The organism is Pseudomonas viridiflava (genome assembly GCF_001642795.1).
GTDB lineage: Bacteria > Pseudomonadota > Gammaproteobacteria > Pseudomonadales > Pseudomonadaceae > Aquipseudomonas > Aquipseudomonas viridiflava.
Map to the genome: position 1 here is coordinate 63,682 of NZ_LKEH01000030.1, position 84,148 is coordinate 147,829.

Genomic DNA, 84,148 nt, shown 5'->3' on the forward strand with positions numbered 1-84,148 from the left:
AGCTGGCGCGCGCTGTCAGCCCCAAACGAAAACCGGCCGCTCGAGAGCGGCCGGTTTTCAGACATTTTGACGATCAACGATCGCGGTAGTAGCCACGACCATGTTTGCGATGGCCGTAATGCTTGCCACGGTTGCCATGGCCCCGATATTCACGGCGGTCGTCACGACCACCACGGTATCCGCGCTCGTCTTTCTGGCTTTCAGTGCCCATGTAGTTACCCAGCGCCGCACCTGCGCCGCCACCAGCAGCCGAGCCAACCAGGCTGCCGGTATTGCCGCCCACGCTGCGGCCGATCACGTTACCGCCTGCCGCGCCCAGACCGCCACCAATGGCTGCTTCTGTGCGGTTATGGCGGTTTGCGCCGACTGCACCACCGGCTGCGCCGCCGACGCCAGCGCCAATCGCTGAACCGGTGCTACCGCCGAGCTGCTGGCCGACGACTGAACCGAGTACCCCACCCAATGCTCCGCCTACGCCTGCCGTCACGTTATCGCCAGCAGAGGCGAAGCCGGTGGTCAGGGTAAGAGACAACAACAGTATCGAGGAATACTTCATGTAGGGAATCTCATAGGGATGACGGCGCGATATTCGTGTCAAGTGAAGAATGTAGCAATGCAAATCCGACGAGTAACACGAATGCAACACAGAATGCTAAGTTATTGTTTTGGCTAAGGAACTTAAACCTGAAAACACAGTCTGAGGTTACTTGCGAAAGGCCCGTTTCCAGCGAAACGGGCCTTTTTTTGTGGGCGTCAGATAATCCGCGCCGACTCAGTGGAACGCTCAAGACGAATCGCCACGAACTTCGACGTTGGCGTGCTGCTGCCTTCTCCGACGCTTTCCAGCGGCACCAGTGGGTTGACCTCTGGGTAGTAGGCTGCAGCCTGACCTGCCGGGATGTCGAACGGCAGCAGGGTGAAGCCTTTGACGCGGCGCTCGCGTTTGTCGTCCCAGATCGAGATCAGGTCGGCTTTCTGGCCGGGCTGGAAGCCCAGGCGAATGATGTCGGCTTCGTTGACGAACAGCACGTCGCGCTGACCTTTGACGCCGCGATAACGGTCGTCCAGGCCGTAGATCGTGGTGTTGTACTGATCGTGCGAGCGCATGGACTGCATGATCAGGTCCGGCACCTCTCCAGTCGAGCTTATGCCTTCATGCAACAGGGTGCCCGGCAGCTTGTTGGGCTTGAAGTTGGCGCGGGTCGATGGCGTGTTCCAGCGACGTGCACCCGCCGCGTTGCCCAGATAGAAGCCGCCCGGGTTCTTGATGCGCTCGTTGAAATCCTTGAAGCCCGGAATGGTGTCGGCAATCAGGTCGCGGATGCGGTTGTAGTCCTCGACCAACCACAGCCAGTCCACAGGCTGCTTGCCCAGTGTGGCGTTGGCGATACCGGCCAGGATCGCAGGCTCGGAGCGCATCTGCGACGACGAAGGCTGCAATTGACCGTTCGAGGCGTGAACCATGCTGAACGAGTCCTCCACCGTGACCGCTTGCGGGCCATTGGCCTGAATGTCGATGTCGGTACGACCGAAGCACGGCAGAATCAGCGCGTCCTTGCCATGGAACAGGTGGCTGCGGTTGAGCTTGGTGCTGATCTGAACCGTCAGGTCGCAATTGCTCAGTGCTTCGGCGGTGCGATGGCTGTCAGGTGTGGCCTGGGCAAAGTTGCCGCCCAGTGCGATGAACACCTTGGAACGGCCTTCGGCCATGGCATGAATGGCTTCGACCACATTGTGGCCGTTCTCGCGTGGCACCTTGAACTGAAAGCGTTTTTCCAGCGCGTCGAGCAGGAACACCGGAGGGCGCTCGTTGATGCCCATGGTGCGGTCGCCCTGCACGTTACTGTGGCCGCGAACCGGGCACAGACCTGCGCCCGGCCTGCCGATGTTGCCGCGCAGCATCATCAGGTTGGCGATTTCCTGAATGGTCGCCACCGAATGACGATGCTGAGTGATGCCCATTGCCCAGCACATGATGACGTTCTTGCCCAGTGCGTACATGCGCGCCGACTGTTCGATGTCGGCAAGCGTCAGGCCGGACTGCTCGACCAGCTCGTCCCACGAGGTGTCATCGATGGCGGCCAGGTAATCCAGCACGCCTTCAGTGTGTTCGTTGAGGAACGCGTGGTCGAAGACCGACGGCGCGTCGGCAGCCTGTGCCTCGCGTTCCCATTGCAGCAGGAACTTGGCCATGCCGCGCAGCAGCGCCATGTCGCCACCCAGCGCCGGGCGGAAGTAGGCGGTGTTGGTCGGACGGTCACCGTTGGTGAGCATTTCCACCGGGTGCTGCGGATGCTGGAAACGCTCCAGACCACGTTCCTTGAGCGGGTTCACGCAGACCACTTGTGCGCCACGCTTCACCGCTTCACGCAGTGGCTCCAGCATGCGCGGGTGGTTGGTGCCGGGGTTCTGGCCGAGTACGAAAATCGCGTCCGCGTGTTCGAAGTCATCGAAGGTGACGGTGCCTTTACCGACGCCCACGCTTTGCGACAACGCAACGCCGCTGGCCTCGTGGCACATGTTCGAGCAATCGGGGAAGTTGTTGGTGCCGTAGGCGCGCACGAACAGCTGATACAGATACGCCGCCTCGTTGCTGGCGCGTCCCGAGGTGTAGAACTCGGCCATGTTCGGGCTGGGCAGGTTGTTCAGGTGCTTGGCGATCAGCGCAAAGGCTGCGTCCCAGTCGATCGGCTTGTAACGGTCGGTTTCGGCGTCGTAGACCAACGGATCGGTCAGGCGACCCTGATACTCAAGCCAGTAATCGCTCTGTTCCAGCAGCGAAGTGACGCTGTGACGGGCGAAGAAAGCCGGGTCCACACGACGTTTGGTTGCTTCCCAGTTGACCGCCTTGGCGCCGTTCTCGCAGAACTTGACCATGCCGCTTTCCGGCGAATCGCCCCACGCGCAGCCCGGGCAGTCGAAGCCGCCGTTCTGGTTGGTCTTGAGCATCATGCGCAGGTTTTTCAGCGCGTTGTCGCTGCCCAGCCAGGCCTGCGTCACGCTGATCAGTGCGCCCCAGCCGCCTGCCGCACCTTTGTATGGCTTGTAGCGGGGGGTAGGTGTCTTGTCGGCTTGGTGATGAGTGCTCACGCTTGAATCTCCATCGCAGGGCTATAGACCCGCGGCGCACTGTGCTGCGGCAGGTGAATTAAATTGAGGTTGTGCCGGCGTGCCCATTGCAGGGCCAGGCCGGTGGGCGACGACAGGCTGATCAGTGTCTGGATGCCTGCGCGCAAAACTTTCTGGATCAACTCCAGGCTGCATCGGCTGGTCACGATGGCAACGCCGCCTGCCAGAGGGATGTCCTGACGAACCAGCGCGCCGATCAGCTTGTCCAGCGCGTTGTGGCGACCGATGTCTTCGCGGCCCAGCAGCAATTGGCCGTTGCCATCCATGTAGATGGCGGCATGCACCGCACCGCAGTGTCGGCCCAAGGGTTGGAATTCGCCGATGCGCTGACGCAGTCCTTCCAGCCACTGGATCGGTGGCAGCGGTGCACCGGGCAGAACGTTCAGTTCCGGCAGCGCCTGTTCGACCGCTTCGACGCCGCACAGGCCGCAGCCGCTGGTGCCAGCCAGTTGGCGGCGCTGTTGTTTCATTTCCCAGAAGGCACGGCTGGCAATTTCGACTTCGGCCTGCATCGCAGAGCCGCAGCCGCTGAGCTTGAAGTCGTAGATTTCATCGCGAGAGGCAATGATTCCGCTGCCCAGACTGAAACCGACGATGAAGTCTTCAAGATCGGTCGGGCTGACCAGCATGACGGCCTGACTGATGCCGTTGTAGGCGATGGCCAGCGCCACTTCTTCAGCAAGCTCGGTGCGTGCGCCGTCCTGACCTTCGAGGGTCGCGTAGCTGTAGGACTGGCTGGCTTCGGGGGCGGGCGCGAAAGCAGACGCGGTGCCGACCGTGCGCTTGGCTTGCATGGGCAGAGATACCGGCAGATTGACACCTGTAAGACTAGGCGTGTTGTCCGGTATCGTCTAATCGCTAGTTCCGATGCACTGATAGATGACGTCGATCAATGTCTTATCGAGGAATTTCTGCCACCAGCGCAAAGCACGCTTCCGCCAGCGCCGAGCGAGGTGCACTGCGGCGCATGATCAGCCCCAGCTGGGCCAACGTGCGGGCATCGGCAATCGGGTGCATGGCAAGATGCTCGGTCAGCGTCTCCAATCCGCCGTCCAGCGGCATGATTGCGCAGCAGAAACCGCCATGTACGGCCTGTAATAACTGATGAACGGCATCGGTCTGCAGCAAAGGCTGGGGCTGCAGACCCCGGCTGTGGAAGTTGTGATCGATGGATTGGCGGAAGTGCATGCCGCTGGTCAGCATGCCCAACGGCAGCTCGACCAGATCCGCCCAGCTCAACGGCTCATCGCCGAAGGTGAAGTGGCGTCGGTCGTAGAGCAGGCCCATTTTCGTGTCGTCCAGCGCCAGCGAGTCGAAACGGTCGTTGTCCAGCCGCTCCAGGTACGAGACGCCCAGATCGATACGATTGCTCGCCAACTGCTCCAGCACCTGCTCGGAGCTGAGCGAAGACAGTTCGAAACGCAGGTTGGGGTGCATCTGATGCAGCCGGTGCAGCAGCGGCAGAGGATCGAAGCTCGAGAGAGGCACCACGCCCAGGCGCAACGTACCGACCAGATGACCCCGACAGGCAGCGGCTTCGGCCTGCAGGCCGTCATAAGCCGCCAGCACCGTGCGTGCCCAGGCCAGCACGCGCTCGCCCGGTGCGGTGAAACCCTCAAAGCGCTGGCCGCGATTGACCAGCGGCAAGCCAAGCTCTTCTTCCAGATTGCGCAGCCGCATCGACAGCGTGGGCTGGGTGATATTGCAGCGCGCAGCCGCTTGCCCGAAGTGGCGGGTTTCGTCGAGGGCGATCAGGAATTTGAGTTGCTTGATGTCCATATTCACTCCGGTGGGCAATCCAGGTGGTCGATTCTACGCGTTCAGGCTGAACGATGGTCAGCCCACGTTGGTCGGAACTCTGCAGGCCACGGTTTATAAGGGCTATGGTTGATGGTGCACATCTGACAACTCAATTGAGGAGAACCGGATTATGAGCATTTGGAGTTTTGTGAAAGAGGCGGGCGAAAAGATCCTTGATGCGATCACGCCCGGCAATGCCAACGCAGATGAAGTCCTGAAGGATCATATTTCCAAGGTCGGATTGGGCAACCCCAACATTCAGACAGAAGTCGACGGCGGAACAGTCATCGTGAAGGGCGAGGTGGCCAGTCAGGAAGAGAAGGAAAAAATCCTGGTGACACTGGGCAATATCGAGGGCGTCGAGAAAGTGGACGACCAGATGACCGTCGCCAGCAGCGCGCCAGCCGCGACCGAGTCCAGATTCTATGAGGTCAAAAAAGGCGACACTCTGAGCGCGATCTCGAAAGCGATGTATGGCGATGCGAACAAGTACCAGAAAATCTTCGACGCCAACAAACCCATGCTCAAGGATGTGAACAAGATCTATCCGGGGCAGAAACTGCGTATTCCGGAGTGAGTAGTCGCTCGGGCAAATGATCGTCCGCTACGCTCCGCGTCTGCTCTCGAATGTGACGCGGAGCGTCACGGGCTGCATACCCACGCGGAGCATGGGCACGATCGGGTACAGATGCCAGCCCTCACACTGATCGTTCCTACGCTCCGCGTGGGAATGCCTCCCAGGACGCTCCGCGTCCGCTTTGCGGTGCGATGCAGAGCGTCTACAGGCCTATCACAATCCCTTGATCAATTCCCGATAATCCTCGACGGCCGCGAACTCTTCAGTGTCCTTCGGGGCCTTCTGGCTGTTGGGCTGGCTGACCGCCAGCAAATGCGCGACACCGAAACGGCCAGCACTGCGCAGGATTGGCAGGGTGTCGTCGATGAACAGGCTGCGGGCCGGGTCGAAGGCCGTGTCGGCGTGCAGCGCGTCCCAGAACTGCTGGTTTTCCTTGGGAAAGCCGTAGTCATGGGAACTGATCAACCGCTCGAAGTAGGGCGCCAGTTCAATCCGCTCCATCTTCAACGACAGCGAATCGCGGTGGGCATTGGTGATCATGATCACCCGCTTGCCTGCCTGTTTGATCGCCGCCAGAAAGGTCTCTGCGTCCGGACGCAGCGCAATCATGTGGGCGATTTCCCGCTTCAGGTCACGCACCGACAGCTTCAGCTCGGCGCTCCAGAAGTCCAGGCAATACCAGTTGAGCGTGCCTGCGTTGCGTTCGAACAACGGTTTCAATTCCAGCCAGGCCATGGCGAAACTGATGCCATGCAGTTCGGCGTAACGCTGCGGCAGGTGTTGCAACCAGAAGTGGTCGTCGTAATGCAGATCGAGCAAGGTGCCGTCCATATCCAGCAGGACGGTATCGATTTCGCTCCAGGGCATGGAAAGCATGGTTGCCTCTTGGAAGTGGGTTCTGATGAGTAAGCATATCCGACACGAACATTCGGAAAAGCCGCGTTATAGTACCCCGTCCATGTGAAGGAGCCTGTCATGCGTCAGAAACCAACCGTTCTCGCCCGCGCCATCGTCGCCAGCAGCCGTCTGTTCCGCGTGGAGGAGCTGCAGTTGCGCTTTGCCAACGGGGTCGAGCGTACGTATGAGCGTCTGGTGGGCAGAGGTACAGGCTATGGCGCGGTGATGATCGTGGCGATGCTCGATGCCGACCACGCGATTCTCATTGAAGAATATTGCGGCGGCACCGACGAGTACGAGCTGTCGCTGCCCAAAGGGCTGATCGAGCCGAGCGAAGACATCCTCGCCGCGGCCAATCGTGAACTCAAGGAAGAGGCCGGTTTCGGCGCGCGCCAACTGGAGCACCTGACCGAGCTGTCGCTGTCGCCCGGCTACATGAACCAGAAAATCCAGGTCGTGCTGGCGACCGATCTGTACGAAGAGCGGCTGGAAGGGGACGAGCCTGAGCCGATCCGTGTGGACAAGATCAACCTGCGGGAGCTGGCGAGCCTGGCCCAGAATGCACAGTTCAGCGAAGGGCGCGCCCTGGCTGCGTTGTACCTCACCCGTGACCTGTTGACCCAACGTGGACTGTTCCAACCATGACCGACTCGCTCGACAACCTGCCGCATCCGCTGCTCGCTCCCGTCATCGACCTTGCGCGTCTGGCGGGCGAGGCCATTCTGCCGTTCTGGCGCGCGAACGTCAGCGTGACCTCCAAGGCCGATGATTCGCCGGTGACGGCGGCCGATCTGGCGGCCCATCAGGTGCTGGTCGAGGGTCTGCTGGCGCTGGATCCGACGATTCATGTGCTGTCCGAGGAAGACGCCGACATCCCGCTCAGCAAGCGTGCGACCTGGGAGCGGTGGTGGCTGGTCGATCCGCTGGACGGCACCAAGGAGTTCATTTCCGGCAGCGAAGAGTTCACGGTCAACGTCGCGCTGATCGAGCACGGTCGCGTGGTGTTTGGCGTGGTGTCCATGCCGACCAATGACCGCTGCTATTTCGGAGGCGCAGAACTGGGCGCGTGGCGCAGCGACTCACCCGGTCATTGCGCGCCGATTCAGGTGCGTCACGAATTGCACAGCGGGCAAGCGTTCACTGTCGTCGCAAGCCGCAGACACTCAAGCCCCGAGCAGGAACATTTGCTGGCAGGTCTGGCAGCAGGCCTAGGTCCGCTGCAGCTGACCAACATCGGCAGTTCGTTGAAGTTCTGCCTGCTGGCCGAAGGCGCTGCCGACTGCTACCCGCGTCTGGCCCCCACCTCGCAGTGGGACACCGCTGCGGCGCAGGGTGTTCTCGAAGGGGCCGGCGGTGAAGTCCTGCAACTCGACGGCCAGCGCTTCTCTTATCCTGCCCGCGAGTCGCTGCTCAACCCGTTTTTCCTGGCGCTGCCCGCCAAAGCCGAGTGGCGTGAGAAATTGCTGGTGCTGGCGCAGTCTTGAACTGACTGCTCGTAAGTCTTCACGCTATCGCTACGCGCAGATCCTGCTGAATGTACGCAGTACCTGTGGGAGGCGGCTTGCCGGCGATGCTTTTTCTGAAGCGACATAGCAGTGATTGACCTGACGCCATCGCCGGCAAGCCGCCTCCCACGGGGTATGTATTGCTTCAGGCACTTTCGTTTTGATCGTTCCTCACGCTCCGCGTGGGAATGCCGCTCAGGACGCTCCGCGTCCGCTCATCGATGCAACACAAACTGCCCGGTAAACTTCACGGCCGATTCATCGCTGTCCTGCGCATGAATGTGGGTCGGCAGCTCCAGGCGTGCGCGGCCGCGCCGCTGGTAGGTGGTAATGAACCGGTCCCACTGCGCCACATCCGGCGCATCACACACGGCAATGGCGTCCTCGCGGACCGGCAGCGGATAGCTGATCTGCCCGTCCTGAATCACGATGTGCCCGTCGTCGATCCCTGCTTCACGCAGGCGCAGGTGCAGCCAGCCCCATCCGGCCAGCACCGCGCCGCAATACAGGCTGCCGCCGAACAGCGTGCTCTTGTGGTTGACGTTGGGTGCCAGCGGCAGGTGCAGGCGCAGTCGATGGTTTTGCCAGTCGATGACGCGGATACCCATTTCGCGGGTCAGCGGGATGTCATGGTGCAGCACCTGCTCAAGTTCCGCCGCTGCGTTGCCGGGCAACGGTGCCTGTGGCTCAGTCGGTTTCATCGGACGCTCCGCTGCTGTCGCCAAAATTCAGACCGTGCTTGCGCAGCTTGTCATGCAGGGTCTTGCGCGGCACGCCCAGCGCTTCAGCCAGGCTGCGCACCGAGCTGTGCGGGCGAGCCAGTTCGGCGGCAATCAGCGCACGTTCGAAACTTTCCACCTGCTCACTCAAGCCGCCACTGACGGGCGGCGCGTCCGGCATCGCATTGCCTTCCAGCTCCAGTTCAAGCCCCAGCGCAAAGCGTTCCGCAGCGTTTTGCAGCTCCCGAACGTTACCGGGCCAACTGTGACGCAGCAGCAAGGCACGCTGGCCCGGCTTGAGTTCCTGCGTGGGAATGCCGTGACGCATGCTGGCCGCATCGGCGTAATGCTCGAACAACATCAGCGCGTCTTCACCGCGCTCGCGCAACGGCGGAATGCGCAGCGAGGCGACGTTCAGCCGGTAATACAGGTCGGCACGGAAGCGCCCCTGATCCGCCGCCTGACGCAGGTCTTCCTTGGTGGCGGCGATGATGCGGATGTCCAGCGGGATCTGCTGATTGCTGCCCATGCGCTCGACCACACGCTCCTGCAGGAGGCGCAGCAGCTTGACCTGAACATCCAGGCTCATGCTTTCGATTTCATCGAGAAACAGCGTGCCGCCATTGGCGAATTCGAACTTGCCGATGCGGCGTTTCTGCGCGCCGGTAAAGGCGCCCGGCTCGTGGCCGAACAGCTCGCTTTCCACCACCGACTCGGCCAGCGCTCCTGCGTTGATCGCCACGAACGGACCGTTTCGACGGTTGGACAGGTCGTGCAGCGCCCGCGCAACCACTTCCTTGCCCGCACCGGTTTCGCCCAGAATCAGGACATCGGCGCGAGTGCCTGCCAGCGCACCGATCTGTTCGCGCAGGCGCAGCATGGGTGCCGACTGACCGACCAGACGCGTGCTCAGCTGTTGGCGATCACTCAGGGCCAGACGCAGGCTGCGGTTATCCAGCACCAGCCGACGCAAGGCCAGGGCACGGCGCACGCTGTCGAGCATGGCATCGCTGGCGAACGGTTTTTCCAGAAAGTCGTAAGCTCCGGCGCGCATGGCTTTCACCGCCAGCGGCACATCGCCGTGACCGGTGATCAGCAGCACCGGCAGGTCCGGGTCCTGTTCATGCAGTTGCACCAGCAGTTCCAGTCCGTCCATGCCCTGCATGCGGATGTCGCTGACCACCACGCCTGGCCAGTCGCGACCGATGCGCTCGGCCAGCCCGTCGGCTTCGGACAGCGACAGGACGTTCAGGCCCGCCAGATCCAGGGTCTGGCGCAGTGCCTGACGCAGATGGGAGTCGTCGTCGATCAGCACCACCTGGATCTGGCTGTCGATGGCTGTGTCCGAACTCATGCAGATAGGTCCTCTGGCGGTTGAAGGTTGGCGCCGGAAGCGCCGGCACGCAGGCGCAGGGTCAACAGTGCGCCGCCGCTCGAGTGATTGGCGAACAGCAGTTCGCCGTCCAGCGCACGCATCAGGGTGTCACAGATCGCCAGCCCCAGCCCAAGGCCCTGAGTGCGGGTCTTGGTGGTGAAGAATGGCTCGCGTGCCCGTGCCAAGGCCTCTTGGGAAAAGCCCGGCCCGTTGTCGCGAATGTACAGATTGACGCCTTCGCGGGTCTGCTCTGCACTGATCCACAGCTTGCGCGGCGGACCCTTTTCAGTGAGAGCATCCAGCGCGTTGGCCAGCAGGTTGCCGAGCACCTGGCGCAGGCGGGTTTCGCCAGCCTGCACCCACAGTGTCGCGTCGGGCACGTCACGGATCAACTCGACTTCCATGGCGCGCCGACGTTTGGTCAGTAACGCCAGCGCGTCGTCCAGTGCCGGTTGCAGCGCCACGCTTTCCGGCGCATGCCGGTCGCGCCGGGCAAAGGCGCGCAGGTGGGCGATGATCGAGGCCATGCGCCCGGTCAGTTCGCTGATCAGCTTCAGATTGCCGCGTGCCTCTTCGGTGCGATGATGATCGAGCAACACTTCGGCGTTTTCCGCATAGCTGCGAATGGCGGCCAGCGGCTGGTTGAGTTCATGGCTGATGCTGGCCGACATGGTGCCCAGTGCCGACAGCTTGCCGGTCTGCACCAGTTCGTCCTGAGCCCGCACCAGCTCCTGCTGCGCCTGTTCACGCTCCAGCACTTCCTGACGCAGCCGGCTGTTCAGGCCTTCAAGATCGCTGGTGCGTTCGATGACGCGCATTTCCAGTTCACGCCGGGCCTTGGCCTCAAAGGCGATGCGGTCCAGATAGTGACGCCGACGCTGCATCATCAGACCCAGCAACAGCATCAGGACCAGCAACGCCGCGCCGCCAATCGCCTGCACGGTGCGTACGGGACGGTCGATCAGCGCACGGGGCGCGAGGATGTTTACGTTCCAGCCGGTCTCGGTGATGGCCTGGCTCTGGGTCAGCCACGCGTGGTCATCGATCTTGAGCGGACGCGGGTCGCGGGTCGGATAGGGCTGGATCGCAACGATGGCTTTTTTCTCGTCGTCGGTCAGGTCCCGTGTCGCCCGAAAGCGCCATTCCGGGTTGGAAGTCAGAATGACCACGCCGTTCTGGTCGGTCAGCAACAGTTGCTCGGGTGTCTTGCCCCAGAGCGTTTCGGTGTGGTCCAGATCGACCTTGACCACCAGCACGCCGATCACCCGCTCGCCATCGTGCACGGGCCCTGCGAAGAAATAACCGCGCTTGACCGACGTGGTGCCCAGACCAAAGAACCGGCCCGTTCTGCCTGCCAGTGCGTCGGTGAAGTACGGACGAAACGAGAAGTTGCGACCGATGAAGCTGTCGCGTTGATCCGAGTTGGATGCCGCCAGGGTCAGGCCCTTGGCGTCCATCAGGTACATGACGTCCGCGCCGGTCTGTTGCGAGATGTCCCTGAGCAGGCGGTTGGCGTTGCCCTGTGCGGTGCCGTCGCCCGGAGATGTCAGAACCGCGCGCAAGGCGGGCAGGTCACCGAGGATCTGTGGCAGGGTTTCGTAACGATGCAGCGTGCCGAGCAGGTTGGCGACGTACAGGTCCAGCGTCTGGCGGTTCTGATTGGCCAGCTCGTTGCGGTAATAGCGCTCGGCAAGGTGTTCCAGCGGCCACAACAGCGGTGCCAGACAGATGGCCAGCAGGGCGAGGCTGCGCCAGCGGGGGCGGGGAGGCAGGGCAGAGGTCGTGGTCATTGGCAATCGCCGAGTGGTTGGCGGTGCCTGCAGCGGCTATCGCGGACGCCGCCGCTGGCGTCGAACAGAGGTTCAACCCCCTGGCAGCGACTGCGGCGCCTCGCGATGATGTCCCTGCGGGCAATGGAAAACCCGGTCGATCCTGACGTGGGCATCAAAGGCCTATTATGCCCGCCACGACCGCGTCAGGCACCCGGACAAACCGCCGCTGCCGGAACGGTCAGGCGAACAGTTCGGCTTCTTTCAGGCTTTTGCCCTGTTGATCCTTCGCCGACAACTGCGGTGCTGCGTCGAGCTGCCAGTCGATGGCCAGGTCCGGATCGTTCCAGCTGATGCAACGCTCTGCCGACGGCGTGTAGTAGTCGGTGGTCTTGTACAGAAACTCGGCGTAGTCGCTCAGTACCACGAAGCCGTGTGCGAAGCCTTCGGGCACCCACAACTGACGGGCGTTCTCGGCAGACAGCTCAACGGCTACCCACTGGCCGAAGGTCGGCGAGCTGCGACGAATATCCACTGCAACGTCAAGAACCTTGCCTGCGGTGACGCGCACCAGTTTTCCCTGGGCATTGTCGATCTGGTAGTGCAGGCCACGCAGTACGCCTTTCTGCGAGCGGGAGTGATTGTCCTGCACGAACTGCCTGTCCAGACCGGTGGCTTCACTGAACGCCTTGGCATTGAAGCTTTCATAGAAAAAGCCGCGTTCGTCGCCGAACACCTTGGGTTCCAGAATCAGGACATCGGGCAGCTTTGTTGCAATTACATTCACGTGGTTTCCCCTGCGATCTTGAATAGGTACTGACCGTAACCGGTTTTGCCGAAGTAGTCGGCACGCCTGAGCAAATGGTCACGGTCGATCCATTCGTTCTGATAGGCGATTTCCTCAAGGCAGGCAACTTTCAGGCCCTGTCGGTGTTCGATGGTCTGTACGTAGGCCGAGGCGTCGAGAAGACTATCATGAGTGCCTGTATCGAGCCACGCGAAGCCACGTCCGAAGCGCTCTACACGCAGGTCGCCGCGTTGCAGATAGGCGTTGTTGACGTCGGTGATTTCCAGCTCGCCACGGGGCGACGGCTTGACGTCTCTGGCAATCCGGATCACCTCGTTGTCGTAGAAATACAGCCCGGTCACCGCGTAGCTGGATTTGGGCGCCCTGGGCTTCTCTTCGATGGACAGCGCTCGGCCAGTCTCGTCGAAGTCGATCACCCCGAAACGCTCAGGATCCTTGACCCAGTAACCGAATACCGTCGCGCCGGTCTTCTGGGCCGCCGCCTGCTGCAACTGCACACTGAAATGCTGACCGTGGAAAATGTTGTCACCCAGGATCAGGCACACCGAATCGTTGCCGATGAACGCCTCACCAATCAGAAAGGCTTGCGCCAGACCGTCCGGTTTCGGCTGCTCGGCGTAGTGAAATTGCACACCGAACTGGCTGCCGTCCCCCAACAGCTTGCGGTACTGCGGCAAATCCTCCGGCGTGGAGATGATCAGGATTTCCCGGATACCGGCCAGCATCAGCACCGACAGCGGGTAATAGATCATGGGTTTGTCGTAGATCGGCAGCAACTGCTTGGACAGGCCAAGCGTGATGGGGTGCAGGCGGGTGCCGGAGCCCCCGGCCAGAACGATGCCTTTGGTCATGCAATCAGGTCCTTGTGGTCAGTGAAGCCCAGTCGCTCTCCTTGATAACTGCCATCCTGAACCTTGCGGCACCAGTCCAGGTTATCGAGATACCATTGCACGGTCTTGCGCAGCCCGGACTCGAAGGTTTCTTCGGGTGTCCAGCCCAGCTCCCTTTCAATCTTGCCGGCGTCGATTGCATAGCGCAGGTCATGACCCGGGCGATCGACCACGTAGGTGATCAGCTCGCTGTACTGCTGCACGCCCGCCGGTTTCTGCGGCGCCAGTTCATCCAGCAACGTGCAGATGCCGCGCACCACATCAATGTTTTTCTGCTCGTTATGGCCGCCGATGTTGTAGGTCTCGCCGATCACGCCGTCGGTCACGACCTTGAGCAGTGCGCGGGCGTGGTCTTCCACGTAGAGCCAGTCACGCACTTGCAGGCCGTTGCCATAGACCGGCAGCGGCTTGCCCGCGAGAGCGTTGAGGATCACCAGCGGAATCAGCTTTTCGGGAAAGTGATATGGCCCGTAATTGTTCGAGCAGTTGGTGAGCATCACCGGCAGGCCGTAAGTGCGATGCCAGGCGCGGACCAGATGGTCGGACGCCGCCTTGCTGGCCGAATACGGCGAGCTGGGCGCGTAGGGCGTGGTCTCGGTGAACAGGTCATCGACGCCGTGCAGGTCGCCGTACACTTCGTCCGTTGAAATGTGGTGAAAACGAAACGCCTGACGCTCGGCCTCGGGCAATTTCAGCCAATAGGCGCGTGTGGCTTCCAGCAGGCTGTAGGTGCCGACGATGTTGGTCTGGATGAACTCGGCCGGACCATCGATGGAGCGGTCGACGTGGGACTCGGCCGCCAGGTGCATGATCGCCTGCGGCTCGAAACGTGAGAGTACGGCGCTGACGGCCGCCTGATCGCAGATGTCGGCCTGGACGAATTCATAACGGGTATTGGTTGCGATAGGGTGCAACGATTCCAGGTTGCCTGCGTAGGTCAACTTGTCGAAGTTCAGCACGTCATGATCGGTGTTCTGGATCAGGTGTCGAACCAATGCCGAACCGATGAAACCTGCACCTCCTGTAACAAGAATTCGCATGAACTGACCTTTGGTGTGGGTGAAGTGTAAAGCAGCATAGCTGCCCGAATACGACCTACAGGATCGGGCATTAATCGGCTCTCGGGGCATTAAATAAATCAATTCCTGTTGCTGAACGCGACACGAAACCGACGTCGTCTTTTTATGCCCGAACGTGATTGGGTACGACGGGCCAATCCCCTTATAGTTGCCGCACCGAAAATAAAGCGCTCTGCCGTTCCAGCGAATAAAAACAGAGGTCCACATGCCGCTCGCCACGCTTATCCGTCGTTCCAGCCTGCCTTGCCCCGAGGTGAGTTCGGAACAGGCCCTGCAACTGCTCCAGCAACACTATGGGCTGAGTGGCACGCTGAAAACCCTGGGCAGCCAGCAGGACCGCAATTTTCTGCTGGAGACCGAAAAGCGTCGCTATGTGCTGAAAATCTGCCACGGCGCCTACTCGACCCAAGAGCTGGATGCCCAGCACGGCGCGCTTCAGCACTTGGCGGGGCACAGTGGGCTGAGCGTTCCTGGCGTGATCCGCGCCAATGACACCGAACAACTGCTCTCCCTCGAAATCGATGGCCAGCCGGTGCACGTACGCCTTCTGGAGTTCATCGACGGGCAGTCGCTGGGGCATGTTGCGCATCTGGGACGTGACGTCGTGGTCGGGCTTGGCGAGCTGTGTGCAAAGGTCGACCGGGCACTGGCCGACTTCGAACATCCGGGCCTTGAGCGCATTCTGCAATGGGACCCGCGCCATGCTTATGCACTGATCAAGCACCTGTTGCCGGTGATCGAGAACGCTGACGCTCGCGCCTGTCTGATCGAGGCGGGCGAGCAGGCGCATCGACGGCTGCTGCCGTTGATCCCGGCGCTGCCCATTCAGGCCGTGCATCTGGATATCACGGAGCACAACGTGGTCTGGCTGCGCGACGCCCAGCGGCAATGGCAGATGCAAGGGCTGATCGATTTCGGCGATCTGCTGACCACGTGGCGAGTGGCGGATCTGTCGGTCACCTGCGCGGCACTGCTGCACCATGCCGAAGGCGATCCGCTGTATATCCTCCCGGCCATTCAGGCCTACCACGCCATCAACCCGCTCAAGACCGAAGAGTTACAGGCGCTGTGGCCGCTGATCGTCGCCCGCTCGGCGGTGCTGGTGCTCAGCAGCGAGCAGCAGGCCAGCGTCGAGCCGGGCAATGCGTATATCCAGGCCAACCTTGAAGGCGAGTGGAACATCTTCGACGTTGCGACTTCAGTGCCCATGGTTCTGATGGAGGCGGCAATTCTGCAGGCGGTGGGCTTGAACCCTGCACCGTTCGAGCAACCTGCGTACGCACCGTTGCTGCCGACGCTGGCAGGCGTGAAGCCGGCGCTGGTCGATCTGGGCGTCCTGAGCGAGCACTTCGTTGCGGGCAATTGGGAGCAGAGCGGTATCGATGAATACCTGCTCAGCGAGGCCGCCGAGCACACGGGTCTGGCTGCCAGTCGGTTTGGCGAATATCGCCTGTCGCGCACGATGCCCGACAGCGCCGTTGAGCCTGAAACGTTTGCCCTGCATGTCGAGCTTCATGTGCCGGCCGAAACGCCTGTGCATGCACCCTTCGCCGGTGCGCTCCGATTGATGGCCGATGGTGCCGTGATGCTGGCAGGCGAGGGTGTGAACCTGCGTCTGTGGGGCGTCATGGCTGATCTGACTGTGCAGGGGGCGGTGAGCGCGGGTGACCTGATCGGGCACGGCGCAGGCTCGCTGCTGCTGCAACTGTGTACCGTGTCAGACCTCAGCCCGCCGTTGTTCACCACGCCCTCATGGACCGGTGCCTGGCGCACGTTCTGCCCGTCGCCCGCTGCGCTGCTGGGCTTCGATTGCGATGCACCGGCGCTGGAAGACCCTGCGCATCTGCTGGCGCGACGTGACGCCAGTTTCGCCCGTTCGCAAAAGCACTATTACCACGCGCCGCCGCAGATCGAGCGCGGCTGGCGCAACCATCTGATCGACATGCACGGCCGCTCCTATCTGGACATGCTCAACAACGTGGCCGTGCTGGGCCATGGTCATCCGCGCATGGCTCACGAGGCGAGTCGTCAGTGGTCGCTGCTCAATACCAACTCACGCTTTCACTACGCGGCCATCGCCGAGTTTTCCGAGCGCCTGCTCGCGCTGGCGCCGGAGGGCATGGATCGCGTGTTTCTGGTCAACAGCGGCACTGAAGCCAATGATCTGGCGATCCGGCTGGCGTGGGCCTACAGCGGCGGACGCGACATGCTCAGCGTGCTGGAGGCCTATCACGGCTGGTCGGTGGCGACCGATGCGATTTCCACCTCGATTGCCGACAACCCGCAGGCGCTCAGCACCCGGCCGGATTGGGTGCATCCGGTGACGGCGCCCAACGTCTATCGCGGGCCGTATCGCGGTCCTGACAGCGCGCCCGAGTACGTGCGCAGCGTCGATGAGGTGCTGGAAAAACTGGCCGGGCAGCAGCGTCAGGTGGCGGGTTTCATTTGCGAGCCGGTGTACGGCAACGCAGGCGGTATTTCCCTGCCGCCGGGTTATCTGCAACAGGTCTATCACAAGGTTCGCGCGGCGGGCGGCGTGTGCATCGCTGACGAAGTGCAAGTGGGTTACGGGCGTCTGGGCCATTACTTCTGGGGCTTCGAAGAGCAGGGTGTGGTGCCGGACATCATCAGCATGGCCAAGGGCATGGGCAACGGCCATCCACTGGGCGCTGTCATCACTCGCCGTGAGATCGCCGAGGCGCTGGAGGCCGAGGGTTATTTCTTCTCGTCTTCAGGTGGCAGCCCGGTCAGCTGTCGGATCGGCATGGCCGTGCTGGATGTGATGGAAGAAGAACAGCTCTGGGACAACGCCCGGGTCATCGGGGATCACTTCAAGGCGCGTCTGCAAGCCTTGGCCGATCATCATCCGCTGGTGGGCGCGGTGCATGGCATGGGGTTTTATCTGGGCGTGGAGTTTGTGCGTGACCGCCAGACCCTCGAACCCGCGACCGAAGAAACCGCGCAACTCTGCGAACGCCTGCGCGAGCTGGGCATCTTCATGCAGCCGACTGGCGACTACCTGAACATCCTCAAGATCAAACCGCCAATGTGCACCACCCGCCAGAGCGCCGACTTCTTCGTGGACATGGTGTCGAAGGTACTGCGCGAGCTTGAGTGAGCTGAGGGCCAGAATGATCGAGCCCATGACTCCGCGTCGCATTCAAGAGCGGACGCGGAGCGTCCTGAGAGGCGTTACCACGCTGGTGCGTAGGAACGATCGGGGCCTCAAGCACACCGATCATGCCCATGCTCCGCGTGGGTATGCCTCCCGTGACGCTCCGCGTCACATTGGATCGGGCTGATAGAAAATCCAGATTAATATCGATAAATTAAGCGATAAAATACCAAAAAAATCCAATTATCCCTTCTTATGCAGATTTTTATCCGCTATAAAGTCGCCCAGATTGTCATGGCCGGTCTGTTAAGGTCACGATCAACACCTTCGACCTCCCACTGGAGTCTTGACTGACATGACCACACTCAACAGCACGCCACGCGCCGATGGCTTTCACATGCCTGCCGAATGGGCCACGCAGACTCAGGTCTGGATGGTCTGGCCCGAGCGCCCGGACAACTGGCGTCTGGGTGGCAAGCCTGCTCAGGCTGCACACATAGCAGTTGCCAAGGCCATCGCACGTTTCGAACCGGTAACCGTTGCCGTTTCCGCCGCGCAGTACGACAACGCCCGTGCTCGCCTGGACATGCCGAACATCCGCGTCGTGGAAATCAGCAACAACGACGCCTGGGTGCGCGACACCGGCCCCACGTTCGTCATCAATCACCGTGGCGAAGTGCGTGGTGTGGATTGGGACTTCAACGCCTGGGGCGGCTTTGACGGCGGTCTGTACGCGCCGTGGAACCTCGACTCGCAAGTGGCGAGCAAGATCATGGAAATCGAGCGCTGCCCGCGCTATGTGACCGAAGGTTTCGTGCTGGAAGGCGGCTCCATCCACGTCGATGGCGAAGGCACGCTGATCACCACCGAGGAATGCCTGCTCAACCGTAACCGCAACCCTCATATGACCCGCGAGCAGATCGAGACCGTACTGAGCGACAGCCTGGCCGTGGACAAGATCGTCTGGCTGCCGGACGGCCTGTTCAACGACGAGACCGACGGGCATGTGGATAACTTCTGCTGCTACATCCGTCCGGGTGAAGTCCTGTTGGCCTGGACCGATGATCCCGAAGACCCCAACTACCCACGCTGCCACGCCGCGTTGAGTATTTTGGAAAACACCCGTGACGCCCAGGGTCGCGAGTTTATCGTGCACAAAATGCCGATTCCGGGCCCATTGTTCGCAACGGACGAAGACTGCGCGGGCGTCGATCAGGTGCATGGCAGTCAGGAGCGCAATCCATCGGTGCGCCTGGCCGGTTCCTACGTGAACTTCCTGATTGTAAACGGCGGCATCATCGCCCCGAGTTTTGACGATCCGATGGACGAAAAAGCCCGGCAAATACTGCAACAACTGTTTCCAGAGCACGAAGTGGTGATGGTTCCAGGTCGGGAATTGCTGCTGGGCGGCGGCAATATTCACTGCCTGACACAACAGCAACCGGCCCCTCACAAGGACTAGTCAGTAATGATTAGTAACATCTGATAGTGGCCAACTGGTCCTGTTCTTGCTGCTTCAAGCCCATCGTCCGATGGGCTTTTTTTTGCGAAATACCTCGTAGCGTTTATCGGAATCTCATCTTTAATCAACAGGAGGCCTGATTCGTTTTCTTCGCGTGACTGTCACACAGCGTCCGTAAATTTAGCCCCTCATGAATTAAGAGGTTGTCACTATGAACGCAGTTATCAGCCAGCATCGTGCTCGTGGGTTGTCTGCTTCTTCCAGTAACGAGGCCCGTCAGTTGATGGCGGATTGGTTAAGGACGACCAGGCCTGCAAAACCAAGACCGGATGTACGCGCCATGTTGCTGCAGCGCTATCCGGCCGGTTTATTCAATGATGCCGAACTTGAGGCATTGCTGGGTGTGCTGAAGGATTAAGTGCCGACTGCTCTGTTTCGGCCCTCTGCGTGTTTGACACCCTTCAAGCCCTGGGACTAGGATTCGCGTCCCACCGCTTGTGGCTTTGCGCCATGTACGTGCATCAGTAGTCCACTGCGATGACATCGTGCGGCTGTCAGGTTTGGAACCTGAGAGTCCTGAACGGCTTTCGCCGTCGCCACAGCGCGTGTCAACTCGTATAAAAAGGGAAGACAGATGCTTAACACACGTATGGGTATGCTCGCTCTGGGCATCATCAGCGCTGGCCAGGCCATGGCTCAAGGGCAGGCAGACTCCAAAGGTTTCGTCGAAGACAGCAGCCTGACCGTCAATCTGCGCAACGCTTACATCAATCGCGACTACAAGAACGACCGTGAAGACAAGGCCGAATGGGGCCAGGCATTCATGGGCGTGTTCACGTCAGGCTTTACGCAGGGCACTGTCGGTGTCGGCGTAGACGCCTTCGGCCTGTATGGCATTCGTCTGGACGGCGGCAAAGGTCGCGCCGGTGCCGGTGGTATCGACTTCTTCAAGAAAAGCGACAACGGTCAGGGCGATGCTGCCGACGATCTGACCCGTGCTGGCGCGGCCGTCAAAGCCCGTATTTCCAACACCGTCATCAAGTACGGCGACCAGATGCCTCAGTTGCCCGTGCTGAGCTACGACAACTCGCGCCTGCTGCCGGAAAGCTACACCGGCACCATGATCACTTCCAAGGAGATCGATGGCCTTGAAGTGGTGGCGGGTCGTTTCACCCAGCAGGCGCGCAAGAGCGCCGAAGGCCGTGACAGCGGTGACCTGAAAAGCATCAACGTCTACGGTGCCAGCTACAAGTTCACCAAGGAATTCTCTGCCGCTTTCTACGCGTCCGACGACGAAGACGTCTTGAAGAAGCAGTACGTGAACCTGAACTACGTGTTCGCTCTGCCGCAGGAACAGTCGCTGACCTTGGACTTCAACGGCTACAAGACCAAACTGGACAAGGACTTCGCCAACAGCGACGACCGTGACAACAAGATCTGGAGCCTGGCGGCGACCTGGGCGGTGGGCATCCACTCGTTCACCCTCGCTCACCAGCGCAGCAGCGGTGACATCGGCTATGTGTACGGCGGCTATCGTAATGACGGCGGCACCAGCGATGGCGGTAACACCATCTACCTGGCCAACTCCTACTGGTCCGACTTCAACGGCAAGGACGAGCGTTCGTGGCAGGCTGCCTATGGCGTCGATCTGTCCGGTCTGGTCACTCCTGGCCTGAGCTACCGCGCTGCTTACGTGCGTGGCGACAACATCGACGACGGCACTGCAGGCAGCGGCAACGGTACCGAACGCGAAATCTTTAGCCAGTTGACCTACGTCGTGCAGAGCGGCCCGGCCAAGGACCTGTCGATTCGTCTGCGCAACTCGTTCCTGCGTGTGTCGGCCGATGCTCAGGCTTACAACAGCGAAGGCAACGAAACCCGCATCTTTGTGGATTACCCGATCAACGTTTTCTGATCGTGTGACGGGTTAGCGCTTCATCAAAATGCCTCGGTTCCGGACCGGGGCATTTTTGTCTGTGCTGACTCCAGGCCGCTCAACGTGCGCAGGCGGCTTTGCTACCATGCGTTCACTTCCCCGAGCCGGTCACTGTCATGGCCCTTGCCGCACCGCCCGATCTTTCCGACATCGCCGTTCCCGTTCAGCCGCTGTCGCGCACCTATCCGCGTGGGCGCTTCATCGAGCCGCATCAGCATGTCTGGGGGCAGGTGCTGTACGCCATGTCGGGCGTGATGTGGGTCGAAACGCCGCTGGAAGCCCTGGTTGTACCGCCGCAACGCGCGGTCTGGTTGCCGCCCGGCGTCGAGCACGGGATTCGCGTGGTGTCGGACCTGGAGATGCGCAATATCTACCTGCGCCCGGCCATTGCCCAGACGCTGGAAAGCACTGTGCAGGTGTTTGAAGTCGGTGGCCTGTTGCGCGAAGTCATCCTCAATCTGGTGACGCTGGATCGCGACCGTGAGCAGGAATATTACGACGCGCTGGTGAATCTGGGCTTGTTGGAGCTCAAGCGCGCCCGCCGCTCGCTGCTGAAAATCCCCATGCCCGACGGTTCGGACCGGCGCCTGATGAACCTGTGCCAGGCCGTCATGAGCGAGCCTTCACTGGACATCCCGTTCGAACAGCACGCCGAAAATGCCGGGGCCAGCGTAAGGACGCTATCGCGTCTGTTTCAAAGCGCCCTCGGCATGGGTTTCGCCGAATGGCGCAGGCAAGTGCAACTGGCCACTGCCGTGGCCGAAGTCATCCAGGGCGTACCCGTCAGCCGCATCGCCCGCTCGCTCGGCTATTCACCCAGCAGCTTCAGCGACATGTTCCGCCGCGAACTGGGCGTTGCGCCGTCGCAGTATGTTGCCAGCAACGATCAAAACGAGAGTGCCTGACTGAATACATACCCCGTGGGAGGCGGTTTGCCGCGAGACTTGTGTATGACTGATGATCGTTCCCATGCTCCAGCGTGGTAACGCCGCCCAGGACGCTCCGCGTCCGCTCTCGCACGCGACGCAGAGCTTCACTGAGGGCATGTACACGCAGAGCACGATCACGCCCACATCTGGCCGATAAACAGAAGCCCTTGGCCGATCCGCATTCCAGCCCTTCCATACACTCTGCTCATCGCTTACCTCTTCGGAGCTTCTGCATGAGTTACCTCATTTCCCTCGCCATCGGCGCGGCCGTCGGCCTGTTGTACGGCGCACTGGATTTCCGCTCGCCCGCACCGCCTGCCATCGCGCTGGTCGGTCTGCTGGGTATGCAACTGGGTGAACAGGCCTGGCCGATGGGCAAGCACCTGCTGACCTCCTGGGTTTCCTGATCTTCAGTCTTCCATTTTCAAAAAGGCCTCCTCAATGAATGCCCTGCAATTCTCCCGAACCGGCGACCTCGCCGCCCTGCAATACGTTGAACTGCCAACACCCAAGCCTGCCGAAGGCGAAGTACTGATTCAGGTAAAAGCCGCCGGCCTCAACCCCAGCGACGTGAAGAATGTGCTGGGTCGCTTCCCCTACACCACACTGCCGCGCATTCCCGGTCGCGACTTTGCGGGCGTGGTCATTGAAGGCCCGCAAGCGCTGATCGGTCAGCAAGTCTGGGGCACCGGCAAAGAGCCCGGCTTCTTTCGCGACGGTTCGCATGCCGAATACATCACCCTGCCTGCCGCAGGCGTCGCCCTCAAACCCAAAGCCTTGAGCTTCGTTCAGGCCGCGAGCCTTGGCGTGCCTTACACCACCGCCTGGGATGCCCTGCAGCGCAGCCTGGTAAAAAGCGGAACACGCCTGCTGGTCATCGGTGCCAATGGCGCGGTCGGCAGTGCCGCACTGGCGCTGGGCAAGATTCTCGGTGCTCAGGTGCTGGGCGCGGTGCGTCGTCCCGAGCACCTTCAGGCGCTGGAAGCCGACGGCTTCGCCGGCCTGTTGCTCGATACCCCGGAGAGCCTTGGCAGTCAGGTCAACGAAATCTTCAAAGGTGGCGCCGACGTGATCTTCGACACCACCGGCTTCTGGCTGCCCGCCGCCGTCCCTGCGCTGGCGCCATTCGGCCGTATCGCAATCATCGCCGCGCCCGCTGACGGCCACGTGCAACTGCCTGCGCTGGCGCTGTATCGCAAAGGCGGATCGGTGGTCGGCATCAACTCGCTGCTCTACGACTGCGCGACCTGCGCCACCATGCTGGATCAGTTCGGTCAGTTCTTCGATCAGGGGATGCTGGCGCTACCGGGCGATCTGGTTGAATCGCCCTTGAGTGAAGGTGTCGCGCGCTATGCGGAGGTCAACGAGGGCAGGGGAGACAAGATCATTCTGGTGCCTTGAAACCGTAATCAGTTGTCCAGTGCGAGCAATTGCACGAACACTGCGAAACTGCCCAGAAACAGCCAGAAAAAACTGAACAGCCATGGCGTGCGCTTGGAGAACAGCAGTGATTTCTTCGGCCCGGTTTCGCTGGATTCCCAGTCGCTGAAAAGCGGCGAGTCGTCATAGGTCAGCCCGATGACCGGCTCGCTGCGCAGCAACCCCGCCTGCTTGCGATGCCAGTGCATGATGATGTCGCACGCCGCCCGAATGCCTGGCCATGCCGCAATCGTGCAGAACAGCCCCAACAACGCCAGCATCGGCGGCACCACCAGCGTGAACATCACGCCCCAATCCGTATTCGCGTTCGCCATCGACGACGCATAAGCAATCACCAGAAACGACTGCGCCGATAAATAGGCGTTGGTGCGGTTCGACAGGTTGGTCGTTTCGTAGTGAATCTCGCGCCGATAGAAATCCAGCCGTTCCTTGGGCGAGCCGAACAATTTGACCTGTTGCTCATCGACGACGTGCTCGGGCGTCTCGTCTGTGATAATTCTGGACACAGTTAATTAATACCGAATGTTAAAGATGCTGGGTAGACCCTGATTCAAGTTAAGCAGTTCGACCAAAATTGCCCGAACGGGGACCGTTCATCCTGTAAATCCGGCGACACGACAAGGACCTCGTCATGAGCACGACCCCAACCCTGCAAACCGAGCGCCTGCTGCTGACAGCTCTCCAGCTGGCCGACGCACCCGCCATGCAGCAGCTTTTCCCGCACTGGGAAATCGTACGATTCTTGAACAACCGCGTGCCCTGGCCGTATCCCGAAGACGGCGCACTGCGCTACATCCAGGACGTCGCCCTGCCAGCCAGTGAGCAAGGCACCCAGTGGCACTGGATGATCCGCCTGCATACTGCGCCGAACAACATCATCGGCAGCATCAGCCTGATGACCACCCCCGGCAACAACCGCGGCTTCTGGCTGCACCCGGACTGGCAGGGCAACGGCTACATGCAGGAGGCCTGTGGGGTGATAAACGCGTTCTGGTTCGAAACCCTCGGCCAACCTGTAATGCAGGTTCCCAAGGCTGCACCGAACGGAGGATCACGACGGGTTTCGATCAAGGAAGGCATGCGACTGGTGTCGACCGGGGAAAGCGATTACGTGAGCGGCAGATTCCCGGAGGAGATCTGGGAGATGACGCGGGAGGAGTGGGTGGGGCGCAAAGGCAGTAGAACGCATGAGGAGGAGTAAGCCCGATGGCCCTGCATCCTGAAACCAGCTCGACAGTCAGACTCGTCCCCGCCCAGCCTGACGATTTCGAAGCGCTGGTCAGTTTGCGCATCGATGCCATGCGCGAGAGCCTGGAGCGCTTGGGTCGCTTTGATCCTGAGCGCGCCCGAGAGCGATTCCGCCAAGGCTTTTCCGTACAGCACACACGCCATATCGAGGCTAACGGAAGAAGAGTGGGTTTCGTGGTACTGAAACCGTTGGGGGACGAATGGCTGCTGGATCACCTTTATATCAGGCCAGGCGCCCAAGGACAGGGCATTGGCTCCACAGTGCTTCGTCAGATACTGAGCGAGGCCGATACCTGCGGGACAGCGGTCCGAGTCGGCGCTCTCAAGGGTAGCGACTCAAACCGCTTTTACATCCGCCATGGCTTCCGGCTCGTTGAAAGCGGCGAGTTCGATCACTACTACCTCCGCCAGAAGCCCTGATCAAGCATCACGCCGTCGCTGCAAACCCCTTCGAACGCGCTTCCATCCTCGCCGTCAGAACTTCCGGCGTCGCCCGCTCGGCCTTGGAGGCCATCTGATTGAAGAACATCCCGTCAAACTGCTCCTTGGACGGTGTCAAGGTCTTGGGGATCAACAACGCTCCCAGATCCAGCGTATTGGCGAAGTTTTCCTTGGTCAGGTTGTACATGCCGAGGTAGCTGCCCGAAAAAGCGGAATCCGCATTCACCATATCAATGGCCGAGTCGCGATAAGCCACCGCCGCTGATTTCAGATCACTGGACGCATTCAACAGCGAATTCAAACGCTCCATATCGGAAGCACTTAACTGCCCGGAACTGTTGATCGCCTTCAGGCTGCCATCTTCCTGCACCGTGAAACCGAACTTCTTGTCAGCCAGATCCGGATACAAGTACGCCAAACCAGCCTTGAAGTCCTCGAAGGAGCCCTTCATCTGCGCAGTGATGGATTTGTTCAATTCCGCCAGTCGAGGAAAATCCGGCGACTGCTCAGGCCCTATAACCGTGTCGATCACTACGATGGGCCCGGTGGTGGTCGGCGGTACTACAACGGGAGGCGGAACCACGATCGGCTTGGCATTCAGCAACGCCTCCTTGGCCGCATCGCTCATGGGCTGAGGCGTGAGCTTGATGTCGGAGGGTGTGAGCTTGGCGACGATAGATGGGATAGCGGATGGATTTAGTGAGGTAAGCATATTCATCGATCCATGATTGTGTTTGTCCACAGGGTATCGACGGGGTAGGGGTGGAGCTTTAGAGGGGGGTGACGGGCGGTGTGTCGGGGCGTTACAGGATAAGAGGACCGAGGGAAGTTTTATGACTGATCTCGAAACCTGCCTTCCGGCTTTTTTCAAGGTGCGTGCGTTCGCTTAATGCCAGCATTGCCCGAGTCCGGTGCCAAGGAACGCAGTAACGTTTACAGCCGATGTGGCCAAATCGGCGTTACTGTCCACGAAGCTCCAGCCAGTAACGCTCTGATGAGGGCTATTTCTCTGTCTTATTGACCAGATTGCGACCCCGTCCTTTCCCAAGAACCTTGGACACGACGTTGCGAATGCCGTTATCGACTACACCGAGTAATCGACGTCCCGTTTCGCCTGGACGACCGCTGAAAGATGTCACGTGAAAATAGTCGTGATCGTCCGGCGATACCTCGGAAAAATAGTAGTTTGAGACGCAGCAACGAGCGGTGCCCACCGTTACAGGGCTGACCGAGTGCCAGGAGTCCTTGTTTGTCTCCATCACCACCAGACGGTTGAACGCGGAAACTACAGTCTTCTGCGTTTTCACCTGATGGTCCCACAACTCAAAGTTGCCGCCATTTTCAAGGGACCAGTTCGGCGTGACGTAATACAGCAGATTGAGTCGGCGGTAGAGGTTTCGCGCGCCATCGTGGCTGTTGTCGATGTGCGGATTGAGGAAATCCCCCTCAAACATCATCGACAGCCCACCTGCGTACAATGACGGGTCTGGAGTGATTTGCTCGAAGCCGACCAGCTCGGAAACCTTGGCCACCACGTCCGGATGCTGGATCGCGTAAGTGATGTTGCTCAGGATCTCGGGGAAGTGACTCAGATCCGTCATTGTTTTTTTCTTCTCGCGGAATGACTTGCGATCGAAGAAACCGTCAGCAGCCTTTGGAAAAGCGTCGTAGATCGCCTGCGCCATGTCATCGGTCAGAAGCTCGTCTACGATGAAATGGCGGGTGTGTGTGCCTTTTGGATTGCTCCATTGCTGCCGGATGTCGTGCTGCAGGCTGTCAAGTCGTTTGACTAGCATTGCGGCGATCGCGGGGACGTTCATGTCTATTCCTTGCGCTGGTGCCAAAACGTATATTGTGTGGTATTTGGGTGGTTGTTCAAAGAGCTGATCTCCGGCACCGAAAGCTCACTTCAGTCATCGCCTTACACAACGAGCCACAGAAAAGCATCGGAAATGAAAATTGTTGAATGTCGGCCAGTGTGAGTGATCATATGAAAAACCGGCGCAGAGCGTGGTTTCCAAATTAGTATCACTCCAGAATACGGGTTATAAGCGCACTGGCTTTTTTCTACAGATTATGGGCCGGTTACTGTCGGTCGTGACTATCTGAATCACATCCCAGATTTGAGGTGCCGAGCGGGTAATTGAATAGTAAGCGGATCGTTGGATCCGTCTCATCGTGGCTGGTGAGACAACGCTCCGTGAACCAAATAAATGCTTTCTGCCAAGCCCAAAGTGTCGCTGCCAGCACGGTGTTTTATGGGGCCGCCCCCGATCCCTAGGCACTGTGCCGCCGTTGAGGAAATTCCGGAATTACACGGAATTACAATTCGACAACTGCAACTATCGCTACTAGATTTCTATGGATGGCGAATTGCCAGCTAATTGGCTAGTGAAGGAAGTATGGAGCGCTACAGTATTTGAATGGGGACTCGGGCGTTGTCGGCTACGAGATTGGTACCGGATCTACCGTGGTCGAGTTCAAGGATCATTCCCAGTACCTTTACGATTCAACCAGACCCGGTGCGCCGATCGTTGCAGAACTTCAAAAGCTGGCGCGCGCTGGGCGGGGGTTGAACAGTTACATCGGTCGTGTCGTCCGTAAGAATTACGCCCGCCAAATCAGGTGATCCCTCTCATTCACTGACAGATCCGCACATGAGCGGCGCGCCGAGACTTCCTTCGTCGCAAGGAGTTAACTTCCGCCAATGGCCTGTTTTACACGGCCCTCACTCGAGGGGGAAAAGGGTAAGTCCATCCCCCATTGGGCTACATTGCAGGTTGGACGAGCGCGATGTCAGATCGAACTTTGAGTTTTCCACCAATGGTGGAGGCTTCACCTGCGGCAGCATGTGTGCCAATGCCTGCCCCTGCCCCTACCCCTACCCAGTCGATTCAGCGGTGTATGCGACCTAGTATGAAATTTGTCGGCAGTCACGGCTTCGGCTTGAAACGTAGGCCGTCACCAAACTTTCCGGGAAGAAGGAATCTCTGATTACGAAAGTTTCGTAAAACTTGCAGGTCGCAGGTTTTGACCTGCCCCGAGGATATGCGGTAGATATCCTGACTTCTTCAGGGCCTCTGGGTCCAATAAAACGGTGAACGAACGGCGAAAGTCGTACAAGCGGAAAGCTATAAACAAAAAAGGCCCACCTTTCGGTGAGCCTTCTTCGGTATTGCGTATGGTGCCGGCACCAGGAGTCGAACCCGGGACCTACTGATTACAAGTCAGTTGCTCTACCAACTGAGCTATACCGGCGTAATGGGCTGCGAGTATATAGAGTCTGATGCGCTTGTAAACCCTAGCTGACTGATTCAGTTGAAAAAATTTGACCGCCGGTGCGGCTTAGCGTCGGCGTGCAGGACAGGGTCGGTGGTGGATGAAGGACGTTTCCCTAAGGTTTGGCGGATTAGGCTGCCTGATGGCGGGTAGAAGGGTGTCTCAACATGCTGGTTTGGCCCCGCTTCGATGAGAGTGATTCGGCTATAACCCGCGTCGATTTTTAACCCGCCCATGCGAATCAATGACTTAGCCGGTGGTGGCTATCTGTAGTCGTTCAGCGCTCCAGGCGAGTTAGTGGCTTTTGGGCCGTTTGCACGCTCGGGGCGCTTTGCATAGGCTTGTTCTCAACGGCCCAAGCCACTGAGTCAGGCGGCGAGGGGCGTTCACTTTTCAGTCAGGGATAAAGGATTATCCATTGAATGACACGAAGGATCGTTGCAGGGCTTCGGGGATGCAGTACACCGTAGGTCGGCCATCTACTGAGAAGCGGTTTGGAGATATTGGTAACGACGTTTTGTCCGCTTGGATAGGCGTCAGGTGACAGAGAGGCTGTGCATTGCCGTCTGAATCGCATGAATGTGCGTCTGGACGCTGATGAAGTCGTCACCAAGTCGGGTACGGTCAAGGTCGCTTCGGCGGGTCTTTGATGGTCTCGATGTCTGAAAACGATGCCCGGGTCTCAGGATCCGGGCATTTTTTTGTGTTTGTATCGGGTGTGTAGCATTGCGATTGGAGTTCGAGCGGTTCTGGCCGATATAGCTGTATCAAAATGGCAGTCGGCCATGGACAGCTAGTGCAATGCAGAGAACGCCCACGCATTACGAGCTGCTGAATGTCGCTCGCGATGCCTCTCCTGATCAGATCAAGAAGGCTTATCGCAAGATCGCTCAGAAGCTGCACCCGGACAGGAATTCCGACCCTTACGCTTCGGACATGATGAGTGTCGTCAACGCGTCTCACGATGTGCTGGCCGATGCTGGCAGACGCGCGGTTTATGACGCGCAGCTGGTGGCCGATGAGCAGAGGGCTCGCGAAGACGCTGCACGCCGCAGGCAGGTGCAGGCGATGCGTGGGCGTGCCGTTCATGTGTATGCCAGTGCGTCGGGCTCGGCGTCTGCTGCACCGCAGCAATCCACCTATACCGGCCCTGAGCGTCGGGCCAATGGTTCTCCCCAGCCTTCCAGAAGTCAGCGCCACGGCAGTGTGTGGCGCTGGGCGGCGGTGTTTGTGATTTTCTGTGCGGGCGGCGCGTGGATGGGGTACGACCCTAATGCTGGCAAGTCTTTCGTGCCGACTGAATCGGTGCCTGTGGTGCAGTCGTGGGTCAAACCGGCTGTTGAGCCCGAGCCTGTGGTTGAGCCTGTCAGCGTGGCTGAGAAAGCTGCGGACGTGGCTGCGTCGGAGTGTGAGGTGCCGCTGGTTGATCCGATGGGCGCGCCCTGGCCGCAGAAGGCGGGTTATGTGAAGGACATGCCGACGCTCAAGGATAATGGCTGGTCGCAGATCACTGTTGATAACACGGCAGGCGGTTCTGCGGTTTACGCCAAGGTCACGGACGCAATGGGGCGCAAGGCGTTCCGGCATGCCTATATTCCGGTGGGTGCGTCGTTCTCGTTCGCCAAGATGGACGCGGGTCTGTACCTGCTCAAGTACAAGATGCTGGATACGGGCTGTGCGTTTGCCTCGGGGCGGATCCTGCTGGAAGAAACGCCGATGGGCAGTCAGATCAAATCCAGCGCGTACAAGCTGACGTTGCGTAAGTTGCAGGGGCGCAGTGTGCCGTTTACGCGGTTGAAGGAAGATCAGTTTTAGTGGGTATGCGTGTGAGTTCAGGATCTGCGTAGTCAGTTGAATCGGACGCGGAGCGTCCTGGGCGGCATTCCCACGCGGAGCGTAGGAACGATCAGAGTGATCTCAGGCACACCGATATGCCCATGCACCCAAGTCTTGCTGCAACCACGGACTACCGTGGGAGGCGGCTTGCCGGCGATGCTTTTTCTGAAGCGATCTATCGGTGACTGAACAGACGCCATCGCCGGCAAGCCGCCTCCCACGGGATATGCATTCAGTCAGACACTTTCGTTTGGCCCCGTTTTGCGCGTCTTTCGGACTTGTGTATAACGATGAGCGCGGAGCGTGAGGAACGGTCGTCAAACCTGCATCACTCATGTCTTGCAACGCTTTCAGGCGTGTTTTTGAAGGCTTCGTCTCTTTCCTTTGCGGGACATTTCCGAGAGAATCCCGGCCCGCTTGTGCCTTGCTGTCTGTGCTTCTAATCTCCCGTCCGTCGCTGCCCATCAGCGATGGGGTTTAGTAGCCCGCAATGAGCAAGGCATCACAACCGTGTTTCATCAGGTCCGTCCCGATGCTATGGCGGCTGTGCGCTTGGCGCCTTCGGGTGCGCCGGTTGCCTGGCTCACCGGTCTACTAACTCGTGCACAGTCGCCGCCCTTTCGTTTAGTAGCGAGAGGACAGCGATTTCATCGAAGGAGCTAGAACATGGTCAAAGTCACACCCGATCCACCTTCCAAAGCATCCACTGGCGCACCGGTCTTCGATCAGGCCGTCGTCAAACGCGCGATGGCGTGTTACCTGCCCACCAGTCGCCCCAACAACGAATCCCAAGACAACAGTGCCGATTACATGAATCTGGAAGCGACGTTACTGCATGCGCTGGATTTTCTGCGCTGTGCCTCGGCAACGGCTTATGAACTGGGCGATGAGTTGATCGGGTCGAAACGGGACCTGGCGTTTGCTGCCATGCACATGGCCGAGATGGCCAAGGTGATGGTCGAGCGATCCCTGGAGTGTGTCGAAGAAGTCTGAGATATCCGCTTGAAAACCGGATCGTGAACGGCGTGTTACCCGTATGCGATCCGGCACCGCAACAGGCCCGTTCCAGAGCCGTTACCAAATCTTTATGCACAATCGCTACATCAATATTTGCGTACATGCCAATAAGTGTGCAAATACCCGCCCTGTGTCGCAAACCACTGTTTTTGTGGGTTCCTGACGGAACAGGCAGGAAAAATCAGGGACTTCAGTAACTGGTGCGCCAAGCTTTAACGCGCCATTCAGAATTTTCATCAACAGACTTATCCACAGGATGTTCTGTGGTTTTACAGCTTCATTTTTGACCCAGTATCAGCAGGTTGCGAGGCGTAAGCTGGCGCTGACAGAAAGTCCCGACGCTGACCCGGTAACCCTGCTCCTGAAGATACAGCGCTCGATCAAGCACCAGCCACATTTCCAGCGGGCGTCGGAACAGGTTCTGGACCAGTTCCAGGTTGCGCACCTGAGCCAGTCGCTGCCAGCCCGCAGCCTCCCATTGCGCCCAGTTCTGTTCGCCCGACAAGGGCAGGTTTTTCAGCTGAGCCAGATGACGGCAGTAATCTTCGTAGGGAGCGTCAAGCCACGAGACGGGTAATGACGGTGTAGGCATATATTCATCGATGCCGCGCAGGGTGCGCTGCAGCAGGTCGAACCCCAGGCGGCGTGCCATCGAGGTGTCGCGCTGACGACGGACGCGGGCGCCAGCGGTCACGGTTTCGCTCAACGGCAAACCGAGTTCGTCACGCGACAAGGTCAGCCCCGATGCTTTGCCCTCGCGGGACAGCGGCTGGTAATGATCGAAGCGGGTGCGGTTGTAACAGCAGGGCGCAATCACCAGTCGCTGGCAGCCGGTGTGGCTGGCCAGTTGCATCAGTTGTACATGCAGATCACCGCAAGCATGCAGCGCGACGGGCGTATGGTGCGGCTGCAGGCTGCGCCACGCATCATCGGCCATGACGTCCTGTTGGACATGCTCGGCGTTCAAGCCTTGGCGGGCACTCAGGGTAAGGCCCGCTTCGACCAGTGCCGGGTCGCGCTCAAGGCAGGTGAGTTGCTGGCCGCGCCCGGTCAGGCGACGACCCAGATGGCCCTTGCCCGCGCACCAGTCCAGCCAGTGGATGCCTGCCTGTCCGGTGTCCACATGACGTGCGAAGGCTTCGATCTGCTGCCACTTACGTCCTGGCACATCAACACTCATGCGCGGCTCGACGGGGGCGAGCGGGTAGACGGGCAGTTCGGCGACCTGGCTCAGGGCAACGGCTTCGGATGCCAGTGCCGCAAACGGGAAGGGCGCGTCGAGCTGGTCGGGGTCCAGGTGCGCCGCTTCAGCCTGTTCGAGGGTGCGTTGGCGCAACCACTGCGCCAGCTCCGGGTACTGGTCTTCCCACGGCAGCCGCAGATGGATGAAGGGCCTGGGTCGCCACAAACCCTGATGCGCGAACAGGAAGCTGTCCAGCGCACCAAAGTGGCTGCGAAGCGTGTCGTTCTGCAGGCTGGGTTCAGAATTCATGGTCGGCGGCTTCGCGTGGGAGACTGGCCGGATGAAAGCCAGCCCCCTTCATATCAGCGACCCTGGCTCGCGTCTACGCGTAACAGTTTTTCCAGCAGGCGGAAGCCTTGTACCAGCACGAACGCCATCACGAGGTAGAACAGGCCTGCGGCGAAGAAGATCTCCACCGGCATGTAGGTGCGGGCAATGATCGTGCGGGCCATGCCGGTCAGTTCCAGCAGCGTGACAGTGCTGGCCAGGGCGCTGGCCTTGAGCATCAGGATCACTTCGTTGCTGTAGGCAGGCAGGCCGATGCGGGCGGCGCGTGGCAGGACGATGTAGAACAGCGCTTTCCACTTCGACATGCCCAGGGCGCGGGCGGCTTCGACTTCGCCGGGCGGTACTGCCTGAATCGCGCCGCGCAGGATTTCTGCGATGTAGGCGGCGGTGTGCAGGGTCATGGTGATGACCGCGCACCAGAAAGGGTCGCGCAGATAGGGCCACAGTGAACTCGCGCGTACGGCATCGAACTGCGCCAGGCCGTAGTAGACCAGAAACAGCTGCACCAGCAGCGGTGTGCCGCGGAAGAAGAAAATGTAGGCGTAGGGCAGGGTGCGAACCGGCCAGTGCCGTGAGGCGCGGGCGATGCCCAGCGGGATCGCGAGAATCAGGCCCGCAATGACTGCAATCGCCACCAGCTCCAGCGTCAGGGTGGCGCCCTGTGCCAGGCGTGGCAGCCATTTGATGATGACTTCCCAGTTCATGATGCGCTCCTCGCAAAGCCGCGGGCGGCGCGTTTTTCCAGGAAGTACATGCCGATCATCGCCAGCACGGTCAGGCCCAGGTACATGATGGCCGCGACCATATAGAAGGTGAACGCTTGCTTGGTGAAGCCCACGGCGATCTGTGCATGGCGCATGATTTCCTCGAGGCCGATCACCGAGACCAGCGCGGTGTCTTTCATCAGGATCATGAACAGGTTGCCCAGGCCGGGCAGGGCGATGCGCCACATCTGCGGCAGGATCAGCTTGTAGAGGATGCGCGTGCGCGACATGCCCAGCGCCAGCCCGGCTTCACGATGACCTTTGGGAATCGCCAGAATGGCGCCGCGAAACACTTCGGTGGCGTAGGCGCCGAAGCACAGGCCCAACGCGATGACGCCCGCGGCGAACGCGCTCAGCGCCAGGTCCGGCTTGCCGAAGGCTTCACCCAACGCGCGCATGCCGTTGACGGTGCCGAAGTAGATCAGCAACACCCAGAGCAATTCGGGAACGCCGCGCACGATGGTTGAGTAGGTGCCGCCCAGCCATTGCAGGGGCTTGTAGGGCGAGGTCTTGGCCAGGGCGCCGAGCAGGCCGAGTATCAGGCCCAGGCACAGGGCCGAAAGAGCCAGTTGGACGGTCATCAGCGCGCCAGCCGCGAGGGCCGGGCCGAATCCGTGGAGATCAATGTTCATGGGCAGGCTTATTCAGGACCGGTCGCCGGGCTTCGAGTCGAAGCCGCAGCGACGCCGTCAGGTGAATCAGAGAATGCTGAAAGGGAAATACTTGTCGTTGATCTTCTTGTAGGTGCCGTCAGCGATGATTTCTTTCAGGGCGGTGTTCAGGCGCTCACGCAGCGGGTCGTCCTTGCGCACGGCGATGCCGATCTTGTCGTCATCCTTGACAGGGTTGCCCTTGAACTCGAAGTTCTTGCCAGCCTCGCTTTTCAGCCACTCGTAGCCAACGTACTTGTCGGCGAGCATGGCATCGACACGGCCGGACGACAGATCAAGGAAAGCATTTTCCTGAGTGTCATAGAGCTTGACGTTCACATCGGGCATTTCGAGCTGCTGGTCTTCCAGCCAGATGCCTGACAGGGTCGCGCGTTGGGCACCGATGGTTTTGCCTTTGATGCTTTGTTTGGCCTGGTCGGCGGTGTCAGCATCAAACGACGTGGTTTTCGGCGCAATGAACTGCAGCTTGTTCGAGTAATACGGATCGGTGAAATCGACGGCTTGTTTGCGCTCGTCGGTGATCGACATCGACGAGATCAGAAAGTCGAACTTCTTCGCTTCAAGGGCCGGGATGATACCGTCCCAGTCAGAGGTCACCGCCTGGCATTCAGCCTTGAGCTTGGCGCACAGGGCCTGGCCAATCTCATAGTCGAACCCCACGACCTGACCGCTGGCGTCCTTGTTGTTGAACGGCGGGTAGGCCGCTTCGATACCCATCTTCAAGGTTTCGGCAAATGCACTGGTCGTAAAAGCCAGGGTGGCCGCTGCGACCAGCAGGATCTTCTTGTACGTCTGCATGGGTGTTGCTCCGTTAGCGGTGACTCGACATGAATTGTTTACACCTTACCGACAGCGGGTTCTCGAACACTTGCTGCGGTGTGCCCTGTTCTTCGACCATTCCTTGATGCAAAAACACGACTTCACTTGAAACCTGGCGTGCAAAATTCATTTCGTGGGTCACCAGCAGCATGGTGCGGCCTTCCTCTGCCAGCGCGCGGATGACGTTGAGCACTTCCTGAACCATTTCCGGGTCGAGTGCCGAAGTCGGCTCGTCGAACAGAATGACTTTAGGCTGCATGGCCAGCGTGCGGGCGATGGCCGCGCGTTGTTGCTGACCGCCCGAGAGCTGGGCCGGATAGACGTGACGCTTGTCGGCGATACCGACCTTGGCCAGCAGCGCTTCGGCGACTTCGATGGCTTCGGCCCTGCTCTGGCCCAGCACGCGGCGTGGCGCTTCGATGACGTTATCGAGCACGCTCATGTGTGGCCACAGGTTGAAATTCTGGAACACGAAACCGATCTCGCTGCGCAAGCGATTGATCTGTTTGTTGTCGGCCGCAACCAGCTCGCCGTTGCGGGTGGCCTTGAGCTTGAGTTCTTCGCCTGCGACCAGAATCTGACCCTGATGCGGGTTTTCCAGAAGATTGATGCAGCGCAGCAAGGTGGACTTGCCGGAACCGGATGAACCCAGAATCGAGATGACGTCACCTTCACGCGCTGTCAGCGAGATGCCCTTGAGCACCTCCAACTGATCGTAGCGTTTGTGCAGGTTGCGGATTTCCAGGGCGGGCGTGGCCTCAGCCATGTGGGGTCCTCATAGTGTTGTGCGCTCTTTCTGCGAGGCGAGCGCCAAGCTAGCACAGCGTTCAAAAGACAACCAACTGCGCCGAAGAGTGAATGTGACAGCGTTTTACGGTTTGTCGCATCGCCGCAGCAGACTGTCGCTAAATAGCAGACGGGCGCGTGGATCGGGTACCCGGTCGAGGTGGGCGTGCGCGAAAAAGGCGCGATGTTGCCATTTTTGACCGGGTGTTGGAAGCAGCTTTTGCGGAGCGGTGCCTGATGGTGCGCACCATTGGTGGGCTTTTATGTGTGGCGTGTGCATTTTCGGTGCGGTGGTGTGAAGCGGTTTTNGGGGCGTCAGGTAACAAATCCTACGCCATAGACCGTATTTTCAATTTGTCCATTCAGGGCCCGCTCGCCTACAACCCTTGTGTTTCAGGAGCGACGTCGTTTTTGAAATATTTTGGCGCAATTCTTGCGTCAAGAATACAGAACGGCACCGTTGCTTTCTTTTTACGAGACGCACCGGTGTGCCTCGCTCGTCTTGCACAGGTGGTTTTATGAGCAGTACCGCTAACTCTTCCGAGCTCGAACAAGGGCTGAAACCTCGACACATCACCATGCTGTCGATCGCTGGCGTCATCGGCGCCGGTTTGTTCGTCGGCTCCGGCCACGCCATTGCCGAGGCCGGACCTGCCGTGCTGCTGGCTTACGCTGCAGCGGGTACGCTGGTGGTGCTGGTAATGCGCATGCTGGCTGAAATGGCCGTCGCCTCGCCTGACACCGGTTCATTTTCGACATACGCCGACCGAGCCATTGGGCACTGGGCCGGTTTCACCATCGGTTATCTGTACTGGTGGTTCTGGGTGTTGGTGATTCCGTTGGAGGCCAACGCGGCGGCGACCATCCTGCACGCCTGGTTTCCGAACATCGCGATCTGGATGTTCACGCTGGTCATCACCTTGTTGCTGACAGCCACCAACCTGTTCAGCGTGAAGAACTACGGCGAGTTCGAGTTCTGGTTCGCGCTCATCAAGGTCGTGGCGATCATCGCGTTCGTGGTGCTGGGTGTGGCAGCAATCTTCGGCCTGCTGCCGACCAGCCAGGTCAGCGGTGTCAGCCATCTGTTCGATACCGGCGGCTTCCTGCCCAACGGCATGGGCGCGGTGCTGGCGGCGATGCTGACCACCATGTTCTCGTTCATGGGCACCGAGATCGTGACCATCGCGGCGGCTGAATCCAAAAATCCGGGCAAGCAGATCACCAAGGCCACCAATTCGGTGATCTGGCGGATCTTCCTGTTCTATCTGGTTTCGATTTTCATCGTTGTGTCGCTGGTGCCATGGAACGACCCGCGCCTGGCGGAAGTGGGCTCGTACCAGACCGTGCTGGATGCCATGGGCATTCCCAATGCCAAGCTGATTGTTGATCTGGTGGTGCTGGTTGCGGTGACCAGTTGCCTCAACTCGGCGCTGTACACCGCGTCGCGCATGCTGTTCTCGCTGGGCAAGCGGGGTGACGCACCTGCATTGTCCAAGCGCACCAGCAAGGGCGGCACGCCTTACTGGGCGGTTCTGCTGTCGACGGCGGCAGCGTTCCTGACCGTATTCGCCAACTACATCGCACCTGCTGCTGTGTTCGACTTCCTGCTGGCCAGTTCCGGCGCCATCGCCTTGCTGGTGTATCTGGTGATCGCCGTGTCGCAACTGCGCATGCGTCAGAAGCGCATCGCGGCGGGTGAGGCCATCGATTTCAAGATGTGGCTGTTCCCGTGGCTGACCTGGATGGTGATTGTGTTCATCGTTGCGGTGTTGACGATCATGCTCATCCAGGAAGAGCACCGCATCGAAATCATCGCGACCGGCTTGCTCAGCCTGCTGGTGGTCGGGGCTGGCCTGATCGTCTCCCGCCGCCGCAAGGCTTCGCGGGTCGGGGCTGCTGCGCTGGGGTGATGGCAAATATCTGATCGTGCCCACGCTCTGCGTGGGTATACCGCCCGTGACGCTCCGCGTCACAAATGGCACAGACTGCGGATTCAGTGAGCCAAGCGCATTACGTGGATAACGCTGGAGCTTGGGCGCACATCTGCGCCACATTCGAGAGCGGACGCGGAGCGTCCTGGTAGGCATTCCCACGCAGAGCGTAGGAACGATCATCATCGTATTCCTCCAGGAGGATTTGTGTATAACGATGAGCGCGTGGGAACGATCAACTCTTTCAGCGCATCGCTCTGGCGTCGCGCTTCATCAGCAAGTCCGACGCCATCTGGAAATCTGCCTGGAAAGCCTTGCCTTCGACCCACTCCACGGCGGTGTCTTCGTCTTCGTTGTGGTGAATGGCGCGGTAGGTGATGAGCAGGCCCATCATGAAGTCGGTCGCTTCCTCTTCGTCTTCTTCCGAAACCACCAGCGCCAGCACCGGGTATTGCAGGAACACCAGACACATCGCCAACTGGCTGATGGCCTCGGCGGACTTCATGGTGTCGAACAGGTCTTCGTAGTCGGCCGGGTCGAAACCGTTTTCAACGATGTCCTTGAAGTCGAACGTATTCATGTCCAGTTGCACATCGTCGAACGGCTGGTTGACCAGCGCAGAGGCGAATACGGGGTGCACGACGTTGGTCGGCGACTTCCCGGAGCGGTTCTGCTTGGCCTTGATCTTTGCGCGCTTGGCACGTTTTTGTTGCTTGTCTGGCGAGGCCATGAGGCGGTCCTTTGTCCGGCGGTAAGGGCAATGGCGGCTATTGAAGCGCACAGAGCCCGAATAGCCAAGGCCGGGATGCTGGCGAGCGGGTTTGCTATTGATGTCCTGGGCGTAGAAACATAAAAGCCCGCAGGGCGCGGGCTTTCAGTGTAGCGGTACAGCGAACAGTTATTTTTTGCCGGTTTTGGAGAAGGCTTCTGCCTCGTCCATACGGTTGGCGAACATGCTGACCGCCTCAACGGCATCGCTCGCGCCGTCACGAATCTGCACGATCACCTGTCCGGCCTGATCCGCCAGCGTAACGCCACGGTTTGCGCCTTCCTGAGTCGCGCTCATGCTCGCGACGGCCTCGCGTGTCTCGGCCAGAATCTTGCCGATCATCTCGGCGATTTCCGTGGTCGAGCCGCTGGTGCGTCCCGCAAGTTGCCGGACTTCATCGGCCACGACCGCAAAGCCACGACCCTGATCGCCAGCCCGTGCCGCCTCAATGGCAGCGTTGAGTGCCAGCAGGTTGGTCTGGTCGGCAATCCCACGGATGGTGTTGACGATGGCCGTGATCTGTTCCGAACGATCACCCAACTGTCCGACCAGTCTGGCGGATGCGCCGATGTTCTCGGCAATCTGCCGCATCTCGCGTGCCGTTTCCTGGATCACCAGCGTGCCCTGTTCGGCCACTTTCTCGGTTTCGGCCGAGATGTGATAGGCCTTGGACGCGCCGTGTGCGTCGGCTTCCTGCTTTTCTACACGGTCGGTGATGTCGCTGGCGAACTTCACGATCTTGTACAGCTTGCCCTCGACGTCATAGACCGGGTTATAGGTCGCTTCCAGCCAGACGACTCGGCCATGCTTGCCCAGGCGCTTGAACTGGCCGCCCACGAACTCGCCGTGGTTCAGCTTGCGCCAGAACTCTGTGTACTCCGAGCTGTTGACGAACGTCGGCTCACAGAAGGTCTTGTGGTGTTTGCCTTTGATGTCCGTCAGCGAAAAACCCATCACGTGCAGGAAGTTGTCGTTGGCTGTCAGCACATGGCCGGCCGGGTCGAACTCGCACACCGCCATGGCGCGGTCCACTGCATTGAGTTTGCTGTGGGTTTCGTTTTCAAGCATGACCTTCCGGGTGACGTCGAGTGCGTACTTAACGATCTTGATCACTTTGCCCTGAGCGTCTATCACCGGATTGTAACTGGCCTCTAGCCAGACACTTTTCCCGGTTTTGCTGACACGCTTGAAGGTGCCTGATATGAATTTACCTGCCCGCAGCGATGCCCATAGATCGGCATATTCACGACTGCGTGCCATTTCAGGTTCGCAGAAGTCGCGGTGGGACTTGCCGGAAAGCTCTTCGGCCCGATAACCCATTGCTGTTAGAAAGTTGTCGTTGGCACGCAGGATCCTGCCATCAAGATCCAGCTCGACCACCGCCATCGATTTTTCAAGTGCGCCCATCAGTCCTTTTGCGCTATCTACTTCTGCCTTCATGGCTGCCAGTTCGTTTTTGCTTTTATTTCCGAACATAACCTGCCGCCTTTGGTGTTGTTTTACGAAATTCTCGTCATCAGGCTATCGACACCAGAGCTGAAGGCATTAGGGCTGGAATGACGTTTTGGACGGGCGGGATAGGATCAGGATTGGCGGTAACTTTTAGCTGAAAGCGGTCAGCGCCAAAAGCCGGACAAAGAAAAGCCCGCGATGGGGGAGCGGGCTTAAGGATTCACACTTGGGAGCAGCTCTACAATGGCTTATCGGCTGTGAAAACTTTGTGAAGAAAACAGGCCGTTTTTACTTTTTTTCAGGTGTCTGAACGGTATTGGTCACTTCGGAGGTCGGCACGAAGGTTTTCGACTCTTCGGCAGCAGCTTCCTTGGATGCAGCCTTGTCTTTGGCGGCTTCGGCATTCTCTTTCGCTGCGTCGTTCACCTTGGCCTGAGCCGATTCCATCTTCTGTTGAGCGTTTTCCTGATGCGCCTGAGCGTCCTGGGCTTTCTGCTCGGATTTGCTGTCGCAGGCGGCGAGGCCAAGGGTGGCGGCGATGACGAGGGCGGAGGCGGTAAACTTGAGCACAGGATTTTTCCCTTTGAAAACAAATGTATGAGTTCGAGGGGATGGGTAGGGGATTAGTTCAATGGGGTTGCTTCGCTCAACGCTTGAGGCGTGCAGGAGGGCGGCCCAGGCTTGAAAAGCCCGGCAGCAGGCCGGGCGGGATATTGAGATTCTCTATTCAGCTTAGTGCACGAGCAAGCCCAAAAGAAATGGCTGAAAACAATGCAGCCATGCTGGTGGCGCCTGCCAGGAATTTCCAGGTCTGCTCGTTCATGGATTTGTGCAGCGAGGCTGTCAGCTCGGAGAGATCGGCTTTGGTCGCTGTGGAGTCCAGCTTTGACTCCACGCGGATGAGCCTGACCTGAATGTCGGCCATTGTGGACTCGAGTTTTTCTACACGCTTTTCCAATCCATCACCTCCAGGCGGCTCGGTCGGTCCGCCGCGGGTCTTGAGCTTTTCATACTGGGCTTGAAGGATCCTAACATCAACGTTATTGCTCGGCATCTGTGATGCCCTCTATCTCTCCCAACTCCCGGAGTATGTCGATCTGCTCCTGAATGCTGTCAAAAGCCATTTGAGCGGCGTCTCTCGCTGCTGGCGAAAGGCTCTCCGAGCTTACCAATGCATGACTGAGGTTCATGACCTTGGAGAGGTTGGCGACGCCTAGGCCATAGAGCCGGGACACCATGATCTTGAGTTTTGCTACTTCATCACTTTCCATGTCTCTCAAGTCCTTATCAAAGACGCACTGCGTATAGCTGTTCTACGAGTCCATTCCACGTAGGCAGGCTTCAAAGCTGCGATGCCGAATTGCAGCGACTTTTCCATGCATCATGAAATGCGGGCAAGCGGAATCGTGGTACATGAAATGTCGAATCGGCATTCAATTGAGCGACGGGCCGGTATTCGCTTGGAGAGGGGGTCTCATCGGCTGTGGTTGATTCGGATTGAGCAGGGGGCGGCTGTAAATCCCGGACAACAAAAAACCCGCACTAGGCGGGTTTCTTGTGTGCTTCCAGGTGTGCTTGGCATCACCTGAAAACGGAAGGTGGTGCCCAGAGACGGAATCGAACCGCCGACACGGGGATTTTCAATCCCCTGCTCTACCGACTGAGCTATCTGGGCAACGGGGCGCATTAAACGTGTTTTTCAGGAGGTCGTCAAGCGCGTTCTCAAAAAATATTGAATTATTACCGACGCTTACGACCTTCACTGTGCGAAACGCTTTATTTCTCGGGCGGAACGTAGCCTTCAGCCTGGGCGTATTCCTCGCCGGACAGGTACTTGTCCATTTCGGCCTGGAGGAATTTGCGGTCTTCGGCGTTCATCATGTTCAGGCGGCGTTCGTTGATCAGCAGGGTCTGGTGTTTCTGCCAGTCGGCCCAGGCTTTTTTCGAAACGTGGTTGAAGATGTCTTCGCCTTTGGCTCCGGGATAAGGGGCGCGTTCGAGGCCTTCCAGTTCTTCTTTGTACTTGCGGCACATTACGGTGCGGGTCATGACGACTCTCCTGCGTTCAATACGTCGGCTGCGCGTTTGAGCAGCTTTTTCACCGGGGCGGCAAGGCCCAGGCGCGGCGGGGTGGCGAGGTTATACCAGAGCCAGTCGGCCTCGGCCACGTGATGGGCGGACTCCTGGACCTGTACCAGCCAGGGTTCGATGCTCAACTGGAAGTGGCTGAAGGTGTGAATCAGGCCGGGCAGTTCGTGATGCTTGCCCAATTCCAGCGAGTGTTGTGTTGCCAGATGCTGCACGTCGTCGAAGTGATCGAGTTCCGGCAGGCTCCACAGGCCGCCCCATAGTCCGCTGGACGGGCGGCGGTACAGCAGAATTGCGCCGTCGCCGTTGGCGAAGATGGGCATGAGGGTGCGTTTTTGCGGCACGGTCTTGCGCGGCTTGGGGATCGGGTAGCGGGTTTCCAGCCCCAGCATGTGCGCCTGACAGCCGCGCTCGAGCGGGCAGAGCAGGCAGCTGGGTTTGCTGCGGGTGCAGAGGGTGGCGCCCAGGTCCATCATCGCCTGGGTGTAGTTGTTCACCCTTGTGTGGGGCGTGAAGCGCTCTGCCGTGGCCCACAACTGTTTGGCAACCTTGGGCTCGCCCGGATAGCCTTCCTGCGCCGTGAAGCGCGCCAGAACGCGCTTGACGTTGCCGTCCAGGATCGAGGCGCGTATGCCCATGCTCAGGCTGGCAATGGCGCCTGCGGTGGACAGGCCGATGCCGGGCAGCTCGGTCAGCTTTTCGACATCGCGGGGAAATTCGCCGCCGTGTTCAGCCACGACAATACGCGCGGTCTTTTGCAGGTTGCGGGCGCGGGTGTAGTAACCCAGGCCGGTCCACAGGTGCAGCACTTCGTCTTCGGGTGCTTCAGCCAGCGCCTGCACGGTCGGCAGGGCTTCCATGAAGCGGTCGAAGTAGTTCAGCACGGTGCTGACCTGCGTCTGTTGCAACATGATTTCCGACACCCAGACCCGATACGGCGTGATGCCTTGCTGCCAGGGCAGGTCGTGTCGGCCATGGCGGTCGTACCAATCCAGAACTGCGCTGGAAAATTGCTCGGGTTGCATCGCCTGGTGGGCTCCTGTGAAACAGCTCGTGACCTGATGAAATGCGGGTACTGAATGTGTGAGGCGGCTTGCCGACGATCAGGTCGACGCGGTCTGTCAGGCCTACCGCGTCATCGTTCATCGCCGGCAAGCCGCCTCCCACAGTCCGGCGTTTGCTGCGCGACAGCGCTACGTCGAAAGACGTGGTGCCGCCTTCCACAGCTTGTTATGTGCCGATTAGCGCTTGAACAACCCCTTGAGCGCATCCTTGAGTTCCGGGCTGACCTTGTCGCCCAGCTTCTCGTTGAGCTTGTCCTCGAGTTTTTCGCTGATCCGGTCGCCTGCCAGTTTTGCGGCGATCTGGCCGACGCCTTCGCGGTCCAGACGGCAGGCCTTGGCGCCCAGTTCCAGCGGGCCTCGGCACTGCACTGGCCACTCGATGCCGACGTAGCGCGGATTGACCTCGCAGGCCGGGTCCGGCATGTCGCTCTTGTCGCCTTCGATGATGATGCCGACGCGATAGTTCATGCCCAGCACGCGCAGATCCACGTCACCATTGCCGTTGACGGTCAGGCCGGGGATGCGCACTTTCAGGTCGGGATTGCTCGCCACGCCGTTGCGGATGACCAGATTGCCGTCCAGTTGCTGGAAGGGCGTGTCCTTGGCGCGCGGCTCGCCGGTCAGCGGTTTGCGGTTCAGCGTCGAAATGCCTTTGCACAGTTGCTGCTCAAGGTTGGCGTTGACCAGCACGCCGTTGTTGAGCGCGAAACTGGCGGTGCCGTTGAGGCTGTCGATCAGCGCTTTCTCGCTGTTGCCCTGGCCGGTCAGGCTGCTGTTCAGTGTCAGCAGGCCACGCACCGGCGGCGTCTGGCCCTGACTTTCCAGAACGCGGTCCACCGGCACTTTCGCAGTGCGGGTTTGCACACTGATGGTCGGCAGGTCGGGACGTGCATCCAGATTGCCTTTGACCTCGAAGTTGCCGTTGTAGAGATTGCCGCTGAGCGTATCGAGCTTGATGACACCGCCCAATGCCTGGGTCTTGAACACCGCATTGTCGATAGGCAGTTTGTTCAGGGTGAGTTTGCCCAGGCTGATGTCAGCCTCGACATCCAGCGTGCGCAGGCGCTCCAGTGGCAACAACTTGGCAGTGCTCCAGGCAGCCTTGGTGGGCTGTTCGGGCAATGGCGAATCCCCGGCGACAGCTGCGGCCTCACCGCTCTGCACCTCGGATTTGCGCGCGGCCTTGGCGCCCTCGCTTTCTTCGCTTTCGGCAGGGCGATAGCGGTCGGCGTCGAAGGTGTCGCCCTTGAGTTGCACGCGCAGGGCCTGTTTGGCGAAGTCGTCTATCGCGATGCGACCGGTGAACGTGCTGTCGTCCACTTTCAGGTTCAGGCCGTCCAGCACCACGCTGGTGGGCGTGCCGCTGAGGCGTGTGACCATTTCGACCTTGCTGAGTGCGCCATCGGCCATGGCTGGCAATGGTTGGCCGATGTTTTCAAAGAAGGTGCGCACATCGAGCTGGGCGATGGACAGGCCGCCACTGAGCTGCGGGGTCTTGTCCAGCTCGCGGGCACGCAGTTCACCGAGCGCACGCAGCTGGTTGGCCGAGATTTTCAGGCTGTTCCATTCGGCAATGTTGGCTGCCAGGTCCACCAGCAGTTGACCTTGTGCCGAGAAGGTCACGGTCTTGCCCTTGAGTGGCTCGCCAGCGACTTCGCCGGACAGGCGCATGTCTTCGAATTGATAGCGCTTGAGCACGCGGTCCATGCGCAGTTCGCCGACCAGTTCGGTCTTGGCGCGCACCACGGGCTGGTTGGTGCTCAGAAAGGCGGTCAGCTTGATTGGAATATCCGACGCTTCGCGAATCGGACCGGTGCTCAGCTGGATACTTTCTGCCGTGAAGGTCTGGCCTTTTCGGGCGTCGCTGTAATCCACGCGGGCGTTATTCACGGTCAGGCTGTCGATATCGAGTTTCAGCGGCTGAGAAGAGCGTTCCGGCTTGGGTGCTTCCGGCGTCGGCGTGGTTTCCGGTTTCGCATCGGTGGACGCGACGGCAGGCGGCTTGCCGATGTCTTCCCAGTTGCCGTGACCCTGCTCATCGCGATGCAGCATCAGGTTCAGGCCTTCGACACGGATGTCGCTCATCTGCACCTGTTTGCGCAGCAAGGGCAGAACCCGAACGGACAAGCCCAGCATCTGAACATCGGCAAAGGGCTGGTCGGGAGCGGTCAGGGTCGCCACATGGGTGTCGTGCAGTTCCAGCCCGAGCCAGGGGAACAGGCTCCAGCCGATATCGCCATTGAGCGTCAGCTCGACGTTGGCCTTTTCACGTGCCAGTTGCCGAATCTCGTCTTTGTAGTCGTTGGGATCAAACAGATGGGTCAGGGCGAAGCCGAGAGCCACGATGATCAGCAACAACCCGAGAATAAACAGCCCCAGGATTTTGCCGAACGCTTTCATGGGCGAGTCCTTGTGTCGATGTTCAAAAATAGCCCACGAGTATACCGCTCTGAGGAGGGTCTCGGGCTTCGGATGCCTTCATGGCTGGATGACGCCCGATGATTCAGGGCGTTGCGACGTCCAGTTGCACAGAAAGCCTGGCCGCCAGGGCGAGGACTTCGGGACACTCGGCGGTTGCCAGCAAGCGTAGTTCGCAACCCGCCTCCCGGGCCAGTTTCTGCCCCTCGCAGACTATGCGCTCGGCCACGCCGCGTCGACGTGTCGGTTTGCGCACGCACAGATGAGACAGGTGCCAGACAGTCTTGCCGCGTTCAAGCCGGGCCGCGCCCAACAAGCGGTCGTTGAAGCGTCCGGCCAGCAAGGCGCCGTCTGCCCATGTTGTTTCGATCAACTGTGCTGCACCGAAAAAGGGCGGGAACATATCTGCCGGTGCGTCGAGATATATCTTTTGCAGGTCTTCCTGATCCTGAAAAGTGGGCGAACTTAATAGCCCAACTAAGACCGGCATGGATCTTCTCCTGATGTTTAATTGACTGCATCTATGGGGTCATAGATAACGTGGATTAAGTGGGTGATTTTAATAATAAAAACACTGTAACAAGATGCTTATTAGCCATCAGTAAGTGATAGTCTCCGCATCTGCTGGCTCGGGTGCGTCTTTTTGTCACGTATCTGAACATCCTGCCGATAAAACAGACATGGCCGCTCGGCATGGAGTCTGTGGCGGATCAGCGGGACCATCTGCAAGCTTCACACATTGGGGTAATTATAATGAGCACAAGCACAGCATTGGGCGGCGCAGCCGTTCAGCCTGCGTTCTTGTCCAAAGAGCGCATTATCGCCAAGCCCGGTTTCAACCGCTGGCTTGTTCCACCCGCCGCACTGGCCATCCATCTTTGTATTGGTATGGCGTACGGCTTTTCGGTTTTCTGGTTGCCGTTGTCGAAAGCGGTCGGTGTTTCTGCACCTGTGGCATGCACACCGGACATGGGCTTCTTTGCACAGATGTTTGCATCGACCTGTGACTGGCAGATTTCCATGCTGGGCTGGATCTACACCCTGTTCTTCATCTTCCTGGGCTGTTCGGCTGCCATCTGGGGTGGCTGGCTTGAGCACGCAGGTCCGCGCAAGGCCGGTGTTGTTTCGGCACTGTGCTGGTGTGGAGGTCTGCTGATTTCGGCGCTGGGTATTTATACCCACCAGATCTGGCTCATGTGGCTGGGCTCGGGTGTCATCGGCGGTATCGGGCTGGGGCTTGGCTATATCTCCCCGGTGTCGACCCTGATCAAGTGGTTCCCGGACAAGCGCGGCATGGCGACCGGCATGGCGATCATGGGCTTCGGCGGCGGCGCGATGGTGGGTGCACCTCTGGCGACCTTCCTGATGGGCCACTTCGCTTCTGCGGACAGCGTGGGCGTATGGCAGAGCTTTGTCGTGATGTCGGTGATCTACTTCATCTTCATGATCGGCGGCGCACTGGGCTACCGCGTTCCTCCGACCGGCTGGAAACCTGAAGGCTGGACTGCTCCGGCTGCCAAGGCCAAGAACGCGATGATCACCAACCGTCACGTGCACGTCAGCGTGGCCTGGAAGACGCCGCAGTTCCGTCTGGTCTGGCTGGTGCTGTGCCTGAACGTTTCGGCCGGTATCGGCATCCTGGGCATGGCTTCGCCACTGCTGCAGGAAGTGTTCGCCGGCAAGCTGCTGGGCAATGACCTGACGTTCAGCCAGCTCAACGCTGACCAACTGAAAGCCATCGCCGCCATCGCTGCGGGCTTCACCGGTCTGTTGAGCCTGTTCAACATCGGTGGTCGCTTCTTCTGGGCTTCTTGCTCGGACTACATCGGTCGCAAGGCTACCTACTTCGTGTTCTTCGCACTGGGCTTCGTGCTCTACGCGTCGGTGCCGACACTGGGTCACATGGGCAGCATCGCGCTGTTCGTAGCTGCGTTCTGCGTCGTGCTGTCGATGTACGGCGGCGGTTTCGCAACCGTACCTGCCTACCTGGCCGACCTGTTCGGCACACAGATGGTCGGTGCAATCCACGGTCGCCTGCTGACTGCCTGGGCTGCAGCCGGTGTACTGGGTCCGGTACTGGTCAACTACCTGCGTGAGTATCAACTCAGCCACGGTGTTGCACGTGCCGATGCCTACGACATCACGCTGTACATCCTTGCCGGTCTGCTGGTGCTGGGCTTCATCTGCAACCTGTTGATCCGTCCGGTGGCCGACAAGTACTTCATGACCGACGCGGAGCTGGCGGCTGAACAAGCCATCGGCCACGACAAGGGCGCTGATGCGACCACCTCGCTGGAATGGAAAGCTTCAGCGGGCAGCAAGCCGCTGGTGATTGCCGCCTGGCTGGCAGTGGGCATTCCACTGGCGTGGGGCGTCTGGGTGACACTGCAAAAGACCGCCGTACTGTTCCACTAACAGTCTGCGAGTCCTGAAAAAAGCGCGTGCACTTCGGTGCATGCGCTTTTTTTTGCCCGGTTTTCGGGTTTGTGTGGCAAGACGAGAGAGGCGGGCGGGGTTAATATCCCGCAGCAGAGCCACAGGCCAGATCCCCTATCCCGCCTGATTTCATTCTTTAAGGAGTTGTTTGCATGCTAGCCCACGTGGAGTCGTACGCCGGTGATCCGATCCTTTCGTTGATGGAAACCTTCGGCAAGGATCCTCGCGCCGACAAGGTCAATCTCAGCATTGGTCTGTATTACGACGCACAAGGCCGCATTCCTCGTCTCGACGCGGCAGTGAGCGCACAGCAGCAACTGGCCGAGGGCGAGCAGACGGCTTCGCTGTACCTGCCGATGGAAGGCCTCGTGCCATATCGTCAGGCGGTGCAGACCCTTCTGTTCGGCGAGAACAATCCGGCCGTGCTCGCCGGTCGTGTCGCCACGATCCAGACCGTGGGCGGCTCCGGCGCGCTGAAAGTGGGGGCCGATTTCCTCAAGTATGCGTTCCCGGATTCGCAGGTCTGGGTCAGTGATCCGACTTGGGAAAACCACAACGCGTTGTTTGGTGGCGCGGGTTTCAAGGTCAACACCTATCCCTACTTCGATGCCCAGACCGGCGGCGTGAAGTTCGACGCCATGCTGGATGCGCTGCAGCAATTGCCTGCACGCAGCATCGTGTTGCTGCACCCTTGCTGCCATAACCCGACCGGCGCGGATCTGTCCGTTGCGCAGTGGGATCAGGTGGTCGCACTGGTCAAGGCTCGCGAGCTGATTCCGTTTCTCGACATCGCCTATCAGGGCTTCGGCAAGGGCATGGATGAAGACGCCTATGCCATTCGTGCGATGACGAAGGCCGGTGTCACGGCGTTCATCAGCAACTCGTTTTCGAAGATTTTCTCGCTGTACGGCGAGCGTGTGGGCGGGCTGTCGGTGGTCTGTGAAGACAGCGCTTCGGCCGTCAACGTGCTGGGCCAGCTCAAGGCGACCGTACGCCGCAACTACTCCAGCCCGCCTGCCCATGGCGCGCAGGTGGTTTCCCGCGTGCTCAACTCGCCGCAACTGCGAGACCAGTGGCTGACCGAGGTCGAAGTGATGCGTCAACGCATCCTCGACATGCGGACTCATCTGGTGGCGGTGCTGGCGCAGAAGGTCCCGCAGCACGATTTCAGCTTCATCCTCCGCCAGAACGGCATGTTCAGCTACACCGGCCTCACGCCTGCGCAGGTCGACGAGCTGAAGGACACCCACGGCGTCTACCTGATCCGCAGCGGCCGCATGTGTCTGGCGGGATTGAACGAGGGGAATATCGCCAAGGTCTGCGACGCTATTGCAGGCCTTTTCAGCTGATTTCTCCAGTGATGGGTAACCTGTAATCCGCTGGGGAAACGTGATGTGTGGGAGGCGCCACCACGTCTTCGACGTAGCGCTGTCGCGCAGCAAACACCGGACCGTGGGAGGCGGCTTGCCGGCGATGAACGATGACGCGATTTTCCTGACCCACCGCGTCGACTGCATCGCCGACAAGCCGCCTCCCACAAAAAGCTGGCGTTTCTTCAGTGGTTTCCAGGTCGCTTGATAAAAGCGGACTTGCCGAGGCGCAAAAGGCCGCTGCACAGTAAATCCCCTGTCTGTCGTCTGTTTGCTTCATGCGGGGCCGTTCTGGGCCTATAATGATCGCCTTTTTCGCCCAATGATTTTGCGGAGCTGGTGATGGCCGAACGTAAGGCTTACGTCGAGCGCAATACTCTGGAAACCCAGATCAAAGCCTCGATCAACCTGGATGGCACCGGAAAGGCCCGATTCGATATCGGCGTGCCTTTCCTTGAGCACATGCTCGACCAGATCGCCCGACACGGGCTGATCGACCTGGACATCGAGTGCAAGGGCGACCTGGAAATCGACGATCACCATACGGTGGAAGACGTCGGTATCACGGTGGGCCAGGCATTCAGCCAGGCCATTGGTGACAAGAAAGGCATTCGCCGTTACGGCCATGCCTACGTGCCGCTCGATGAAGCGCTGTCGCGTGTGGTCATCGACTTCTCGGGCCGTCCCGGCCTGCAGATGCATGTGCCGTACACCCGTGCAACCGTCGGTGGCTTCGACGTTGACCTGTTCCAGGAGTTTTTCCAGGGCTTCGTCAACCACGCCAACGTGACGCTGCACATCGACAACCTGCGTGGCCACAACACTCATCACCAGATCGAGACGGTCTTCAAGGCTTTCGGCCGTGCCCTGCGCATGGCGGTCGAGCTGGATGAGCGCATGGCCGGGCAGATGCCTTCCACCAAGGGTGTTCTCTGATGCAGACAGTTGCGGTCATCGATTACGGCATGGGCAATCTGCACTCGGTCGCCAAGGCCCTGGAGCACGTTGGCGCAGGCCGTGTGCTGATCACCAGCGACGCCGATGTGATTCGTGAAGCCGACCGTGTGGTGTTTCCGGGTGTGGGTGCGATTCGCGACTGCATGGCCGAAATCCGCCGTCTGGGCTTTGACTCGCTGGTGCAGGAAGTCAGCAAGGACCGTCCGTTTCTGGGTATCTGCGTCGGCATGCAGGCTTTGCTCGATAGCAGCGAAGAGAGCGACGGCGTGGACTGCATCGGCATGTTTCCCGGCCAGGTGAAGTTCTTCGGCAAGGACCTGCACGAAGATGGCGAGCACCTGAAAGTGCCGCACATGGGCTGGAATCAGGTCACTCAGTCGGTCGATCACCCGCTGTGGCACGACATCCCCGATCTGGCGCGTTTCTACTTCGTCCACAGCTACTACATCGACGCCGTCAATCAGCGTCAGGTGGTGGGCCGTGGCCGTTACGGCATCGACTTCGCTGCAGCGCTGGCCGACGGTTCGCGCTTTGCCGTGCAGTTCCACCCGGAGAAGAGCCATACCCATGGCCTGCAGTTGCTGCAGAACTTCGCGGCGTGGGACGGTCGCTGGTAACCGACATGAGCAAAGCCAAGGCCAAGCCACCCATCCTGACCCTCTCGCCCGAGCATGAGCAGCAGGCGATCGATAAGCTCAAGCGTCTGTTTGCAGACCGTTTCGAGCTGGAGCTGGGGTCGTTTGAGGTGGCTGAGGTGCTTGAGCTGTTCACGCGCGAGATTGCCCCGCATTACTACAATCGAGCCATTTTCGATGTTCAGCAGCACCTCAAGGAGAGGTTCGAGAGCATCGAAAGTGACCTGTGGGCGCTCGAGAAAAACTAATTTCCGGACAAGTAGGTTCCCCGATGCTGATTATCCCCGCTATCGACCTTAAAGACGGTGCCTGCGTGCGCCTGCGTCAGGGCCGCATGGAAGATTCCACGGTGTTCTCCGATGATCCGGTGGCCATGGCCGCCAAGTGGGTCGAAGGTGGCTGCCGCCGTCTGCATCTGGTTGACCTCAACGGCGCGTTCGAAGGCCAGCCGGTCAACGGTGACGTGGTCACTGCCATCGCAAGGCGTTACCCGAACCTGCCGATCCAGATCGGCGGCGGCATCCGTTCGCTGGAAACCATCGAGCACTACATCAAGGCGGGCGTGAGCTACGTGATCATCGGCACCAAGGCGGTCAAGGAGCCCGAGTTCGTGGCCGAAGCCTGCCGCGCGTTCCCTGGCAAGGTGATTGTCGGCCTGGACGCCAAGGACGGTTTCGTCGCGACTGACGGCTGGGCTGAAGTCAGCTCGGTGCAGGTCATCGACCTGGCCAAGCGCTTTGAAGCCGACGGCGTGTCGGCCATCGTGTACACCGACATCGCCAAAGACGGCATGATGCAGGGCTGCAACATCCCGTTCACCGCTGCACTGGCGGCGGCAACGCGGATTCCGGTCATCGCGTCGGGCGGCATCCATAACCTGGGTGATATCAAGGCGCTGCTTGATGCCAGGGCGCCGGGCATCATCGGTGCAATCACCGGTCGCGCCATCTACGAAGGCACGCTGGACGTCGCCGAGGCCCAGGCCTTGTGTGATCTGGAACAGCGCTGAGTCTGCGCTGGTTCAATTAACCGGAGATTGATCCTGTGGCCCTAGCCAAACGCATCATCCCTTGCCTGGACGTCGACAACGGTCGAGTGGTCAAGGGCGTCAAGTTCGAGAACATCCGCGACGCGGGTGATCCGGTGGAGATCGCTCGTCGCTACGATGAGCAGGGCGCCGACGAAATCACCTTTCTGGACATCACCGCCAGCGTCGATGGCCGTGACACCACGCTGCACACCGTCGAGCGCATGGCCAGTCAGGTATTCATCCCGCTGACCGTGGGCGGCGGCGTGCGTACCGTGCAGGACATCCGCAACCTGCTCAACGCCGGTGCCGACAAGGTATCGATCAACACCGCTGCTGTGTTCAACCCGGAGTTCGTCGGCGAAGCCGCTGCGCGTTTCGGTTCGCAGTGCATCGTGGTCGCCATCGACGCCAAGAAGGTTTCCGGACCGGGTGAAACGCCGCGCTGGGAAATCTTCACCCACGGCGGCCGCAAGCCGACCGGGCTGGACGCTGTGGTCTGGGCGAAGAAGATGGAAGAGCTGGGTGCAGGCGAAATCCTGCTGACCAGCATGGACCAGGATGGCATGAAGAACGGCTTCGACCTGGGCGTCACCCGCGCCATCAGTGATGCGCTGGGCATTCCGGTGATCGCCTCGGGCGGTGTCGGCAATCTGGAGCATCTGGCTGCTGGCGTGCTGGAAGGCCACGCCAGTGCCGTACTGGCCGCGAGTATTTTCCACTTCGGTGAATACACGGTGCCTGAAGCCAAGGCTTACATGACCAGCTGCGGTATCGTCATGCGCTGAGTTGTTGTGCATGAAGCGAGCGCTGTTGTTTCAAGCCTCCGGGTTTGAGAGAGCAGCGCTCTTTTTCGTTTGGCACCCTGCTTTTGCTTCTGACTTATTGCCTGGAAGCGACATCCAATAGCACCGGGCTAGACACTGCCGCAGGTTCACGGCACTCTGCCTCAGTCGTTCAAGATCGAGTGCCGGAACATGCTCAAACGTCTTTTTCTCGCACTGGTCGGAGCAGGGGTTCTGCTCAGCGAGGTCGCCCGGGCTGGCGTTTCGTCGGGATACTCCATGGTTCTGCTGACCGAAAACTACCCGCCTTACAACATGGCTGCAGATGGCAAGAATTTCGCTCAGGACAGCAACATCAATGGCATCGCCGTGGATGTGGTTCGCGAAATGTTCAAGCGTGCCGGTGTCGGTTACAACCTCACCCTGCGCTTTCCCTGGGAGCGTGTGTACAAGCTTGCGCTGGAGAAGCACGGCTATGGCGTGTTCTCTACGGTGCGTACGCCGGAGCGGGAAAACCTCTTCAAGTGGGTAGGACCCATCGGGCCGGTGGACTGGGTCCTGCTGGCACCGGCGAACAGCACGGTTGCGCTGTCGAGTCTGGAGCAGGCCCGGGGTTATCGGATTGGCGCCTACAAGGGCGATGCGGTCGCCGAGCATCTGGCGCTCCAGGGGCTGGATCCGGTGGTGATGCTGCGCGATCAGGACAACGCTCGAAAACTGGTCAACGGGCAGATTGATCTGTGGGCAACGGCTGATCCTGTAGGGCTTTATCTGGCCAAGCAGGAAGGCATCACCGATCTCAAGACCGTGCTGCGTTTCCATACCGCCGAGCTGTATCTGGCCTTGAACAAGGACACGCCGCAGGACGTAGTGGATCGCCTGCAGGCCGCGCTGGATAAGATGCGCGACGAAGGACAGTTGAAGAAAATCAACGACCGTTACCTGTAAACCTAGCGATAGGTTCCGTCTTTGCCATGACCGGCCATGGCCTTGTTGCCACGCTGGCTGATCATCTCGCGCAATTCGATCCACTCGATGCCCTGAGCTTTCAGTTTGGGCAGTTCGCGCTCAAGCACGTCCAGCGTGACAGGGTAGGGATGACCAATCACCACCGCCGAGCCCTGCTTTTGCGCCAGCTTGATTGCCGTCTGTAGCTGCCGGGTTATGGCCTCGGCCGTGCGCTCATCGTCGAGAAATACATCGCGGGACACGCTGGCCAGACCGATGCGTTGCGCCTGGGCGGCGGCGACGGTCTTGGCGCTGGTGCGGCTGTCGACGAAGAACATATGCCGACGCTGCAACTCTTTCATCAACCACGCCATGGCAACCGGCTCTGCGGTCATGCGGCTGCCCATGTGGTTGTTGATGCCTGCTGCGTACGGCACCTTGAGCAGTGCGGCGTTCAGGCGGCTTTCAAGTTCCGGCAACGGCAGTTCAGGGTGCCACGCATAAGGCCCGGTCGCCGGGTCCATGGGCATGTGCAGCATCACGGTCTTGCGCGCGCGATGCGCCTGTCTGGCGAATTCGGTGGCGTGGGGTGTGTCGGGCATGATCGCCAGCGTGACCGGGCCGGGAAGGGCGAGCGTACGGCTGTCGCGCTCGGGGTTCTGGCCCAGGTCATCGATGATCAGGCTGAGGTAGGCTTTGGCCGGTTTTGCACTGGTCTCGACTGGCGCCGCATGAGCAGCGCCAGTGATCGAGAATGCCAACAGCAGAAGGCTGAGAATACGCATCCATCAGTTGCCGCGCGTAATACTCAATCCCTTGAGCAGGCTGAGCGCCTGACTGAGCTGGAAGTCATCGTCCTGCGGACGCGCCTTGGCTGCCGCGCCGCCCTTGAGGGTCGGTTTGTCCGCGCCGCCGTTGCCGTTACCCAGGTGACCGAGCAGGTCGGCTTCCTTGTAGTTCTCGCCATCGGCTTCATTGGTGACCTTGGCGCGACGCACCACGATGTCAGGGTTGATGCCCTGTGCCTGAATCGAGCGACCGTTTGGCGTGTAATACAGCGCCGTGGTGATCTTCAGTGCACGGTCATTGTTCAGCGGCAGTACGGTTTGCACCGAGCCTTTGCCGAAACTGTCGGTGCCCATCAGGATGCCGCGTTTCTGGTCCTGCAACGCACCGGCGACGATTTCCGACGCCGAGGCACTGCCGCCGTTGATCAGCACCACCAGAGGCACGCCTTCGCTGGCGTCTGCCGGGTCTGCCGAGAAACGCAGCTCGGAGTTGGCGATACGGCCTTTGGTGTAGACGATCAGGCCCTTGGTGAGGAAGTGGTCCGCCACCTGCACAGCGGACTGCAATACGCCGCCAGGGTTGTTGCGCAGGTCCAGAATCAGCCCGCTCATCTTCTTGCCGTTGTCCTTGCGCAGCTTGGCCAGCGCCTTGCCCACTTCGTCGCCGGTCTTGACCTGGAACTGGGTGATGCGAATGTAGCCGTAGCCGTTCTCCAGCATCTGCGCCTTGACGCTCTTGACCTGAATGGTCGCGCGCGCCAGCGTCACGTCGAACGGCGTGCCGCCGTCGCGTACCAGCGTCAGGGTGATTTTCTCGCCGATCTTGCCGCGCATCTTGTCGACCGCTTCCTGCATGGTCTGACCCTGCGTCGGCGCGCCGTTGATCTTCACGATCAGGTCGCCGGCTTCGATGCCCGCCTTGGAGGCCGGGGTGTCGTCGATAGGCGAGACCACTTTGACCAGGCCGTCTTCCACACCGACTTCGATGCCCAGGCCGCCGAATTCACCACTGGTGCTTTCCTGCAGCTCCTGGAAATCCTCCGGGCCGAGGTAGGCGGAGTGCGGGTCGAGGTTGCTGAGCATGCCCTTGATGGCGTTTTCCAGCAGGGTCTTGTCATCCACCGGCTCTACGTAGGCGGCCTTGACCCGATCCATGACCTCGGCAAACGTGCGCAGCTCTTCGAGCGGCAGCGGCGGCTTGGCGTTGGCATTGGCCGGAGCGACTGCTGCTGTCGGAGCTGGCGTGGTCTTTTCGGCAGCTTGCGCCAGCGGCGCGCCGATAACGATGGCAATCGCCATGGCCAGCGAGGTGAGGCGGGACAAATGCAGCATGTCTAACGAGCTCCTACTGATATTGGCGCCGACTTATCCTTGAGTGCGGCACCATTGGGCTGGATCGCTTGGGCGACCCTGCTGACGAATAGCAAAGTACAACGCTGATGTGTCCTGACCGCCGCTGTTGCCTACGGTGGAAATCGCTTCACCGGCTTTTACGATATCGCCTGCCGACTTGAGCAGGCTCTGATTGTGTCCGTACAGACTCAAATAGCCATTACCATGGTCGAGAATGACCAGAAGCCCGGCGCCGCGCAACCAGTCAGCGAAAACCACTCGCCCTCCGTGTACGGCATGTACCTGACTTCCGGCCGAAGCGCTGATCATGACGCCGTCCCATTTGGTCCGCTCGTCATCACCGCGCGCTTCACCAAAGCGTGCAAGCAATCGACCATCGATGGGCCATGGAAGTTTTCCCTTGGCCTCTGCAAAAGGTCCGCCATACGAAACACCGGCACTTGAAACCAGCGCGCCGGGGCTTTTGACCGGACGGCGCGGAGCGGGTTCATCGTCGGTTTTACCGCTGTTGCGGGCGACGGCCTCGGCTTCACGTTGACGCTTCTCTTCTGCTTCCTTTGCCGCCAACAGGGCCTTCTGGCGTGCTTCTTCGGCTTCGCGGGCCTGTCGGGCCAGCGTCTCTTCAATGGTCTTCAGGACCTTGGCCAGATCGGCCTGGTCCTGCTGACGGGCCTGCAACTTCTGGTCGCGGGCCTTGTAGTCCTGATTAAGTTTAGCCAACGCCTGCTGACGTTCCTGGCGAACCTTGGCCAATTCTTCTGTCTGGCTGTCGAGGTTGCTCTTCTGAACCAGCAACTGCGCCTGCTGCAGGTCGATATCTTTGCCAACATTGGCCAGCTGACGCAGGGTTTCATTGAAGTTGCGTAGCTGCTCCAGGCGCGCCTGGCTCAGGTAGTCGTAATAGGTAAGGGTGCGGGCGAATTTTTCAGGGTGTTGCTGGTTGAGCAACAGCTTGAGGTATTCCTGGCGGCCACTCTGGTAAGCGGCGCGGGCCTGAATGGCGATTAGGCGTTGCTGTTCAACCTTGGCGCTATTCAGTTTTTTTTTCTCACCGTCGAGCTTCGTCAGCTCGGCTTCGGTCTTTTTTAGTTCCTTTTGCAGGACCTCGACCTGCTTTTCCAGCTTGCCCATTTCCGTTTCGGTGGTGCGCAGGTCCTTCTGGACGCCTGTGCGTTCTTCCTGAACCTGTTTCAGGACTTTTTGCAGCTCAGCGACATCCTGACGCGCAGCGTCTATCTGTTTTTGGGTTTGCGCACGCTCGTCTTCGGCAAATGCCGGATTGAGCAGGCAGATCAGAACAAGGGCGATCAAGGCGCGAAGCATGAGGGTGGGCGATACCGAGGAATTGTGAGAAAAAGTGTCAGGCCTAGTATGCCCGGCATGGGGTACAAAAAAAACGCCCCGGTCGTACTGCTTTGGGGCCTGTAACACAAAAAACCGGCACCGCCTGATGGCCTTGTGCCGGTTTTTAGCCGATTACTCGTTCACAAGGATCGAGTGACCCGTCATTTCCTGCGGTTTCTCCATGCCCAGCAGGTGCAGCATGGTTGGCGCGACATCGGCCAGCACACCGCCCTCGCGGACTTTCAACTGGCGTTTGCCGACATACACGAACGGTACGGGCTCGGACGTGTGCGCGGTGTGAGCCTGACCGGTGTGATCATCGGTCATCTGCTCGACGTTGCCGTGGTCCGCAGTGATCAGTGCTTCGCCACCGACCTTTTCCAGCGCTTCAGTGATGCGGCCGACACAGACGTCCAGGCACTCAACGGCCTTGATCGCTGCTTCCATAATGCCGCTGTGGCCGACCATGTCGCCGTTGGCGTAGTTGACGACGATCACGTCATAGCGCTGATGCTCGATGGCATCGACGATTTTGTCGGTCACTTCCGGCGCGCTCATTTCCGGCTGCAGGTCGTAGGTGGCCACTTTCGGCGACGGAATCAGGATGCGCTCTTCGCCCGGGAACGGTTCTTCACGACCGCCGGAAAAGAAGAAGGTCACGTGAGCGTATTTCTCGGTCTCGGCGATGCGCAGTTGCGTCTTGCCGTTGTTGGCCAGGTATTCGCCCAGCACATTCGTCAGGCTGCCTGCGGCAAACGCGGACGGCGCAGGAATGCTGGCGGCGTACTGAGTCAGCATCACGTAGTTGACCTTCGGCTGGCGGGCGCGCTCGAAGTCCTTGAAATCGTCTTCGACGAACACGCGGGTCAGCTCGCGGGCGCGGTCGGCACGGAAATTCATGAACACCACGGCGTCGCCGTCTTCGACTTTTGCCGGCTCACCAATGCGCGTGGCTTTGACGAACTCGTCGTTTTCATCACGGGCGTAGGCGGCTTCAAGCCCGGCCACGCCGCTGTCTGCGTGGAATTCGGCGGCGCTGTCGACAATCAGGTTGTAAGCGCTGGAGACGCGGTCCCAACGGTTGTCACGGTCCATGGCGAAATAGCGGCCGACGATCGTGGCGGTGCGGCCCTTGCCTAGGCGGGCGAAGGTTTCATCCATCAGCTCAAGGGATTTCTTCGCGCTGCGCGGTGGCGTGTCGCGGCCATCGAGGAACGCGTGCAGGTAGATCTTTTCGGCGCCACGTTTCACGGCCAGTTCGGCCATGGCGACCAGGTGGTCCTGGTGGCTGTGAACGCCGCCATCGGACAGCAGGCCCATGATGTGTACGGCCTTGCCCGCGGCAACCGCCTTGTCCACGGCGGCGCAGATGGTCGGGTTCTCGAAGAACTCGCCGTCGCGAATCGCCTTGGTCACTCGAGTGAAATCCTGATACACCACGCGCCCGGCCCCCAGGTTCATGTGGCCGACTTCAGAATTGCCCATCTGCCCGTCCGGCAGACCGACATCCATGCCGGAGCCTGAAATCAGGCCGTTGGGCATGGTCTTGTAGAGGCGATCCATGACTGGCATCTTCGCAGCTAGGATAGCGTTGCCTTCACGGTGTTCGCTGTGTCCGAAGCCGTCCAGGATGATAAGGACCAGAGGTTTTGGGGTGGCAGTCATAGAACCCACTCGAGGCTGGTTGGAATAAAGAACAAGGGATCGGCATTTTAAGGACAAGTTCAAACGGCGTCACTGCCGTACGGACTTTGGCCGACCTTGGGTGCTGTGTATACTGGCCGACATTTTAACGCCCTGGAACCTACCGATGGTTGCTCATCTGCTTGAATTCGCTACTAACCACTATTTGATCACCGGTGCCTTCGTCATTCTGTTGGGACTGCTGATCGCTTACGAACTGAGCAAAGGCGGCGCGAGCCTGAGCACGCGCGAGCTGACCGCACTGGTCAACAGCGACCAGGGCGTGGTCATCGACGTGCGCTCCAAGAAGGATTTCGCCAACGGCCACATCGTCGGCTCCCTGAACTTTCCGCAGGACAAAGTGCTGACCCGCACCGCAGAACTGCAGAAATACAAGGACAAGACGTTGATCATCGTCGATGCAATGGGGCAGCATGCTGGCAGCACCGCCCGCGAGCTGCTCAAGACCGGCTTCAAGGCGGCCAAGCTGTCCGGCGGTATCTCGACCTGGCGCGGCGACAATCTCCCACTGGTGAAATGAAAATGGCTCAAGTCATCGTCTATTCCAGCGACTACTGCCCGTATTGCATACGGGCCAAGCAGTTGTTGCAGAGCAAGAGTGTGGCCTTCGAGGAAATCAGGGTCGATGGCAAGCCGCAGATTCGTGCCGAGATGACCAAAAAGGCCGGTCGTACTTCGGTACCCCAGATCTGGATCGGCTCGACCCACGTGGGCGGCTGTGATGATCTGTTCGCTCTGGAACGCGCCGGCAAGCTCGATGCGCTGCTCGGCTGATTCCCCTATTTAACCGCCCCATTTGAGAAGGATCCGAAATGACCGATCAACCGAACAACGGCGCCGTGGCCAACGAAGAAGAAAACGCTCCGCAATTCTCCCTGCAGCGTATCTATGTTCGCGACCTGTCTTTCGAAGCACCGAAAAGCCCGGCGATCTTCCGCCAGGAATGGACACCGACTGTCAGCCTCGACCTCAACACCCGTCAGAAGCCGCTGGAAGGCGACTTCTACGAAGTGGTGCTGACCCTGTCCGTGACCGTCAACAACGGTGATGAAGTCGCCTTCATCGTTGAAGTGCAACAGGCCGGTATCTTCCTGATCAAGGGCTTGGACGACGCTTCGATGAGCCACACCCTGGGCGCATTCTGCCCGAACATCCTGTTCCCTTACGCTCGCGAAGCCATCGACAACCTGGTTGTCCGCGGTTCGTTCCCTGCGTTGATGCTGGCCCCGGTGAACTTCGACGCGCTGTACGCACAGGAACTGCAACGCATGCAGGAAGCCGGCGAAACGCCGACTGTTCAGTAAGCGTTACGGCTGAATGTAAAAAAGCGCCTTTCGGGGCGCTTTTTTGTGGGGCATATGTCTGTGGACCGACACAGCGCCGTCTTGCCGCCTCCCACAGTTCGGTGTTTGGATCGTTCCCATGCTCCAGAGTAGTAACGCCTCTCAGGACGCTTCGCGTCCGCCTGAGGAGTTACGCAAACCCATGCTGCCGCCACGCCTCGTAAACGGCCACGGCGACGGTATTGGACAGGTTCAGGCTGCGGCAGCCTTCACGCATGGGCAGGCGCAGGCGGTGGTCGCCGCTCAGCGAGTCGAGAATATCGGCAGGCAGGCCCCGGCTTTCCGGACCGAACAGAAACGCATCGCCCGGCTCGAAACTGACATCATGAAACGGTCGCGAGCCCTTGGTGGTGAAGGCGAACAGCCGTGGGTTGCCGATCTTTTCCAGACAACTGGCCAGGTCGGCGTGCGTCTGCAGCGTGGCATACTCGTGATAGTCGAGACCCGCCCGGCGCAGGCGTTTATCGTCCAGCTCGAAACCCAACGGTTCGATCAAATGCAGGGTGCAGCCACTGTTGGCGCACAGTCTGATGACATTGCCGGTATTCGGCGGAATTTCTGGTTGAAAAAGGATGACGTGAAACATGCACGGCTCCGAACAAAAGGACGGGATGCATTCTACCCCTGAAGAGGACCCCAGACCGAAGCTATGGCCGCGTGTTCTTGGTTCGATGGCCATTGTCGGCTTCACTATTGGCACAATCATCGGTCGCCTGCAGCAACCTGTGCCGGTTGAACTGGAGCAGATTGAAGAGCTGCCGACGGGGCTGGCGCTGTGGTTCGACGAAGAGCCCCGCTATGAGGGCCGCACGGTGGACGGCGCAGTAGTGCTCAGGCTCGATGCTTCAGGACGGCCGTGGAGCGGCCAATTGCGATTCGACAGCAAGGTTGCGCGCTGGAAGCTGGAACGAGGGGAGAAGGGGTTGGTGCTGACGCTCCTGGCGGCCCGTCCACTTCAGGGCGACTGGCGCACTGAGAGGGTGGACGGGCGCTGGAGACTGGAGGTCAGTCTCCGGGAGGAATAAAAGAGGGGATTCCCCGGCCTGCCTGTACCAAGGTCCCCAAAACTGGTGATGTAATATCTATTGCAGGCAGCGTGCCAGTTTTGAAAAAGAAGCGATAAAACCGGTGTTAATCCCTCGAAAGCCAGCGTTTGGCGGGTTTTGAATAATTCGATAATGGTCGCCGAGTCTTTCAGCTGCTCCGGCCGTGCAGCCCGCCGCCCCTATTTATGCACCCAATTTGCGCATCACAACGGTGCTCCACACCAAGCTGATGCAATTTGTGTCCAGAACCTGCCGAATCAGTGATGCTGCCCGTGCCAAGGCACCAGCCGGCGTTGCAGTGCCCGCAGGCTCAGCTCCATGGCGAAGGCGATGATGGCGATGACCAGAATGCCCAACACCACGACATCGGTGACCAGAAACTGCGCCGCCGACTGCACCATGAACCCCAGCCCGCTGGTAGCGGCGATGAGTTCGGCGGCGACCAGTGTCGACCAGCCCACGCCAAGCCCGATTCGAATGCCGGTCAGAATGTCCGGCAGCGCGCTGGGCAGGATGACGTGGCGAATCAGCTGCCAGCGTGTGGCGCCCAGCGATTGCGCGGCACGCACTCTGGCCGGATCGACCGTGCGCACGCCGGTTGCGGTGGCAATCGCGATCGGCGCGAAGATCGCCAGATAAATCAGCAGCACTTTGGAAAACTCGCCGATACCGAACCAGATCACGATCAGCGGCAGGTAGGCCAGCGGCGGGATAGGGCGGTAGAACTCGATCAGCGGGTCCAGAATGCCCTGCGCGATACGGTTGTGGCCGATGGCAATTCCTACCGGAATGGCCGTCAGGATCGCTGCGCCCAGACCCAGGCCGATACGTTGCAGGCTGGCGCCCAGATGCTGCCAGAGCGTTGAATCCATGTAGCCCTTGGTCAGCAGCAGCCAGGCTTTTTCCAGTACGGCCGAGGGCGGCGGCAAAAACAATGGCTCGATCCATTCTGCCGCAGTCACGGCCCACCACAGGGTCAGCAGCACCACGAGGGTCACGACGCTGATAGCGCGAGTGCTCAGGTATAAGCGCGGCCTGCGTGCCGAAATACCGGGTTTGATCGGGTTGCTCAGTTCATAGCTGCTCATGCCTGCTGCTCTCGGGCGCGTTGCGAGAATACGCTGGCCAGCACGTGCTCGCGGGTATCGATGAAGCGCGGATCGGATTTGATCGCCCGTGCGGACTCTCCAGCGCTGTAACGTTGGCCGAAGTCCAGGCGCAGGTGTTCGGCGATGCGTCCCGGATTGGGCGCGAGCAGGATCAGGTCTGTGGCCAGAAACACCGCTTCTTCTATGTCGTGGGTGATCAGGAACACCGGTTTGGCCGTGCGTTGCCAGACCTGCAGCAAAAGCTCCTGCATGCTTTCGCGGGTAAAGGCATCCAGCGCGCCGAACGGCTCGTCCATCAAAAGCACTCGGGGGTCTGCGGCCATCGCCCGTGCCAGACCAACACGCTGGCGTTGTCCGCCGGACAGTTGCCAGATGCGCCGTCTTTCAAAGCCGCTCAGGTCCACCAGCGCGAGCATGTCCCGCCCCTTCGCTTCCCGTTCGGCCCGACCGATGCCAGCCAGCTCCAGGCCGAAAGCGACGTTGGCCAGCACGTCCTGCCAAGGCAGCAAGGCATCGTCCTGAAACACGACGCCGCGTTCGGCGCCTGGCCCTTCAACGTCTTTGCCGTCCAGCGTGATGCGTCCGGTGGCGGGCTTGATGAAGCCTGCTATCAGGTTCAGCAACGAGGTCTTGCCGCTGCCGGATGGCCCAAGTGCTACCAGCAATTGCTCGGGGCCAAGGCTCAGGTTGATGTCCGTCAGCACGGGCTGCGCTGCGCCGGGATACCGTGCGCCGATGCGCTCCAGCTTCAATAAGGCCATGGCCCTTTGCTCCTTCCGGGTCGATCAGCGAGGGATGAATTTATCGGTCACGTAAGGCGAGTAATCAGGCAGCACGGCGTCGACCTTGCCTTGCTCCTTGAGGAAGGCGGCGGTTTTGGTCGCGGCTTCGATGGTGGGCGCACCGAGCAGCGCGGTCTGGTCCGCGGCCAGCGGATAAACGTTGCCCTGCAGCAGGCCGGGGATGTCTGCGGCCTTGGCACCGGAAAGCCGGGTCAGTTTGTCGATGTTGGACGCGTTGGCGATCCAGGCATTCGGGTCCTGGCGGTAGCTGGCGTAAGCGTCGAGCGTCACCTTGGCGAAGGCGCTGACCACGTCAGGGTGCTTGGCAGCGAAGTCCTTGCGCACGATCCAGGCGTCGAAGGTCGGTGCGCCGACCTTGGCCAGTTCGCCGGACGTAATAAGTACCTTGCCGGTTTCCTTGGCGACGCCCAGCGCCGGGTCCCAGACATAAGTGGCGTCAATGTCGCCACGCTTCCATGCCGCAGCAATAGCCGGTGGCGCCAGATTCAGGATCGTCACCTTGGCGGGATCAATCTTCCAGTGCTTGAGCGCGGCCAGCAGGCTGTAGTGCCCGGTGGACACGAACGGCACGGCGATTTTCTTGCCGATCAGGTCCTGCGGCGAATTGATTCCCGACCCGTTGCGCGCCACCAACGCTTCTGCGGCGCCGATCTGGGTAGCGATCAGGAACGTCTCCACCGGCAGCTTGCGGGTGGCGGCTGCTGTTAACGGGCTAGAGCCCAGATAGCCGATCTGTACATCGCCGGAAGCAATCGCTGTGATCACGTCAGCGCCATTCTCGAACTTGCGCCATGCGATTTTCGAGTCAGTGGCTTTTTCATAGGCATTGTCGGACTGGGCGACTTTGGCCGGGTCAACCGTGGTCTGGTAAGCCACGGTAAAGTCAGCCGCCTGAGCGATACAAGCCGCGCCCGTCAGCGACAACGCCGTCAGCAGGCGCAAGGGGAAGTGCAATTTCATGAGGTTGCTCCGAATCAGGCGGGCCGGGTATTGGCTGATCTGGAGCCTAAATGATCTAAGAATTGCTAAATAAATAACGTTTGAGCATTAGCTTAGAAACGGTTTTGTCTCTTTTTTGAGAATGCAAAACGGGCAATCCGCACATTCACGTCTATTCTGCATCTGCCAACTGGCTCACATCGCTGGCGCAGGACAGTAAAACGGGCGATTTGTTCACGCATGCGCCCCTGTGGGGAGTGGTTCACGAGGCAAAACCGACCTTTTAATGACCTGAAAAACCATTCTTCAAAAAAAATTTGAGGCGGGGGAGCGTGCGTCTGCGCAGTGATGACAACTGTAACATTTGATCCCTATTCTCTCCGAAGCTCCCGATCTACAAGGGTTTTAGCTGAGATGGCTAAAGGCTTTCTTTAGGTTGGGCGTGACCGGCGGGTCTTGAACTGGCCATTTGGTTGCACGAAACAGAACGATCTGACGAGCGGTAGCAAAATATATTTTGTGAATTAGCGAATTAGGTCGATACACTCCGTGACGTCGTGATTGACACGAGTTGTGACATATGCCGAAAAGTTATTGATTGGGGTTAATTGATTCCTTTCTGTTCTTCAGGGTTTTCACTACCGTCCAGCCACCGACATGCGCGGTCTAGTCATGCAGTCGGGGTGCACAGAAACCATTGACCTCAAGGTCGGGCCTGTCACCTGCGCGAATCCATGGGTCAGGGCAAAAATGCCCGGCACCGTGGAAATAAAAAATTAGATTCACGAGGAGCGTTGCAATGAAGAAGTCCACCCTGGCCCTGGCCGTAACCGTTGGTGTATTGGCGCAACAGGCCGGTGCAGCTGGTTTCATCGAAGACAGTAAAGCGTCCGTTAGTTCTCGTACTCTGTATTTCAACAACGATTTTCGCGAAGGCACCAACGATAACCGCGAAACGGCCACCGGCCTGAAATTCGACTATCTGTCGGGCTTCACTCAAGGGACTGTTGGTTTTGGTCTGGACGCTCAGGCAGTGGTTGGCGTACACCTGGATGGCGGTCGCGGTCACCACCCGAACAACAGCACCATCGTTCCTAGCGACACGGACGGTTCGGCTGTTAGTTCGTGGTCCCGTGCGGGCGCAAACGTCAAGGCACGCTTCTCGAAGACAGAGCTGAAGATCGGTAACGCTCTGGCCCCTAACCTGCCAATCCTTGTGAGCAACGACGGTCGTTTGCTGCCGCAGGCATTTCAGGGCGGCATCCTGACCTCCAAGGATCTGGACAACGTTACGTTCACTGGCGGTCAACTGAGCCAGTCCATCGGCCGTGCATCAAGCAACTGGACTGACCTGTCCATTGCTGGCGCTTCCCAGACCAGCGACGAATTCCGTTTCGCCGGTGCAGACTGGAAAGTTACCAAAGACCTGACCCTGCAGTACTACTACGCAAACCTGGAAGACTTCTACAAGCAACACTTCCTGGGTCTGGTTCACCTCTACCAGATCGACGAAAACCAGTCTTTCAAGACTGACCTTCGCTATTTCAACAGCAGTTCAGATGGCAAGAACAGCCAGGGCACTGCTGGCTATCGCTTCAACAACAACAACGGTTACGCCAAGAATGCCGGTGAAGTGGACAACCAGACCTGGTCTGCCATGTTCACCTACGCCTTGGGCGGTCACTCGTTCATGGTTGGTCACCAGCAGGTAGGCGATGATGGCGGTATGGTTTACCTGGGCCAAGGCAGCGTGACTGACAGCCGCGGCCGTGCGGAAGGCAACGGCGGTTCCAGCTTCTACCTGTTCACCGACTCGATGGTCAATGGCTTCAACCGCGCTGGTGAAAACACCACGTTCGGTCAGTACTCGTTCGACTTCGCTAAGGTCGGTGTTCCTGGCTTGAAAGCAGCGATCGCTTACCTCCACGCTGATGACATTCGTGGTAACACCCTCGCTACTCGTAACAACGACTACTCTGAGTGGGAACGCGACATGCGCGTTGACTACGTAGTCCAGAGCGGTCCGTTGAAAGGTTTTGGTACTACCGTGCGTCACGGTAGCTATCGCGCCGAAGACGGTCTGAATAACTCGGAAAATACTGATCAGACCCGCATCATCTTCAACTACACCTACAACTTCATGTAAGTGTACTGAGTGTCAAAGGAACCCCGCCCCGTGCGGGGTTTCTTTTGCCTGTTTTTTGATATTCGTTATCGATCTAATCAAAGCGATATCCATTCTTTTTAATTTGCTTCAGCGACAGGCAGAGTGGTCTTGACTGAAAGACTCAATCGAACAAGACAGGAGCCACACCATGACACTGCGACTTGGCGATATCGCCCCCGACTTCGAACAGGACTCCAGCGAAGGCCGTATACGCTTTCATGAGTGGCTGGGCGACAGCTGGGGTGTGTTGTTTTCCCATCCCGCAGACTTCACGCCGGTCTGCACCACTGAGCTGGGTTTCACGGCCAAATTGAAAGACGAGTTTGCCAGGCGCGGCGTCAAGGCCATTGCGCTGTCGGTGGATCCGGTGGACTCGCACGTCAAATGGATCGACGACATCAACACCACGCAGAACACCCAGGTCAATTTTCCGATCCTGGCTGACGCGGACCGCAAGGTGTCCGACCTGTATGACCTGATTCATCCCAATGCCAGCGACACCCTCACCGTGCGCTCGCTGTTCGTGATCGATCCGAACAAAAAGGTACGCCTGACCATTACGTATCCCGCCAGCACCGGGCGTAATTTCCACGAGATTCTGCGGGTCATCGACTCCCTGCAATTGACCGACAACTACAAGGTCGCCACGCCCGCCAACTGGGTGGATGGTGAGGACGTAGTGATCGTGCCTTCGATCAAGGACGAGGAAGAGATCAAGCAGCGCTTTCCCAAGGGCTACACGGCCGTCACGCCTTATCTGCGCCTGACGCCTCAGCCGAACCGCTGATTTACGATTCACCAAGCGTGGGGTATTCGGGCCGATGTATCGGCCCTTTTTTATGCGCGGTTTTTGAGGACAGTCATGTTCGTTGCCCCTGTGTTCACTTGGAAATGTGACGCGGAGCGTCACGGGCTGCATACCCACGCGGAGCACTCATCGTTATACACAAGTCCGCAAAACGCGCAAAACGGGGGGCAAAACGAAAGTGACTGACTGAATGCATACCCCGTGGGAGGCGGCTTGCCGACGATGGCGTCCGTTCAGTCACTGATAGGTCGCTTCAGAAAAAGCATCGCCGGCAAGCCGCCTCCCACAGTCCGTGGTCGCAGCAAGACTCGGGTATAACGCTGAGCACAAGCATGGGCATGATCGGCTTGCTTCAGATCACGCTGATCGTTCCTACGCTCCTCGTGGTAACGCCGCTCAGGACGCTCCGCGTCCGACCTTGAAGCGACACGGCACCTCCAGATTCATGATGGGTTCAAAGCGACGGCCTGTATATCTCCATATGGAATAACCAAATGAATAAATAAGATTTATAGATATAAAAAATCACTGTTACTGTCTCCTTCATTCCGGCGGTCCCCGCCACCCAATACCCGGTAAAGGAGCGCGCCATGCGCACTGTCATTTTGCGTCGAGGTCTGGCCGCTCTGTTGGCTGCAGCATTCACGTTAGGTGCCTTGAGCCAGGCTCAGGCCGAGGACCTGCGTATCGGCTATCAAAAGTACGGCACGCTGGTGTTGCTCAAGGCCAAGGGCTCGCTCGAGAAGCGTCTGGCCGAGCAGGGCGTGAAGGTGCAGTGGACGGAGTTCCCCGGCGGACCGCAATTGCTCGAAGGCCTGAACGTTGGCTCGATCGACTTCGGCGTCACCGGAGAAACCCCTCCGGTATTCGCGCAGGCGGCCGGTGCCGATCTGCTCTACGTGGCCTACGAACCGCCAGCTCCGACCAGCGAGGCGATTCTGGTACCCAAGGATTCTCCGATCACCTCGGTCAAGGACCTCAAGGGCAAGAAAGTCGTCCTTAACAAAGGCTCCAACGTGCATTACCTGCTGGTTCGCGCGCTGGAAGACGCAGGTCTGAAGTATTCCGATATCCAGACCGTATTCCTGCCGCCCGCCGACGCCCGTGCCGCTTTCGAGCGTGGCAGTGTCGACGCCTGGGTCATCTGGGACCCGTACCAGGCCGCTGCCGAGAAACAATTGCAGGCACGCACCCTGAGAGACGGTTCCGGCATCGTCGACAACCATCAGTTCTATCTCGCGACCAAACCCTATGCGCAGAAAAACCCGAAGGTGATTCAGGCGCTGATCGAAGAAGTGCGTGCGGTGGGTGAGTGGTCCAAGGCCAATCCCGAGGAAGTGACCAAACAGGTTGCGCCGCTGCTGGGGCTGCCCGCCGATATCACGCTGACCTCGGTCAAGCGTCAAGGCTATGGGGCGCTGTTCATCACCCCGCCCGTGGTTGCTGCCCAGCAGAAGATTGCCGACACCTTCTTCCAGCTCAAATTGATCCCCAAGCCGCTCAGCATTGCTGATGTGGTCTGGTCGCCACCGGCTGCTGTTGCTCAAGCACAGTGATCCACAGGCCCTTCGAGGAGACCACTCCATGAGCCTCAGTGCTTCGCAACGCCTCATTCACCGGCTGGCGCCCTGGGCGTTACCCGTTCTGCTGCTGGCGGTCTGGCAGCTGTCGGTCAGCGCCGGCTGGTTATCCACGCGCATTTTGCCTGCCCCCAGCGCGGTTATCGAAGCGGGCGTGACGCTGGTTTCCAGCGGTGAAATCTGGACACACCTGGCCATCAGCGGTTGGCGTGCAGGTCTGGGTTTTGTGATCGGCGGCGGTATCGGTCTTGCGCTGGGCTTCATCACCGGCCTGAGCAAGTGGGGCGAACGCCTGCTGGACAGCTCGGTGCAGATGATCCGCAACGTGCCGCACCTTGCGCTCATCCCGCTGGTGATCCTGTGGTTCGGCATCGATGAAACCGCCAAGATATTTCTGGTGGCGCTGGGCACGCTGTTCCCGATCTACCTGAACACCTATCACGGTATTCGCAACATCGACCCGGCGCTGGTGGAAATGTCGCGCAGCTATGGCCTGTCCGGCTTCAGCCTGTTTCGCCATGTGATCCTGCCAGGCGCCATGCCTTCGATTCTGGTCGGCGTGCGCTTCGCGCTGGGCTTCATGTGGCTGACGTTGATCGTGGCTGAAACCATCTCGGCCAGCTCCGGCATTGGCTATCTGGCGATGAACGCCCGTGAGTTTCTGCAAACCGACATCGTGGTGCTGGCCATCGTGCTGTACGCCGTGCTCGGCAAACTCGCGGATCTGGCGGCGCGGGGGCTGGAACGGGTCTGCCTGCGCTGGCACCCGGCCTATCAAGTCAGCAAAGGCGGTGCCGCATGAGCAATCTGAAACAACAACCGGCACACCTGCTGCGCGGCATTCCACTGGCGATTCAGAACATCAAGAAGGCGTTCGGCTCGCGTGAAGTGCTCAAGGACATCGACCTGCACATTCCGGCCGGGCAATTCGTGGCCGTCGTCGGTCGCAGCGGCTGCGGCAAAAGCACCTTGCTGCGCCTGCTGGCCGGGCTCGACAGCCCGACTCAAGGCGCGCTGCTTGCAGGCTCCGCACCGCTTGGCGATGCCCGCGAAGACACGCGCCTGATGTTCCAGGAAGCACGTCTGCTGCCGTGGAAAAAGATCATCGACAACGTCGGCCTTGGCCTGACGGGCGATTGGCGCGGACAGGCGCTCGAAGCGTTGGATGCAGTCGGTCTGGCTGAGCGCGCCAATGAATGGCCCGCCGCCTTGTCCGGTGGTCAGAAGCAGCGCGTCGCTCTGGCACGGGCCTTGATTCACAAGCCCCGCCTTCTGCTGCTCGACGAACCGCTGGGTGCGCTGGATGCGTTGACGCGCATCGAAATGCAGCAACTGATCGAAAAACTCTGGCACCAGCATGGCTTCACTGTGCTGCTGGTGACGCACGATGTCAGCGAAGCCGTTGCCATTGCCGACCGCGTGATCCTGATCGAAGAAGGCCGTATCGGCCTCGACCTGCTGGTCGATCTGCCACGTCCTCGAGCGCGAGGCTCGCATCGTCTCGCGGCGCTTGAAACCCAAGTCCTCAATCAGGTGCTGGCCATTCCCGGCTCGCCGCCTGAGCCTGAACCTTCTTCACCCTTGCCCACGCAACTGCGTTGGGCTACTTAACTCCGATCACCCAAAGGAAGACCTGCCATGACTATCAAAGCCATCAACGTTCGCAACCAGTTCAAGGGCACCATCAAGGAAATCGTCCACGGCGACGTGTTGTCCGAAATCGATGTACAGACCGCTTCCGGCGTCGTGACGTCGGTGATCACCACCCGCTCGGTCAAGGAACTGGAACTGGTCGTGGGCAGCGAAGTGATTGCCTTCGTCAAATCCACCGAGGTGTCGATCGCCAAACTGTGAACAGGCGTAAACACCCGACCCCGAACGGTGAAGACCCTTCGGGGTTTTATCATTGTGCTCAGCAGTTTGAGCTATTTATCGACGTCCTCTCGCCCCGCTTGCAAGGCAAACGAGTAGGGACGGGGCAATGCTCAGGAAGGCAGTGTAAATCGGGCCACAACGGGGCGATAGATATCTACATTGCCGCCTACCAGCAATGCTCCATCTTCCTGTAGCTTCAGTGAAGTAACTCGATCCTGTTGCCCCATTCCTGACTTGGCCCATCCAGAGTCGGTAAAAGACGTATCCGCAGAGCCATCAGGCAGCCGGCGTGCGATAAATCCCGCACCGTTATTGGGGCCCTGCCAAAAACCACCGCCGATAATGAGCCGATTGAGCGAATCAATTTCGATGTCGTACAGCAGGGTTGCCGAATCACTGATTGTACAGAACAGTGGACGGCCGCCATTGAATTGACTGTCTGGAAGTGCATCCGCGTTCAGTTTGAATAAGGCTCCCTGATAGCGCGTTGAACCAGTCGGGGACGCATTGCCAAAGCCCCAGTAGCCGCCATCGTTATCAGGCCGTAGATTGACGATATGACGCACTGTCGCGTCTTCATCTGCTGCGGGATCGAACATCAAGTAGCCCGCTGCGCCATAGCCGGTGTCAACTGAGCCATCTGCATTCAGACGAGCGATGAAGCCTGTTTCACCCTCAGCAGGCTCCTGCATTGATCCCCATATGAGAAGTTTGCCGTCCTTCAATGTCAGTTGATTTCTCAAGGCTACAAGCCCAACGGGTGATGCATGCTTGATGGTGGTGACGCCTCCCTGTCCGAATGATGCGTCCAGCGCTCCTTGAACGGTGTATTTCAGCACATAGGCATCGGGGAGGTTTTGAAGGGTCGCGCAGACGATAACGCTTGAATCTGCCTGATGTTTTGAAATGCACGCAGCCGCATGTTGAGACATGGCGGCGTGAAGAACACCTGCTTCCTGTTCGACGCGCGGATCGGGTCTGACTGGCTTGCTTCCAGAGCCCGCTTTTCCTTGGGATTCCAAGGGCAGGTATTGAACAATAAACCCGTTGTGATTACCGCCGAACGTTGTATCCAGTTTGCCAGATCCGGCAATGCGTGCCAGACCCAGTGCATTGGCTCCATGAGACACAGGACACAACAGATCTTTTTCATCTGGCAACCTGATGACCTGATTGAAAGTCCAGGCAAAGTTCGACGCATCAAATTCCGGCACTGCATAGCCTGAATCTCCGTACGACACGTCCAGTTCTCCAGTGTCAGAAAGGCAGTTGAGGCCGCAGCGAGAGTTGTCGGCAACGCATGAAATGATTTTTCCGTCCGCGCGTTGTTCGACTGTATGCACGACGCCGGTCTCCAGAACATTCAGTCTGGCTATACCACCTTCACCGAACGCAGTGTCCAGCACGGGGCCTGTAGATTGCTTGTCTTGATGGTTCATGATGTTCCCTCATCATAAAGAGTGGTTGTATTGACGTGGTCATCCATGGTTTTTGAAAGACATTGCCTTCGCCAGGCAATCATCGAAACGCCACGCTGTCCAGTGTGCGCCTCTTGATCTTGCGCGAAGCGGCGGTTGGTCGACTTGAGCAGCCGGGCTAGCAGTTTTGTCAGGTATTGCTCCTGCCCGTTTTGCAGGATGCCGGGATCTGTTCCTTCCGGCTGGCTATACGTAGAACTCTCTGCGCACGGAGTGCCCTGCTGGTATCGCTACGACGCGCTGAATTGCATCGTCGTCAGAAGTGCCTTCCTGAGTTGATGGGCTGTGGATGATCTGCCAATGGCAACCAGGATCGTTGTCAGCCAATCACTGGAACACTTCTTTTCACCAGAAAAGGCGGCAGATACAACCCCACATACGCATCAAACACCCGCATCCCTTCCACCGCCATGCGCGGCGTGATCTCGCCGTGCAGTTGCACCGAACGGGCGTACACGCGGTCGCCCAGTTCCATGGCCAGAGCGAACACATCCACGTCATCCGGCAGCGCGGGCAGGTGGAAGTGGCGGTTGAACACGTCGAGCATCAGGTGGCCCAGTTCGATGTCGTGCTGGCGGTCGGCCTGGTTGATTTCGGTCAGACCGTGTTGGGCCAGGATCAACTGACGGGCTGCGGCGTCGGCATTGTAGATGTCCAGCATGCGCATCTCGACCACGCGGGACAGGTCGCGCCAGCTGTCGAGCGAATCATGTTCAATGGGTGCCTGCAGGGAGGCCCGGAACGCCGCGTGAATGTCTGCCGTCAGCGCTTCAAGCAGAGCAGGCACGCTGGCGAAGAAGTGATAGACCGACGACGGAGGAATACCTGCGCGCTCCGCCACGCTGTAGATCGACAGGCTGGCCACGCCTTCCGACGCCAGCAGCGTGCGTGCCGCGTCCAGAATCGAGTCGATTCTGGCCTGGCTGCGTGCTCGGGGTTTGCGCGGGGCGACAGTGCGGGTCATGACGAGGCTCTCGGTTGAACGAGCGCTATTGTAAGACAAACCCGTCACGGCTGTCGGCAAGCGAAGCGGCTTGCAGCTAGTAACCCTGGCCGCGATCCACCTGTCCGTTCATGACCTCGCCGCGTTCGAAGCGCCGAATATTGTCCAGCAGTCCGGGAAATGCGCTTTCCGGCTGGGTCATGGCCGCAACGTGCGGTGTCAGCAGGATATTCGGATGCGTCCAGAACGGGTGATCCGCAGGCGCGGGCTCCTGTTGCATCACGTCCAGTACCGCCGCGCTGAGCTGGCCGCTGTCCAGCGCCGCCAGCAGATCGTTTTCCACCAGATGCCCACCGCGCCCCATGTTGATCAGCGCAGCGCCTTGCGGCAGTTGCTCGAACAGCGTGCGATTGAGGATGCCTTCGGTTTGCCCGGTCAACGGCAGCACGCACAGCAGAATGTCGCATTGGCCCAGAAAGGCCGGGAGCTGTTCTTCACCGGCATGGCATTTCACGCCCTCGATGTGATGCTCGCTTCGTGCCCAGCCTGACAGCTCGAAACCGAATGGCTTGAGGCTCGACAGAATCTGCTGCGCCTGCAGGCCCAGCCCCATGACACCCACTCGACGTTTATGAGCAGGGGTCAATGGATGCGATTTCCAGCGTCCTTCTACCTGTTGTTGCCGATAGCGCAGCATGTCGCGGTGCAGACTCAGTACCGCAAACGTCGCGTATTCGCACATGCCCCGGCTGATGCCCGGATCGAGCAGGCGCGCGACCGGCAGCGATTTCGGGATGCGGCTCAGGTCCAGTTGATCGACCCCTGCCGACAGGGCGAACAACACCTTCAGGTTTGGCAGTACTTCCTGCAGATCATCCGGTGCCAGCCAGGCGCCCAGATAATGAACGTCCTCGGGGTTACCGATGTTCGGCCATTCCCGCCATTCGATGTCTGGCGCGTGCTCGGCGAACAGCACTCGCCAGCGTTCGGCGCGTGCAGGATCGGCTTTGTAGAGAAAGGCGGGCATGGGCTTTTCCTGAGGATTAGAGGGGGTCTCCATCTTGCCGCAACGGTGAAGCACGATCTGTTGAAAGGCCCGTCCTCAAGCGCTGTGCGCGCTGAAAAAGAGCGTTTTGCGGCAGATTAACCGGGCCTTCGAGACCGTGAAGGAATCTGCCGTTTGCGACGTGAAAAACAGTCGATATGGACTTCTGAGGGGCCAAGTTCGGCGTAGATCGTTTCGCCGAACGCTTAACCTGAACAGCATCGCAGCCACCCGCCGGTTGCCTGGCTCACTATAGGTAAAACCATGAACAGCAAAGTCGACGAAACACCTCATCTGCTCCGTCAGCGCGATCAGTTCGTGCCGCGCGGCATTGTCACGGCCCACCCGCTGGTCATCGACCGTGCGCAGGGTTCCGAGATGTGGGACGTCGACGGCAAACGTTACCTGGACTTCGTGGGTGGCATCGGCGTATTGAACATCGGTCACAATCACCCGAACGTCGTGAAGGCCATTCAGGGTCAGTTGGAAAAAGTGACCCATGCCTGTTTTCAGGTGGCGTCCTACCAGCCTTATGTGGATCTGGCCAAGCGTTTGAGCCTACTGGTCGCAGGTCAGAGCGGCATCGATCACAAGGCCGTGTTCTTCACGTCCGGTGCCGAAGCGGTGGAAAACGCGGTGAAGATCGCCCGCGCTCACACCAATCGCCCGGCGATCATCTCATTCCGAGGCGGCTTTCACGGTCGCACGCTGCTCGGCACCACGCTGACCGGCATGAGCCAGCCTTACAAGCAGAACTTCGGGCCGATGGCGCCCGAAGTGTTTCACACCCCTTATCCGAATGAGTACCGCGGTGTCACCAGCGAAATGGCGTTGGCTGCGCTGCATGAATTGCTGGCGACCCAGGTTGCGCCTGACCGCGTGGCGGCCATTCTCATCGAGCCTGTGCAGGGCGACGGTGGTTTTCTGACCGCGCCGGTCGAGTTTCTGAAGGCGCTGCGGGCGCTGACCGAGCAGCACGGCATCGTGTTGATTCTGGACGAAATCCAGACCGGTTTCGGTCGTACCGGCAAGTGGTTCGGTTTCGAGCACGCCGGGATCCAGCCGGATCTGGTCACTGTCGCCAAGAGCCTGGCGGGCGGCATGCCTTTGTCGGGTGTGGTCGGTCGCGCCGAGATCATGGACGCACCGCTTCCGGGCGGTCTGGGCGGCACCTACGGCGGTAATGCGCTGTCTTGCGCCGCCGCATTGGCAGTCATCGACACCTATGAACAGGAACATCTGCTGGCGCGTGGCGAGCAACTGGGTCAGCACCTGCGTGCCGGACTGCTCAAGCTGAAAGAGCGTTACAGCTGCATCGGCGACGTGCGCGGCACCGGTTTCATGCTGGCCATGGAAATGGTCAAGGATGACGCCCAGCGTAGCCCCGACGCTGACCTCAACTCGAAGATCATCGATCAGGCACGCATCGGCGGACTGCTGGTGATCAAGTGCGGCGTGTACCGCAACGTGTTGCGCTTCCTGGCACCGCTGGTGACCACCGAGCAGCAGATTGACGAAGCACTGACCATCCTCGACGCCGCGCTGGCACGAGTATTGAAATCCAACTGAGCCCAGGCCCGGTCATGACGTTGCAAGACGCTGCGACCGGGCGCCGTGGTTCACTGTTGGAAAGGAGACGTTGCCTGCCATGGGGCTTATTGATTACCGCGCACTGCTGATCGATTGTGATGAAGTTCTGGTGGATCGCGACTCCGGGGTGTGGACCGCCTTGCAGCCGCTGCTGGACAACGCCATGTCCGCGCCGGACCGCGATGCTGTGCTGACCGAATTCAACGCGGTCATCGCCACGCTCTATCCACGTTTTGACGAACTGGGTTTCAGTGGCCTGTTGTGTTTTGCCCATCGCCAGCTGGCCGAGCGGCTGGGCATCAAGACCAGTTGGGAGGAGGGCATGAGCTTCGCCCGTTCGGTACCCAACTGGACGCTGTTCGAAGACGCACCCGGCGCCATGCTCTATCTGCGCAAGTTCTACCGACTGCTGGTCTACGCCGACCGTGATCTTCAGGACCGGGCTTTGCTCTGCGAGCGGCTGGGGCTTGAGCCCGACAGTCTGCTGTCACTGACGACTCACCCTTTGGACGATCCGCAATGGCTTGCCGGGATGGACCTGGACCCTGCCGAAACCCTGGTGGTGTCGCGCCCGCCCGCCACCGCGTTGGGCAGCGGCGGTCTCTGTCTGATCCGCAGAAGCCGTGCGCAACACAGCCAGCCATGTCCGGCAGACATCTGTATCAACAGCATGGCCGATCTGGTCGCTCAGCATCAGCTGTCCTTACGGCGCTGATTTTGCTAGAAGGTAGGCACTGTGAACGGCACAACACGAGGTAGGTAATGGAAGGCTTGGTCAAACTGGATCGGATTGATATCAATATCCTGGTAGAACTCCAGAAAGACGGGCGCATGACCAACGTCAGCCTTGCCGACGCCGTCGGGCTTTCCGCGAGCCCCTGCCTGCAACGCGTCAAGCGCCTGGAGTCGGCGGGTTACATCTCCAGCTACAAGGCGCACCTGAATCTCGCAAAAATCACCGAGTCGGTCACGGTGTTCACGGAAATCTCCCTCAGCGATCACAAGCGCGAAGACTTCGCCAAGTTCGAAGCCAACATTCGCCACGTGGACGAAGTGCTGGAGTGTCACTTGATCAGCGGCGGCTACGACTATCTGGTGCGCTTCATGACCCGCAGCATCCAGCACTATCAGGAAGTGATCGAAGAGCTGCTGGACAAGAACATCGGCATCTCCAAATACTTCAGCTACATCGTCATCAAATCCCCGGTCATGAAAGACGGCGTGCCGTTGCGCAAACTGCTGCGCCACTGACAACCGACCCACAAAAAAAGGAGACCCGAAGGTCTCCTTTTTCAATGCAGCAGGGCTATCAGAACAGAACGCGGCTGCGGATGGTGCCTTTGATGTGCTGCAGCTTCTCTTGCGCCAGATCCGAGTATTCGGCGTCGACGTCGATCACCACGTAACCGACTTTCTCGTTGGTCTGCAGGAACTGACCGGAGATGTTGATGCCGTTCTCGGCGAAGACCTTGTTGATCTCGCTGAGCACGCCCGGGATGTTTTCGTGGATGTGCAGCAGGCGGTGCTTGCCAGGATGAGCGGGCAGTGCCACTTCGGGGAAGTTGACCGAGGACACCGAGGTGCCGTTGTCGCTGTACTTGACCAGCTTTTCTGCCACTTCCAGACCGATGTTGGCCTGCGCTTCGGCAGTGGAACCACCGATGTGCGGGGTCAGAATCACGTTGTCCAGGCCACGCAGCGGGCTTTCGAAGATGTCGTCGTTCGAGCGCGGCTCGACCGGGAATACGTCGATGGCCGCGCCGATCAGGTGCTTGTCCTTGATCGCGTCAGCGAGGGCGTCCAGTTCGACCACGGTGCCGCGTGCCGCGTTGATCAGGATCGCGCCTTTCTTCATGGCACGGATTTCCTTCTCGCCGATCATCCACTGGGTGGACGGCAGCTCAGGCACGTGCAGGGAAACGATGTCGGCCAGACCCAGCAGTTCGTTCAGGCTGGTGACCTGGGTTGCGTTGCCCAGTGGCAGCTTGGTCAGCGGGTCGAAGAAGAACACCTGCATGCCCAGGCTTTCAGCCAGAACCGACAACTGCGTACCGATCGAGCCGTAGCCGATGATGCCCAGCTTCTTGCCACGGATTTCGAACGAGTTGGCAGCGCTCTTGATCCAGCCACCACGGTGGCAGGACGCATTCTTCTCGGGAATGCCGCGCAGCAGCAGGATGGCCTCGGCCAGTACCAGTTCGGCAACCGAACGGGTATTGGAGTACGGCGCGTTGAACACTGCGATACCGCGTTCACGGGCAGCGCCCAGGTCAACCTGGTTGGTGCCGATGCAGAAGCAGCCGACCGCGACCAGTTTCTTGGCGCAATCGAACATTTCTTCGGTCAGTTGGGTGCGGGAGCGGATACCGATGAAATGAGCGTCGGCGATCTTTTCCTTCAGCTCGGCTTCCGGCAGAGACTTGGTGTGGTACTCGATGCTGGTGTAACCGGCTGCCTTGAGGACGTCGACGGCGGATTGATGGACGCCTTCGAGAAGAAGGAACTTGATCTTGCTCTTGTCGAGGGAAGTCTTGCTCATCTGCGTAAACCTGTGTCCCGGAGAAAATTGGCAGGGGGTGGCCGAAACGGCGTCAGGCGCTGTTCACGGGGGGCGTATGCTAGCATAAGCCCCCCGCGAAACCCCATTCTTGAACGTGAACCGTTCTCAGGATGCCCATGAATTGTTCGAGAGTTGAGTCCATGACCCATCCCGCTTTGATTGATGAGCTCAAGACCCTGGTTGACCCCGGCAAAGTGCTGATCGACGAGGATTCCCTGCAGACTTACGGCAAGGACTGGACCAAACAATTCACCCCGGCCCCGCTGGCCATCGTGTTTCCCAAGACCATCGAACAGGTGCAGGCCATCGTGCGCTGGGCCAACGAGCGTCTGGTCGCGCTGGTGCCTTCGGGCGGCAGAACCGGTCTCTCGGCCGCTGCGGTGGCGGCCAATGGCGAGGTGGTGGTTTCGTTCGACTACATGAACCGGATTCTGGACCTCAACCTGACGGATCGCACGGCCGTCTGCCAGCCGGGCGTGATCACCCGGCAATTGCAGACGACGGCTGAAGAAAACGGGCTGTATTACCCGGTCGACTTCGCCTCGTCAGGCTCCAGCCAGATTGGCGGCAACATCGGCACCAATGCGGGCGGGATCAAGGTCATTCGCTACGGCATGACCCGCAACTGGGTCGCGGGCCTCAAGGTCGTGACCGGCAAGGGCGATCTGCTGGAGCTGAACAAGGATCTGATCAAGAACGCCACCGGTTACGATCTTCGCCAGTTGTTCATCGGCGCCGAGGGCACGCTGGGGTTCGTGGTCGAAGCCACCATGCGTCTGGACCGTGCCCCGCGAAACCTGACCGCCATGGTGCTCGGCACCACCGACTTCAATTCGATCATGCCGGTGCTGCACGCCTTCCACGGCAAGCTCGACCTGACGGCCTTTGAATTCTTCTCCGACAAATCCTTCGCCCGGGTCATGGCGCGGGGTGACGTGCCTTCGCCGTTCGATACGCCATGTCCGTTCTACGTGCTGCTGGAATTCGAAGCCACCACCGAGGACCTGGCCAACCAGGCGCTGGCGACCTTCGAACACTGCGTCGAACAGGGCTGGGTGCTGGATGGCGTGATGAGCCAGAGCGAGCAGCAGTTGCGCAATCTGTGGAAGCTGCGCGAGTACATCTCCGAAACCATCTCGCACTTCACGCCCTACAAGAACGACATCTCTGTCACTGTCTCGAAAGTGCCACAGTTTCTGGCTGAAATTGACGCCATTGTTGGCGAACACTACCCCGACTTCGATGTGCTCTGGTATGGCCATATCGGCGACGGCAACCTGCACCTGAATATCCTCAAGCCGGAAAACCTCGACAAGGACGAGTTCTTCATCAAATGCGCCCGCGTCAACAAGTGGGTGTTCGAGACGGTCGAGAAATACAACGGCTCGATTTCCGCCGAGCACGGCGTGGGTATGACCAAGCGCGATTATCTGACCTACAGTCGCTCGCCGGTCGAAATCGAGTACATGAAAGCCATGAAAGCGATCTTCGATCCGAACGGCATCATGAACCCCGGCAAGATATTCGCTGTTTGACGACTGTCGTAACGTTTCACAACGCGTTATAAAACCTTATAAAAACCGCCTTTATCAGACTCAGGAGACGTCATGAGCTACCAGCACAAATATGTCGATGGAACGAATATCCACTTTCCGCTGGGCAAAGTGGTGTGTATCGGTCGCAATTACGCTGAGCACGCCAAAGAGCTGGGCAACCCGGTTCCTACCGAGCCGTTGATCTTCATGAAGCCGGGCAGCGCCGTGGTTGCGCTGGAAGGCGGTTTCACCATTCCGGCCGACCGTGGTTCGGTGCATTACGAAGCCGAAATCGTTGTGCTGATCGGCAAGCCGCTGACCAAAAATCCTTCCCGTGAAGAAGTGCTGGACGCCATCGCTGGTTTTGCACCAGGCCTGGACCTGACCCTGCGTGACGTGCAGTCGCGTCTGCGTGAGAAGGGCCTGCCGTGGGAACTGGCCAAGTGCTTCGACGGGGCTGCGGTCATCGCACCGTTCGTGCCGGCCGAGACCTTTCCGGACCTGACCGACATCGGCATTCGCCTGACTATCAACGGCAAGGTCGTTCAGGACGGCAACAGCAGCCTGATGCTCAACCCGATCGTGCCGATGATCCAGCACATGGCGGCCAACTTCTCCCTGCAGGCCGGCGATATCATCATGACCGGCACGCCAGCGGGCGTGGGGCCATTCGAAGCTGGCGATGAGATCGTCCTTGAACTGGGCGGTCAGACGCCGTTCGAGAGCGTCGTTCGCTAAGCGTTTCGAAAACCGCTCACCAAAGGCCATCCGTGATCAACGTCCGGGTGGCTTTTGTTTGTCCCCTGGGTAATAGTTCATTCCGATTTGCGTTTTTTTCACACCTGTTCTGGATAATCCTGCCGGCCCTTCAAGGGCGATAAGCCCTGTCGACGTTACCTCTGCTCGGGAACACCTTGAATGCCCCTTCCTGCCCAAACATTGCCTGCCTCCAAGAAACGCTTTGCCTTCATTCGGAGCCTGCGCTGGTATTCGTGGCTGTTGCTGGCGGTCATCATGGGCTACGGCCTGGCCTTTGCGATGCACTGGGATGATCGTGCGGTGCTCTGGGTTCAGGAAAGTTTCGAGAACAAGGCGGGCCGCAGCGCAAGCATCTGGTTGCCGGACTACCATGTAGAGATCGATGCCAAAGCGTTGCCCGGCATGGAAACGGACGAGGCGTCGGACCTGTCTTATAACCCGATCACCAAGACCCTGTTCGCCGTTATGGGCAAGAACGCCTTTCTGGTCGAGCTGACGCTTACGGGTGATGTGCTGCGCAAGATCCCGCTGGTCGGCTGGAGCAATCCAGAGGGCGTGGCAGTGATGAACGACGGACTGATCGCCATCACCGACGAGCGTCAGCATCAACTGACCATCGTCAAGGTCACGGCAGAGACCACGACGCTGAACATCGAGGACTTCCCGAAATACGATCTGGGCAAATCCGACAACCAGAACAAGGGTTTCGAAGGCATCGCCTGGGATCCGCGTCGCCAACAGTTGATTCTGGGCGAAGAACGGCCCGCAGCGCTGTTTACCTGGGCAAGCGACGGCAGTGACGTACTCAAGGGCGATAAGCAGAAACTGCCAAGCCGTTCGCTGGACATGCGCAACCTGTCGTCGTTGAGTATCGACCCGCGCACCGGTCACATGCTGGCGCTGTCGGCGGACTCGCATCTGCTGCTGGAAGTGGACGAGCAGGGCGAACAGGTCAGCTTCATGACCTTGCTGGGTGGCATGAATGGCCTGAAAGAAACGATTCCGCGTGCTGAAGGCGTTGCGCTGGATGAGGCAGGAACGTTGTACATGGTGAGCGAACCGAACCTGTTCTATTCGTTTCGCAAGCACTGAGCCAGGACGGCGACACATACTTGGTAAAAAAGTAGCACTACGCCATTAAGCTTGTTTTCAGAATGGCGTGCTATCAATGCCGCCCGCTCAACCTTTTCGAGTCACCCCAATGCGTCGCTCTACCCGCTCTTTGCTCCTGCTTGTCATCCTCGTGCCGTTGATCGTCGTGCTGTTTTCCATCGCCAACCAGCGATACCGTTTCGTGGAGCGTGCTCAGTTCGATTGGCAGATGTTCTGGCAGTCCGATTCGCAGGAAGCCATTGGTCTTGATCAATACCGCGCCGTGATCGAAGGGCAGGTTATCGACGGGCTGACAGACGATGTTTCGGGCCTGAGCTACGATCCTGATCGCAAAAGTCTGTTCACGGTGACCAACCAGAACGCCGAAATGGTCGAGCTTAGCCTTGATGGGCGCATCCTGCGACGCATCAAGTTGATCGGTTTCGGTGATGCGGAAGCCGTCGAGTACATCAGTCCTGGCGTGTACGTGATCAGCGACGAGCGCCAGCAGCGCTTGATCAAGGTGCACATCGATGACAGCACCCAGTCGGTGGATGCGGCCAATGCCGAACAACTGACGCTGGGGCTCAACGCGGGCGGCAACAAGGGCTATGAAGGTCTGGCCTATGACCGGCACCGTGAGCGTCTGTTTGTCGCCCGCGAGCGTGATCCGGTGCAGATCATCGAGGTGCGCGGCTTCCCCAAGACGAATGCAGACGGCCCAAGCAATCTTCAGGTGATTTCCGACAGCAAACGCGATGCCGGTCTGTTCGTGCGCGATCTTTCCAGCCTGCAGTTCGATCAGAACAGCGGTCACCTGCTGGCACTTTCCGATGAGTCCAGGCAGATCGTCGAACTGGATATCGATGGTCGTCCGATTGGCAGCAGCTCGCTGAAGAAGGGGCAGATGGGCCTGAGCAAGACCGTGCCCCAGGCCGAAGGCGTGGCCATGGACGACGATGAAGTGCTGTATCTGGTGAGCGAGCCGAACCTGTTCTATGTGTTTCGCAAGCCATAACCCTGCGAAACGTTAGCCAGTTGAAACAAAAGTGCCCACGCAAGGTGGGCACTTCTTCAAGCCGTGACACTTAGCGGGTCAGGGTTTTCACGCCTTCAGCCGTGCCCAGCAACAGCAGATCAGCCGGACGTGCAGCGAACAGGCCGTTGGTGACCACGCCGACGATGGCGTTGATCTGTGCTTCCAGCTCCACCGGATTGGTGATGCTCATGTTGTGCACATCGAGAATGATGTTGCCGTTGTCGGTCAGCACGCCTTCACGGTAGACCGGGTCGCCGCCCAGCTTGACCAGTTGGCGCGCCACATGGCTGCGCGCCATCGGGATGACTTCAACCGGCAGCGGGAAAGCGCCCAGCACGGGCACCAGCTTGCTGCCGTCTGCGATGCAGATGAAGGTCTTGGCGACAGCCGCCACGATCTTCTCGCGGGTCAGGGCTGCGCCGCCGCCCTTGATCAGGTTCAGGTGCTCGTCGCTCTCGTCCGCGCCGTCGATGTAGAACTCCAGATCGCTGACCGTGTTGAGCTCATACACCGGAATGCCGTGGCCCTTGAGGCGCGCAGCGGTGGCTTCGGAGCTGGCGACGGCGCCGTCGAAGGCGGCCTTGTGTTTGGCCAGCGCGTCGATGAAGCAGTTGGCCGTGGAGCCGGTGCCGACGCCCACAATGCTCTTGTCGTCGAGCTTCGGAAGGATGAAATCGACAGCTGCCTGGGCGACTGCCTGTTTGAGTTGATCCTGGGTCATGCGGGCTCCACGGTGCCAGAGGTGTGCAAAAGGGCCCGCATTATAGCGGCGAGCGCGGCGTAAAGCCCCGTCATTCGTATGGTCGTGCATCGGACTGCGGGGTAGACTTGCCGGTCTTGCCCTTTCCGCCAGTGATGTCGTCCCGATGCTTGAACAGTACGTCAAGAAAATCCTCACTTCCCGCGTCTACGACGTCGCCATCGAGACGCCGCTGCACGGCGCCCGTCAACTCTCCGAACGGCTCGGCAATCAGGTGCTGCTCAAGCGCGAAGACCTGCAGCCGGTGTTCTCGTTCAAGATTCGTGGCGCTTACAACAAGCTGGCGCAACTGACCGCTGAAGACGCGGCGCGTGGTGTGGTCACGGCCTCGGCGGGCAACCATGCGCAAGGGCTGGCGCTGGCGGCGCGGGAGCTGGGCATCAAGGCGACGATCGTGATGCCGCGCACCACGCCTGAAATCAAGGTCGAAGGCGTGCGCTCCCGCGGGGCGACCGTGGTGCTGCATGGCGATTCGTTTCCCGAAGCGCTGGCGTATTCGCTGAAGCTGGTCGACGAGCAGGGTTTTGTGTACATCCATCCCTATGACGACCCCGACACCATTGCCGGTCAAGGCACGGTGGCCATGGAAATCCTGCGTCAGCAGCCGGGCCTACTGGACGCGATCTTCGTGCCGGTGGGCGGCGGTGGACTGATCGCGGGGATTGCGGCCTACGTGAAGTATTTGCGGCCCGAGATCAAGGTGATCGGCGTCGAACCGGACGATTCCAACTGCCTGCAAGCCGCCATGGCCGCAGGTGAGCGCGTGGTGCTCAGTCAGGTCGGGCT

82 protein-coding genes, 2 tRNA genes and 2 pseudogenes are annotated in these 84,148 nt (G+C 59.6%); 41 read left to right on the top strand and 45 right to left on the bottom strand.

The features are described from left to right. Positions 1 to 73 precede the first annotated feature (73 nt). The 4 genes from AO065_RS17740 to AO065_RS17755 form a co-directional block, all read right to left on the bottom strand. The gene (locus AO065_RS17740) at positions 74 to 556 is read right to left on the bottom strand and encodes a glycine zipper domain-containing protein (RefSeq protein ID WP_004882998.1); all 483 of its coding nucleotides are present in this window, start codon (positions 554 to 556) and stop codon (positions 74 to 76) included. 197 nt (positions 557 to 753) lie between these two features. After that, on the bottom strand, positions 754 to 3,090 hold the full coding sequence (locus tag AO065_RS17745) for an FdhF/YdeP family oxidoreductase (protein ID WP_004882999.1): 2,337 nt from the start codon (positions 3,088 to 3,090) through the stop codon (positions 754 to 756). Next, positions 3,087 to 3,923 carry a formate dehydrogenase accessory sulfurtransferase FdhD gene (fdhD, locus tag AO065_RS17750; RefSeq protein ID WP_004883000.1) on the bottom strand — a complete coding sequence of 279 codons (837 nt, stop codon included), beginning with the start codon at positions 3,921 to 3,923 and terminating at the stop codon, positions 3,087 to 3,089. Before fdhD ends, AO065_RS17745 begins: the two co-directional genes overlap by 4 nt. A gap of 103 nt (positions 3,924 to 4,026) precedes the next feature. After that, entirely contained in the window at positions 4,027 to 4,908 is an 882-nt protein-coding gene (locus tag AO065_RS17755) for a LysR family transcriptional regulator (protein WP_004883001.1), read from the bottom strand. A gap of 151 nt (positions 4,909 to 5,059) precedes the next feature. Between AO065_RS17755 and lysM the strand changes: the two genes are divergently transcribed. Next, positions 5,060 to 5,506, top strand: a complete 447-nt coding sequence (gene lysM, locus AO065_RS17760; protein ID WP_004883003.1) for a peptidoglycan-binding protein LysM — start codon at positions 5,060 to 5,062, stop codon at positions 5,504 to 5,506. Positions 5,507 to 5,719: 213 nt separating this feature from the next. Here lysM and yrfG read toward each other — a convergent pair whose 3' ends face one another. After that, positions 5,720 to 6,382, bottom strand: a complete 663-nt coding sequence (yrfG, locus tag AO065_RS17765; RefSeq protein ID WP_004883004.1) for a GMP/IMP nucleotidase — start codon at positions 6,380 to 6,382, stop codon at positions 5,720 to 5,722. 99 nt (positions 6,383 to 6,481) lie between these two features. Here yrfG and nudE point away from each other — a divergent pair, with 99 nt between their 5' ends. Further along, on the top strand, positions 6,482 to 7,048 hold the full coding sequence (gene nudE / locus AO065_RS17770; RefSeq protein ID WP_004883005.1) for an ADP compounds hydrolase NudE: 567 nt from the start codon (positions 6,482 to 6,484) through the stop codon (positions 7,046 to 7,048). Continuing rightward, positions 7,045 to 7,887 (top strand): 3'(2'),5'-bisphosphate nucleotidase CysQ, encoded by an 843-nt coding sequence (gene cysQ, locus AO065_RS17775; protein WP_004883006.1) that lies wholly within the window; start codon positions 7,045 to 7,047, stop codon positions 7,885 to 7,887. The genes nudE and cysQ overlap by 4 nt, the downstream gene beginning before the upstream one ends. Positions 7,888 to 8,123: 236 nt before the next feature. On the opposite strand, the gene AO065_RS17780 is transcribed toward cysQ, so the two are convergent. The 6 genes from AO065_RS17780 to rfbB form a co-directional block, all read right to left on the bottom strand. After that, complete coding sequence (locus tag AO065_RS17780) at positions 8,124 to 8,609, bottom strand: thioesterase domain-containing protein (protein ID WP_004883007.1); 486 nt, start codon at positions 8,607 to 8,609, stop codon at positions 8,124 to 8,126. After that, entirely contained in the window at positions 8,596 to 9,981 is a 1,386-nt protein-coding gene (locus tag AO065_RS17785; protein ID WP_004883009.1) for a sigma-54-dependent transcriptional regulator, read from the bottom strand. Before AO065_RS17785 ends, AO065_RS17780 begins: the two co-directional genes overlap by 14 nt. Beyond that, positions 9,978 to 11,792, bottom strand: a complete 1,815-nt coding sequence (locus AO065_RS17790; RefSeq protein WP_004883010.1) for a sensor histidine kinase — start codon at positions 11,790 to 11,792, stop codon at positions 9,978 to 9,980. The genes AO065_RS17785 and AO065_RS17790 overlap by 4 nt, the downstream gene beginning before the upstream one ends. A 220-nt stretch (positions 11,793 to 12,012) precedes the next feature. Then, positions 12,013 to 12,558 carry a dTDP-4-dehydrorhamnose 3,5-epimerase gene (gene rfbC, locus AO065_RS17795; RefSeq protein ID WP_004883011.1) on the bottom strand — a complete coding sequence of 182 codons (546 nt, stop codon included), beginning with the start codon at positions 12,556 to 12,558 and terminating at the stop codon, positions 12,013 to 12,015. Continuing rightward, on the bottom strand, positions 12,555 to 13,430 hold the full coding sequence (rfbA, locus tag AO065_RS17800; RefSeq protein WP_004883013.1) for a glucose-1-phosphate thymidylyltransferase RfbA: 876 nt from the start codon (positions 13,428 to 13,430) through the stop codon (positions 12,555 to 12,557). The genes rfbC and rfbA overlap by 4 nt, the downstream gene beginning before the upstream one ends. Then, a complete protein-coding gene (gene rfbB, locus AO065_RS17805) occupies positions 13,427 to 14,509 on the bottom strand; it encodes a dTDP-glucose 4,6-dehydratase (RefSeq protein ID WP_004883014.1) in 1,083 nt (360 codons plus the stop codon). The genes rfbA and rfbB overlap by 4 nt, the downstream gene beginning before the upstream one ends. A gap of 244 nt (positions 14,510 to 14,753) precedes the next feature. Between rfbB and AO065_RS17810 the strand changes: the two genes are divergently transcribed. The 7 genes from AO065_RS17810 (at position 14,754) to AO065_RS17830 (ending at position 23,391) form a co-directional block, all read left to right on the top strand. Then, positions 14,754 to 17,666, top strand: coding sequence for an aminotransferase (locus AO065_RS17810; protein WP_004883015.1), 2,913 nt, complete (start codon positions 14,754 to 14,756; stop codon positions 17,664 to 17,666). Positions 17,667 to 18,018: 352 nt separating this feature from the next. Next, positions 18,019 to 19,125, top strand: a complete 1,107-nt coding sequence (aguA, locus tag AO065_RS17815) for an agmatine deiminase (protein ID WP_004883017.1) — start codon at positions 18,019 to 18,021, stop codon at positions 19,123 to 19,125. Positions 19,126 to 19,336: 211 nt separating this feature from the next. After that, entirely contained in the window at positions 19,337 to 19,543 is a 207-nt protein-coding gene (locus AO065_RS26730; protein WP_029242383.1) for a hypothetical protein, read from the top strand. A gap of 216 nt (positions 19,544 to 19,759) precedes the next feature. Then, on the top strand, positions 19,760 to 21,040 hold the full coding sequence (locus tag AO065_RS17820) for an OprD family porin (RefSeq protein WP_004883019.1): 1,281 nt from the start codon (positions 19,760 to 19,762) through the stop codon (positions 21,038 to 21,040). A 137-nt stretch (positions 21,041 to 21,177) separates the two neighbouring features. Beyond that, positions 21,178 to 21,966 (top strand): AraC family transcriptional regulator, encoded by a 789-nt coding sequence (locus AO065_RS17825; protein ID WP_004883021.1) that lies wholly within the window; start codon positions 21,178 to 21,180, stop codon positions 21,964 to 21,966. A gap of 257 nt (positions 21,967 to 22,223) precedes the next feature. Beyond that, a complete protein-coding gene (locus AO065_RS26735) occupies positions 22,224 to 22,397 on the top strand; it encodes a DUF1427 family protein (protein ID WP_004883022.1) in 174 nt (57 codons plus the stop codon). 34 nt (positions 22,398 to 22,431) lie between these two features. After that, positions 22,432 to 23,391 carry a quinone oxidoreductase family protein gene (locus AO065_RS17830; RefSeq protein ID WP_004883024.1) on the top strand — a complete coding sequence of 320 codons (960 nt, stop codon included), beginning with the start codon at positions 22,432 to 22,434 and terminating at the stop codon, positions 23,389 to 23,391. Positions 23,392 to 23,399: 8 nt separating this feature from the next. On the opposite strand, the gene AO065_RS17835 is transcribed toward AO065_RS17830, so the two are convergent. Beyond that, positions 23,400 to 23,936: a hypothetical protein gene (locus tag AO065_RS17835; RefSeq protein ID WP_050562175.1), complete on the bottom strand. Its 537-nt coding sequence runs from the start codon at positions 23,934 to 23,936 to the stop codon at positions 23,400 to 23,402. Between the two features lie 125 nt (positions 23,937 to 24,061). Here AO065_RS17835 and AO065_RS17840 point away from each other — a divergent pair, with 125 nt between their 5' ends. Together AO065_RS17840 and AO065_RS17845 are read left to right on the top strand one after the other, a co-directional pair. Further along, entirely contained in the window at positions 24,062 to 24,631 is a 570-nt protein-coding gene (locus AO065_RS17840) for a GNAT family N-acetyltransferase (protein WP_004883027.1), read from the top strand. 5 nt (positions 24,632 to 24,636) lie between these two features. Then, positions 24,637 to 25,098: a GNAT family N-acetyltransferase gene (locus tag AO065_RS17845; RefSeq protein ID WP_004883028.1), complete on the top strand. Its 462-nt coding sequence runs from the start codon at positions 24,637 to 24,639 to the stop codon at positions 25,096 to 25,098. A gap of 7 nt (positions 25,099 to 25,105) precedes the next feature. On the opposite strand, the gene AO065_RS17850 is transcribed toward AO065_RS17845, so the two are convergent. From AO065_RS17850 to AO065_RS17865, 3 genes are all read right to left on the bottom strand, one after another. Continuing rightward, on the bottom strand, positions 25,106 to 25,831 hold the full coding sequence (locus AO065_RS17850; RefSeq protein ID WP_032651319.1) for a hypothetical protein: 726 nt from the start codon (positions 25,829 to 25,831) through the stop codon (positions 25,106 to 25,108). Between the two features lie 289 nt (positions 25,832 to 26,120). Beyond that, positions 26,121 to 26,939, bottom strand: coding sequence for a 2OG-Fe(II) oxygenase (locus AO065_RS17855; protein WP_004883030.1), 819 nt, complete (start codon positions 26,937 to 26,939; stop codon positions 26,121 to 26,123). A gap of 1,362 nt (positions 26,940 to 28,301) precedes the next feature. Further along, positions 28,302 to 28,377 (bottom strand) — tRNA-Thr (locus AO065_RS17865). Between the two features lie 822 nt (positions 28,378 to 29,199). On the opposite strand from AO065_RS17865, the gene AO065_RS17870 reads away from it, so the two are divergent. Next, positions 29,200 to 30,213, top strand: coding sequence for a J domain-containing protein (locus AO065_RS17870; protein ID WP_004883032.1), 1,014 nt, complete (start codon positions 29,200 to 29,202; stop codon positions 30,211 to 30,213). Positions 30,214 to 30,900: 687 nt separating this feature from the next. Beyond that, the gene (locus AO065_RS17875) at positions 30,901 to 31,227 is read left to right on the top strand and encodes a DUF6124 family protein (RefSeq protein ID WP_004883037.1); all 327 of its coding nucleotides are present in this window, start codon (positions 30,901 to 30,903) and stop codon (positions 31,225 to 31,227) included. Between the two features lie 301 nt (positions 31,228 to 31,528). Here the strand turns inward: AO065_RS17875 and AO065_RS17880 are convergent. The 5 genes and pseudogenes from AO065_RS17880 to AO065_RS17900 all read right to left on the bottom strand — a co-directional run bounded on the left by AO065_RS17880 (position 31,529) and on the right by AO065_RS17900 (position 35,802). Beyond that, positions 31,529 to 32,795: pseudogene (locus AO065_RS17880) on the bottom strand (methyltransferase). A 1-nt stretch (position 32,796) separates the two neighbouring features. Continuing rightward, complete coding sequence (locus AO065_RS17885) at positions 32,797 to 33,486, bottom strand: ABC transporter permease (protein WP_004883040.1); 690 nt, start codon at positions 33,484 to 33,486, stop codon at positions 32,797 to 32,799. Then, positions 33,483 to 34,178, bottom strand: a complete 696-nt coding sequence (locus AO065_RS17890) for an ABC transporter permease (RefSeq protein WP_004883042.1) — start codon at positions 34,176 to 34,178, stop codon at positions 33,483 to 33,485. Before AO065_RS17890 ends, AO065_RS17885 begins: the two co-directional genes overlap by 4 nt. A 66-nt stretch (positions 34,179 to 34,244) precedes the next feature. Continuing rightward, positions 34,245 to 35,015: an ABC transporter substrate-binding protein gene (locus AO065_RS17895; protein WP_004883044.1), complete on the bottom strand. Its 771-nt coding sequence runs from the start codon at positions 35,013 to 35,015 to the stop codon at positions 34,245 to 34,247. A gap of 13 nt (positions 35,016 to 35,028) precedes the next feature. Then, a complete protein-coding gene (locus AO065_RS17900) occupies positions 35,029 to 35,802 on the bottom strand; it encodes an ABC transporter ATP-binding protein (protein ID WP_004883045.1) in 774 nt (257 codons plus the stop codon). A gap of 538 nt (positions 35,803 to 36,340) precedes the next feature. On the opposite strand from AO065_RS17900, the gene gabP reads away from it, so the two are divergent. Next, entirely contained in the window at positions 36,341 to 37,732 is a 1,392-nt protein-coding gene (gabP, locus tag AO065_RS17905) for a GABA permease (protein WP_004883048.1), read from the top strand. A gap of 265 nt (positions 37,733 to 37,997) precedes the next feature. Here gabP and AO065_RS17910 read toward each other — a convergent pair whose 3' ends face one another. From AO065_RS17910 to AO065_RS17955, 11 genes and pseudogenes are all read right to left on the bottom strand, one after another. Further along, positions 37,998 to 38,483: a hypothetical protein gene (locus AO065_RS17910; protein ID WP_004883054.1), complete on the bottom strand. Its 486-nt coding sequence runs from the start codon at positions 38,481 to 38,483 to the stop codon at positions 37,998 to 38,000. A 168-nt stretch (positions 38,484 to 38,651) separates the two neighbouring features. After that, on the bottom strand, positions 38,652 to 39,158 hold the full coding sequence (locus AO065_RS27900; RefSeq protein WP_412778580.1) for a methyl-accepting chemotaxis protein: 507 nt from the start codon (positions 39,156 to 39,158) through the stop codon (positions 38,652 to 38,654). A 63-nt stretch (positions 39,159 to 39,221) separates the two neighbouring features. Continuing rightward, positions 39,222 to 39,998, bottom strand: a pseudogene (locus AO065_RS27905) (PAS domain-containing protein); the annotation flags it as partial. A 264-nt stretch (positions 39,999 to 40,262) separates the two neighbouring features. After that, the gene (locus AO065_RS17920; protein WP_004883057.1) at positions 40,263 to 40,544 is read right to left on the bottom strand and encodes a hypothetical protein; all 282 of its coding nucleotides are present in this window, start codon (positions 40,542 to 40,544) and stop codon (positions 40,263 to 40,265) included. Positions 40,545 to 40,701: 157 nt separating this feature from the next. Continuing rightward, positions 40,702 to 41,028 carry a hypothetical protein gene (locus tag AO065_RS17925; RefSeq protein ID WP_004883060.1) on the bottom strand — a complete coding sequence of 109 codons (327 nt, stop codon included), beginning with the start codon at positions 41,026 to 41,028 and terminating at the stop codon, positions 40,702 to 40,704. Further along, positions 41,015 to 41,245 (bottom strand): hypothetical protein, encoded by a 231-nt coding sequence (locus tag AO065_RS17930; protein ID WP_004883062.1) that lies wholly within the window; start codon positions 41,243 to 41,245, stop codon positions 41,015 to 41,017. The genes AO065_RS17925 and AO065_RS17930 overlap by 14 nt, the downstream gene beginning before the upstream one ends. A 328-nt stretch (positions 41,246 to 41,573) precedes the next feature. Further along, positions 41,574 to 41,649 (bottom strand) — tRNA-Phe (locus tag AO065_RS17935). A 101-nt stretch (positions 41,650 to 41,750) separates the two neighbouring features. Next, positions 41,751 to 42,023, bottom strand: coding sequence for an oxidative damage protection protein (locus AO065_RS17940; RefSeq protein WP_004883065.1), 273 nt, complete (start codon positions 42,021 to 42,023; stop codon positions 41,751 to 41,753). Next, complete coding sequence (gene mutY / locus AO065_RS17945) at positions 42,020 to 43,087, bottom strand: A/G-specific adenine glycosylase (protein WP_004883066.1); 1,068 nt, start codon at positions 43,085 to 43,087, stop codon at positions 42,020 to 42,022. Before mutY ends, AO065_RS17940 begins: the two co-directional genes overlap by 4 nt. Before the next feature lie 216 nt (positions 43,088 to 43,303). Then, entirely contained in the window at positions 43,304 to 45,526 is a 2,223-nt protein-coding gene (locus AO065_RS17950; protein ID WP_004883069.1) for an AsmA family protein, read from the bottom strand. A gap of 103 nt (positions 45,527 to 45,629) precedes the next feature. Beyond that, positions 45,630 to 46,034, bottom strand: a complete 405-nt coding sequence (locus tag AO065_RS17955; RefSeq protein ID WP_004883072.1) for an acetyl-CoA sensor PanZ family protein — start codon at positions 46,032 to 46,034, stop codon at positions 45,630 to 45,632. Positions 46,035 to 46,297: 263 nt separating this feature from the next. On the opposite strand from AO065_RS17955, the gene AO065_RS17960 reads away from it, so the two are divergent. Then, complete coding sequence (locus AO065_RS17960) at positions 46,298 to 47,959, top strand: OFA family MFS transporter (protein ID WP_032651340.1); 1,662 nt, start codon at positions 46,298 to 46,300, stop codon at positions 47,957 to 47,959. Between the two features lie 173 nt (positions 47,960 to 48,132). Then, positions 48,133 to 49,329, top strand: a complete 1,197-nt coding sequence (locus AO065_RS17965; RefSeq protein ID WP_004883077.1) for an amino acid aminotransferase — start codon at positions 48,133 to 48,135, stop codon at positions 49,327 to 49,329. Here the strand turns inward: AO065_RS17965 and AO065_RS27210 are convergent. Then, positions 49,322 to 49,630, bottom strand: coding sequence for a hypothetical protein (locus AO065_RS27210; protein WP_155500412.1), 309 nt, complete (start codon positions 49,628 to 49,630; stop codon positions 49,322 to 49,324). The genes AO065_RS17965 and AO065_RS27210 overlap by 8 nt on opposite strands. Before the next feature lie 62 nt (positions 49,631 to 49,692). Here AO065_RS27210 and hisB point away from each other — a divergent pair, with 62 nt between their 5' ends. From hisB to AO065_RS17995, 6 genes are all read left to right on the top strand, one after another. Next, positions 49,693 to 50,286: an imidazoleglycerol-phosphate dehydratase HisB gene (gene hisB / locus AO065_RS17970; RefSeq protein ID WP_004883084.1), complete on the top strand. Its 594-nt coding sequence runs from the start codon at positions 49,693 to 49,695 to the stop codon at positions 50,284 to 50,286. Continuing rightward, on the top strand, positions 50,286 to 50,924 hold the full coding sequence (gene hisH, locus AO065_RS17975) for an imidazole glycerol phosphate synthase subunit HisH (RefSeq protein ID WP_004883085.1): 639 nt from the start codon (positions 50,286 to 50,288) through the stop codon (positions 50,922 to 50,924). Before hisB ends, hisH begins: the two co-directional genes overlap by 1 nt. A gap of 5 nt (positions 50,925 to 50,929) precedes the next feature. Continuing rightward, a complete protein-coding gene (locus AO065_RS17980; RefSeq protein WP_004883087.1) occupies positions 50,930 to 51,190 on the top strand; it encodes a DUF2164 domain-containing protein in 261 nt (86 codons plus the stop codon). A 23-nt stretch (positions 51,191 to 51,213) separates the two neighbouring features. Continuing rightward, on the top strand, positions 51,214 to 51,951 hold the full coding sequence (hisA, locus tag AO065_RS17985) for a 1-(5-phosphoribosyl)-5-[(5-phosphoribosylamino)methylideneamino]imidazole-4-carboxamide isomerase (RefSeq protein WP_004883089.1): 738 nt from the start codon (positions 51,214 to 51,216) through the stop codon (positions 51,949 to 51,951). A 35-nt stretch (positions 51,952 to 51,986) separates the two neighbouring features. Continuing rightward, a complete protein-coding gene (hisF, locus tag AO065_RS17990) occupies positions 51,987 to 52,757 on the top strand; it encodes an imidazole glycerol phosphate synthase subunit HisF (RefSeq protein ID WP_004883091.1) in 771 nt (256 codons plus the stop codon). 189 nt (positions 52,758 to 52,946) lie between these two features. Then, on the top strand, positions 52,947 to 53,702 hold the full coding sequence (locus AO065_RS17995; RefSeq protein WP_004883092.1) for a substrate-binding periplasmic protein: 756 nt from the start codon (positions 52,947 to 52,949) through the stop codon (positions 53,700 to 53,702). A 2-nt stretch (positions 53,703 to 53,704) separates the two neighbouring features. On the opposite strand, the gene AO065_RS18000 is transcribed toward AO065_RS17995, so the two are convergent. The 4 genes from AO065_RS18000 to gpmI all read right to left on the bottom strand — a co-directional run bounded on the left by AO065_RS18000 (position 53,705) and on the right by gpmI (position 58,852). Beyond that, a complete protein-coding gene (locus AO065_RS18000; protein WP_004883093.1) occupies positions 53,705 to 54,487 on the bottom strand; it encodes a divergent polysaccharide deacetylase family protein in 783 nt (260 codons plus the stop codon). A 3-nt stretch (positions 54,488 to 54,490) separates the two neighbouring features. Next, on the bottom strand, positions 54,491 to 55,822 hold the full coding sequence (locus tag AO065_RS18005) for a S41 family peptidase (RefSeq protein WP_004883094.1): 1,332 nt from the start codon (positions 55,820 to 55,822) through the stop codon (positions 54,491 to 54,493). A 33-nt stretch (positions 55,823 to 55,855) separates the two neighbouring features. Beyond that, positions 55,856 to 57,166, bottom strand: a complete 1,311-nt coding sequence (locus AO065_RS18010) for a murein hydrolase activator EnvC family protein (RefSeq protein WP_004883095.1) — start codon at positions 57,164 to 57,166, stop codon at positions 55,856 to 55,858. Positions 57,167 to 57,319: 153 nt separating this feature from the next. Next, positions 57,320 to 58,852, bottom strand: a complete 1,533-nt coding sequence (gene gpmI, locus AO065_RS18015) for a 2,3-bisphosphoglycerate-independent phosphoglycerate mutase (RefSeq protein ID WP_004883096.1) — start codon at positions 58,850 to 58,852, stop codon at positions 57,320 to 57,322. Between the two features lie 145 nt (positions 58,853 to 58,997). Here gpmI and AO065_RS18020 point away from each other — a divergent pair, with 145 nt between their 5' ends. The 3 genes from AO065_RS18020 to secB are packed head-to-tail and all read left to right on the top strand — an operon-like array spanning position 58,998 to position 60,195. Beyond that, positions 58,998 to 59,411: a rhodanese-like domain-containing protein gene (locus AO065_RS18020; protein ID WP_004883098.1), complete on the top strand. Its 414-nt coding sequence runs from the start codon at positions 58,998 to 59,000 to the stop codon at positions 59,409 to 59,411. 2 nt (positions 59,412 to 59,413) lie between these two features. After that, positions 59,414 to 59,665, top strand: coding sequence for a glutaredoxin 3 (gene grxC / locus AO065_RS18025; protein ID WP_004883100.1), 252 nt, complete (start codon positions 59,414 to 59,416; stop codon positions 59,663 to 59,665). A 38-nt stretch (positions 59,666 to 59,703) separates the two neighbouring features. Then, a complete protein-coding gene (secB, locus tag AO065_RS18030) occupies positions 59,704 to 60,195 on the top strand; it encodes a protein-export chaperone SecB (RefSeq protein WP_004883102.1) in 492 nt (163 codons plus the stop codon). A 169-nt stretch (positions 60,196 to 60,364) separates the two neighbouring features. On the opposite strand, the gene trmL is transcribed toward secB, so the two are convergent. After that, a complete protein-coding gene (gene trmL, locus AO065_RS18035) occupies positions 60,365 to 60,820 on the bottom strand; it encodes a tRNA (uridine(34)/cytosine(34)/5-carboxymethylaminomethyluridine(34)-2'-O)-methyltransferase TrmL (protein ID WP_004883105.1) in 456 nt (151 codons plus the stop codon). Here trmL and AO065_RS18040 point away from each other — a divergent pair. Next, positions 60,819 to 61,259, top strand: coding sequence for a hypothetical protein (locus AO065_RS18040; protein WP_004883107.1), 441 nt, complete (start codon positions 60,819 to 60,821; stop codon positions 61,257 to 61,259). The genes trmL and AO065_RS18040 overlap by 2 nt on opposite strands. A 278-nt stretch (positions 61,260 to 61,537) precedes the next feature. Here AO065_RS18040 and tauC read toward each other — a convergent pair whose 3' ends face one another. Genes tauC through tauA form a run of 3 tightly spaced genes read right to left on the bottom strand, consistent with a single transcriptional unit; the run spans position 61,538 to position 64,152 of the window. Continuing rightward, on the bottom strand, positions 61,538 to 62,368 hold the full coding sequence (gene tauC, locus AO065_RS18045; protein ID WP_004883109.1) for a taurine ABC transporter permease TauC: 831 nt from the start codon (positions 62,366 to 62,368) through the stop codon (positions 61,538 to 61,540). After that, positions 62,365 to 63,150 (bottom strand): taurine ABC transporter ATP-binding subunit, encoded by a 786-nt coding sequence (gene tauB / locus AO065_RS18050; RefSeq protein ID WP_004883111.1) that lies wholly within the window; start codon positions 63,148 to 63,150, stop codon positions 62,365 to 62,367. The genes tauC and tauB overlap by 4 nt, the downstream gene beginning before the upstream one ends. Before the next feature lie 24 nt (positions 63,151 to 63,174). After that, the gene (gene tauA / locus AO065_RS18055) at positions 63,175 to 64,152 is read right to left on the bottom strand and encodes a taurine ABC transporter substrate-binding protein (protein WP_004883113.1); all 978 of its coding nucleotides are present in this window, start codon (positions 64,150 to 64,152) and stop codon (positions 63,175 to 63,177) included. Positions 64,153 to 64,930: 778 nt separating this feature from the next. Here tauA and AO065_RS18060 point away from each other — a divergent pair. The 6 genes from AO065_RS18060 to AO065_RS18085 all read left to right on the top strand — a co-directional run bounded on the left by AO065_RS18060 (position 64,931) and on the right by AO065_RS18085 (position 70,540). Then, a complete protein-coding gene (locus AO065_RS18060; protein ID WP_004883115.1) occupies positions 64,931 to 66,277 on the top strand; it encodes an OprD family porin in 1,347 nt (448 codons plus the stop codon). Between the two features lie 169 nt (positions 66,278 to 66,446). Then, positions 66,447 to 67,085 (top strand): peroxiredoxin, encoded by a 639-nt coding sequence (locus AO065_RS18065; RefSeq protein WP_004883116.1) that lies wholly within the window; start codon positions 66,447 to 66,449, stop codon positions 67,083 to 67,085. A gap of 611 nt (positions 67,086 to 67,696) precedes the next feature. Further along, the gene (locus AO065_RS18070) at positions 67,697 to 68,662 is read left to right on the top strand and encodes a sulfonate ABC transporter substrate-binding protein (RefSeq protein ID WP_004882836.1); all 966 of its coding nucleotides are present in this window, start codon (positions 67,697 to 67,699) and stop codon (positions 68,660 to 68,662) included. 28 nt (positions 68,663 to 68,690) lie between these two features. Then, positions 68,691 to 69,488, top strand: coding sequence for an aliphatic sulfonate ABC transporter permease SsuC (gene ssuC, locus AO065_RS18075; RefSeq protein ID WP_004882835.1), 798 nt, complete (start codon positions 68,691 to 68,693; stop codon positions 69,486 to 69,488). After that, complete coding sequence (gene ssuB / locus AO065_RS18080) at positions 69,485 to 70,297, top strand: aliphatic sulfonates ABC transporter ATP-binding protein (protein ID WP_004882834.1); 813 nt, start codon at positions 69,485 to 69,487, stop codon at positions 70,295 to 70,297. The genes ssuC and ssuB overlap by 4 nt, the downstream gene beginning before the upstream one ends. Positions 70,298 to 70,324: 27 nt before the next feature. Further along, positions 70,325 to 70,540 (top strand): TOBE domain-containing protein, encoded by a 216-nt coding sequence (locus AO065_RS18085; RefSeq protein WP_002555770.1) that lies wholly within the window; start codon positions 70,325 to 70,327, stop codon positions 70,538 to 70,540. A 131-nt stretch (positions 70,541 to 70,671) separates the two neighbouring features. Here AO065_RS18085 and AO065_RS18090 read toward each other — a convergent pair whose 3' ends face one another. The 3 genes from AO065_RS18090 to AO065_RS18100 all read right to left on the bottom strand — a co-directional run bounded on the left by AO065_RS18090 (position 70,672) and on the right by AO065_RS18100 (position 74,009). Continuing rightward, positions 70,672 to 72,000, bottom strand: a complete 1,329-nt coding sequence (locus tag AO065_RS18090) for a delta-60 repeat domain-containing protein (protein WP_004882833.1) — start codon at positions 71,998 to 72,000, stop codon at positions 70,672 to 70,674. A 358-nt stretch (positions 72,001 to 72,358) separates the two neighbouring features. Further along, the gene (locus AO065_RS18095; RefSeq protein ID WP_004882832.1) at positions 72,359 to 73,003 is read right to left on the bottom strand and encodes a TetR/AcrR family transcriptional regulator; all 645 of its coding nucleotides are present in this window, start codon (positions 73,001 to 73,003) and stop codon (positions 72,359 to 72,361) included. A gap of 76 nt (positions 73,004 to 73,079) precedes the next feature. After that, positions 73,080 to 74,009 carry a 2-hydroxyacid dehydrogenase gene (locus tag AO065_RS18100; protein WP_004882831.1) on the bottom strand — a complete coding sequence of 310 codons (930 nt, stop codon included), beginning with the start codon at positions 74,007 to 74,009 and terminating at the stop codon, positions 73,080 to 73,082. Between the two features lie 282 nt (positions 74,010 to 74,291). Here AO065_RS18100 and gabT point away from each other — a divergent pair, with 282 nt between their 5' ends. The 3 genes from gabT (at position 74,292) to AO065_RS18115 (ending at position 76,868) form a co-directional block, all read left to right on the top strand. Continuing rightward, positions 74,292 to 75,596 (top strand): 4-aminobutyrate--2-oxoglutarate transaminase, encoded by a 1,305-nt coding sequence (gene gabT / locus AO065_RS18105; RefSeq protein ID WP_004882830.1) that lies wholly within the window; start codon positions 74,292 to 74,294, stop codon positions 75,594 to 75,596. A gap of 79 nt (positions 75,597 to 75,675) precedes the next feature. Further along, positions 75,676 to 76,332: an HAD family hydrolase gene (locus tag AO065_RS18110; protein ID WP_004882829.1), complete on the top strand. Its 657-nt coding sequence runs from the start codon at positions 75,676 to 75,678 to the stop codon at positions 76,330 to 76,332. A 47-nt stretch (positions 76,333 to 76,379) separates the two neighbouring features. Further along, entirely contained in the window at positions 76,380 to 76,868 is a 489-nt protein-coding gene (locus AO065_RS18115) for an Lrp/AsnC family transcriptional regulator (protein WP_002555947.1), read from the top strand. Between the two features lie 58 nt (positions 76,869 to 76,926). On the opposite strand, the gene serA is transcribed toward AO065_RS18115, so the two are convergent. Beyond that, positions 76,927 to 78,156: a phosphoglycerate dehydrogenase gene (gene serA, locus AO065_RS18120; protein WP_004882828.1), complete on the bottom strand. Its 1,230-nt coding sequence runs from the start codon at positions 78,154 to 78,156 to the stop codon at positions 76,927 to 76,929. Between the two features lie 161 nt (positions 78,157 to 78,317). Here serA and AO065_RS18125 point away from each other — a divergent pair, with 161 nt between their 5' ends. The 4 genes from AO065_RS18125 to AO065_RS18140 all read left to right on the top strand — a co-directional run bounded on the left by AO065_RS18125 (position 78,318) and on the right by AO065_RS18140 (position 82,581). Then, on the top strand, positions 78,318 to 79,712 hold the full coding sequence (locus AO065_RS18125; RefSeq protein ID WP_004882827.1) for an FAD-binding oxidoreductase: 1,395 nt from the start codon (positions 78,318 to 78,320) through the stop codon (positions 79,710 to 79,712). A gap of 72 nt (positions 79,713 to 79,784) precedes the next feature. After that, the gene (locus AO065_RS18130) at positions 79,785 to 80,450 is read left to right on the top strand and encodes a fumarylacetoacetate hydrolase family protein (protein ID WP_004882826.1); all 666 of its coding nucleotides are present in this window, start codon (positions 79,785 to 79,787) and stop codon (positions 80,448 to 80,450) included. Positions 80,451 to 80,630: 180 nt separating this feature from the next. Further along, positions 80,631 to 81,563 (top strand): SdiA-regulated domain-containing protein, encoded by a 933-nt coding sequence (locus AO065_RS18135; protein WP_004882825.1) that lies wholly within the window; start codon positions 80,631 to 80,633, stop codon positions 81,561 to 81,563. 109 nt (positions 81,564 to 81,672) lie between these two features. Beyond that, positions 81,673 to 82,581, top strand: a complete 909-nt coding sequence (locus tag AO065_RS18140; RefSeq protein WP_004882824.1) for an SdiA-regulated domain-containing protein — start codon at positions 81,673 to 81,675, stop codon at positions 82,579 to 82,581. Between the two features lie 70 nt (positions 82,582 to 82,651). Here the strand turns inward: AO065_RS18140 and rpiA are convergent, their stop codons facing one another. Continuing rightward, complete coding sequence (gene rpiA / locus AO065_RS18145) at positions 82,652 to 83,323, bottom strand: ribose-5-phosphate isomerase RpiA (RefSeq protein WP_004882823.1); 672 nt, start codon at positions 83,321 to 83,323, stop codon at positions 82,652 to 82,654. A 145-nt stretch (positions 83,324 to 83,468) separates the two neighbouring features. Here rpiA and AO065_RS18150 point away from each other — a divergent pair. Further along, positions 83,469 to 84,148 (top strand): pyridoxal-phosphate dependent enzyme (locus AO065_RS18150; protein WP_155737750.1); only part of this gene is annotated, 680 nt, incomplete at its 3' end.

Coding starts and splice junctions, on each gene's coding strand:
- AO065_RS17740 (WP_004882998.1), bottom strand. CDS start 556: ATGAAGTATTCCTCGATACTGTTGTTGTCTCTTACCCTGACCACCGGC.
- fdhD (WP_004883000.1), bottom strand. CDS start 3,923: ATGCAAGCCAAGCGCACGGTCGGCACCGCGTCTGCTTTCGCGCCCGCC.
- AO065_RS17755 (WP_004883001.1), bottom strand. CDS start 4,908: ATGGACATCAAGCAACTCAAATTCCTGATCGCCCTCGACGAAACCCGC.
- lysM (WP_004883003.1), top strand. CDS start 5,060: ATGAGCATTTGGAGTTTTGTGAAAGAGGCGGGCGAAAAGATCCTTGAT.
- yrfG (WP_004883004.1), bottom strand. CDS start 6,382: ATGCTTTCCATGCCCTGGAGCGAAATCGATACCGTCCTGCTGGATATG.
- nudE (WP_004883005.1), top strand. CDS start 6,482: ATGCGTCAGAAACCAACCGTTCTCGCCCGCGCCATCGTCGCCAGCAGC.
- cysQ (WP_004883006.1), top strand. CDS start 7,045: ATGACCGACTCGCTCGACAACCTGCCGCATCCGCTGCTCGCTCCCGTC.
- AO065_RS17780 (WP_004883007.1), bottom strand. CDS start 8,609: ATGAAACCGACTGAGCCACAGGCACCGTTGCCCGGCAACGCAGCGGCG.
- AO065_RS17785 (WP_004883009.1), bottom strand. CDS start 9,981: ATGAGTTCGGACACAGCCATCGACAGCCAGATCCAGGTGGTGCTGATC.
- AO065_RS17790 (WP_004883010.1), bottom strand. CDS start 11,792: ATGACCACGACCTCTGCCCTGCCTCCCCGCCCCCGCTGGCGCAGCCTC.
- rfbA (WP_004883013.1), bottom strand. CDS start 13,430: ATGACCAAAGGCATCGTTCTGGCCGGGGGCTCCGGCACCCGCCTGCAC.
- rfbB (WP_004883014.1), bottom strand. CDS start 14,509: ATGCGAATTCTTGTTACAGGAGGTGCAGGTTTCATCGGTTCGGCATTG.
- AO065_RS17810 (WP_004883015.1), top strand. CDS start 14,754: ATGCCGCTCGCCACGCTTATCCGTCGTTCCAGCCTGCCTTGCCCCGAG.
- aguA (WP_004883017.1), top strand. CDS start 18,019: ATGACCACACTCAACAGCACGCCACGCGCCGATGGCTTTCACATGCCT.
- AO065_RS26730 (WP_029242383.1), top strand. CDS start 19,337: ATGAACGCAGTTATCAGCCAGCATCGTGCTCGTGGGTTGTCTGCTTCT.
- AO065_RS17820 (WP_004883019.1), top strand. CDS start 19,760: ATGCTTAACACACGTATGGGTATGCTCGCTCTGGGCATCATCAGCGCT.
- AO065_RS17825 (WP_004883021.1), top strand. CDS start 21,178: ATGGCCCTTGCCGCACCGCCCGATCTTTCCGACATCGCCGTTCCCGTT.
- AO065_RS26735 (WP_004883022.1), top strand. CDS start 22,224: ATGAGTTACCTCATTTCCCTCGCCATCGGCGCGGCCGTCGGCCTGTTG.
- AO065_RS17830 (WP_004883024.1), top strand. CDS start 22,432: ATGAATGCCCTGCAATTCTCCCGAACCGGCGACCTCGCCGCCCTGCAA.
- AO065_RS17840 (WP_004883027.1), top strand. CDS start 24,062: ATGAGCACGACCCCAACCCTGCAAACCGAGCGCCTGCTGCTGACAGCT.
- AO065_RS17845 (WP_004883028.1), top strand. CDS start 24,637: ATGGCCCTGCATCCTGAAACCAGCTCGACAGTCAGACTCGTCCCCGCC.
- AO065_RS17850 (WP_032651319.1), bottom strand. CDS start 25,831: ATGCTTACCTCACTAAATCCATCCGCTATCCCATCTATCGTCGCCAAG.
- AO065_RS17855 (WP_004883030.1), bottom strand. CDS start 26,939: ATGAACGTCCCCGCGATCGCCGCAATGCTAGTCAAACGACTTGACAGC.
- AO065_RS17870 (WP_004883032.1), top strand. CDS start 29,200: ATGCAGAGAACGCCCACGCATTACGAGCTGCTGAATGTCGCTCGCGAT.
- AO065_RS17875 (WP_004883037.1), top strand. CDS start 30,901: ATGGTCAAAGTCACACCCGATCCACCTTCCAAAGCATCCACTGGCGCA.
- AO065_RS17885 (WP_004883040.1), bottom strand. CDS start 33,486: ATGAACTGGGAAGTCATCATCAAATGGCTGCCACGCCTGGCACAGGGC.
- AO065_RS17890 (WP_004883042.1), bottom strand. CDS start 34,178: ATGAACATTGATCTCCACGGATTCGGCCCGGCCCTCGCGGCTGGCGCG.
- AO065_RS17895 (WP_004883044.1), bottom strand. CDS start 35,015: ATGCAGACGTACAAGAAGATCCTGCTGGTCGCAGCGGCCACCCTGGCT.
- AO065_RS17900 (WP_004883045.1), bottom strand. CDS start 35,802: ATGGCTGAGGCCACGCCCGCCCTGGAAATCCGCAACCTGCACAAACGC.
- gabP (WP_004883048.1), top strand. CDS start 36,341: ATGAGCAGTACCGCTAACTCTTCCGAGCTCGAACAAGGGCTGAAACCT.
- AO065_RS17910 (WP_004883054.1), bottom strand. CDS start 38,483: ATGGCCTCGCCAGACAAGCAACAAAAACGTGCCAAGCGCGCAAAGATC.
- AO065_RS17925 (WP_004883060.1), bottom strand. CDS start 41,028: ATGCCGAGCAATAACGTTGATGTTAGGATCCTTCAAGCCCAGTATGAA.
- AO065_RS17930 (WP_004883062.1), bottom strand. CDS start 41,245: ATGGAAAGTGATGAAGTAGCAAAACTCAAGATCATGGTGTCCCGGCTC.
- AO065_RS17940 (WP_004883065.1), bottom strand. CDS start 42,023: ATGACCCGCACCGTAATGTGCCGCAAGTACAAAGAAGAACTGGAAGGC.
- mutY (WP_004883066.1), bottom strand. CDS start 43,087: ATGCAACCCGAGCAATTTTCCAGCGCAGTTCTGGATTGGTACGACCGC.
- AO065_RS17950 (WP_004883069.1), bottom strand. CDS start 45,526: ATGAAAGCGTTCGGCAAAATCCTGGGGCTGTTTATTCTCGGGTTGTTG.
- AO065_RS17955 (WP_004883072.1), bottom strand. CDS start 46,034: ATGCCGGTCTTAGTTGGGCTATTAAGTTCGCCCACTTTTCAGGATCAG.
- AO065_RS17960 (WP_032651340.1), top strand. CDS start 46,298: ATGAGCACAAGCACAGCATTGGGCGGCGCAGCCGTTCAGCCTGCGTTC.
- AO065_RS17965 (WP_004883077.1), top strand. CDS start 48,133: ATGCTAGCCCACGTGGAGTCGTACGCCGGTGATCCGATCCTTTCGTTG.
- AO065_RS27210 (WP_155500412.1), bottom strand. CDS start 49,630: ATGAAGCAAACAGACGACAGACAGGGGATTTACTGTGCAGCGGCCTTT.
- hisB (WP_004883084.1), top strand. CDS start 49,693: ATGGCCGAACGTAAGGCTTACGTCGAGCGCAATACTCTGGAAACCCAG.
- hisH (WP_004883085.1), top strand. CDS start 50,286: ATGCAGACAGTTGCGGTCATCGATTACGGCATGGGCAATCTGCACTCG.
- AO065_RS17980 (WP_004883087.1), top strand. CDS start 50,930: ATGAGCAAAGCCAAGGCCAAGCCACCCATCCTGACCCTCTCGCCCGAG.
- hisA (WP_004883089.1), top strand. CDS start 51,214: ATGCTGATTATCCCCGCTATCGACCTTAAAGACGGTGCCTGCGTGCGC.
- AO065_RS17995 (WP_004883092.1), top strand. CDS start 52,947: ATGCTCAAACGTCTTTTTCTCGCACTGGTCGGAGCAGGGGTTCTGCTC.
- AO065_RS18000 (WP_004883093.1), bottom strand. CDS start 54,487: ATGCGTATTCTCAGCCTTCTGCTGTTGGCATTCTCGATCACTGGCGCT.
- AO065_RS18005 (WP_004883094.1), bottom strand. CDS start 55,822: ATGCTGCATTTGTCCCGCCTCACCTCGCTGGCCATGGCGATTGCCATC.
- AO065_RS18010 (WP_004883095.1), bottom strand. CDS start 57,166: ATGCTTCGCGCCTTGATCGCCCTTGTTCTGATCTGCCTGCTCAATCCG.
- gpmI (WP_004883096.1), bottom strand. CDS start 58,852: ATGACTGCCACCCCAAAACCTCTGGTCCTTATCATCCTGGACGGCTTC.
- AO065_RS18020 (WP_004883098.1), top strand. CDS start 58,998: ATGGTTGCTCATCTGCTTGAATTCGCTACTAACCACTATTTGATCACC.
- grxC (WP_004883100.1), top strand. CDS start 59,414: ATGGCTCAAGTCATCGTCTATTCCAGCGACTACTGCCCGTATTGCATA.
- secB (WP_004883102.1), top strand. CDS start 59,704: ATGACCGATCAACCGAACAACGGCGCCGTGGCCAACGAAGAAGAAAAC.
- AO065_RS18040 (WP_004883107.1), top strand. CDS start 60,819: ATGCACGGCTCCGAACAAAAGGACGGGATGCATTCTACCCCTGAAGAG.
- trmL (WP_004883105.1), bottom strand. CDS start 60,820: ATGTTTCACGTCATCCTTTTTCAACCAGAAATTCCGCCGAATACCGGC.
- tauC (WP_004883109.1), bottom strand. CDS start 62,368: ATGAGCAGCTATGAACTGAGCAACCCGATCAAACCCGGTATTTCGGCA.
- tauB (WP_004883111.1), bottom strand. CDS start 63,150: ATGGCCTTATTGAAGCTGGAGCGCATCGGCGCACGGTATCCCGGCGCA.
- tauA (WP_004883113.1), bottom strand. CDS start 64,152: ATGAAATTGCACTTCCCCTTGCGCCTGCTGACGGCGTTGTCGCTGACG.
- AO065_RS18060 (WP_004883115.1), top strand. CDS start 64,931: ATGAAGAAGTCCACCCTGGCCCTGGCCGTAACCGTTGGTGTATTGGCG.
- AO065_RS18065 (WP_004883116.1), top strand. CDS start 66,447: ATGACACTGCGACTTGGCGATATCGCCCCCGACTTCGAACAGGACTCC.
- AO065_RS18070 (WP_004882836.1), top strand. CDS start 67,697: ATGCGCACTGTCATTTTGCGTCGAGGTCTGGCCGCTCTGTTGGCTGCA.
- ssuC (WP_004882835.1), top strand. CDS start 68,691: ATGAGCCTCAGTGCTTCGCAACGCCTCATTCACCGGCTGGCGCCCTGG.
- ssuB (WP_004882834.1), top strand. CDS start 69,485: ATGAGCAATCTGAAACAACAACCGGCACACCTGCTGCGCGGCATTCCA.
- AO065_RS18085 (WP_002555770.1), top strand. CDS start 70,325: ATGACTATCAAAGCCATCAACGTTCGCAACCAGTTCAAGGGCACCATC.
- AO065_RS18090 (WP_004882833.1), bottom strand. CDS start 72,000: ATGAACCATCAAGACAAGCAATCTACAGGCCCCGTGCTGGACACTGCG.
- AO065_RS18095 (WP_004882832.1), bottom strand. CDS start 73,003: ATGACCCGCACTGTCGCCCCGCGCAAACCCCGAGCACGCAGCCAGGCC.
- AO065_RS18100 (WP_004882831.1), bottom strand. CDS start 74,009: ATGCCCGCCTTTCTCTACAAAGCCGATCCTGCACGCGCCGAACGCTGG.
- gabT (WP_004882830.1), top strand. CDS start 74,292: ATGAACAGCAAAGTCGACGAAACACCTCATCTGCTCCGTCAGCGCGAT.
- AO065_RS18110 (WP_004882829.1), top strand. CDS start 75,676: ATGGGGCTTATTGATTACCGCGCACTGCTGATCGATTGTGATGAAGTT.
- AO065_RS18115 (WP_002555947.1), top strand. CDS start 76,380: ATGGAAGGCTTGGTCAAACTGGATCGGATTGATATCAATATCCTGGTA.
- serA (WP_004882828.1), bottom strand. CDS start 78,156: ATGAGCAAGACTTCCCTCGACAAGAGCAAGATCAAGTTCCTTCTTCTC.
- AO065_RS18125 (WP_004882827.1), top strand. CDS start 78,318: ATGACCCATCCCGCTTTGATTGATGAGCTCAAGACCCTGGTTGACCCC.
- AO065_RS18130 (WP_004882826.1), top strand. CDS start 79,785: ATGAGCTACCAGCACAAATATGTCGATGGAACGAATATCCACTTTCCG.
- AO065_RS18135 (WP_004882825.1), top strand. CDS start 80,631: ATGCCCCTTCCTGCCCAAACATTGCCTGCCTCCAAGAAACGCTTTGCC.
- AO065_RS18140 (WP_004882824.1), top strand. CDS start 81,673: ATGCGTCGCTCTACCCGCTCTTTGCTCCTGCTTGTCATCCTCGTGCCG.
- rpiA (WP_004882823.1), bottom strand. CDS start 83,323: ATGACCCAGGATCAACTCAAACAGGCAGTCGCCCAGGCAGCTGTCGAT.